This is a genomic window from Hymenobacter sp. B1770 (genome assembly GCF_049896385.1).
Lineage (GTDB): Bacteria > Bacteroidota > Bacteroidia > Cytophagales > Hymenobacteraceae > Hymenobacter.
This window is the reverse complement of sequence record NZ_JAFCUF010000001.1, coordinates 399,845-515,187: the sequence shown is the minus strand read 5'-3', so window position 1 is coordinate 515,187 and position 115,343 is coordinate 399,845. Positions and strand designations below refer to the sequence as shown.

The window sequence follows — 115,343 nt, the reverse complement described above, 5'->3', positions numbered from 1 at the left end:
GCCCTGGCCCACGCGCTGCCCGGTGTTGCCCAGGTCCAGCAACCCACCAAGGTCAAAATCAAGACCAAGAACAAGGCAGAGGCAGCTAAGCCTGCTGCCGCGCCGGACTGGTCGCGCACCTACGCCAAAACCATTCGGCCGGAGGAGCTGCGCCAACACCTGACCGTCATTGCTTCGGATGAATTTCTGGGGCGCGAGGCCGGCCAGCCGGGCCAGAAACTGGCGGCGGAATACCTGGTGAAGGAATTTGCGGCACTGGGCCTGCAAGGGCCGGTGGTGGGCAGCGACAACCCCTACCTGCAGCACTTCCCGCTTACCCGGGCCACCCTCGCGGCGGGCGGCTACGTGAAAGTGGGCAACCAGCGCTACGAGTGGCTGGACGACTTTTTCAGCTACGGCCCCATGCTGTCGACCTTTCCTAGTGAAACGGTTTCGCAGCCGGTATTCGTGGGCTTTGGGGTGGAGCAGGGCGCTTATTCTGACTACGCCGGCCTCGACGTGCAGGGCAAGGACGTGGTGGCCATCATGGGCGACCCGCAGGACGAGCGAGGCCGCAAGCTGCTGAAGTCCACCGGCCGGCCGGCCAACTACTGGGACTCCGGGCTGCGCAAGGCCGCCATTGCCAAAGCCAAAGGCGCACGGAGCATTTTCCTGATGACGTTTGCCCCCACGGAAGCTTTCCGAAAACAGGGCACAGAGTTTGCGTCTTCGCTGCGCGAACCGGTTTTCGGCCTTACCAACCCAAGCCCGGCCGTCATCGATACGGTGCGGGAAGACATTCCGCCGGGCATCGGCGTGTACCTTACCTCCCAGAACCTCGGCCTGAAACTGGCGGGCACCACCCTGCCGGGCCTGCTGGAATACGCCCGCGCGCTGGGCCGGGCCGGCAAGCCGGTGCCGCCGTCTTTTCAGCCACCGGCCATGACCATTCACCTGCCCCAAACGCAGGAGCAGCTCACCACTGAAAACGTGCTTGGCTTTCTGGAAGGCACCGATAAAAAGGACGAAGTACTGGTCATTTCTTCGCACTACGACCATCTGGGGGTGAAAAATGACACCATCTACAACGGCGCCGACGACGACGGCTCCGGCACGGTGGCAGTGCTGGCCATTGCCAAAGCCTTTGCCCAGGCCAAGGCCGAAGGCCACGGACCACGCCGCAGCATCCTGTTCATCAGCATGACGGCGGAGGAAGAAGGCCTGTTTGGCTCGGAATACTACACGGCCAACCCAGTGGTGCCCTTGGCCAACACCATTGCTAACCTCAACATTGACATGGTGGGCCGCACCGACCGCAAGCACAGCCCCAAGAAGCGGTTTGTGAACATCGTGGGCTCGGATAAGCTGTCGTCGGAACTGCACCGCATCAACGAAACGGCCAACCGCACCTACACCAAGCTGGAGCTGGACTACCGCTACAACGTGCCGAATGAGCCGGAGCACATCTACTACCGCTCGGACCACTACAACTTTGCACGGCGCAAAATCCCGGTCATCTTCTACACCACCGGGGAGCACGAGGACTACCACAAGGCCACGGACGACGTGGAGAAGATTGAGTTTGATAAATTAGCTGAGCGGGCGCAGCTGGTGTTCCACACCGCCTGGGAACTAGTAAACCGGGAGAAGCGCATTGTGGTTGATTCCAATAAGCCATGACCAATTTCACAAAAGCCACTCAATTTCAGCAAGACGCCGAAGCCAAAGCCTTCGACCGCGAGCACCGCCGCAAAATTCTGTTCAACATCGGCAAGTACGACGCGGCCGTGAGCGCTGGCATGAAGCTCTATGACCAGCACGAGCTGGCCCGCGACCGCGGCGCCTACCTTAAGGCCACTGTGCTCGAAAAGCTGGACGAGTACCTGCTGCAGTTCGAAACCAACTTCACCGCCCGCGGGGGCCGCGTAATCTGGGCCCGCGACGCTGCCGAAGCCCTGGCCGAAATCGGCAAGCTCACCAAGGCCTGCAACGCCAAAACGGTGGTGAAGGCCAAGAGCATGACCACCGAGGAAATTCACCTCAACAAGTACCTGGCCATCCAGGGCGTCGAATCCATTGAAACCGACTTGGGCGAGTACATCGTGCAGCTGAACGGCGAGCGGCCCTATCACATTGTGACGCCGGCCATGCACCTGAGCAAGGCCGACATCAACAACATCTTTGTGAAACACCTCGGCACCAAGAGCACCGACGACGCCCAGGAGCTGGTGCTCACGGCCCGGCACCTGCTGCGCAACAAGTACACCGCCGCCGAAGTGGGCGTGACCGGCGGCAATTTTCTCATTGCCGATGCCGGCGCCGTGGCCGTGACCGAGAATGAAGGCAATGCCCGCCTTTCGGCTACCTTTCCCAGGCTGCACATTGCGGTGGTAGGCATCGAAAAAATCATTCCCAAGCTTACTGACCTGGACTTGTTTTGGCCGCTGCTCAGCACCAGCGGCACCGGCCAGCAAGTGACGGTGTACAACACCGTATACTTCGGACCGCGCCAGCCCGGCGAGGCCGACGGCCCCGAGGAAATGGTGGTCATCCTGCTCGACAACGGCCGTACCAACCTACTGGCCCAGCCCGACAAGCGCGCCGCCTTACGCTGCATCCGCTGCGGCGCTTGCCTCAACGTGTGCCCGGTGTACAAGAACATCGGCGGGCATACCTACGAAACCACTTATTCCGGCCCCATCGGCTCGGTTATCAGCCCACACCTGAGCGGCCTGCCCGAGCACAAGCACCTGAGTTACGCCAGCAGCCTGTGTGGGGCCTGCACCAGCGTGTGTCCCGTGCGCATTCCGTTGCACAACCTGTTGTTGCTCAACCGCAAGCAAAGCGTGGAAGAAGGCCACGCGCCCACTGAAGAGCGCGCCGCCATTGGCCTCTGGAAGTGGAGCATGCAGCACCGCTGGGCGCTGGATGTGCTCCCGGCTACGATTAAAGACTGGAGCCTGGGCCGGCTGCTGGGTCAGGTGGGCTGGAGCAAGCGGCGCGAGGCGCTGGCTGTGGCTCCGGCCTCGTTCCGGCAGTTGTGGAAGCAGCGGGCAGCCTCTCGCTAATAACTGATATGACCCGGTCGTAGCTTCTGCCCTACTCCCCGTCGTCGGGCAGAATGTTGATGTCCTGAACCAGCACACGCTGCTCGATTTCACGGCCGCGGGTGGTGTTGGCTAGGCCGCCGAGGGCCGTTTCCTTGTAGCGGGTTTCCATAGCCTGGCCCACTTCGCCGAGGGCCGCCACGCATTGGTCGACGGGAATAACAGGGTCGATGCCGGCAATGGCAATCTGGGCCGAGCTGAAGGCAATAGCCGCTGCCGAGGCGTTGCGTACTACGCAGGGCACTTCCACCAGGCCGGCCACGGGGTCGCACACCAGCCCAAGCATGCACTGAATGGTGACCGCCACGGCAGCAAACACCTGCTCCACTGGCCCGCCCAGGCAGTACACAATGGCGCCGCTGGCCATGGCTGCGGCCGAGCCGGTTTCGGCCTGGCAACCGCCCACCGCGCCGGCCAGCGAGGCGTTTTGCTCGATGATGAGGGCGATGCCCGCCGCCACGAGCAGGCCCTCCAGAATCTGGCGGTCGGAGAGCTTATGCAGGTCTTGCAGGGTCACGAGCACGCCGGGCAAGATGCCCGAGGCGCCGGCAGTGGGCGCGGCCACCACGCGGCCCATGCAGGAGTTCACCTCCTTGGCGCCCAGGGCGCGGGTGATGAGCTGCTTGAATTCGGGGGAAAGGACGGTGACGGGCGAGGCGGCAATCTTCTTCGCGCCGTTGTTTATCATGCCCGAGCGGGAAGTCATGTCGCCAGTCAGGCCCTCGTGCACGGCGTCGCGCATCACGTCGTAGGCGCGCTGCAGGCCGTTCCAGATTTCGTCTTCAGTGCGACCTTTTTGTTCGATTTCGTACGCGAGGACGGGCTGGTACAGGGGTTCGCCAGTGTCGGCGCAATGCGCGCCCCAGGAGGCGAAATCGTTGAAGAGTAAAGACATGGCGTGGGTGGGAATTGGGATAGGAAAGATGATAACGCAAAGCCCCGGCCGAAGGTGTCTTCAACCGGGGCTCAAAGCTACAGGATTGCGGGGCCGGACTTAAGCCGCGGGCTGTTTTTCAGTCTCGTTTACAAGCTTGATGCTGGCCGAGTTGATGCACAGGCGCAAGCCGCTGGGGGCCGGGCCGTCGGGGAAAACATGGCCCTGGTGGGCGTCGCACACGTTGCAAAGCACTTCTACACGGGTCATGCCGTAGCTGGTGTCTTTCTTGTAGCGAATGGCGCTTTCCTCCACCGGTTGGGTGAAGCTGGGCCAGCCAGTGCCCGACTCGAACTTAGTGGTGGAGTCGTAAAGCGGGGTGCCGCAACACACGCAGGCGTAGAGACCAGCTTCGTGGGCCTCGCAGTACTCACCGGTGAAGGCGCGCTCGGTGCCATGCTCCCGCGTGACGTGAAACTGCTCGGCGGTGAGTTGCTGGCGCCACTCGTCGGGCGTTTTCTCTACGCGGCGAGGCGAAGGCATGGGATTATTGGCAAGGCGGATAACGTCGTTCCAGGTTTGCATATCGGTGGGATTGAAGTTTAAAAGCACGTGGGATTAGGTAAACGCAGCCGTGGCCGGGATGTTTGCCGTAGCACCCAGGCAGACGCCACCGCCGGCTTTTCCTTACCATTCTACGGTTCTTTTCAATCGTCTTCCAACCTATTCTCCGCAATGAAAATCCTCAGCGCCGCCCAAACCCGCCTGCTTGACCAAGCAACAATTGCAGAGCAGCAATTGACTTCGACGACGCTGATGGAACGCGCAGCCAGTGCATTTGCAGAATGGTTTTTCGGCCGGTTTGACACCTTTGATGCTGGTGAGATTCTGATATTGTGTGGCCCGGGCAATAACGGCGGCGATGGGCTGGCCGTCGCCCGCCTGCTACATCAGGCAAGTTATGCCGTGCGCGTGGCCCTGCTGCCCGCCGCACAGAGGTCGCCTGACTGGCAGCACAACCGCGAGCGCCTGCCCGCCGCCGTGCCGGTAGCCGAAATCGGTGAGAACCAACTGCCCGAAATTTCCGCTGGGCTTCTGGTCATTGATGCGCTATTCGGTACCGGGCTTAGCCGACCGTTGGAAGGACTGCCAGCTGCCTTGGTTGCGCATCTTAATGAGGCGAAAGCGCACGTAGTGGCCATTGATATTCCCAGTGGGCTCTTTACTGATGCGCCTCAGGCAGCTGATACCGCAATAGTGAAGGCCGACCACACCGTCAGCTTCAGCCTGCCGAAACTGGCGTTTCTGTTGCCGCAGAACGCTGAGTATGTTGGCGAATGGCATGTGGAAGACATTCAGCTTAGCGGGCAGTTCATTGCCGACGCTACCACGTCGTGGCACTATACCGACGCAACCGCAATGGCCGGCGCTCTCCCCGCCCGGCCCAAATTCAGCCACAAAGGCACCTTTGGGCACGCCCTGCTACTGGCAGGCAGCCGGGGCAAAATAGGAGCCGCCGTGCTGACCGCCAACGCCTGCCTGCGAAGCGGCGTGGGCCTGCTCACGGTGCAGGTGCCCGGCTGTGGCTACGACATCCTCCAAGTCAGCGCGCCCGAGGCCATGTGCCTGACTGACCCGCACCCGGATTATATCAGTGAGCTACCCGACCTGACGCCTTACCAAGCCGTGGGCATCGGGCCGGGCCTGGGACAGGACGCCGCCAGTCTCGCCGTGCTGCGGCAGTTGCTGGAAGTGGCTGCCGGTAGCTCAGAAACCCGCTCTAAACCGCTGCCGCTAGTTATTGACGCCGATGCTCTGAACCTGCACGGCCAGTACCGCGAGCTGCTGAAGCAGCTGCCCGAAAATACCGTGCTTACCCCCCACCCCAAAGAGTTCGAGCGCCTCACCGAACGAGCCCGCGACGACTACCATCGCCTGGAGCTGCTGCGCGGTTTCGCCCAGCAATACCGCTGCTTAGTGGTGCTGAAAGGCGCCTATACCTGCCTGGCCACGCCCGATGGCGAGCTGCACTTCAACAGCACCGGCAACCCTGGCATGGCCACCGGCGGCAGTGGCGACGTACTTACGGGCCTGTTGCTGGCCCTGCGGGCCGATGCACGGCTCCTTCCATTTCAGGCGGTGCGGCTGGGTGTGTACGCCCACGGGCTGGCCGGTGATTTAGCCGCCGCGCATACCGGGCACGCGGGCCTAGTAGCGGGAGATATTGTGCGGCACATCGGGCCAGCGCTGATGCGGATGTAGAGACGCGACACCTCGCGTCTTGCCGTTGAACGATGAATGCACAATGGCATCCTCAGGGCGCGGACGCCGAGACGCAACACTTCGCGCCTCTACCTCGCGCCTCTACCTCGCGCTAAAACATAAAATAGGCAAGTGCCTGCACCACCAGTAGTCCGTCGGTGAGCAGCGCATAGAAATAATCGCCGCGTGATTCTTCTGCGGCACTCACCACACCGGCCGACAGCAACCCAGGCAACAGCACCGCCAACGGTGCAGCGCCACGAGCCAGACCCAGCACCATCGAAACGAGAAGAAACCCCAATGCCAGCCGCTTGGCCATGGGCACGCCCAGCACGCCGGGAAAGGTGCGCGTGCCCGCGCGCCGGTCGCGCCCATAGTCGCGAATATCGAATACAATGGCGATGACCATTATCAGGCAAAAGCGCTGCCCAAACAGGCCGGCCGCGGCAGTTGCAGGCTTTTGTAGCAATAGCACTGGTAGGCCTACGGTCACGGCCGTCCACACCGTTGCAATCAGAAAACCTTTGAGCAGCGGCACCTCGCGTAGGGCGCGGGCCCGCCCTCGCCATGACCAGATGGGCCACGAATAGAGCAGCGCCAGCGCCACCAAGGGCGCAACAAATGGCAGGTAGCGCCACCAGCCATCCACCAAAAAGAAAAAACCGGCCACAATCGCTGCCACACCAGCCAGCACCAGCATGAGCAGGCGGTGGCGCTGCTGCCAAGCCTTGCGGGCCGAGGTGCCGGCCGGTTCGCGGTGCTTGAAGGGCAAGGCTGCATCGAGGTTATACACCAGCAAAGTGGCCGCAAACACTAAGGTCACCAACCGGTAGCCCCCGGCTCCCAGAGGCGGCCACTGGTGTAGCGTGGCAGCCGTCTGAACTGCGGCGGCTGCGGCCAGCCACGCGCTACTGTACAGCACAGCATCGAGCAGCCGGCCCAGCGGGCGCCGAGATTCCGCAGCAGGAACAGAAGAAAGCAGATTGGCCACGGGCGAAATTAGCGCCGCTGGCCCCACGGTTGGTTGCGCTACCGGCCAGTTTCGGGAGGCAGACATCTTCCGCCCGGCCAACGTGAACATGAACTGCGCAGCGGCCACCAGCAGCTTGCTACTCTTGTAGCAAAACGCCAAAAGGCGAAGCCGGACCTCGGAGGACCATGCTTCGCCTTTTGGCGTTTTGCTTGATTAGGGAAAAGGGTGGTTAACTGAGCGCCAGCGGCAAAAGCCGGCCGCACCGCCTTGCTAATGCCTCCTCACGGGGGAGGCTACAGCGTTACCTGGTCCTTCACCACCTCGCTGCCGAAGGTTTCTTCGTAGAGCTTGATGCTGTCGTTAATAATGCGGTAAGCATCTTCCTTGCCCATGAAGCGCTCCACGGTCACGTGCTTGTTGTGCTCCAAGGCCTTGTAGTCCTCGAAGAAGCGGCGCATTTCCAGCAGCGTGTGCGGGGGCAGGTCGCTGATGTCGTTGTAGTGATTCACAGAAATATCGTGAGCCGCCACAGCGATGATTTTATCATCTTCCTCGTTCTGGTCCACCATCTGCATCACCCCGATAACCTTGGCCTCAACCAGGCACATGGGCACGATGTCGACCGAGCAAAGCACTAAAATATCCAGAGGGTCTTTGTCGTCGCAATAAGTTTGGGGAATGAAGCCGTAGGCAGCCGGATAGTGCACGGCCGAGAACAGCACGCGGTCAAGCTTTAGCAGGCCGCTGTCTTTGTCGAGCTCGTACTTGCCCTTGCTGCCCTTAGGGATTTCAATGATGGACTGCACAACCTGTGGGGTGTCTTCGCCGCGCGAAACGTTGTGCCAGGGGTTGAAATAGGTGTTTTTCATGTAATCTTGAATGAATTGGGAAATGACAGAACAAAAAAACTCCCCTCTCTAAGGAGGGGATGTTCGAGCCCTAGGGCTCGAACGGGGGCGGTTGCGGTTGTTGCACGACACCAGAACGAATACAAACGAGGTCGTTCTAGATTCGTTAAACGCCACAACCAGGTCAGCGTCCGCGTCCCCTCCTTGGAAAGGAGGGAAATTGCCGTCCAACGACGCATTACTTCAACACTTCCACCAACGGAATCCCCGAAGTGCCGCTTGGTTCCTGGATGTGCAGGAAGCGGGCCATGGTGGGCGCAATGTCCACCACTTTCACCGGAGTCACCGACTCGCCGTGCTTTACGTGCCAGCCCCAAAAAAGTAGGGGCACGTGGGTATCATACGCCCAGGAAGCCCCGTGGGTGGTTCCTTTCACCACCGGATACGAGTAGGCTTCGAGCCAGCCGGGCAGCAGCACGGCCAGCACGTCGCCCGAGCGCGGGGCATAAAAACCGTTCTCCTGCAACATGCCCGAGCCCTCGCTCCAATGAGCATTTTGCAGGGCCATGGCGGTGCGGGTTTGGGCCAATCCGGGCAGCCCGAGCAAGATGCTGGCTACTTCGCTCTGAACTTTGGCCAAGTCCAGGCCTTTTTGGGCCAGCAGGGGGCGGTTGAGGTACACCTGCAGGTTCTCGAAGCTCAGTACCCAGGCACCGGGGCCATGCCGGCGCACCAGCGCCCGCTGCACCGAGTCGCGCATGATGGACGTGCCCACGCCGCCACCGGGCAGCTGGTGCTCTTGCAAGAAGCCCACGGCGTGCGCGGCCCCATGGTCTGCAGTGAGGAACACCAGCGCCTGCCCTTTGCCCACGGCCTTGTCGAGAGCGGCGAGCATCCGGGCCACGTCGCGGTCGAGGCGCAGGTAGGTGTCTTCGGTTTCTACCGCGTTGGCTCCAAATTGGTGGCCCACGTAGTCGGTGCTCGAAAAGCTCACCGCCAGCATGTCGGTGATGCCCGGCCGCTGGCCCATTTGCTCAGCCCGGAGGGCTTCAATGGCAAAATCAGCTGTGAGGCTGTTGCCGAAGGGCGTCGACCGAATCAGGTCTAAGTTTTGGTGGGTTTCCTTTGGGGCCACTTCCCCGGCCGCTTTGGTTAGGGCCTTCACGGCCGCTATGGGAGCGGCGCTGAGCGTGGGCAGGTCGTGCGGAAAAACAGGCTTGGTCTCGCCTTTGAACACGTTTTCCCAGGGCACGTCGTCGGCCGAGCTTTCGGTGTATTGGGCAATGGGCAGCAGGGTTTCCCAAGGCTTGCTGAGGTACTGCGCGGCGCGGTTCTCGGCGTTGAACTTGGCCACCCACTCGGGCAGCTGCTTCATGTAAAAGGTGCTGGTCATGAAGGCCCCGCTTTCGCCGTCGTACCAGTAGGCGGCATTGGCTGCATGGCCGGCTGGCAGAATGCTGCCCCGGTCCTTCATGCTCAGCCCGATGACTTTGCTCTGAAAGTTGGTGGCCATGCGCAGCTCATCGCCGATGGTGGTGCTCAGCATGTGGCGCGGGCTCTGCTGCCCGGCGGCGAGGGTGCCGCCCACGGGCTGCACGGTTTTGTCTTCTGTGACGTAAGTACCCTTGCCGGTTTCGCGCTCAAACCAGTTGTTGCCGATAATTCCATTGGCCGCGGGCGTGGCGCCGGTGTAGATGCTGGCGTGGCCAGGCCCAGTGTAGGTGGGCACGTAGTTGTAGTTACAGCTTTCGAAGCTAAAGCCCTGGCCCAAGAGGCGCTTGAACCCGTCATTGCCAAACTTTGACCAGTACCGATAGATGTAATCGTAGCGCATCTGGTCCACTACAATGCCAACGACAAGTTTAGGACGAGCAACGGGTTTGGCAGCTTTTTGGGCAAATGAAGGGATAGCCACCGTGGCAGCCAGCGCAAATGCAAAAATCTTTTTCAATCGAAATGGGGTAAGTCTATCGGCGGCAAAGATACCCCAGCCTGCCTCCATGCTGCCCAATTCACCCATTACTTATTCCTTAACCTTGTTCTCGTGAAACCAGCCCTCATTTTCGACATGGACGGCGTGATTGTCGATAACACGCCATACCAGGCTCGCGCCTTCCAGCTCCTCTTCCGCGACCTAGGCCTGACCACCAACGCCCGCAAGCTGCTGGCCCGCCTCAACGGCATGCCCGCCTCCACCATCCTCAAAACGGTATTCACCAACCCCATGCCCGAAAAGCAGCTCAAGGAATACGCCGGACAGCGGGAGTTCCTCTACCGCACCCTGTACTGGAGCAAGCGCCGCGTCATGCCCGGCTTGGTGCCCTTTCTGAAAGCGGCCCGTGCCGCCGGGTTCAAAGTCGGCCTCGGCACCGGCTCGCCCCCCGAAACCATTAGCTACATCATCGACCACCTCGACCTACGCCAGTACTTCGACGCCGTTATTGGCAAAGAGGACGTGGACCGCGGCAAGCCCCACGCCGATACTTTCTCCGTAGCTGCCGCCAAGCTCGGTGCCCAGGCCGAAGACTGCATTGTGTTTGAAGATGCCGTGCTGGGCGAGCAAGCCGCTTATAGGGCCGGCATGCGCTGCGTGGCTGTGGCCTCGTCGTTAAAAGCCAAAGACTTTCAAAATCCGCTCTCAGTCATCAAGGATTTCACCGGTTTCACGCCCGAGCGGCTGCTGGAGCTGCTCGAGCAGCAACCGAAAGCGCCTAAGCCTGACAAGCAGCGCGCCCAGCGGCAGTACATGCAGCTATAAACAAAAAGCCCCGACGTCAATCGCCGGGGCTTTTTGTTGGAACAGTTGCCGGAATAGCCTTTTGGCTGGCACTACGGCCAGTGCTTATAGCAGCACCTATTCCACCGTGAGGGTGCGGGCAATGCGCTGGTCGCCGGCTTGTACTACCACACGGTAGAGGCCCGGCTTGCGGCCCAGCAACGGCACTTCGGCTTTGCCACCGGTAGCCAAGAGACTCACTGGCTGCTCAAATACCACAGTGCCTTGGCCGTCGGTGAGCGTGACCGTAGCGCGGGTAGTCCCGGGCACTGCTGGCACCTGCACCGTGGCTCGGATATGGGCCGGATTTGGATAGACGCTCATCTCATCCAGCGGAGCTTGAGCGCGAGCAGCGGGGGTAGCCAGGAGCATGAACAGAGGAACGGGCAAAGCCAGCTGTCGGCTAGTGGCGAGTAGACGAGAAGAAGTGAAAGAAAACATAGCTCAGGTGAAAGACAATAGAAGAGTAGGTATTTGGTCCGATTATCGACCCAGCACGAGGCTGGAAGCCTCAATGGCTGGATAGAATTTCGGGTAGTGTAGTGGTGTGGGTATAGCAGGTTGGTAACGTGGTTTTATTCCTTCAACGGAGCAACCTTACGGCGCGTGTGCCTCCTCAGTTCAATCGGCGTGCATTCACGTCGAACCAGGCTGCATTCCCGACGAACCGCGAAAAACAGAACTGCTCATGCTATGTGAGGCCACCTGTTGCCCCTGTATCAGAAGGCAGCCCCCCTCCTTAATCATTCTTACTCGCCCCATGCCTCGTCACTAGCAAAACTTAGCAGACCCCAAAGCACAAAAAAGCCCTGCTTCCAATGGAAGCAGGGCTTTTCATTTTTATTAACCTATTAACCCTAGCCAGCCGCCAGCGCTTCAGCACCACCCACGATTTCGAGAATCTCGGTCGTGATGGCCGCCTGACGCGTCCTGTTGTAGGTCAGCTTGAGGGCCTTGAGCAGCTCACCGGCGTTGTCGGTGGCTTTGTCCATGGCCGTCATGCGGGCGCCATGCTCCGAGGCGTTACTTTCCAGCACCGCTTTGTATAGCTGAATTTTGATGGATTGCGGAATCAACGTCTGCACGATTTCTTCTTTCGAAGGCTCGAACAGGTAGTCCACATTGGCCGTGGCCGAGGCCGTAACGGGCGCAGCAGCTGGCACGAGCGGCAACAGCTGCTCGGTGCGCACAATCTGCGTAGCCACGTTCTTGAACTCGTTGTACACCATCACCACCTCGTCGTACTGGCCGGCGCGGAAGCCGTCCATGGCAAGTTCAGCGGCTTCGCGCACCGTTTCGAACGACAGCTTGGCGAAGACGTGGGTAAAGTTGCCCACCACATTGCCCTTACGAGTATAGTAGTCGTGCGACTTCTTACCGATGGCCAAAAACGAAATGTTCGCCGCCGGCAGGTTGGCGTAGCGCTCCGCAATAGCGGCATTCACGCCCTTGAACACATTCGAGTTGAACGCACCCGCCAAACCGCGGTCCGAGGTTACGGCAATCACCAGCACCCGGCGCACCTCACGGGCCACGCCGTAGTCGCTCACAATGTCGTTGTCGGTCGTCCGCGTCAGGTTCGCCAGAATGGTATTCAGGCGCTGGGCGTAGGGCCGCATCCGGACGATGTTGTCCTGGGCACGACGCAGCTTGGCGGCCGCTACCATTTTCATGGCTTTGGTAATCTGCTGCGTGCTCGTCACCGACACAATGCGGCTGCGGACTTCTTTTAAGCTTGCCATTTATTTGATTTAAATGAACGTCATGCTGAGTGGAGCCGAAGCATCTCTACCACGAGAGTAAATAATTACTTACGCAGTAGAGATGCTTCGGCAAGCTCAGCATGACGGCCTTTTTTAATGCTTGACTACTTTACCGCGTAGCTCGCCGAAACGTCCTTAGCTACCTCGCGGATGGCCTTGGTTGCAGTATCCTCCAGTTTGCCAGCCTTGAGGGCCTTCAGCACGTCGGGGTAGCGCGAGTTCATTACCTGGCCAAACTCTTTCTCAAACTCACGCACACGGTTAACCGGTACACTGTCGAGGAGGCCGTTGGTGGCGGCGTAGATGATAGCAACTTGGTCTTCCACCTTCACGGGTGAGAACTGGGGCTGCTTCAGGATTTCGAGGTTGCGACGGCCGCGCTCGATGGTGAGCTTGGTCGAGGCGTCGAGGTCGGAACCGAATTTGGCGAAGGCTTCCAGCTCGCGGAACTGAGCCTGGTCGAGCTTCAAGGTACCGGCCACTTTCTTCATCGACTTAATCTGGGCGTTACCACCCACGCGCGATACCGAAATACCCACGTTAATGGCCGGACGCACACCCGAGTTGAACAAGTTCGTCTCGAGGAAAATCTGACCGTCGGTGATGGAAATAACGTTGGTCGGAATATAAGCCGACACGTCACCTGCCTGCGTCTCAATCAGGGGAAGAGCCGTCAGCGAACCGCCGCCTTTCACCAAGTGCTTGATGCTCTCGGGCAGGTCGTTCATGTCCCGGGCGATTTCGTCCGAAGAGTTGATTTTAGCAGCCCGCTCCAGCAAGCGGCTGTGCAGGTAGAATACGTCGCCGGGATAAGCCTCGCGTCCGGGAGGACGACGCAGCAGTAGCGACACCTCACGGTAAGCCACAGCCTGCTTCGACAAGTCGTCGTAAACCACCAGAGCCGGACGACCCGTGTCGCGGAAGAACTCACCAATAGCCGCACCGGTGAAGGGAGCATAGAACTGCAGCGGAGCGGGGTCAGCGGCCGGAGCAGCTACCACTACCGTGTAGTCCATGGCACCGCCTTTGGTCAGCGACTGCACCACCTGGGCGATGGTCGAAGCCTTCTGGCCAATGGCCACGTAAATGCAGTATACTGGCTGGCCAGCTTCGTAGAATTCACGCTGGTTGATGATAGTGTCGATGGCTACGGCCGATTTGCCAGTCTGACGGTCACCAATAATCAGCTCGCGCTGACCACGACCAATCGGAATCATGGCGTCAATCGACTTGATGCCGGTCTGCATCGGCTCGGTTACGGGCTGACGGTAGATTACACCAGGAGCCTTGCGCTCGAGGGGCATTTCGTACAGCTCGCCCTGGATAGGACCACGGCCGTCGATGGGCTGACCGAGGGTGTTCACCACGCGGCCCACGATGCCTTCGCCTACTTTAATCGAAGCAATTTTGTTGGTACGACGCACGGTGGCGCCTTCCTGAATACCCGAGTAGTCGCCGAGCAATACAGCACCTACGTTGTCCTCTTCGAGGTTGAGCACGAGGCCCTGCAGGCCGGTTTCGAACTCAATCAGCTCGCCCGCTTGGGCTTTGCTCAGGCCGTAGATGCGGGCCACGCCGTCGCCGACTTGCAGCACGGTGCCAACTTCTTCCAGCTCGGCTTCGGACTTGAAATTGGACAGCTGCTGCCGCAGGATTGCGGATACTTCGTCCGGACGTACTTCTGCCATGGTTTTGGGAATCTAAGTGGGAGGTGGTATAGTGATGGGGTGATGAGGAAAGCGACGAATCAAAGGTTAGTGGCCTTTCCCTTCATCACCTCATAACCAAGAACCTCATCACATCTTTTGTTGAAAAGTAGTGTCTTGCAAAGAGATGCGCATTTTGCGGAGGCTGGTGCGCACGGAATCGTCAATCTGCTGGTCGCCCACCCGCAGGATGAAACCGCCGATGAGGTCGGGGTTTACCTTTTCGGTGAGCTTTACATCGGCCAGGCCGGTTTGCTTGGTTACCAGCTTTTCTATTTCAGCCCGCGAAGCAGCCGTCAGCGGGGTGGCCGAAGTCACCTCTGCCATCTGAATGCCCTGCATGGCATTGTACTGAATCTGAAACTCGGTACCCATGCTTTCCAGCGCCGACTCCCGGTTTTTCTCGGTGAGAATGGTGAAGAAACGCATGGTCATGTTAGACACCTTGCCGCTGAAAATAGCAGTCAGGATGGCCAGCTTCTTGTCGTGCTTCACAATCGGGTTGCGCAGCAACAGGCGCAGCTCACGGCTTTCGGCCATGGTCTTGCTCAGGAGGTCCATGTCCTCCTTCACGCTATTCAGCGTGCCCATCTCCTTGCTCAAGTCGAGAAGCGACTTGGCGTAGCGGGCCGCTACTCGTTGGTCAGCCATAGTTTGATGTTTGTCATGCTGAGCTTGCGAAGCATCTTATCAGGTTCGCACTACTCGGGGACTATTATAATCTGACGAAAGCAGCCAGGATAAGATGCTTCCTTCGTCAGCATGACAGGCGTTAATTAAGTTTAACGTCTTTCAGATACGCATCAACCAGCTGCGTTTGTGCAGCGGGGTCACTCAACTCGCGGCGCAGCACACGCTCGGCAATATCGAGCGACAATTGGGCAGCGGTGTTTTTCACCTCGGCCAAAGCAGCGTTCTTCTCCTGCTGAATGGCTTCGCGGGCTTGGGCAATAATGCGGTTGGCTTCTTCCGTAGCGCGGGCCTTTTCGGCATCGCGGTGCTGGTTGGCCATCACGGTGGCTTCCTGCATCATGCGGTCGCGCTCGTGGCGGGCATCGGCAAGCAACTTTTCGTTGCCAGCTTTCAGCTGCTGCATTTCAATTTTGGCCTGGTCGGCCATGCGCAGGGCATTTTCGATGGTATCTTCCCGCTCTTTGAGCGACAGCAGGATGGGCCGCCAAGCGAACTTCGCCAGCAGAAACAACACCAACAGGAAGATAACCAGTTGCCAGAAAATCAGGCCGAGTTCAGGATTTAAGAAAGCTGGCATAGGGAATTTAGATTTAGGGAACCTGCGGATAAAGGCCGGTTAAGCTTGCTGCAGTTTGTAAGAGCAGGTAAGCCCGCCGCGCCAACTGCATAGGCAGCAGCGGGCGGCGGGCTTCCAACTACTTCCGGGCGCAGCGCCCGGCAAATCATCTTAGAGCTTGGTCCAGATAAGTACGCAAACTACGACTGCGAACAGGCCAAGGCCTTCAATCAGAGCGGCGGCGATAATCATAGCCGTCTGGATTTTGCCCGAAGCATCGGGCTGACGGCCGATGGCATCCATAGCGCTGCCGCCAATGCGACCAATACCCAGGCCTACGCCCAAAGCAACCAGACCTGCACCGATACCGGCACCCATTACAGCCAAACCAGGACCGTAGTTGGCAGCCATTTCAGCAGCAGCCTGCAACAACAAAGAAAGAAGCATAAAAAAAAGAAAAATGGGGAAGAGAAAAAGCTAGCCAGTCCCGCAGCGGGGGGGGGGGATTGCTGCGGTCTGACTAAAGCAGCCGGCAGGTCAGGCACGAAGCCTGCCTAAAAAGTCTTGTTATTAGTGAGCGTGGGCAGGAACGTGGGCCTGGTCAGCGCCGTCGCCACCGCCAATCTGATGGTCAGCGTCGTGGTGTTCTTCTACTGCGCCGCCGATGTACATGGCGGTAAGCAGCGTGAAGATGAAGGCCTGCAGAATGGCCACCAGCAGTTCCAGAATGTTGATGAACAAGCCGAAAGCCAGCGTAACCGGCGCTACAGCCCACGACTTGAAGATGAACACCAAGCTGATAAAGCTTAGTACTACGATGTGTCCGGCCGTGATGTTGGCAAACAGACGAATCATCAGGGAGAAGGGCTTGGTGAAGATGCCCAGGAACTCTACCACAATCATGATGGGCAGCAGCGGCTTCGGCACGCCGGGCGTAGCGAAGATGTGAGCCCAGTAGTTCTTATTGCTAGAAGCCAGCGTGATAACCAAAGTCATTACAGCCAACACCAGGGTCACAGCGATGTTGCCGCTCAGGTTAGCTGCGCCGGGCATCAGGCCCAGCAGGTTGTTGAACCAGATAAAGAAGAAGGCCGTGAGCAGGTACGGCATGTAGCGCTCGTACTTGGGGCCGATGTTCTTCTTGGCAATTTCGTCGCGGATGAAGATGATAACCGGCTCGAAAAACGACTGCAAGCCGCTGGGGGCACGGCCGTGGTTCTTCTTATAGCCACGGGCTACGGCGGTGAACACAATCAGCATCAGTGCGGCGCTGAACAGCAGCGAAGCGGTGTTTTTGGTAATGGAAAAGTCGTAAACCTTGCTACCGTCTTCGGCTACCAGCTTGTCCTCTTCCAGCTTCAGGCCATTGTGGCTGTGGCCGTGGGCCAGCTGGCTACCCGAGAACATGCTTAGGCCCTTGTTGGGCTGGTAGGCAATGATGGGGAGCGGCAGACTGATGTGTTTGGCGTGTTCGCCTTCACCGAGGGTTGCCAGGTGCCATTCGTGAGAATCGCCAATGTGCTCCAAAATCATTTCGCCAGGATTGAAGCCTTCCCCTTTGGAAGCCTCAGCGGCAGGTTCGTTGGCAAAAACGGACAGAGATACGAAGCAAAGAAGAATCGAGAGTAAACGCTTCATTAAAAGGAGATTAATGGAAGATTTCGGGCTAAAGCGCTATGGTTGCGCCACTTGCTTTTTCGAAATCGGCCGCAAGTTACTCAAAGTAGCCCAGATTTCAAACCCAGCCCACGAAAAGTACAGGACGAAGAAGGCGCCTAGGAAGGTCCAGACGCCGTGCCCTTCCTTGGCGCCGCCCCGGGCCAGATGCACCGTCACGAGGGCTAGCGATGACAGCATGCGGACGGTCATACCGATGAGGTATCCAATGCCCAGGTTAGTGGGCGACACTGCCACGAGGCGCGCCGTCAGGCTATAGATAAGGACCGTTAGCGCCGCCATAAAGCCGAATAGCAAGCCCGTGCGTGGATGTATAACAGCCGCTCCGTAGGCGTAGTGCAAGCCGATTATCAGCAGGCCTAGCACGCTGGCAAACAAGAGAAACTGGCGCAGAAATCGAATCATAAGCGAGCATAAGGCCTTCTGAAAGGCAACGAGTGATTCCTCATCATGTCCCTTTAGTCAGGCTGCGAATAATCTGGAACATGGCCAGAAAGACGCCCACCAGCATGAGCCCCACCGTGAACCAAGGGTTCTTGGACTGGTACCGCTCGTCGAGCCACATGCCGAGCCAGGTGAAGAAGCCGATGATGGCCAGCATCTGAAACGCTATGCCTGTGTACTTGGCGAATGAGCGAACGCGGCTGGAGCCCACAGGCTTGCCGTCGGGCTCAGAAACAGGCGGAGTGGACATGGTTTAAAGGAAGGGTACGTCAGCCGCGCAAAGTTACGACGAGAGCGAAGCGGAGTTTGGTCGGGGAAAAACGTAATTTTACCCCTCCGCCTTCGTTAGCTAACCGGCGCTTCATACGCTCGAACGAACAATTCGGGTTGCCTGCTACGTTGCGGGGGCAATCGGTTGCCTTTATCCTTCCCTTTGGCTTTGACACAACACCTGCTGATATACCGCTGGCCGGCCCTCCTCCTTTTTCTTCTGGGGTTGGGCGCGGCGGGCTGCGCATCCGATAAAAACCTGGTGGCGCATGCGTTCAACAACGTGGCGGCGCGGGACAATGCTTATTTCCTGGCCCGCGAGAAGCTGCACGAAACCGAGGAAAAGCTCTATGCCAGCCGCATCAACGACTATAACCAGACCCTGCCACTGTTTCCGACCCTGGACAGTGGCACCGTGCGAGCCAACCGGGCCGACTTGAACGATATTATTAAGAAGGCTTCGATGCCGATTCAGCACCGGCCGGGCTCTGATTGGACTGACGACGCTTACATTCTGGTGGGCTGGGCGCGGTTTTATCAGATGCAGTTCGATGACGCGGCCCTCACCTTTAAGTACGTCAACTCAACGAGCAAGGACGCCAACGCCAAGCACGAAGCGCTGATTGGGCTGATGCGCACGTTTGTGTCTCAGGGAGAATTTGAAAGCGCCAAGGCGGTCTCTGATTTGCTGGACAAAGAGGCCGGCCGGCCGGAAGATGCCCGGCAGCTGTTCCTGACCCGCGCCGACTACTACATCCGTACCGAGCAGCCTGAAAAGGCTATCCCACAGCTGGAGCGCGCCATTCCACTGATTGAGCGGAAAAATGAACGGTCGCGCACGCGCTACGTGCTGGCGCAGCTGTACCAGGACGCTGGCGAGAATAAGAAAGCTTACGAGCAGCTCGACCAGATTCTGGCGCGCAACCCGCCTTATGAGCTCGACTTTCAGTCGAAGCTGATGCTGAGCCAGGTATCGGAGTTAACTCCCAAAGACCGGCTGCGTCTGAATAAGACTTTCGCCAACCTGCTGAAAGACCCCAAGAACAAGGACTATCGCGACAAGATTTACTATGAGATGGCGCGGCTGAACTACCGCGAGAAGAACTACCCTGAGGCGCTGAAGCTGCTACGGGAATCCATCAAGGCCACGACCACCAACAACCTACAGAAGAGCTACACTTACTTGCTGGCAGGGCGCATCTACTACGAGGAACTGCAGAAGTACCGCCTCGCGGCCGCCTACTACGACAGTACGGTGCAGAACCTGTCCAAGGAAGCCAAAACCTACGCGGCCATCAAGGAGCGCAGCGACATCCTCACGGAGTTTGCCAAACAGTATACCATCGTTGAAACGCAGGATAGCCTGCAGGCGCTGGCGCGCCTGAGCCCCGAAGCGCTCGACCAGCAGTTAAATCTCTACGCCGACGCCGAAATCGCCGTTAGAGAGAAAGAGGAAGCCCGGTTGGCCGCACTACAGAAAGCCGGTGAACGCGCCACCGAACTAGCCTCCCGCACCACCAGCAGTGGTTCAAGTGGCCTCCCAGGCAATAATCTGCCAGGAAACGATTTATCTACGTTTGACCCCACTGCCACAGCTGCTGGCGCGCAGTGGTACTTTGATAATCCGGCCACGCTGGGTACAGCGCGTGCTGACTTCATCCGCAAGTGGGGCGACCGTCAGCTGCAGGATAATTGGCGCATCAGCAGCCAAGCCAGCAACTCACCCAATACTCCGGCTACTGCTGGCCTGCCCGTGGCGCGCTCCAGCCGCAATTTGAATGAGCTAAATGCCCGCCGAGCAGATTCAGCCGCAGTAGCGTCTGCTGCCGACCCCCAGGTGGCAAAGCAAGCTTTAGTGGCTCAATACCGCAGCACCTTGCCCCTTACGCCGGAGTTGCTCAAGGTTTCGGATACCCAAGTGGAAGCTGCCTTGTACGAGCTGGCTGGCATTTATAAAGAGCAGCTGAAAGAGCGTGAGAAAGGCTTTGAGACTTACGAGAAGCAAGTGGCGCGCTACCCTCGCGGGGAGCACGCGCCCGACGCCTACTACTTGCTTTATTTGTACTACAAAGACTTGCCCGACGCTGCCAAGATGGCTCAGTACGCTGCTGCATTACAACGCGAGTTTCCTACTTCCATCTATGCCAAGCTAATTGCCGACCCTCTTTACCGGGAGCACCAGCTGGCCCTGCACAACGCCGTAGCCAGTCGGGTCGACTCTGCCTTCACCCACTACAAGAAGCAGGAGTTCACCAAGGCGAGGGCCGTGCTGGCGCGCACCGAAAAGCAATATCCCAAGAGTGACCTGGCCGACCGCGTGGCCTACCTGAAGACGCTGTTGGTTATCCGCACCCAGCCGCCCCTCGCCGCTCGGTCGGCGGTCGAAAAATTCTATAAGGACTACCCCGACAGCCCACTAGTACCTCAGGCGCAGGCCCTGGCCGAGACTTACCGCAAGCAAGGCTCCGGACAAATAGCGGGCGCCCTAGCTTCTACTCAGAAGCCTGTGGTATCAATTTTTCGGCCCGGCGAAGTCGACAACCGCATGCGCATTCAGTACCGCGAAGACCAAACACCCGCCAAGGCCCTGAATGCTATTGTCTCTGCTGCAGGGGCCGTTGAACCCTCGACCGGGCTTACGGCAGCGCCAGCATCTCCCTCCGAAGCACTAGCTCCTGCCGCTTCGCCAGACATGGTGCCCCTGAAGAAGCCCGTCTCAAAAGCCCCTCCTGCGCTCCCGAGCAGGGCTGCCCCGGAAAAGGCAGCTTCCACCACTGCCTCGGCTATCCCTCCTCCGGTGGCTGTGCCTCCCGTCGCGCCTGCTGGCGACACGCCCCCCGCTCCTATCACCAACGCTCCAGCGATAGCCCCGGCTGCTCCTACTTCCCCGGCCACGGCCTACACCACTCAGCTAAGCGGTGCGCACGCAGTAGTAATGGTGTTTCCGAAGACCGCGCCGGCGGCGCCAGACATGGTCACTCAACTGGGCACTTACAACAATCGGTTTTTCCGGGCCAATAACCTGCAGGTAGAAACGTCTTCTTTGGGTTCCGACCAGGACTTAGTGGTGGTACGTACCCTCCCCGGTGCCAAAGTAGCGCAGAGCTACGCTACCAAGCTGCGAGGTCCTCAATCGCCGCTTGCACGGCTGCGGGGCGCTGGCTACCAGGCCTTGGTCATTAGCATGGAGAACCTGGCGTTGCTGCAGGCTTCGGGCGACTTGGCCGGGTATTTGAGCTTCTATCAGCGCGTGTATAAATAGGGCTACTGTCGGCATGTTTGAGTTGCTGCCTATCGGATAACGCTGGGTAATCGCTCGCTCAATAGTATGAGCCGTCAGCCAACGGCCGAAAAAATAGTATCCCAAGCCTCCGTCCCGCGCCGGAGGCTTTATTTTTACAAAATAATTCCGTTTTTGTCATCTATGCCTACTCCCACTCCCGCCCGACGCCCCAAGCCGACGCCCTTGAAACCAGCGCCTAAAGGGCGCTTCACGGCCTTTGCGCGCACAATGTGGCTGCTATTTGGCGCCGGCGTGCTGGGCCTAGTACTGTTTGTGCTGGCTGTGAGTGGCAACTTCCTGGAGCTGTTCGGGCGCATGCCCAACCTGAAAACGCTGGAAAATCCGCGCTCCGAGCTGGCTTCTGAAATCTACTCTGCCGATGGGGTTCTGCTTGGCAAATATTTCCGCGAAAACCGCACGCCGGTTGAGTTCAAAGACCTACCGCAAAACCTGATTGATGCCCTGATTGCCACCGAAGACGTGCGCTTCGAACAACACTCCGGTATCGACATGAAGAGCGTATTCCGGGCCGTGGCGGGTGTGGCCACCTTCAACCGCAACGGTGGTGGCTCTACGCTCACGCAGCAGGTAGCCAAGGTGCTGTTTCGTACCCGGGCCGACCTCAACGACGGGACCCTGAACGGCAACGGCAAGCTGGGCTTGCTCATCACCAAAACCAAGGAGTGGATTCTGGCCATCCGCCTGGAGCGCAACTACACCAAGCGCGAAATTTTGCGCATGTACCTCAATACTGTGGAGTATGGCTCTAACTCGTTTGGCATCAACACCGCGGCCAAAACGTTTTTTAATAAAAAGCCAAAGGACCTGACCAACGCTGAAGCGGCTACGTTGGTAGGCATCGTGAACGCGCCGGGCCGATTCAGCCCCGTCACCCACCCCAACCGCTCGAAGAAGCGGCGCAATTGGGTATTGCGCCAAATGGCCAAGTCCAACTACATCACCACGGCCCAGCTGATGGCCGATACTGCCAAGCCCATTGTCCTGAAGTATTCCGTCGAGAATCCCAGCAAGGGGCTGGCGCCGTATTTCCGGGCCGAAGTGGCCAAATCCCTCTTGGCCTGGGCCCGGGAAACCGACCACGACCTGTACTCCGACGGCCTGAAGATCTATACCACCATCGACTCGCGCATGCAGGTGTACGCCGAGAAATCGGTAGCCGAACACTTGGCCCTGCAGCAGAAGTGGTTCACCCAGCACTGGAAGGGCCAGCTTCCCTGGCGCGACGAAAACGGCAAAGTCATCCCCAATTTTCTCAATATCTCCATGCGCCGCACCCAGCGCTACAAGTCATTGATGAATTTGCACGAGGGCAACCGCGACTCGGTGAATTATTACCTGAACAAGAAATACAAGATGCCCGTGTTTACGTGGGAGGGCGAGAAAGAAATGCTCATGTCGCCGCTCGATTCGCTGGCTTATTACAAGCGTTTCCTGCGAGCCGGATTCATGGCCATGAACCCGCTCAATGGCCAGATTAAAGCCTGGGTGGGCGGCTCCAACTATAAGTTTTTCAAATTCGACCACGTGCGCCAAGGCAAGCGCCAACCGGGCTCCACCTTTAAGCCCATTGTGTATGCGGCCGCCATCGACCAGGGCTATTCCCCCTGCTACCCGCGACCCGACGTGGCCACGACTTTCCCCGCCGTAGCCGGGCGCGCGCCCTACACCCCCCGCAACTTCGACGGCAACTTCTCGGGCCGGGTGTTCACCTTGCGCCAAGCCTTGGCTCGCTCCATGAACTCCATCACGGCGTGGCTGGTGATGAAGCTCACGCCCGAAACCGTTGTGTCTTACGCCAAACGGCTGGGCATCAACTCGCCCATTGAGGCAGTTCCAGCCGTTGGGTTTGGCTCTTCCGACTGCAATATCTACGAGCTGTGTGGCGCTTATGCCACCTTCGTCAACAAGGGGTACTGGACCGAGCCCATGATGGTGACCCGCATCGAAGACAAAAACGGCAACGTGCTGCGGGAGTTTGTGCCCAGAGCCAAAGAAGTGCTCAGCGAAGAAACAGCCTACATCATGACCAACATGCTGCAAGCTAGCACCACCGAGCCCGGCGGCACCAGCACCATCCTGCACACCGGCTTCAAGTTCCCCAATGAAATTGGGGCCAAAACCGGCACTACTTCTAACTATTCCGATGCCTGGTTTATGGGCATTACGCCCGACCTGGTGTGCGGCATGTGGGTGGGCGGCGAAGACCGCAGCATTCACTTCCGCAGCGGTACCTACGGGCAGGGTGCTCGCCTAGCGCTGCCTCTTTATGGCCTTTTCATGCAGAAGGTGTATAAGGACAAAAGCATTGGCATCAACACCGGTCCTTTCCCTAAACCTGCAGCCCCGCTCAGCATCGAAATTGATTGTTCTCGCTACTACGGTGGCCAGCGTGATACCATTCCCGCCGCTCAGAAGATGGACCGCCGCGACCCGGTTGACCTCAGCCGCGAAGACATTTAGTCAAATCTTCGCCGCTGGCTCAGGCAAACCTTTACTTGCCCAACACAGATTGAAAATGACCAGCGACTTTTGCTGGTCATTTTTTGTTAGAACCCGACTGGCGCTGACTTCGCAGCGCTTCTCCCTCATGTCGGCGCTTCTCAATTCAAACATGCTGTTTGAATCAGCGTAACTACAGTATATCAGCATAAACCTGCGATTCATGGCAGCCAACGAGCACCTGCAAGCCCAAATAAGTGCCCTGCCTCACAAGCCGGGTGTCTACAAGTATTTCGACGACGAAGGCATCATTTATGTGGGCAAAGCCATCGACCTGCGCAAGCGAGTCAGCAGCTATTTCACCAAGCAGGACCACAACAAGAAAACCCAACAGCTGGTCAAAAACATCAAACGCATCGAATTCACCATCGTGGATTCGGAGTCTGATGCCTTTCTGCTCGAGAACAACCTCATCAAGCAGCACCAGCCCAAGTACAACATCCTGCTGAAAGACGGCAAGACCTATCCGTACCTCTGCCTCACCAACGAGCGTTTTCCGCGTCTTATTCCCACCCGCAACAAGATTAACGACGGCTCGCGCTACTACGGCCCATACGCCAATGGCACGGCCCTCAACGTACTACTGGAGCTCATCCGGGCCCTCTACCCGCTGCGCACCTGCAACTTCAATCTGAGCCCGCAAAACGTGGCCGCTGGCAAATTCAAGGTTTGCCTGGAGTATCACCTCGGCAACTGCAAAGGCCCTTGCGAAGACAAAGAAGACGAGGCCCAGTACAACGGTTACATTCAGCAGATTCGCAACATCCTCAACGGCGACCTGCGCGTGCCCAAGCAGTACTTCCGCGACCAAATGACGGCCGCCGCGCAGAACATGCAGTATGAACTGGCCCATCAGTTTAAGGTCAAGCTCGATAAGATTGAAGCCTTCCAGGTAAAGAGCACCATTGTCTCGGCCACACTCACAAATATTGATGTGTTCGCCATCGCCAGTAACGAGAAATCGGCCTTTATCACCTACCTCAAGGTCATGAACGGCTCCATTATTCTCACGCAGTCGCTGGAGGTGCAGAAGAAACTGGACGAAGAAGATGCGGAAATTCTAGCTCCCCTCGTTATGCAGATGCGGCAGGAGTTTGAAAGCGAGTCGCGTGAAATCCTCACCAACGTAGCCGTGCAGCTTCCGCTGCCGGGCGTTGCCTTGTCCGTGCCGCAAATCGGCGACAAGCGCAAGCTGCTGGAGCTTGCCCTTAAAAACGTGCTCTACGCCCGCAAGGAAAAGGAAAGCATGAACGACCGCAGCAAGGACCTCAACGAAGTGCGCATCATGGAAACCATCAAGAAGGACCTGCGCCTCACTGAGCTTCCCAAGCACATCGAATGCTTCGACAACTCCAACTTCCAAGGCGATAATCCGGTGGCAGCCATGGTGTGCTTTCGTAATGCCAAGCCCAGTAAGAAAGACTACCGCCACTACCACATAAAAACCGTTATTGGCCCCAACGACTTCGACTCGATGTACGAAGTTGTATCTCGACGTTACCGCCGCCTTGTTGACGAAGGCGCTAGCCTACCTCAGCTCGTCATCGTGGACGGCGGCAAGGGCCAGCTCAGCATGGCCGTCAAGGCCTTGAAAGACCTCAACCTCTGGGGTCAGATTCCCGTCATCGGCATCGCCAAGCGCCTAGAGGAAATCTACGTTCCCAACGACCCCCTTCCACTCTATATCGATAAAAAGAGCGAATCACTCCGCCTCTTCCAGCGCATGCGCGACGAAGTGCACCGTTTCGGCATCACCTTCCACCGCTCCCGCCGCGACGCTGCCACCCTCAAAACCGAGCTTACCGACGTGAAAGGCCTGGGCCCGGTGACCGCCGACAAGCTCCTGAATAAGTTTAAATCCGTCAAAAAAATCCGCGAGCTTTCGGAAGCCGAACTTATTGCCGAAGTCGGCAAAGCCAAAGCCAAGGTGCTCCAGAACTACTTCGCCGAGCACGACGCTCCCGCTCACCCCATGCCAGCCCGACAGCTTCCCGGCTAACCCACCGCATAAAGCAACTATAAGCACGACAAAAAAAGGTCCTTGCAGTGATGCAAGGGCCTTTTTTTAAATAATCAAGAACTCAGGGTAATCACGCTGAACGCGTGATACTAGAAGCTCCACAGGTTGTACTCGTACTCAATCAGGTCGGCAGCGGTCTGCTGAGCAGCCAAGATGCCTTGCTGGGCACCACCGTAGATGTCATCCAGACGGCTATCGCCCGCATTTGACACTTTCGTGATATAAGAGTTGAACAACCACAGTTCGAAAGCATCAGCCAGGTTTTTATGCTGAGCGTCATTCTCAGGGTTGAACCAGATGGCATTCTCGGGATTGGCGCGGAATACCTTCACCAAGTCGCTGTATTTGAACGTTCCAATTGGCTTTTCGATACCTGAAGTATTCGATGGAAGCGTCGAGGGCACGAGCAAGGTAATGGATTTGATGTCGTGATACATTCTCGACCGTTTCTTGTCGAAAATCATATCCTCCTTTATTTCCATCTCATACAAGTCCTTGTAGCGGTAAAGGTTGGCAGCGGGCGGGGGTGGAGGCGGGGGCGCAACGGCCACGGTCTCCATAATCACCTTACCTCTTTTATCCTTCAACGGCTTGCCATTGGCACCCAGCTTGGGCTGACGAACCGTCTTAGCGGCAGTGCTGCCTTTCTTTGGCGCGGGAGCACCCCAGCCATCGTCGCCACCGCCATTCAGGTCCTTCTCGCTGAAGCCAGCGGCCTTTTCCTCGTCGCTCAGCTTAAATCCTTCGTCGGCATACGACGCATTGCCAGTTACTTCCTGCCCAGTGTAGGTCGAAGTCAGCGAATCGTTCTTGTAGGCTTGCAACTCACCGCGCTTCACTGCCTCGAGGATGATACGGCTGATTTCCTTGCCTTCAGAGAACATCGGCTTGTTCTGCTTTTCGCGCAGGTCCACCTGGCGCCAAATGCTCTTGCGAAACATCTGGTCGGAAGGAGGAATCGGCCGGTGCGAGCCCGTGCTGCTCGCCGTAGTGGCTTGCTCCTGAGCCGAAGCCGTCAGCGAGAGCGACAAGCCCGCCGCAATAGCGGCCAAGGTGTGGATGGATTTCATATCGGGCAAAAGCAGATTTACTTTAAGATAGTTCGCTAACGTGGCCAAGGCCGAAAATATTACAACAGCGGAACGTTGAATTGCTTGGAGATATTCACCTCCTCAACATTGCCTTGGAAGTTGAGGCGCTGCACGCCTTTCACCTCGATGTAGATACGGTCGCCTTCGCGGTAAGCATTCACAATATCGCTGAGGTCGGCCGATGGCCCACTAACGGTCCGGGGCTGTATGGCGGGGCGACGGCCACGCACCAGCGTAACCTCGTAGCTCGAAACACGGTACTTTGCGTCATCGGGCAGGAAGGTTGCGAAACCAGCGTCAGGAATAGCACGCAGGGTCATGTTGCGTACAGCAGTACCAGGAGTGCCCTGCTTCTCGTTCACCGGACGGCCACCTACGAAGCACTCAATTGTGGGCTTGGGGATGGGACGTACCTGGAAGGTCTGCGAGCCAATGGCATTGCCATCGCTGCTTACGTTCAGGGTCACTTCTCTAGAGTTCGGCACGAGCGTTACATCGCCTACTTTGCTGCCAGGCAGAACCGAAGCACCCGAAGCTGAGAAGCTTGGCTTGTACTGAGCACCCAAGGCTGGAACTGAAACGCTCAGCTTGTTGCCGCACTTAAAGTACAGAGCCTGCACCGAAGCCGACTGAATCTGCATCACAGGCTTGGTAATGGTGTAAGGCACCTTCACCGTAAAAGTGGTGTCACGGCCGTTCTGGTTGAAGCGGATGGTACCTGTCCACGAGGCTTTGGCATTGCCAGAAGCGTCGAAGGAACCAGGGCGAGCCGTAAACTCTACCTTGCCTTTGCCATCGGGGCTTACTGGCAGAGGGCTGCCATTCAAAGTCATCTTTGGGCTAATGCTCGAAGCGGAAGCAGTCAAGAACAACTCCGCCTTGTACTTGGTACCAGCAGCTACAGTGTTAGACTCAGCACTGGCAAAAGCGCCAATTTTGTCAAACACAATTGTCTTCGCACCTACTTTTTCTGCCTGTTTTTGCAAGGCTTCAGCTTCCAATTCAAGAATCTCGGTTTCTTTCTGCGAGATAGTTGCCAAAGCAGCTACTACCGGAGTGTTTTCGAAGTTAAGCTCGGCGAAGTTCTTAGTGCGCTGGGTCTTATCCGTTACGCGGGGGTCCTCTTTAGCGTCAAGTGCCAAGGGAGCAGCATCAGGAACGAACTGCTTCATGTATTGAGCGTACTCGTTCAATTTTGGCTGCAGCGAAGTGTAAGCAATGCCGTTCTTTTTACCGCCGAGCATGGTGATAGCCACCTTGTCTTCACCGCTCATATTTTTGAACTCGGTGGGGGTATTATCCGTAGCCTTATACAGCTGCTCACGAATGCCACGTAGATAGGCAACCATTTCTTTGGTCTTCTGGCGAATTTCCTCGCTTTGGGCCAACACAGCTTTATCACGAGCCGTATTCTGGTTTTTCGTCACAGCAGCCTGTATACCCTTTACGGTACCATCGGCAGCTACCGATGTCTTATCATTGACGCTCAGCAAGCTGTCGTCGATGAATTTGAACTTCAGCAGAATCGCTGAGTTCACTTGGAGCGCCAGAAGAGCGGTTAGCACGAGGTACATCATGCCAATCATCTTCTGCCGCGGGGTTTCTTTTCCGCCTGCCATTATCTGTTTCCTCTAATATGGGATGAAGAACTTAATTCTGCCTAATAATTAGGCTTGGATAGGGGCGCGCATAGCGTTCAGCATGTTGCCGTAGACACGGTTGAGCGAGGTCAGGTTGCTCGTCAGGTCAGATACCTGCTTCTGGAACTGCTCGGTGTCTTTGCCAGCCTGAGTCATGTTGTCCATGGCCTTGCTGAGGGTGCCGTAGAACTGGTTCATGGACTTGAGGTGCGTGTTGGCATCCTGCAGTTCCATTTCGTACACTGCATTCAGTGCGCCCAAGTTTTTGGTTACATTCTGAACCTGCATGTGATACTCCTTAGCATCGGAAGTAGCATTCGACATGGCCGAAATGGCTTCTACCGTATTGCCATAAGCAACGTTGATTTTATCGAGTGAATCAGCGGCTGTGCGCACCTTCTTGGTGTATTCGTCAGTCACGTTTGTAGCCTCGCCCAGCTGCGACAACTGCGACGTGGTGGTGCTGAGGCGGTTCAGGCCCTGGCCTAGGTTGGTGAGGGCTTCGGGGGTTACGTTAGCATTCTTCAACATATCGTCCAGCTTCATGGTCAGGCCTTTAGCTGAGTTATCGGTCGAGAAGCTCGAATTACCTGTAGAGGGGTCGTATCCTTCGCTCAATTCGGGATAAACGAGCGACCAGTCGTGCTCCTTAGCCTGGGGCTGGAAAGCGCTTAGAGCAAAGATGAGGGCTTCGGTGCCCAGACCTACGATTAGCATAATGTCGGCACCTTCCCAGTGCTGAATTTTGAATAGAGCACCAATAATTACAACTGCTGCGCCGAGGCCATAAACTTTGGGCATCAACGTATCGTAGAGAAAACTTCCTTTAGCTGCCATGAGAATTTAACTTTGAAAGGGGGTTGAAGAAGGTGATGAAGGGAGGGTGTTAATTAGATAGTGGCGTCAGCCGTTTGAATTGATATAACCTAGTTTAGCGAACTGTTGGAACCCATGCCAATCTGAATCATCGAGCAACGGAAGCCGATGTACGAACGAGCGGAGTCCTGATATTCATAGTTGCGGGTGCCGGTTTCGAGGAAATACGCAATGTCCTTCCAAGAGCCGCCACGAACCACTTTCCGGGGTTCGTTATCGTCCGGGTTGGTTGGGTTCAGGTCCCATACAACTGGCACCGAAGCCTCCATATAAGCATCATCACACCACTCCGACACGTTGCCGGCCATATCGTAAAGGCCGAAATCGTTAGGAAAGAAAGAACCTACTTCCGCTGTGTAAGCAAACCCGTCAGAAGCATAATCGCCGCGGCCGGGCTTGAAGTTGGCCAGCATGCAACCCTTGCTATTGCGCAGGTAAGGACCGCCCCAGGGATAGGTAGCCAAGTCGCGTCCACCGCGAGCGGCGTATTCCCACTCAGCTTCGGAAGGAAGACGGAAGTTGGGGTCGTTGGCAAAACCACTCTCTTCCCGTGCTGCGTTCCGGAACTTGGTGCGCCAGTTGCAGAAATATTTAGCAGCAAACCAATCGACACCTACAACCGGATAATCGTCAAAGGCAGGGTGTGTATAGTAATATTCTAACAGCGGGTCACCCATGTGATAGGTAAAATCACGCACCCAAACCGTAGTGTCGGGGTAGAGCTCCGTCATCACATATTCTTCGCCCAATACATCAAGCGAATCCTGCTTGATGGCATCCATGAACTGACGGTACTCGTTGTTAGTGATTTCCGTCTCGTCCATATAAAAGCCGGCGATAGTCACCTGCTTATTCATATTTACCATAGATGCGGAGATATCCTGGTCGGTCTGGCCCATATGAAAAGTACCACCGGGACAGGGCACCATGCCGAAGGGAACCTCTTGGGGGTTGAATATAGGACGGTCATCAGAACCAACCAGTTCACCCTGAGGTCCTTTTCCGAAACCACACCCACCCAATAATGCTCCGGAGATAGCGAAAAGGGATACTGCTAGAAGCTTGTTCATGAGAGTTTAAAATTCTGTTTTAATTGCCAATACCGTTAAAGTACATTTGGATGGGCTGGCAAATCTACACTTTTTTAGGATGCTGTGCAATACTTGATTTTGTTTGCGCCCGGCCAAATCAGGGGTAAACACGCCGAATGGCCCAAATAGCTTGATTAACCCGTTTATCGGCCATGAGGCCGCCTAAAATTTATCCTAACTTTAAATAAAAATGGTGCCCAATAGGCAAGATTAGAAAATAGGAGAATTAGAAGCTATAGCGGGGCGTGCGAATTGCTGGACGGGTAATAAGACCTGGCTTGGGCAGGCGGTAAGAGAGCATAATTTCGTGCGAGCTGAAAGCCCGGGCTTCCTGATTGAAAGCAATAAAGTCGAAGGCATAGCCCAGACGCATGGCATTATCCTTTGCAAAGCTTAGGCCAAGGAGGCCTGAAACAGATTCCTCGTGGCGGTAATTGACTCCCGCCCAATATTTGTCATCGATAGTAGCACGAACGCCTCCTTCAAAAGAGTAGTTCTTTGGATTAACAAATTTGGTGCTACTGGAATACTTTCCTGGCAACACCGCCTTCATCAAGACCATTGGCGTCACAACAACGGAAGAAGTAGCATCTATATTATAGCCAGCTGTAAAATACGCATGATTTTCGGCCAAGTACCGGCTAGGAGTCCCTTCTGTACCCCCGCTTTTAAATGAATATTCCGAGCGCAGAAGGTTGTTGAGGCTGATGCCTGTATAGAATTTCGGTGCTTCGTACCATAAACCTGCACCGACATCGAACTTGTTGTCGGAAGCATTCTTGGGCACGTTGATGTCTTCGGGGTCGATGGCAATGTAGGTGCCCTTGCCCAGGTAGGTATAGAGGCCTTGAATGCCAATGCCAAGCTTACCAGACCCCAGCTTGACGTGCTGCGAGTAAGACAGGGCCGCGTTGGTCATCTTCGACATGCCCGCTTGGTCGTAATAGACCGAGAGGCCAACTCCACCGCTAACAGCAAGGATGGGTAAAGAAACGGTCATCAAGCCCGTGCGGGGCGAGCCATTGGCATCGCCATACGTGCCGTAGTTATAGTACTGATAACGCCCAATCAACAGTGCTTCTCCCTGACCTTTGATGCCTGCATACGCCGGGTTCAGATGCATGCCGTTGAGCCCATAATGGGTAAACTGAGGCTGCTGCTGAGCCGCCGCAGAACCCGCCGCAACAGCAAGAAGCAAAGTCGCAAGAATCGTTACTTTCATGAGGCGGGGTGGCAGAATTGGAAGAAGGAAAACGCCCGGCGCGGGAGGGGGTGGGTGCCAGGGCGTTAATACCTTCCAAATGTAAGCCAAAAACAGTCGCCAAAAAATTTGCACAAAAAAACCGGCGCACGGGAAGGTTGCGCCGGTTCTCAGTCTGTTATACTCTCTAGACGCTGGGATTAGCGTTTTTCGAACTTGTTTTGCCTACATCTGTGAGCGAGTGACGCCGAATGTAAGCCTCAATGGCGCCCGTCATGGACGGCGCGTTAGGGTGAGGGGCCTCAATGTCAAGAATTAGCCCTGCGTCTACGACTGCCTTGGCAGTGGTGGGACCAAAGGCCGCGATGCGGGTCCCGTCCTGCACGAAGTCGGGAAAGTTGATAAACAGCGAGCTAATGCCGGAGGGGCTAAAAAACGCAATGCAATCGTACTTCACATCCGAAAGGTCAGACAAGTCGCTGGCTACGGTGCGGTAGATAACTGCCTCGGAGAATTTCAGGTTGTTGGCCCGCATAAACACCGGGAGGTCATCCTTTCGGATGTCGGAGCATGGGTACAAGAACTTCTCACCTTTGTGCTTTTTGATGACATCGAACAAGTCTGCAGCGGTGCGCTCACCGACAAAGAGCTTGCGCTTGCGCAGCACAATGTATTTCTGGAGGTAGTTAGCCGTTTGCTCGGAGATACAGAAATACTTCATTTCTGCGGGCATCTCCAACTTGGCTTCCTGGCAAATCCTGAAGAAATGGTCGACAGCATTACGGCTAGTGAAAATCACCGCCGTAAAGTCCAGAATGTTTATTTTGTCGCGCCTAAAATCCTTGTAGGATACGGGCTGTACCTCAATGAATTCCCGAAAGTCGACCTGGATGCCGTATTTGTCGGCAATGGCGAAGTAGGGGGATACGTCGTTGGTGGGCTTGGGCTGGGTAACCAGGATACTAGTGATGCGCTTGGCATGCCGGCCTGTGCCCGGCTTATCTGCACTTTCGGCCATACAGGAGAAGAAAGGGTAATGCTAGGACAATAAGGAAAGGAGAAATGTGCTAATACGAACAGGGTAGCGAGCAACGCCAATTAGTAAGTAAAAACAATAAGTTTAAGCAATACCAACAGAGGCAGAACTTCGGTAGCACAAAGGTAGGCAAACAAATGTAGATTTAGCAGTGAAGCATGATGATGCAGCGTGCGGGCAACTCGCAGAACAGTACCAATTAAAACAATACCAATGGCTCCACTGGCCGCCCAGGCCACGGTGCTAGGATAGCTACTGTTGAGGCTAAGGTAGAGCAGCAGCACCAGCGGGAGAAACAAGCCGGCTAATAGAGTGGTTCGCAAAAACTCGCGGTACTGAACGTTGACAAGGCCTTGTAGGCCAAAGATGTAAGCCATGATGCCAACGTACAGATACTTGCCAAATACGAAGGTGGTGATGATGGCAGTATAGAGCAGAACGCGGGCCACGATGGCAGTTTCGGGCACATTGAAGAAGCGGCGCAGTAGAGGCAGATTTTGCAGGTCGGTGTGAATGGCGGTGAGGAGCAAGCCAAACGACAAAGCAAAAAGGATTACCAGCAACAGGTTAAGCAAGGAAAAAGCCGGCTTGGCCAAAAAGGCCTGCTGGTCGCCGCCGTTGCCAAACAGTTCCTCAATTTGAAAGATGCGGGCCAGGCCAGGCTGGTACGTGGAGCGTATGGCCCCGTAGGACAAGCCGAGCACCAGCAAAAAGCTCAGATAAACGTTTTGCCCCTGTGGCCCCGGAAGCCGGGGCTGGGCGCGCCCAACGCGCACCTCGGGCTGGCCGCCGACCGTGCCAATGGTAGCAACTCCGGAAAAGGAAGCCAGAGCCGGCGAGCCGTCGGGCTGCCACACCGCCAGCAAGTGGCGGCCGGCCTCTAGCTGAGCCGGCATCAGTTGGGCGATATCGAGGGAGTAGGTGGTGGCGGTTCGGGCGGTGAAAATGAGTTGATTATCCAGAAACAGGCTCAGGCCAGGCTGAGCAGCGAAGGACAACGGGAAAGGCTGGTTGCGCTCTATTTGCACCCATTGGTAGTAAACATGGGCGGGTTGGTGGTAGCCGGGCAGGTAGAAGATGAGGCGATTGCGGGCGACGTCGTGTATGAGCCAGTCGGCGGAAAGAGCTGTGGGCGAAGCGGGCGGCAATTGGCGGTACTCGCTGCTCCAGGCGCAATGCCCCATGGCCATCATTGCCAGCAGTAGGCTGCAAGTGAGCAACCACGAACTACGCAAAGAGCCCCCAAGTGCCATGGCAGCTACGACAAGTTTGCTTTTTCGACCGTCAGAAGCTGACGGCGGGAAATACGACTTTGGTATACGCCAAAGAAAACGCTCAACAATGCGGAGAAGACAGCCAGCGCCACGATAAGCACCGTGTTGCCGAGGTCCGCAAACCGAATAACGAAGAGAATGACGATAATATTGAGCAAGCCCAGTAGCAGCACCGTGCTGATTTGCTGAAAGCCCATGGCCAGAATGCGGTGATGGATGTGGTTTTTGTCGGGGGCGAAAGGCGAGCGGCCGGCCAGCATGCGCAGGGAAAACACCCGCAATGTGTCGAACAACGGCACAAACAAAATGCCTACCGCCACCGACGGTGCCGACGAACCGAAAGGCGCACCCACCCGGAGCCCCATCTCAATGAATTGAATGGCCATCACCGACACGATGAACCCGCACACCAGCGAGCCCGTGTCGCCCATAAAAATGGGAGCCCGATGGAAGTTATACCGCAAAAACCCGAGCAGGCCTCCAATGAGGCAGACCGCTACAAAGGAGTAGTTGCCATAAGACGAGCCGCCATAGGCGTAGAAGTAATAGCCAAATGTACCACTGACAATCAGAACAATGGTGCCCGCCAAGCCATCCAGACCGTCGATGAGGTTGATGGCGTTGGTGATGCCCACGATAACGCCCAGGGTGAAGGCGTAGCTGATGCCAACGGGCAAAGTGTGAATGCCGAGGATGCCCTGAAAGCTGGTGATGCGAACATCGGCCATTATCATGACAATGCCGGTAGCCAGTAGCTGACCTACGAATTTTTTTGACACCGACATGCCGACTAAGTCATCCTTGAGTCCAACAAAGAACAGGATGATGCAGCCAGCCAGCAGCTCCTTGGCGCCGTTATCGAGGGGCGCGAAGATGGTGAGGGCCGACATGAAGCCGGCGAACACCGCTACGCCGCCCAAGCGGGGAGTGAGCGACTGGTGCACGGTACGCCCATTGGGAGTATCGAGCATGTTCTTGAGGTGGGCAATGTAGATAATGGACGGAACCGCGAACAAGGACACGAGAAAGGCCCACATCCAGGACAAGCTTAAGGGAATATCGTAGTTATTCATAGATAATAGTTGGAGCAGAAGGGCGTAAAAAACCGTAGATGGAGACACAGCCCGCCCCCGGGGCAACGGCGGCTACTTAGCTGTGCAATACCCCAACTTTATCAAGAAGGGCAATGTGCGTGAAGTTCTCGGGCATAATGGAGTCGGGCACGAAAATGAATCTTTTGTCGAAAATCTGGGGTCCTCGGTAGTAACTCACCCAGTATTGATTGTTGAGGTGAAACAAAGACGAATCGATGGGCTCGACGGGCACGGCGGCGTGGGCCGGCACTTCCTCAAATAAGTAGCGCAAGGTGGAGGTGCGCACCTTTTCGCCATCCTCCCGCTGGCCGTAGCCATTGGCGTTGATGATGACGTTCTGCAGCGGGAAGGAATTATGGTTGAGCAGATACACCTGCCAGATGGACTGACCCTCGGGCGTACGAGCCCCGTCGTCGGGAATTACGGCTACGGAAACGCCTTCTACAGGGTCAAAAACGATGTCTTGTTTCACAAAAGCACGGATTTAGTCGGATAAAACTGATTGCACGGTTTTCTTATCAGGCTTATGTTGCCAGGCTGGGTGCATTCGGTGAAATGGCGGGGTTCTGAGCGTCCAGTAGTTCAAAGAGGTGAGGCAGCAGGCGCTCCTGAACCTCGGGCACCGACACAGCCTGCCCCAACTCTTGTGCCAAGGAAGTGACGGCCTTGTCGGGGATGCCACAAGGCACGATGTGGCCGAAGTAGCTGAGGTCAGGATTGACATTGAGGGCGAAGCCGTGGAGGGTAACCCAGCGGCTGCACTTCACGCCGAGGGCACATATTTTGCGTGGGTTGGGCGCACCAGCTTCCCAGTCGAGCCACACGCCGGTGAGGCCAGCAATGCGCCCGGCTTGCAGCCCGTATTCGGCCAGCGTCCGAATAACGGCTTCCTCGAGCACGCGCAGGTACCAGTGGATATCGGTTCGGAAGTTGTCGAGGTCGAGGATGGGGTAGCCCACCAGCTGGCCGGGGCCGTGGTAAGTGATGTCGCCCCCGCGGTTGATGCGGTGGAAGCTGGCTTGGTGGGCGGCTAGGGCGGCATCGTCGAGCAGCAGGTGTTCGGGCTTGCCGCTTTTGCCCAGCGTGTAAGTGTGCGGATGCTCGCAGAGCAGCAGGTGATTGGGGGTGGGGGCCAGCGCTGCCCCGCTGGTTTCGGCCTGGCGGTTTTGCGACTTTATGGCGAGTGTGGCCTCCATCAGAGCTTCCTGTAGCTGCCACGTGGGCACATAATCCACTAACCCCAACCGCTGAACGTGCAAGGCACGGTTAAGCACAGAGCCGGCGTCGTCGGAAGGGATGGCGTCGAGCAGTTGGGGCGCGAACTGTTCTACAGAAGAGGCCATAAGCGTGGATTGATGAAACGGGACGCAAAGGTACTAAGCGCCGTAAGCTTTAGCCGATGCCTTCTCTTTGATGCGCTGCTTCTTCGTTGGCGCTGGCGCTGTGGAGCCCCGGAAAGTTGTGCGGGCGGCGGGGTAGCTTGCAGCCGCACTCACCTCCTCTGGCTCTGCGCTCTGCTCCTACTTATCCGGATTTCTATCTCATGGCACACGCACCCCACGAATTAGGCCGAGCCGGCGAAGTTGCGACCGCCGAGCACTACATGGCCCTAGGCTACGAGGTATTGGCGCGTAGCTACCGCCAGGGCCGCGCCGAAATAGACCTGGTGCTACGGCGCGGCCGTGAGTTGCTGGTTTTTGTGGAAGTCAAGACCCGCTCTTCGGCTCAGTACGGGCCGCCTGAGACATTTGTATCGGCCCGGAAGAAGGAGTTGTTCCGGCTCGCGGCCACCCACCTGCAAGAGGAACTGGATTGGCGCGGCGACATCCGCTTCGACATTGTGGCGCTCACCTTGCTTGCCCAAGGCTTTCGCATCGAGCACTTCGAAGATGCGTTTTATTGAGGTGTCGCAAGTCCCCCTCCCCTACTTGCGCTTTGTGGCCGCTTTGGGGGCGGCGCGGGGTGCTGCCTTGCGCTGGGCAGGTCTGTCCTCAACTTCGGGCTGGCCGCGCTTGTCGATGTTCTTCTCCTTGTCGTAGATGAGCACAAAGTTGCGGTTGTACTCCCGAATTAACTCAGGCTCGGTTACTTCCGGGTCGTAGCCCGACTCGCCGTACTGGTACTCGTAGTGGCGGCGGCCGCGAAAGCCCCAATACTTGGTCCAGACGCCCACGCGGCGGCCGTTTTCGAACTGGCCGCGCCAGTCGGGCTGGCCATTGATGAGGAACTTGGCGTAATCGCCTTCCAGCTTGCCGTTCACGTAAGGCACCACTTCGTTGATGAGGCTACGGTCTTCGCCGTAGTAGCTCACGTTGGCGTCGCGCGGGAAGCCCATTTCGTAGTGCACCTTGGTCAGCAGGACACCGTTTCTATCGAACCGCTCCCAGCGCAGATGCCGGGTACCCAGGGCGTAATAGCCGGTTTCAATGACCTTGTTGTTTTGGAGCTTCTTATAGGGGCCGTGCAGGATTTTGAGGTTGGAGATATCTTCCTCAATGGCGGCCAGCTTCAGAATTTTGCGTTTCTTGACGTCGTAGTAGTAATGCGCCGGCGCGTAGGCGTTGAGCGGCATCGGGTACTTGAGGAAGTAGAAAACCTCAATAATCTGGTTGCGACCCTTGGGTCCCGACTTGGCAAAGCCGCGTTTGATTTTCTCCCCAAGAAAGACCTTCTTTTTCTTCTTGGGTTTGCGTTGGGCTTCCTTCTCGGCTTCTTTGGCAGCGCGCTCTTGCTCCTTGGTGATAACGACTTTGCGGGCGGTGCTTAAGGGCTTGCCGTTGAGAGAATCGGCGGTTCGGGTGAGCGTGTCGGCCCCGAGAACGGCCATAGTGGGCTGCTCGGGGTTACTGTTAAAGGAAATGGCCTTGCGCGTGCATGCCCATGGAAGCAGCGTGCCCAGCACCAACGCCAGGCCCAGGAAACGTAGCGGCCTGAGCCACAAACGAGAAATACGCATGAAGAACACGGAATGATTTCGCGGCATCAACGCAAAGGTAGGCCGGTTTGGTGCCCGTTGGAATAAGGAACCGGGGAAGGCGCGGGTGAAAGAACATGTGGGCTGACGCGCACAGCCTCTTACTTCCTGTTAGGCTTACTTCATTACTTGCCGCGTAGCGAGGTCGAGCTGCTGGCCGGCTACCAGCAAGTGAACCTGGAGACCATGGGCACTGATAATCTGACCTTCGGCCAAGCCGGGCAGGTTATTGTGCGTGAGCTGGGCCGCATCAACAACGACGACGACTTCATCGCCAAAAACCTCCATGGGCTGCCCCGCACGCACGATGACTCCTGTTTCCTCGCTCAGCCCAATGCCCAGCAAATCGGGCTGGGCCAGGGCGGCGTGCATAAGGCGTGGGTAGCGCCCGCGCTCGGCGAAGTGCTGGTCGAGCAGCACGCCCGGCAGCAGATTTAAGCCGGGTTTTACATCGATGTTGCCCTTTTTCAGGCTGCGCCAACCATGCCCGTAGACCAGCATGCATTCTGCTATGGCCGAAGCACCGGCGCTGGTTCCCGCCACGATGAAGTTCGGCTCCTGCTGGTATTTGGCTTTGAGAATGGCCAAGAATTCAGTGTTGAGCAGAAAATCGGTGAGGCGCTCTTGGTCGCCGCCGCTCATGAATACGAGCGTGGCCCGGCGCAGGCGCATGAGTGTGGCCGGGTCATCGGCCGGATGGTTCTCATCGACCTGCAGGTGGCGCACGTGAGGACAACCCAGCTGGTGCAAAGTGTGGGCGTAGGCGGCAGCAGTGCGCGCGGGCTGGCGCCGGGTGGCCGTGGTGAGCACCTCTATGGTGGCGGAAGGACCAGACCCCATGCTGGCCAGCAGGGTCAGCATGGGGTCGTCGTCGCCGCCACCGAGCAAGACCAGGGTGCCGCGGGGCGCGTCAAGGGAAGTAGAATCAACAGGCATTGGCGCAGATTTGGGAGCAGCGGCAGGGTAGCATTTTGCCCTAGCAGGGCTTTATCCCCTTGCCTAACGGTATTTTTTGGCCTGAAGCTACGCTTTAGCCCTACTTTTGTACAGTCGGTCTTTCCTTTCACCAGCCCGCTTGCCTAGCGAAGCATCTCCGCCCCCTCTTTTCATGCAGCCGCAGACCGTGGAAACCATCACGTCCCTGATTCAGGAGGGCGAATTTTTCAAGTTGAAGCAGGTGCTTCGCGAGTTTCAGCCGTCGGAACTGGTTGCGCTTATTGAAGAAGAAGAAGAACGGGAGCAGCTCATCATTTTTCGGCTGCTGCCGCTGAAGCTGGCCACCGAAGTGTTCGAGTACCTCGACCTGGAGATACAGCGCCACTTCCTCGATAACCTGGCCCAGGATAAGATGGCCGACATTCTCAACGAGATGTCGCCGGATGACCGCACCACCCTGCTGGAATTCCTACCGGCCAACTTCGTTGCAGAGTTGGTGCAGAGCCTCTCGGAGGAAGAGCGCAAGGTGACCTTGCAGCTGCTGGGCTACCCCGAAGAATCGGTGGGACGCCTCATGACGCCCGACTACATTGCCATTCGCGAGAACTGGACGGTGCAACAGGTGCTCGACTACATTCGCCAGCACGGCGGTCAGTCGGAAACGCTGAGCATGCTGTACGTGACCGATGCGCAAGGCGTGCTGATGGACGACATCCGCATTCGGGAGTTTCTGCTGGCCGCGCCCACGGCCCGGGTGCGCGACCTGATGGACCGCCGCTTTGTGCAGCTTATGGCCGACCAGGACCAGGAAGAGGCCATCGACGTGTTTCGCCGCAACGACCGCAACGCCCTGCCCGTGGTCAGCGACCAAGGCATTCTGCTGGGCATTGTGACCATCGATGACATCCTGAGCATTCGCGAGCAGGAAGACACCGAAGACATGCAGAAGCTGGGCGGCTCCGAAGCCCTCGACGAGCCATACCTCGCCACGCCCATGCTGCGCATGGTGCAGAAGCGGGCTGGCTGGCTGGTTATTCTGCTGATTGGAGAGATGTTTACGGCCACGGCCATGGGGTATTTCGAGGACGAAATTGCCAAAGCCGTGGTGCTAATGCTGTTTATCCCGCTCATCATCAGCGCGGGCGGCAACGCCGGCTCCCAGGCTACCTCCCTCATCATCCGGGCCATGAGCCTGGGCGAGCTGAGTTTGGGCGAGTGGTGGCGGGTGATGCGCCGCGAGCTGGCCACGGGCCTGATGCTGGGCGCCATCCTCGGCTTCGTAGGCTTGATGCGCATTCTGCTGTGGTCGCAGCTGTTTCCGGGCGAGTACGGGGAATACTACTGGCGCATCGGCTTCACAGTAGGCTCGTCGCTGGTGGGTATTGTGCTGTGGGGTTCGCTGTGCGGCTCAATGCTGCCGCTCTTGCTCAAGCGCCTCGGGGCCGACCCGGCTACTTCGTCGGCGCCCTTCGTGGCCACGCTGGTCGACGTGACGGGCGTAATCATTTACTTCGCTTTTGCGCTCCTGTTTCTGCGCGGCACCCTGCTCTAGTCGCTTCCTCTATGACCCCTCACGCACGGCATTCCTGGGATTGGCGGGCAACGCAGTGTCTTGCTTTGTGGCTGGCAGTGGGCAGCATGCTCCTGTTAGGCAGCTGCGCGGTGGTGGGCAATATAACGCAGCTCGACGATGGCTACTACCGGGTAGTGCGGCGCTCCACCCGGGACTCGTTGGCGGGGACCATCCCCAATCAGCAGCTCTACGTGCAGCAACACGCCGACACCCTGCTACTCACGCCCAACCCGGCTCCGGGGGCACCCATTGCCACCTACCGCTATACCATGCAGCCCAATCACCGGCTGCTGCTCCTGCGCCGCCGGCTCGACCTCGACGTGTTTGCGCTGCCTTTTAAAGTGCGCCCGCCGCAAGGCGGAGTACCCGTGCAGCTGAACACCAACTTTAACGCGGCCATCTACGTGGGCCGGCGCCTCGACTTTTATTCCCTGCACACGAAGCGGGCCACGCCATTTGGCGCCACGCCGCACATTCGGGCTACGGGCATTGGCTACGGTGCTTTTGTGGGCATGGGCTCGACGTTTGTGAGCGCCGATGTGACCGGCCCACGCCCCACCTCGGCCGACTACGAAGGGCTGGTGCTACACGGCGGTCTGGCGGCCATTTACGATGCCCGAGCATTTAACATTGGCTTGGCTACCGGCATCGACCAGCTGATGGGGGCCGATGGCCCTTACTGGATATACCGGCACAAGCCCTGGTTTGGCGTCCTGTTTGGCCTCGACCTGAACTAGCCCGCGCCGTTGCTATTCCAGCCGGCGGCGGTTAGCCTTTTTCTCACCCTGAATTTTCTTGCCTTCGAGGCGCTTGCGCACGGCGCTTTTGCTGGGCTTAGTGGCCTTGCGGGGCTTGGGCCGGCGCAGGCTATTTTGCAGCAGTTCATGAAAGCGGGCCAGGGCAATTTCCTTGTTCCGGAACTGGCTGCGGTCGTCCTGAGCGGTGATAAGCAACAGACCATCGGCGGTGAGCTGGTTACTCAGCTTCTCCAGAATCAGCGCTTTTTGGGTATCGCTGAGCACTTGCGAATTCTGCACATGAAACCGCAGCTCTACCCGCGACTCTACCTTGTTGACGTTTTGCCCACCGGGGCCGCTGGAACGGCTGGTCTGGAAAATGATTTCCGGCAAGAAGGCTTCGGCAGGGGCGAGCATGGGGTGGAATCAAAAAGCAAAAAAGAAGAATTAGAAATGGGCAGACGTGAGCGGCAAACAGCCTAATCTAGCTCTTCTAAATTCTTCTATTTTAATAGTTAATCCCTCATCAGCAGCATGGCGCCGTAGGAATAGCCGCCTCCGAACACGGTGATAATTACCCTGTCGCCGCCTTTTAAGGTATTCCAAACTTCGGCTAGGCCAATGGCTGCACCGGCGCAGCCGGTATTGCCGAGGCGCTCGATGTTGCTCACGGCGCGCTCCGGGTCGATGCCGAGCTGCTTCACCACATTTTTGGAGATGCGCAGGTTGGCTTGGTGCGGAATGAGGTACGTGAGGGCGGACGTGGCAATGTGGTGCTTGTCGAGCAGGGTTTGCGTGACGCGGGCCATGTAGATGCAGGCCTGCTGAAACACGTCGCGGCCAAAGGGCATCACGATGCCCTTCTCCACTGGCTTCAGGGTCACGGCCTCGTCAGCCTTGCTCACGGGCGCGGCCCCACCCGTAATAACTTCGGCAATGTGCAGGTCGTCGGGACTGATGCGCTCTTTGGAGATGAGCAGGGCAGCGGCCCCATCGCCCCACAAGTGGCCGGCCATGGTGTCTTCCTCATTGTTGTAAGCGGTGTTGTGCTCGCTTACCACCACTACGGCCCGGGTGGCTTTGCCCATGGCAAAATAGCCTTCCACAATTTCTACAGCGTTCAGCAGCGAAGAGCAGGCCGAAGAAATGCTGACCGTGGGTATTTCGTTGATGCCTAGGTCGCGCTGCACGGCGTGCGCCGCCGTAAAAATAGTGTCGTGCGGCGTGTAGGTGCCGGCCACCACCAGGTCAACTGTACCCTGGGCAAAGGCAGGCGCAGCGGCCAATGCAGCCCGGGTGGCTGCTATGGCCATGGTGTTGGCATTTTCGCCTGGGCCCGCTTTGCGACGCTCCTGAATGCCGGTTCGCTCGATTATCCACTCGCTGGCAAGGCCGTTGAGGCGGGTGAAGTGAGCATTGGTTACGACTGCTTCCGGGATGTAGGCAGCCACATGATGAAGATACACGGGGTGGTGTTGGGTGGGATATTCTAGCGCGCCATTGGGCTATGCAAAGGTACGGAGCCGAACCTGCGGCGACTGGACTCTTTTCCGATATGCCCGAATTTTATACACAGTGGCGTTTAGGTGTGCTGGCAGTTAGGTATCCGCCCACGGCAATTGCCAGCCCGGCCGGAGAGGCTTTTGCTATTTTTGCCTCTATGTCTTCTCTCCTCCACCACCTCGACCAAGGCCAGGGCCGGCCCTTGGTTATCCTTCACGGCTTGTTTGGCACGCTTGATAACTGGCAAACGCTGAGCCGACGCTGGGCCACCGAAGCGGGCCTGCGCGTTATCAGCGTGGACTTGCGCAACCACGGCCGCTCTTTCCAAAGCACCGACCACAGCTACGAGCTGATGGCCCAGGACGTGCTGGCGCTGTTCGACCACCTCGGCCTGGGCGAGGACGTTTCGTTGATGGGCCACAGCATGGGCGGCAAAGTAGCCATGCGCTTCGTCCTCAGCTACCCCGAGCGGCTGGCCCGCTTGCTGGTGTTCGACATTTCCCCGCGTTTCTCCGACATGGAGCACCAGAACGACATCATTGCCGGCATTCTGGCCGTGCCGCTCGCCACGCTCGAGAGCCGCCAGCAGGCCGATGAGGCCATGGCTCAGCACATTCCGCAAGCGGGCGTGCGGCAGTTTCTGCTCAAAAACCTTTATCGCCGCGAAGACAATTCCTTTGACTGGCGCATCAATGTGGAGGTGCTGGCGGAATCCATGGAAGCGGTAGGCGAGGAAATCACGGCTGCGCAGCCCTTCCTCAAACCCACGCTGTTTGTGCGGGGCGGCAAGTCGAACTACATAACCGCCGACGACAAGCTGCACTCCATTCCGGCTCTGTTTCCCAACTCGCAGGTGGAAACCGTGGTCGATGCCGGCCACTGGCTGCACGCTGAAAAGCCGGAAGAGGTATTTCAGTTAGTTCAGGCGTTTGTGAAGCAGTAAGCAACCAATGGCTCAGCTTGTTTGCACCTAGCAACAAGCTGTAAGCTCGAGTGTTGAGTCAATAGCAGCCCCGTTTTGGTGGGGCTGCTATTTTTTTTTGCCCTTTGCGTGGCAGAAAAGCAGTTTTGTGAAATATTTTCTTGTCTTCAGACAACGGTTGTTCGAGAGCCAGCATCTTTCGCCATGTCTGGCCTAGGAGACAAAAAACTTCTCACTTCTTTTCTGCAAAACATCATGCAATTCAAATCAATCCCTCTGTGGGGCGGGCTGTGCCTGCTCTTCAGTGCCGGGGCCGCCACGGCTCAAACCACAGCCAACCCATTAGCAGCCAGCACCAACCACTCGGCTACCATCAAGCCTGACGGCAGCCTCTGGATGTGGGGCATCAACTACGAAGGGCAGCTTGGCAACGGCACCACCAGGCACAGTTCAACGCCCGTGCAGGTAAATACCCAGAACCCGGCTACGCGCTGGACACAAGTAGCGACCGGCACCTCGCACACCTTGGCGGTGACCACCGACGGCCGCCTCTACGCCTGGGGCAGCAATGCCGCTGGCCAGTTGGGCACCGGCTCAAATGAATCGCACGCACGCCCAGTGGCCGTATCCCTGCCTCCGGCTTTTGCCAAAGCCACCTGGAAGCAGGTTGCCGCGGGCACCTCGCACTCCCTGGCCCTCACGGCCGACGGCCACCTGCTGGCCTGGGGCCACAACGCTACTGGCCAGTTGGGCACCGGCTACCGCCGCAGCCTCACCCAGCCCGTGGAAGTGCCACTGCCGCTGAGCGCTGCCAACTCTACGTGGGCCTACGTAGCTGCGGGCAATGGCCACACCCTGGCCCTCACCGCCGATGGCCGCCTCTATGCCTGGGGCAATAACGACTGCGGCCAGCTGGGCAACGGCTCCACCATGAGCACGCCGGTGCCCGTGGCCGTGGGGCCCTCCCGAGAAACTGCCCCCCTTCGCTGGGCTCACGTTTCGGCGGGGCGCTCCCATACCCTGGCCGTAACCAAAGAGGGCCGGATTTATACCTGGGGCTCGAATCGGTATGGCCAGCTCGCCAACGACCAAACCATCGTCCGCACCCTGCCCGAGCCGCTGCAGCTGCCCCGCCGCCTCGCTCGCGTAGCTTGGGCACAAGTAGCGGCGGGCGATTTCCACTCCCTGGCGTTGAGCACCGACGGCCGCCTGGTAGCCTGGGGCAACAACTGCGCGGGCCAATTGGGCGATGGCAGCACCACCCGGCAGCTGCAACCAGTGCTTGTGTCAATGCCACAGGGTTCTGCTTCGGCCAAATGGGCCCGGATTGTGAGTGGAGGATTTCACTCGCTGGCTTACACCACCGATAACCAGCTTTGCACCTGGGGCTGCAACGGATTTGGTCAGCTTGGCGATGGCACGACTACCAACCAGCAACTTCCGCTGCCGCAAGACCCTGCCCTTACCGCTCAGACCTACCCAGTAAGCCAGAGCATCTCCACCTCGAGCCCAGGCGGTGGAGTTGAGCCCTTGGGCCTGACTGACACCCAGCTACTAAAAGAGGTACCGCCGGCTCCCAGCTTCATGATACTTTCCAAGCCCAAGAGACTGACACGTCCTTAAGTCGAAAGTCGAACTGCTCAGTTCAACGGACCGTCCGGCACCGGGCGGTCCGCATTTTTGCGGGTTTTGGTCCACCAGATGTAGCAACCAAAAAGCATCAGGCCCACGCCCGACACCCACAGCAGGCCGGTTTTGAGGCGCTGGCTGTCCTGGCCCAAATAGGCGAGCAGCCCAATAAGCGGAAGAATAGCGACGCCCGTCACGCCCACAAACCGGAAATAGCCCATGCGCATGGCCCCGGCCACAAAGCTGATGGCATCGTTGGACACCACGGGCGTCAGCCGGGCCACCGCCACCGCTCCCAGGCCGTACTGCTCCACAAAGCCAGCTACTTTTTTCTCACTTTTCTCGCCCAGCATACGCTGCACTACGGGCTCCCCCAGGCTACGACCCAGCCAATAGCCCACGCTGGAGGCGGTGAGCACACCCACCCACGCCAGTAGGGCACCCCACCACGGTCCGTAGGCCAGCACCGACACCAGTATCAGCAGGGCGTTGTTGATGACAATCAGAAACATCTGGGCGACCATGACGGCCACCACCAGCACCGGCCCCCAGTACCCGAACTTCGCTACCCAGGCGGCTACCTTAGCTTGGTCGCCGGTGCGCAGCACGGCCCAGCCCTCCTGCACGCCCAGCTGGAAAGCGGGCCATAAAAAGTAGGCGCCCACCAGCGGCGCAATAATGGACAGCGACAGGTAAAGCGGCAGGCGGCTGGAACGAGAAGTATCGGGCACGAGCAAGGAGGCTGAAGGGACGCCCTCTACCTACGCGCCGGCCCGCGGGTGGTTCGGCCACGGCAGCGGCAAGCCGCGGCGCCGTTCCTTTGTGCACTCTTACCCGCTCCCATGCCTGCTACCCTGTACCTCCTCCCTACGCCCCTCGCCGACGACACCGCCCCCCAAGTGCTGCCGCCGCAGGTAGTGGCCGCCGTCGCGGCCCTCCCCTACTTTCTGGTTGAGAACGCCCGTACGGCCCGCCGCTTTGTGAAAAGCGTGGCCCCGCACCGCGTCATTGAGGAAATCCGGTTCACCGTCATCGACAAAGACAGCACAGATGCCGAAGTGCGGGCCGCCCTGGTGCCCCTGGTGAAAGAAGGATTGGACGCCGGCATTCTCAGCGAAGCCGGTTGCCCTGGCATTGCCGACCCAGGCGCTGCGCTGGTGCGCGAGGCCCACCGGCAGGGCTTGCGCGTAGTGCCGCTGGTAGGCCCCTCGTCGTTGCTGTTGGCTCTGATGGCTTCGGGGCTAAATGGGCAGCAGTTTGCCTTTCACGGCTACCTGCCCATAGAGAAGGCACCGCGCGTGGCTGCCATCAAAACGCTGGAGCGCGAGGCCCAGCAGCGGCAACAGTCGCAGCTGTTTATTGAGACACCCTACCGCAACGGAGCCCTGTTTGCTGATTTGCTGGCTCACCTGCAGCCTGGCACCCGCCTTTGCGTAGCGGCCGACGTGACGGGAGCCGGTGAATTTATCAAGACCCTGCCGGTGGCCGACTGGCGCCGCCTGCCGGTCCCGGAGTTGCACAAGATTCCGACGGTTTTTGTAATCGGAACCTAGCTGCGCATAACTACGCGTTGGAGGCCAGCGACCAGTTGCTTGCCTGCAATTGGCCATTGCTTATGGTTAGCGGCTCAGATGTGATGTAGCGCTCTGGTGCCACGGGCAGCGGGTCATGGGCCGGGGTCATCGTTTCGCCGTGCTGGCTCACATCGAGGCCATCGGCCTCGTGGCGGGCATTTACCCGAATGGGGATGAGCAGGTTTGTGAACTTGTAGAGCAGGAAAGAGCCGCCGAAGGTGAAGACGGAAACAAAAGCCAGCGCCCCTATGTGATGGAGAAACAGAGTGGGCGAGCCCGTGATGAGTCCGCCTTCTTTGGCAAAAACGGCCGTCATTATCATGCCCACAATGCCGCCCACGCCGTGGCAGGGAAATACGTCGAGGGTGTCGTCGAGGGTGGTCCGGTTTTTCATGGCCACGGCCCAGGCGCTAATGGCTGCCGCACTAGCGCCGATAAACAGAGCGGGGCCGTAGCTCACGTAGCCTGCGGCCGGCGTAATGGCCACCAGGCCCACCACTGCCCCTATTGCCGCGCCGACGGCCGACGGCCGCTGCCCGCGCACTGCTTCAATGAGCATCCAGGTGAGCATGGCCGCTGCCGAGGCCATGTGCGTGGTGAAGAACGCCTGCACAGCCACCGTGTTGGCAGCCAAAGCTGACCCGGAATTGAAGCCAAACCAACCAAACCACAGCAAGCCGGTGCCCAGCAGCACAAACGGAATGTTGACCGGAATATGCTGATGGCCTGCCTTGTGCGCTTCGCGCCGGCCCAGTGCCAGGGCGCCGGCCAGCGCGGCAAAGCCTGCCGAGATGTGCACCACCGTGCCACCTGCAAAGTCCAATACGCCCCACTTAAACAAGAACCCATCAGGGTGCCAGGTCCAATGCGCCAGCGGGCAGTAGATAATTAGGCTAAACAGGCTGATGAACAACAAGTAGCCCCAGAAACGTATCCGCTCGGCGAAGGCCCCGCTGATGAGGGCGGGCGTGATAATGGCAAACTTCAGTTGGAAGGCCGCGTACAGCACCAACGGCAAATTGGGGGCCAGGCGCGGATGCGGGGCCGTACCCACGTGGTTGAAAAGCAGGAACGTCATGGGGTTGCCAATGACGCCGCCGATGCTCTCGCCAAACGCCAAAGAGAAACCCACCACATACCACAGCACCGATATCACACCCAGCGAGATAAAGCTTTGCAGCATGGTGGAGATGACGCTGCGCTTACTGACCATGCCGCCGTAGAAAAAAGCCAGCCCAGGCACCATGAAGAGCACCAGCCCGGAGGCGGTGAGCATCCAGGCCAAATCGGCGGCAATGAAGGCATCAGGCTTGGCATCGGGGTGGTCTTGCGGCACCAGCGCCGCAACCAATGCCACAATCATGAGGACAGCAAGGCAAGTTGAAGCTAAGTACTGTTTGCGAGTCATAATCAGCATAGATTTAGCAGGGTTCTGACCACTAAATTACACTTAATTTTAAACACCCCCTTCTTTCACAAGCTATTTCTTCAATAATTAGGCATCAACCCTCCATTACCACCCTGTTTATTTATGCCTTTTAACTCAAATGTTGTTTTTCATTAAACTGACTCATTTGAATTGAGAACTCAGTGCGGCCATCGGTTCTGGTACGCAAGTGGAAGGCGAAGCCGTGAGCAAGTAGAATATCCCTCACCAGCGTGAGGCCGATGCCCTGCCCATCGCGCTTGGTACTGAAAAAAGGAGTGAATAGCCGCTGGCTGACCTCAGGACTTAAGCCAGGACCGTCGTTTTTTATGGTAATTGTGGGCGGCTGAGATGTAGTGCGCACCCAAATGTTGCCATCATGCCCAATGGCCTCTAAAGCATTCTTGGCGATGTTGAGCAAGGCTTGCTCTAGCTGCTGGGCATCGAGGGGAAGCACCAGCGGCGTGGCGGGCAGCTCCAGGTGCCAGCGAATGCGCCGCTCCTCGCTCTGGGGCTGCAGTAGCCGGCAAATGCTGCGCAGCAAAGCGTGCAGGTCGGTGGGTTGAAGCACAGGAACTGGCAACCGAACCAGGTGTGCAAAATTGGCAATGAAGTTGGCCAGCTGGGTGTTGCGCGTGATGCTCACGTCGAGGGCCTGCGTGAAATCGGGTTGGTCGGCCGGGTCAAGTTGCGGGGCGTAGTGGTGAAAGCTGTGCAGAATGGAGTTGATAGCGCCAATGGAATTGTTGATTTCGTGCGACATCATCCGAATCAGCTTGCTGTAGGCCTGCTTTTCCTGTTGAATCAGCTCCTGAGTCAGCTCCTCTAGCACGAGGAAGCGCCTGGTAAAGCCCCGGTCTAGGAAATGGGCAGCGTGGGCCCGGTAGGTCTGCAGGCCGGAGAGGCGCAGGGCCTGGGGCTGGTTTTCGGTGAGGGCAGCCAGGGCCGGACCCCAGGCGCCGGGCAGCTCGGCTGGCAGCTGGCCCAGCAGCTGGGCGGCCGGTTGTTCTAAAAACCGTTCGGCCGCAGCGTTGACGCCTTCAATTCGGCCGTCGAAGTCTAGGATAAGCATGCCGGCCGGCGAAGCCTGAATGAGGCGCTCGAGCAGGAAGCTTTTTTCGTGCTGGCTCACCCGTTCGCGCCGCAGAGCGTCAATCATCTGGTTGTACACGGTGATGAGCTGGTCCATCTCGCGCTGGCCCACGGGCACAAACTTCATGGAGAAGTCTTTGGCCTGGATGGCTGTGGTGCCCGCAGCGATGAGCTGAAACGGCCGCACAAATCCCCGATACAGCTGCACTGTAAGCACTATGCTCACCAGCAACAGTACTTCCGCCGTCACAAACAGCACCGGGCTGGTGAGGCGAAGCTGCGCCGCCAGCCCAATAAGCACGGTATGAATGATGACAACAAACAGAAGAAATTGGGTGCGAAGCGTCATGTCGTGAAATCGCCAAAAAGAAGAGGTTGGCGCGCCAGCACCAGTAGCCGGCCCTACTCGGCTGTGTCGAAGGGAATGGCATGCTTTTCCAGCCTCCGGTACAAGGCCCCCCGGCTCAGGCCCAGCGCCCGGGCTACCCGGCTGATGTTGCCATCGTAATGACTCAGCGCCTGCCGAATCATGTGCGCTTCAAGCTCTTCGAGCGTCATAGTGCCAGGAGCGGGGAATTCGCCCGCCTCGGATGAGCTGGCAGACTGGCGCGAGGCCGTGCCTGGCAGCGCATTAACGTGGAAGTCTTCGGGACCCAGCTCGTCTTTGCCGCTCACGAGGACGGCGCGCTCCACCAAGTTTTTCAGCTCGCGGATATTGCCTGGCAACAGCTGTTCGCTAAGCCAGTGCAGGGCGCGGGCGCTCACCTTCAGGGCCGGGCGCTGGTAGGTGGTGCGCAGCTGGCCAATGAAGTGCTGGGTTAGCAGCGGAATGTCCTGGGGCCGCTCGCGCAGGGCCGGCAGGCGCACCGTGATGAGGTTGATGCGGTAGAACAAGTCTTCGCGGAAGCGGCCCTGGGCCACCATCTCGGCCAAGTTGCGGTTGGTGGCAGCAATGACGCGGATGTTGAGGCGGCGGGGCTTGCTGTCGCCCAGTACTTCGTAGGTGCGGTCTTGCAGTACGCGCAGCAGCTTCACCTGGCTGGCCAACTCCAGCTCGCCAATCTCATCCAGGAAAATGGTGCCGCCGTTGGCCATCTCGAAGCGACCCAGGCGGTCGGCCTTGGCGTCGGTGAAGGCGCCGCGGCGGTGGCCGAACATCTCGCTTTCAAAAAGTGACGACGAGATGCCGCCCAGGTTCACCTTCACAAACGGCTGCCCGCGGCGGTGGCTGTTGCGGTGAATGGCTTCGGCAATGAGCTCCTTGCCGGTACCGCTTTCGCCCTCAATCAGCACCGACGCATCGGTGCGGGCCACCTGCCCCACTTGGCGCAACACGTTCAGCAATTGGGCGTCCTGGCCCACAATGTCAGCAAACTGGTACTGCTTATCGAGCTGGCGGCGGGTAGTGGCACTGGCAGTTTCGGCAGAACCGGACTCGGGGTTCTCGTGCAGGCCTAGCACCGTGCGAATGGTCTGAAGCAGGGCGTCGTTGTGCCAAGGCTTGGTCACAAATTCGGCGGCGCCGGCTTTCATGCCCTCCACGGCTAGGCCAATGGAGCCCCAGCCCGTGATAAGGATGACCGGCACCCGCGGCGCGAGCTGCTTTACTTGGCGCAGCAGGACCAAGCCATCTTCCCCAGTAGTGGCCAGCGAGAAGTTCATGTCCATGAGCACCAGCTGGGGCCGTTTTTCGCGCGCCACGGCCAGGGCCTCGGCGGGCGTAGCCACAGCTTGCGCGGGGTAGCCAGCCTGCTTCAGAAGCAGCTTGAGTGACGTCCGCACGGCGATGTCATCGTCGACAATGAGGAACATGATTGCAGAGAAGGGAAAGGTGCGAAGGACGGGAAAAATGACGGGGTCGAGGGCCGTAGCGCGAACTTTGCAGTACGCGTCTCCGCACGATTAATCAAACGCCGGCACTGGCGCGGGGACACGAACTGCAAAGTTCGCGCTACTGAAAATTGGCCTCTAGCGGCCCCGGACGCTGCCGCCGGAGCTGGTGTTTTTGCTCACAGAGGGCGAGCCGCTGTAGCGCACCTCACCGCCGCTCGAAGCCTTGGCCGCAAGCGTTTCCTGCACGGCCACCGCAATGGTTCCACCGCTCGATGCCGAAGCCTCGCACCGGGCAGCCTGCAAATCAGCACCTTTAAACACGCCGCCACTGGAAGAGCGCACATCGAGGCGCTGGATTTTGCCCGCCACGGTGGCCACGCCGCCACTGCTCACTTGCGCCTCCAGGGACGTAGCCGTGAAGTTGGCCTTGAGCACCGCGCCCGACGAGACGTCAAGTTTCAGCGTTTCGGTGGCGTATGGCCCTGCCACTGTGACGATGCTGCCGCTACTAGCGCTCAGAGCCGTGAGCGAGGCGGCGGTCACCTTCACGCGCAGGTTTTTCACGAAGTTGTTCTTGCCTAACATTTCGCTCAACTTGCGGTCGAAGCTGATTTTGAGCACGCCATCGCGCACTTCGGTTTTGATGCGTTCACGCAGCTCCGGCGTCTCGGCGCTCACGTCCACGCGCTGGGGCTGGCCTGCCACCAGGTTCAGCTCGATGCCGCTACTTACTTCTATGGATTTGAATGTGCCCACGGAGCGGGTTTCGGGAGGGGTTTGGGCCAGGGCGGGCACCAGGGCCAGCAGCCAGAGTAGGGCGAGGGTGGTCAGATTTTTCATAAAAAAGGTGTGAAAGGTGAAGTGTGTAATAAGCTTGTGTTCAGCAACACAGATGCGCATCTCAGGAATAGGGTTGCCTACTTACCAAGAGAAGCACTAATTCATTATTACCCTTTGACCAACAAGACATTACTTCCCGCCCACCATTATTCGCGCAGCACTATGGCGGGCCGAATGCTGGTCCATTCTCACAAGGGAGGCCACATTGGGCCAAAAGGGCCAGCCCCGTGGGGAACAGGCCCGCACAGGTCAGCCTCACTCTTCCCGCAGCGCAACCGCGGGATGAATGGCAGCCGCCAGCCGGCTGGGCTGCCACGCGCAGAGCGCCGTGATAAAATACACGGTGCCCGTGGCCGCCGCAATGGCCAGCAAGTACGGCTGCGCCGGCAGGTCGAACGCGTGGAGCAGGGGGAACTGGACCACCAGCAACCCGCCCAAAAAGACCCCAAAAGTGGTCACCACCATCATCTCGCCCAAAAACTGCCAGCCGATGCCCGCGCTGGTGGCGCCCATGGCCCGGCGCAGGCCAATCTCGGCCCGGCGCTGGCTGATGTTGTACCACAGCACCCCAAACAGCCCCAGTGCCACGTTGATGATGAGAAACAGTCCGACGATGGCCAGCCCCACCACCGGCACCAGCGTATAGCGACGCCGGTTGATGCGGTCATCATCCATCACGCGCACTTCGGTGGTCCATTGGCGGGTGACACTGGCCACGGTGCGGGCTATTTTCTCCTGCAGTTCGCCACCTGAGCCCGGGGTCACGCGAACCAGCACGTTGGCCGTTTCCCAGTGAGTGGTGTCGTAGGGAATGAGGCGCTTCCACACCGAAGGAATGGAGGCCGAGAAGTCGCTTTCCATACGAACGTTGTCCACTACGCCCATCACCAGGAATTCGTCTTCGGGCTTGATGTTTTTGCCCGGTGTGCTGTAAGTGAAGATTTTGCCTAAGGCAGGCTCGTCCCCAAACAGGTTTTCGCGTAAGTCCTGGCTGATGACCACGGGACGGTGGTTGCTCCCGTCGTCGCTCGGCGCAAACCAGCGGCCCTCGCGCAGCTGCAGCTGCATGGCCGCGGCATAGTGGTCGTCGGCGTCGTACACGTTACTTATCGGCGACTGCTTGCCCTTATAGCTAAAAACCGAATTGTTGGTGTTAAAGATGAAGGGCACGTTGCCGCTGGTGAGGGCCACGGTTTGGACGCCGGGCAGGGCTTTCACCTGGCGCAGCACGTCGTCTAACTCGGCGCGGGGCATTTTAAGGCCTTGGCCAGCGCGCACCTGCAGCCGCCACACCTGCTCGTAGTTGAAACCGTGCGGCGCCAAGTAGTTTTTGGCAGTGGTGATGAGCACCGCGCCCACCCCAAACAGCACCACGAAGGAGAAGAAAATTTCGGAGATGAGCAGCAGATTGGCCCGCTTGCGATTCCAGATGAGTGTGAACAAGTGGCGTAGCATGATTATCGGAAAATTAGAGCAGGTGAGTGTGCTGGCAAAAGGTCATGGTGATAAGAAGGTGAAGCGAGCCGAGAGAGCAGGAGGTAAAAGCATCGTTGCCCCTCCTGCCCCCGCATTCACCTGCCTCCTCCCCCTATTATTTCTGGTCGCCTCCGCCGCGCAGGGCGTCTACAGGGTTAAGGCGCGACATTTTCCAGGCGGGGTATACGCCGCTCATCAGCCCAAAAAGCAGCGTGAGCAGCATGCCCCAGCCAAATACTCGCCAACTCAGCGAGAAGTGGGCGTAGGCAATGGGGTGGGTGTTGTTGACAAGCGCCAGCGCGCCAGCGGCCAGCCCCAGGCCCAACAGGCCGCCCACCAGGGCCAGCACCACGTTCTCCACCAAAAACTGACCTACCAAGTCGCGGCCCGCCGCGCCGAAAGCTTTGCGCACCCCAATCTCGCCTGAGCGCTCCAGAATGCGCGTCACGTTCAGGTTCACCAAGTTCAGGGCCGGCAGCAGCATAAACAGGAGCGCCAGGGCGCCAACTATCAGGTAGAAAGCATCTAGGTTGTCGTCGTCAACGGTCTGGTCTTGGTGGCTGAGCATGGGACGGGTGAAGCTCGCCAAAACGGGGTCGGCGTAAGAAAAAATGGCTTTTACCTCCTTGGGATTGGGAATGTCTACCCGTCGCATCATCTGGCGGTATTCGTCACGCACGGCGGGCACAGCCGCGGCCGAAGGCGCCAGCATCACCACCACAAACTCGCCGCTGAGGCGGTTGTCCTTGTAATACAGCGGACTCAGGGTGAAGGGCACCCACACGTCGGCGTAAGCATACACGTGCGCGGCCGACACGTTACGCACCACGCCTGCTATCCGGTAGCGCTTCAGGTCAATTTCGATGGTGCGGCCCACCACGTCGGCAGTGCCGAAGTAGCCGCGAGCGGTGGCTTCGTTCAGCACGCACACGTGCTGGGCGCTTTTTACTTCGGCCTCGGTGAAGGCCCGCCCCCCCAGGAAATCATAGTCCATGATTTGCCAGAAGCTGCCATCGGTGTACGAAAGGTCGAGCGGCATCAACTTGCTCTTAGTGAATGCTGTGGCATTGGAGGAAGCCGTGATAATGCCCACTTTTTCGGGGGTTTTCAACTTTCGCACGTAGCTGTCCACGAAGTGGACGCTGGCCGGCATGTTCATCCAGCCATGTTCGTCTGTCATCTGGTGGCGGATGCTGTTCACAAAAAGCATCCGGTCAATGCGCTTGGTGGGAGTACTCGGCCCTACCAAGTGGTCGAACATGGCCATCACCACCAGCAAAATCATCAGCGTAAAGCTGACCCCAAATAGGCTGATGAAAGTGAAGAACTTTCGGCGCAGAAGCACCTTCCAAGCTATTTTCAGGTAAGAGAGCAGCATGGCTTTGGGTAATAGGTAGTGAGCAGAAAAAAGAATATCAGGCTGAGCTGGTTAGGTATGGCGAGCTGAGCTCAGCCCACCTGGCTGCCATCGAAAAAGCGCACCACGCGGCCGGTCTTCAGAGCTTGTTGCTCGTCGTGGGTCACCATCACGATGGTCACGCCTTCGCTTTTGTTCAGACCCATCAGCAGGTCCATAATCTCTTCCCCCATCACCGAGTCGAGGTTGCCGGTGGGTTCGTCGGCCAGAATGATTTCGGGGCCACCCACCAGGGCCCGGGCAATGGCCACCCGCTGCCGCTGCCCGCCCGAAAGCTGGCTGGGGAAGTGCCCGGTGCGGGCGCTGAGGCCTACTTTGTCGAGGGCCGCCACGGCGCGCTGCCGGCGCTCTTTCCCGCTCAGCTTGGGCCGGTACAGCAGGGGCAGCTCCACGTTGTCGAGCACCGACAGGTCATTTATGAGGTGGTAGCTCTGGAACACGAAGCCAATTTTCAGGTTGCGCAGCCCCGCCAATTCTTTATCAGAATACGACTGCACCGGCCGGCCATCCACTTCTATGGTACCGCTGGTGGGCTCGTCGAGCAGGCCCATCAAACTCAGCAGCGTGGACTTGCCGCAGCCCGACGGCCCCATGATGGACACAAACTCGCCACGGTTGATGGTGAGGTTCACTTGGTTTAGCGCCACTGTTTCGATGGTGGCGGTCTGGTACACCTTCTCGATGTTGGTAAGCTTGAGCACCGGCGTGGTGGCCTTCGGGTCAGTCAGGGGCGGCTGGGTGCGGGTGTCAATCGAAGTAGCGAGCAGATTTTCCATGAGAAAAAGATGAAGGGAGCAGAAAGCGAAAGATGCAGAAAAGGCGAGAAAAGCGCGGGCGAAAACGTAGTCGAAATCAGCGGTTGGCGACGATGGGCGCCTGTTTTTCAAAGTCGTACAGCGTGAGGGCGCGCAGGCGGAAATGCGCCACCCAGCACGCCCGCAGCGCGAAAATATAGGCTTGCTTGGCGCCGTCCTTGGCCAGCGTAGCCAGACTCAAATCGGTTAGGCTGATGCGGCCCAGTAGGTAGGTAGCACGGGCAATGTCGTAGCGGCGCTGGGCCAACGAGTCGGCCCGGCCAGCCAGGCGCAGCTGCTCGCTGAGGGCCGCTTGCTGGCCAGCCTGGGCGAGCACAATCTGCTCGAAGCTCTGCTCTTCCTGGGCCACGGTGCGCTGCACTTGCTCGCGGGCAAGCTCGGCAGTTTTTATGATGGATTTCTGGCGGCCCCAGTCCACCAACGGCATCGAAAACACCAAGCCGACCTGCTGCTGGTTTTGCAGGTTATTATAGGTTTCTCCGAAGCTCTGCGCCTGGTTGACATAGCCCATGTTGGCCGTGAGCGTGGCCCGGAAACCAGTGGTGCCGCGGGCCTGGGCCACGTCGCGCTCGGCTTGCAGCAGCCGGCGCCGGAAGCTGAGCGTGGTGCTGCGGTTTCGTCGGGCCTCTTCCAGCGCCTGGGTGGGCAGCACGGTGGGCAGGGGCGCCGAAGCGGGCACCACCAGCGGCGGCGCCTCGGCCATGCCAGTGTAGGCCTGCATTTCCACCGTGGCATTCTGAGCGTTGAGCTGGGCCTGGTTCTGGGCTTGGCGGGCATCCAGCAGGTTCAGTTCCAGCTGTAGCAAGTCGCTCTGCGAAAGCCGGCCCAGCTGGTACCGCTCCTGGCCAATGCGCAGCAACTCGGCGGTGGCGGCAGCGTTTTGGCGGGCTACTTCGGCGTTCACCTGCTGCAGCAGCACATCAAAATACAGCTCCGTGACGCGCTGGGCTATGGTTTCGCGCTCTTCCACGTACTGCCGCTGGCTTTCCTGGTAGCGCAGGGGCTCGATGCGGCGGGCCCAGCGCAGCCCGTTGAACTGCCCCAGCGGTTGGGTGAGGCCCAGCGTAAAAGGCTGGTTGTTGTAGCGCCGCAGCTGGCCGTTAAAGTCGTCGAAGCGCTGCACCACCGAGCCCACAAATATCTGCCCGCCCGTCAGGCCAATGTTTTGGCTCATGGTCAGGCCCAAATCCGAGTTGTTGATGCGAACAGACTGGAAGCTGGTGGTGCCATCGGGCTGCACTACTGGTGTAATGGCCCGGCTGAAATTGGGCAGCGTGCCCTGCAAGCCCAACTGAGGCCGGTAGTTGGCCTGGAAGCCGCGCCAAGTCCAGTAGCTGATTTCGCGGGTGGTGAAAGCTTGCTGGCCCACTGCCGAGTTAGTGAGCGCCCGCGCGATTACCTCGTCTAGGGTGAGGCCGCCGGTTGGTAATTGGGCCGCCGCGGGCCGGCAAGCAAGCCCCAGGAGTGTCGCTACGAAGAGAATAAGTGTTTTCATCGCTGGGCCGCCTTAGTCTTTGACAATGAGTTCACGAGTTTCCAGGTGCTCTTTCATGTCCGACACCACCACTTCATCGCCGACCTGCAGGCCGCCCAGTATCTGCACAAAATCGAAGTTGCTGTCGCCGAAGCGCACGGTGCGCCGCACGGCCCGGCCATCCTTCACCACAAACACCGGCTGCTCTTTGCCGCCCTGGTAAAACGGGCCGTTTTTCAGGCGCAGCACGCCACGGTGGGCCCGGGTCACCACAAACACATCGGCCCGCAGGTTGGGCCGCAGCGCGGGGTGACGCGGGTTGTCGAGCTGCGCATAAAAGGTCACCACTCCTTTTTCCACGGCGGGGCTGATGTTGGTCACGGTGCCGCGCAGGTCGGTTTCGTTGATGCGCACAACCACCGGGTCGCCTTGGTGCAGGGCATCGGCGTAGGTGTCCGAAATCGTGGCCCGCACCCGGAAGCTACTCAGGTCGGCCACGCGGGCCAGAGGGTCGCCGGCCTGCACTGTGGTGCCAATGTTCTCATTTACCCAGGTCAGCACGCCCGCCTGCTGGCTGCTGATGTTGGCTTGCCGCAGCTTGGTGGCAAGCTCCGAAATGCTGCGCTGCTGCATCGAAACCGTGTAGCCCAACTCGCGCACATCGGCTTGGTTCAAGCGCTGTTGGGTTTGAATCTGGCGGGCCAGGCGCTGGGCTTCCAGCTGCGCCACGGTGAGGTTGAGCTCGGCCTGGCGCACGTTCTCGGCCGTGCCGCCGCCTATTTGCAACAGTTGCTGCTCGTCGCGCAGGGCCGACTGCAGGCTGCGCACCTTCACCGCCTGCACTTCGGCCTGGGCCCGCAGGTCGTTAAGGCTGCGCTCCAGGCTGAGTTGCAGCTGAGAGTTCTTGTTTTGGTTGCGGAGCTGCTCATCGCTCAGCTTAGCCAGCGACGAATTAGCCAGCTCTTTGTCCAACTCCAGAATGGTTTCATTGGGCTGAACGCGGGCGCCCACCGCTACCATCACGCGGCTGATGGTGCTTTGAATGGGGCTGGTGATGACGGCTTCGCGGCCGGGAATAATTGTGCCCGCCGCAGTTAGCGAGGCTTCTACATCGCCAATTGCTACGACGGCCATCAGCACATCGCCTCGACGGATGCTGGGTTTCAAAACCGTGCGGAAGGCCAGTATCGTGGCCAACACTAGTACCAATGCGCCAGCGCCCAGGAGCCAGCGCTGCCGCTTGCGTTGGGCTTGGATTGAAGGGGCTATGGCTCTGTCCATTTTTGTGCAGGAATAAGGGATATTCCTACAGGTATTGCCAAGCCGCGTGCCATTTAGACAGCTATCTGAATATCAAATCATTATCAGATTTATTGTTTAAAAGGCGTTATCATAAAGTGTTCAGATATGGACATACTGTTCTCAATTGGACATTGGTGTATCACCAATTGCTTCGAATGCGACCATGGTTGGCCCTTAAGCTCACCGATTGCCCGCAATAAGCGCGGTGGTTTCACCCTCAAAGTGCCTCTAAGCCAGCACTTGGTACACCGCCAGTGCAGCTACATAGGCCAGTCCGGTCATGTAAATGAGCTGGGCCAGCGGCCACTTCCAGTTCTTGGTTTCGCGGTAAGTCACGGCCAGCGTGCTCATGCACTGCATCGCAAACACATAGAACACGAGCAGGGAAAACGCCCGTGCCGGCGTGAAAAACGGCTGCCCGTTAGCGTCCTTCTCCGCCCGCATCTTCTCCTGCAGCGTGCCCATGTCGGCGTCCTGGCCCACGCTGTAAATGGTCGAAATGGTACCTACAAAAACCTCGCGCGCCGCAAAGGACGTGAGCAGGGCAATGCCAATCTTCCAGTCGTAACCCAGCGGTCGGATGGCCGGCTCCAGCGCCCGCCCAAACGAACCGGCGTAGGAATTTTCCAGCCGGGCCGAAGCCACGCGGCGGCTCACCTCGTCTTCATCCAGGTTTTGCGCGGCTATCTGCTGCCGCACCTGAGCCTCGGCTATCTCCTGCTTTTGGCCGGGACCGTAGCTGGCCAGCACCCACAGCAGCACCGAAATGGCCACAATCACCTTGCCGGCCTGCAGCACAAACGCCTGCACCTTCTGGTAGATGGTGAGGCCCACGTTCTTCCACCGCGGCCACTGATACACCGGAAACTCCATGATGAAGTAGCTCCGCTCCCGCGCCTTTAGCACCGTTTTCAGTACCCAGGCCGAACCCAGCGCCGAAAACAAGCCCAGCAGGTACAGACCCATTAGGGTAACGCCACGCAGGTTGAAGATGCCCCAGGCGGCCTCGTCCGGCACCACCAGCGCTACTAGCACCGTGTACACCGGTATGCGGGCCGAGCACGACATCAGCGGCGTCACGAAAATCGTAATCATCCGGTCTTTCCAACTCTCGATGGTGCGCGCCCCCATAATGGCCGGCACCGCGCAGGCCAGCCCCGATATCATAGGCACCACGCTTTTGCCGCTGAGGCCAAAGGGCCGCATCAGCTTATCCATCAGGAACGTAACGCGGGCCATGTAGCCCGTTTCCTCCAGCACCGCCAAGAAGCCAAACAGCAAGGCTATCTGCGGAATAAATATCAGTACCCCGCCCAAGCCGGCGAGCACGCCCTCGGTTAGCAGCCGCACCAGCGGCCCACTGAAGTTGTCCTGAATGGTCGAGCTCAAGGCTGAAATGCCGAGGTCTATCCAGTCCATGGGGTACTGTGCCCAAGCGAAAATGGCCTGAAACAACAGGAACAGGATACTTAAAAAAATCAGGTAGCCCCCAATGCGGTGGGTCAGCACCTTGTCGATGCGGTTGCTCACCGGCTCGCGGGTTTCGGTGCGGGTCACCGTCACGGTCTCGAGCAGAATCTCGTTGATGCGGGCGTAGCGGGAAATGGTTTCCGCCGCCTGCTGCGCCGTGGCATCGAAGCTGTACTGCTGCGTTAGCTCCTGCAGGTGGGCTTTGTCGTCGGCGCTCAGGAAACCAATGTGGCGGTACTGCTGCGCGTAGTGCAGCGCCAGGTAGTCGTTGTGCAGGTCGAAGTAGTAACGAATCTGCCGCACCAGGGGCAGCAGCTTGTCGTCGGGCTCCCAGCAGCGCACGGGCGGCGCATCGAGCCGTTGGGCCATCACTATTTTGAGGGCCGCCACGCCGATGCCCTTGCGCGCATTCATCGGGATGATGGGCACGCCCAGTTCCCGCTCCAGGGCCGGCAGGTCGATGTTGACGCCGTGGCGCTCGGCCACGTCCATCATGTTCAGGGCCAGCACGGCGGGCAGGCCCAAGTCGCCGAGCTGGGTAAACAGCAGCAGGCTGCGCCGCAGGTTGTTGGCATCTACCGTCACCACCACGAAATCGGGGTAGTTGCCGGCGGCCCGGTCGTAAAGCAGGTCGGTAATCACCTTTTCGTCCAAGCTCTTGGGGTAGAGCGAGTACGTGCCGGGCAGGTCCACAATTTCGGCCCGCTGACCTGGCGTAAGCTGCGCAAAGCCCGACTTGCGGTCCACGGTCACGCCCGGGAAGTTGCCTACCTTCTGATTGAGGCCAGTGAGCTGGTTGAATAAGGACGTCTTGCCGCTGTTGGGGTTTCCAATCAGCGCAATGCGCATGGGCCGCTGGCTGGTAGCCGGGCCGGGTTGCGTGGCAATAGGCTCTGCCGTCGCTGTGTTATTTACTACCGCCGCCATGCGCTGCGCCCTCCTCTTTCAACAAAATATTGGCGGCCTCGCTCGCACGAACCGACAACGTGTACTCCTGGTCGCCGAGAACCAGCATCAGCGGGTCGCCCAAAGGCGCACGGCCACTCAAGCGCACCTTCACGCCGGGCACGCAGCCCATCTCCAACAGCTTAAGCGCCATCTCCGGGTCTTCCAGGCAGCAAATGGTGCCGGTTTCGCCCAAGCGCAGGTCTTTGGCGGTGCGCCGAGTAGCGGCACCAGCAGCGACAACTTGGGAAGAACGACGGAATAGAGCCACGGGCAGGAAAAGCAAGGATAAACGCTTATTTAGAAAGAATACAAACAAAGGTACGCCACCAAACGCTTTCTGGCAGCTAAGAGTTTTTTAAAGGGCCTGATAAGTACTCAAATGGGCATATAGATGGGTTGACACGTCTATGCTTTTCCGTATTGTTGTGTGTCCTAAAATTTTCTGATAACTTTCAGCCCAAGAATTTGTAATTTTGTTCTTCTTACCTACCGTTATATGCCTACAAGACTACTTTTAATTGCATTATTTATAGTTGCCACTGCAACTTCTGGTTGGGCTCAGCAAGCTCAAATCAAAGGCCTTATCCTTGATAAGGACACCAAAGAGCCATTGCCCTTCACTTCTGTCGGGCTGAAGAATGAGCAAATCGGTGCCCTCAGCAACGAACATGGCCAGTTTGTGGTGCCTGCCCCCAGTAAAAACCCCGACGATTCGCTCATCGTGGTCGCCCTCGGCTACGGGCGCAAAGCCGTGCTGGTGAAGCGCGGGGAAAATGTGTCAAGCCTGACCATTGAAGTGCCCAAGCGCGCTGTGGCGCTGGGAAATGTGGTGGTGAAGGCCGGCAAAATCAAAAACCTGGGCCTCGGCGCCAAGTCCGACAACCCCGGCGAAGGCATGATTCAAGGCTTGCCCGGCAGCCAGTACGCCTTCTTCGTGAAAAACGACAAGAAGAAAAAGTTAGGCAGCGTGCGCACGGTGTCGTTCTACATAGGCGAAAATGGCTTCCCCCGAGAGCCTTTCCGTGTTCGTATCTACAAAGCCGACGGCAACTACAACGCCCCCAACACCGACCTGCTCACCGAAAACGTGGTAGTGTCGGCCCCCCAGGGCGGTCAGTGGTACACCGTCGACCTCACGCCCTACAACATCATGGCTCCGGAAGAAGGATTCTTTGTTGCCATGGAATGGGTAGTGAGCGGCGACAAGTTTTTTGCCACCAACTTCATGGACGACTACACGCCTTACGGTCAGATTATGCGTCCCACCTTCGAATTTAAGGAGAGCCGCACCTGGAACTACTCCATGGGCAAGGGCTGGAGCCTCATCACCGCAGCCAACGGCCAAGGCCTGCGCTACAACGCCATGATTAAGGCCGAGGTCGACATGATAAAATAAACCTTTGCAGTGCTAAGACTTTGGTTTGACTAATAGGAAAAGGCCCCGACTTGCATAAGCCGGGGCCTTTTTTATGCCGGTGCAGCTTGAAAGAATCATGCGTCAGCCTTTACGAAAGCCGCTTCTAGCTGCTGTGACGCCGCTGGCCCTAAGCCAAGAAGCTGCGTCTAAAAACAAGCGGTGTGGCCTGCTTATTTCTTGCCCAGGCCTGCCACCCAGGCCCGAATGGTTTCCTGAGCCACGGGCGAAAACAGTGGCTTCATCTCGCCGTTCATCAGCGTCCACTCGGTTTTTGGGGGCTGAAATAGGTGGTTCACCCCGGGCAGGCGCTTGGCGGTGGTGTAGCGGTTGCTGCTTTTTAACTCTTTCTCCAGGGCCGTTTGGTGGAGTTCGGCAGGAGCTTCCAAGTCGTTGGTACCGCTGAGCAGGAGCACCGGGCAGCGCACCTGGGCGAGTTCTTCTACGGGGTCAAAAGCGAGAAAATACCGTTGCCAGGGCGTAAGCAAGTCGGCCGCAGCCTTTTGCGCAGCTTCGGGCCCTAGGCCGGGCTGGTCTTGGCGCAGAATGTTGCTCACGATGGATTGGGCCTGCAGCGGGCTGGTCAGCCGAATGATGTCGTACATGGTGCGCTGGCGTTCATAAGCCGCTTGCATCGCCACGGGGTTCACCTTGTTGGCCTTCTGCGTTCCTACTTGCTGCTGCAACAGGGTTTGCTCCCCGGTGAGGCCATAGCCCGCCAAGGATACAACAAAGGCTGGTGGCAGCGGCTGCGCTGCCGCCAGCAGCGCCACATTGGCGCCTTCGCCGTGCCCAACGGCCCCAATGCGGGCAATGTTTATTTCGAGTCGGGAGCGCAGGAAATTGATAGCCGCCTGCACGTCGCTCACCAGCATGGCCGTAGTGGCCGTGGCAATACTACCGCCCGATTGACCCACGCCCCGGTCATCGTAGCGCAGCACGGCCACGCCCCGGCGGGTGAGGTAGTCGGCCAGGGAACCCAGCAGGTGGTAGTCGCCCACGGTACCGTCGCGGTCCTGCGCCCCAAGGTCGCTCACCAACACCACGGCGGGAAACGGGCCGGGGCCCGCCGGCACCGTCAGGGTACCACTGAGGTTTATTCGTGCTACGGGGTTGTTGAACATCACCTCTTCCTCACGGTAAGGCGGCGCCAGACGGGTGCCCTGCCCGTGAGCAGTTGGCATGGGTGAATACCGCAATACCAAGGCCGACTTCACGCCACCCTGGTTCCAGACCCCATTTAACTCACGCCGGGCGGCATCGTACCGGGCATCGTAGCTGCTGCCGGCCCCGGGCATGCGTAGCAGCACCGAGTCGCCCCGCACGGTGAGTTCCGTAGTCACCCGGTTCAACTTCTGCGCGGGTACATCAAGGGCCGCAAAATACTTGTCGCCTGCCAGCGGCACTATGCTAATGGTTAAATGCAACTCCCCACCCAGCACCACTAGCTTCCCTTTCCACAACCCTCCCAATGGCAATGCTTCTCCCAGCAATGTACCCGCATGGGCTCCAGCAGTGCCGGTGCTGAACGCAGCCAGCAGCAATAGAACCCAAATAAACCCCCTTTTCATATAAAAAATACTATAACTCATGCTATAGGACCTGCAAGATAAGGCGTAGCTCACGTCACTTTAAACTAACTCGACCTACTCTATAGCTTCACAGAGGCTCAACAAAACAGGAGCAACTAAAAAATATAAATACTTCTGTTCCTCTCCTGCTTTAAGGGCTGCCTTTTGAGGGCCCTTCCTGCTGTTCGCTTGCTGCGTCATTCCTCTACAAACATTGGATTAGTAAGCTATTCATTTTCATCTTTCTCATTTCACAAAAAAATAATTTTTCATTAACCTTTTGATTTGGATTAAAAGAATAGCGCCACTTCAACTACTTTGTACTTGTGTCTATATTGGGATTTTATCACTTATTAGCTTATGCAGGGGTTTTTTTTAAGGTCTTGAGTACTTTTTCTATAGGAATAAAACCGTACCTTAGCTGTCTCACAGCCAAAATCAATTTGTATTCATCGAACCAATTAGTGCCCTCACCGGGCGTCAATGACGATGGATTGGCTTTGAATTTGTAAATTTGCCAGTCGACCATCCATTATATTATTTTTTGGCAATGATGAAACACTTACCTTTTCTAGCATTATGGGCTCTGTTGTTATTGCCGGCACTGAGCTGGGCACAGGAAAACCGCATTACGGGCCGCGTAGTAGACGCTAAAACCAAAGACCCAGTGCCTTTCGCTTCCATTGGTCTGCGCGAAGAAGGCACCGGAGCACTTACTAATGAATATGGATATTTTCAATTGGCTGGCCTGGAAAAAACAAGCCAAGACTCGTTGATTATCATGACATTGGGCTATGAACGCAGCGCGCTATTCATCAAACGCGGCAGCACCGAAGACCTGATTATTGAGCTAAAGAAGCGGGTAATTGAACTGAGCGGCGTGGTAGTAAAAGGTAGCAAGGTTAAGAACCTGGAACTCGGTTCTAACTCGAATAGCCCCGGCGAAGGCATGATACAAGGTCTGCCTGGCAGCCAATATGCTTTTTTCGTGAAAAATGAGAAACAGAAGAAGTTAGGAAACGTCCGCACGGTGTCGTTCTACATCGGCGAAAACGGCTTCCCCCGCGAGCCTTTCCGTGTTCGTATCTACAAAGCCGACGGCAACTACAACGCCCCCAACACCGACCTGCTCACCGAAAACGTGGTAGTGTCAGCGTCGCGCGGCGGTGAGTGGTACACCATCGACCTGAGTACATACAATATCCCTGCTCCTGAAGAAGGCTTCTTCGTAGCCATGGAATGGATTGTGGGTGGCGACAAATTCTACACCACCAACTTCATGGATAACTACACGCCTTACGGTCAGATTATGCGCCCCACCTTCGAATTCAAGGAGAGCCGCACCTGGAGCTATACCATTGGTAAGGGCTGGAACCTGCTGACCCTGGCCAACGGCCAAGGCCGTCGCTACAACGCCATGATTAAGGCCGAGGTTGACATGATTAAGTAATATTTCATCGAAGCCACTGAGGTGCTGTGCATACCAGCGGCTCTCGTATTTTAGTTAGCTATAACAGAAAAGGCCCCGCTCAGAAGCGGGGCCTTTTCTGTTATAGCTAACGCTGTTAAGAAAGCAGTTAAGGCATTGGGATGAGCTTGCCGGAGCACATCTACGTCATTTGCAACACCAGCTTTCGGTCATGTTGAGCCACGAACCGGGTAGCGCAGCCAAACGTATTATGCTTGCTGCACAAATCGTTATAGCATGACAGGATGCTTCCTTCGTCAGCATGACAAATGATGAAATTCACTACACTAGCGACCGCCATTTGCAGCCGTTGCCTTGTCCTAGCATTGGTTCTAATACCAAAGCACTTCTGGCTCTGAAAGGCTTCTGAAACACCTAAAAAAAGGTGCCACAACTCTTTCGTCGTGGCACCTTTGAATACTTAAGCGGCGTGATGGCAGCGGTTAGCTGGCAGCGTGGCAGCCGGCAAAACCCCTTCCTACTTCTTGCTCTGCGCGACAATCCACTCGCGGATGGTCTCCTGAGCCTCGGGCGAAAAGTTGGGCTGCTGCTGACCGTTTACCAAGGGCCATTTGCTGGCTTCGGGCTGGAAAAGGTGGTTAACACCTATGAGCTTCTTGACGGTGACGTTCTTATTCATGCTCAGACCTTTTTTAAGCACGTTCTGGTTGGCGTCCGCGTTAACAGTTAGGTCAGATGTGCCGTTGAGCACAAGCACGGGGCAGTTGACGGCTGTTAGCTTCTCCACGGGATTGAAAGCCAGGAAAAAGCGGTAACGTGCCGAAGTCATCTCGGCCGCGCTCGACTGGGCAGTGGCATTATCGATGGCGGCGTTGTTCTGCTTCAGCATGTTGGCCACAATGGCTTGGGCCTGGGCATTATCGGTGGTTTGGCGGATAATTTCGAGCATGGCCAGCTGACGCTTGGTGGCGGCTTCAATTTGCGCAGCTTCGGTGCCTAACGTACGGAGGGTGGTGGCCTGCTGCTGCACTACAATGTCGCGACCAGGCAACCCATAGGCGGCCAGAGTCACCACAAACGCTGGCGGCAAGGGCTGAGCAGCAGCCAGCAGGGCAACGTTGCCGCCTTCGCCGTGGCCTACCAAGCCAAGATGTGACAAGTCGATTTCGGGCCGGGTGCGTAGGAAGTTCAGGCCGGCTTGAGCGTCGCTCACCAAGTCGAGGGTGGTGACGGCGGGCGTGCCGGTCGACTTGCCCACGCCGCGGTCATCGAAACGCAGCACCGCCACGCCCCGGCGGGTGAGGTAGTCGGCAAGCAGGCCCAGCGGAGCAAAGTCGCCCACGGTGCCGTCGCGGTCGTGCGGGCCGGAATCGCTCAACAGTACCACGGCTGGGAACGGCCCGGGGCCAGCGGGAATGGTGAGCATGCCGTTGAGGCGGGCGTTCACGGTAAGGTTGGTGAAGGTGGCTTCCTCCTCGCGGTAAGGCGGGGTGAGGCGCACATTTTTGGCGCTCATGTCGGGCAGGGCGCTGAAGGTTAGCACCATGGGCGTTTTAAAGCCCGGCGACTGCCAGGTGCCGGACATCTGCTTGCCATCGGTGGAAACCTTGCCAACAAAGCGCGTCGCGGCTTCTTCGGCATATAGACGCACGGTGTCGCCCTTCAACTCCGTTTTTACGGCCATCCGGCTCACCTTCTGCTGAGGCACATCTAGGGCGCAGAAATATTCGCCGCCCGTGAGTTTCTGAAACCGAAAGATGACTTCGAGCTGGCCACCTGGCACTTTTAGCTGGCCTTTCCAAAGACCGTCAAGCGCAGGAACATCCGTTGGTGCAGCCAAAATGCTTGAATGTGGCCGGGCATGAAGCCTACCCGAAGCGGCCAGGGTCAAACAAATAATGAAACCGCCAAACAGACGGAATAAACGGAAAGTATTGATTGTCATAATAAAAAGAAAAGCTTCAGAACACTATATCACCCCAAAGTTATAGAATGCACGTGACGCGAACTGTAAAGTAGCAAAATAAATATCTTGCCAACATTGCTCTAATCGGGCCGAACACGAAAAATCAGTATTCTTGAAGTGCCAGCGCCGGTAAAAGCGGGCATAGTTACTCGCTCACAAACACCCGCTTGACTCGCTCGCTCACGTTGGTGAGCAACTCGTAGGCAATGGTGCCGATGCGGGTCGCCAGCTCCGGCAGCGGTAGGCCTTCGCCAAAGACCAAAGCCACATCGCCGGGCCGGGCCTGCGGAATATCGGTGACGTCGACCATGCACATGTCCATGCACACCGAGCCCACCAGCGGCGCTGGCTGTCCGTGAATGAGTACTGTGCCAGCTCCGTTGCCAAAGCGCCGGTCGTAGCCATCGGCGTACCCTATGGCCAGCGTGGCAATGCGTCGGTCGCCCTCGGTGGCAGAGCCCCGGCGGCCGTAGCCCACGGTGCGGCCCGCGGGCAGGGTTTTGATTTGGGAAATGGTGGTGCGCAGCTGGCTCACGGGGCGTAGGGCGTCGTTGTCGCGCCCACTGGCATCGACGCCGTAGAGGCCGATGCCGAGGCGAACCATGTCGAGATGAGCGTCGGGAAAGCGCAGGATGCCGGCCGAGTTCAGCGCGTGCTTGAGCACAGCGTGACCGAGTACAGCTTCCACGGCCGTCGCCATGCGCCGGAAAGATGCCAGCTGCTCCCGGGTAAATTCGTCATGGCCCGCTTCGTCGGCCGCGGCCAGGTGCGTCATGATGCTGGCCACGAGCAGGCGAGCCGCGTGCTGCTGCAGCAGGCGCGTTAGTTCGGGCAGGTCGGCTTCGTCGAAGCCGAGGCGGCGCATGCCGGTGTCCAGCTTGAGGTGGATGGACGGCGGTGTGGCGTGGCTGGTCAATGAAGGGCTCCCGGTCATTTCTTCGGCCTCAATTGGAAAAGCTTCGAGGTATTCCTTCAGCATTTCAAAGGAGTAGATTTCTGGCTCGAGGCGATAGTGACGCAGGGTGCCAAACGAGTCTGGCGCCGGATTCATCACCATGATGGGCAGGCTGATGCCAGCTTCGCGTAGGGCCACGCCTTCGTCGGCGTAAGCCACGGCGAGGTAGTCGGCGCGCTGGAATTCGAGCAGGCTGGCTACCTCGTAGGAGCCCGCGCCGTACGCGAAGGCCTTTACCATCACCATGAGTTTGGTGCCGGGCTGCAGCTGGCTGCGGTAGTGTTGCAGGTTGTGGCTTAGGGCGTCGAGGTTGACTTCGAGCACGGTGCCGTGCTGCTGGGCCTGCAAGGCAACCACGATGCGCTCAAGCCCAAATCGCCGGGCGCCCTTGACGAGGATGATTTCGCGGGCAAATTGTGCCGCATCCAGCCCCGCAAGAAAGGCCTCGGTGCTGGGGTAGAAGTCTGCCGACAGCGACAAGCCATCAGCCGTTCGTAGTTCGGTAAAGAATGAGTGATGCCGGTTGATTTCGGGGCCGATGCCGACGAGGCGCGTGACGTTGGCGGGCAGTAACAGCCGGGCCACGCGGGCGTACAGCTCCTCCCCGCGCAGGCCCGACTCAAGCACATCGCTCAAGATGAGGGTGCGGCGGCCGGGGCGCGACTGCCGGCCCAGGGCATTAAGGGCTAGTGCCAGGCCGGCGAGGTCGTTGTTGTAGGTGTCGTCGAGCAGGTACGCGTCGTGGCGTCCCAGTTTCATTTCCAGGCGCATGGCCACCGGATGCAAGCGGGCGAGTCGGCGCTGAATTTCGGCGGGCTCCACTTGGCGTTGCAGCAATACGGCCAGGCAGTGCAGGGCATTTTCGACGGACGGCTCGTCGGAAAAGGGCAGCGTGAACGCGGCTTCCAGCCCCGCCGCGGCATACTGGGCGTGCAGGCTGGTGCTCCCTGCCGTGCTTTGGTCAAGGGCAAAGTGAACATCGGCCGGCTTCCCGGCGTGGCGCGTCCAGCTGAAGCCTGGCAGTTGCCGGACTGCCACGGCCTGGCGCACCAGCGGCTGGTCGTGGCAATAGAACAGCCGCTGAAACTGTGGCCCCTGAAACAACTGCAGCTTCTCAGCCAACTTCTGCTCATGAGAGGCGAAACCGGCATCGTGGGCGGTGCCTAGGGTGGTGAAGATGCCATCGGTGGGCTGAATGACGGCCGCCAGCCGGGCCATTTCCCCTACTTCGGAAATGCCGGCTTCGAAAATACCCAGCGTGTGCCGCTCGGGGTTGAGCTCCCACACGCTAAGCGGCACGCCCACTTGCGAATTGAAGGAGCGCGGCGAGCGGCAGATGTCCTCGTCGGGGCTTAGCAGCTGGGCCAGCCATTCCTTCACAATGGTCTTACCGTTGGAGCCGGTGATGGCCAGCACGGGGCCGGCAAACGTGGCGCGGTGGGCGGCGGCAACGGCCTGCAGGGCTGCTAAGGGGCTTGCTACGGCAATGATGCCGGCCTCGGGGTAGGCAGTGAGGCCTCCGGGCAGCGCAGCGCTTGCTGCCACGATGAACAGGCGTACGCCTTGGGCATACAGCGCCGGCAGGTAACGGTGGCCGTCGTGGCTGGGGCCGCGCAGCGCAAAAAACAGCGCACCGGCGGGCAGCCCCACCCGGCGGCTGTCGAGCAGTAAGTGGCGAACCTCGGCGCTGGGGTCGGCGGGGGCTTGCACCAAGTGGCCGGCCAATAGGGCGGGAAGAGCAGAGAAGGAGAACACAAAGCAAAGGTCGGCGGCGGGGGCGGAAATGCGGAGCCAGACAAGCGAAGTGCGCAGCTTGCCTACTAAACCTGAGTCATTTACCCAATAAAAAGCGGTTACAATACACTGAATTCTGCTGAATATTATGTAAATCGAATTCTACTCAGTTCTCCCCCTCCATACCTTTTTTCCTATGAGACACTTTAAAATATTCGGCCGCAGCCTGATGTGGGGACCGGCGGTTGTGCTCGCCTTGGGCGCGTGTAGCCAGAAAACTACCGCCGTGGTCACCGCGCCCACCGAAACTTCGGCCACGGCCGCGACATCGGCTCCGGCACCCGCGGGGCCAGCTTTCCAGATTCCGGTGGAATATTATACCCTGCCCAACGGGCTGCAAGTAGTGCTCTCGCCCGACCATACGGCACCCACGGCCACGGTGGCAGCCTATTATGCGGTGGGCTTCCGCACCGAGCCGCGCAACCGCACGGGCTTCGCGCATCTGTTTGAGCACCTGATGTTTCAGGGCTCGCAGAACCTGGGCAAGAACGAGTTCATTGGCCTGATTCAGAAAAATGGCGGGGCCCTGAACGGCTCGACCCGCTTCGATTTCACCAACTACTACGAGGTGGTGCCGGCCCACAAGCTGGAAACCATTCTGTGGGCCGAAGCTGACCGCATGCGCGGCTTGGCCATCACCCAAACCAACCTGACCAACCAGCAGGGCGTGGTGAAAAACGAGGTGCGCGTGAACGTGCTCAACCAGCCCTACGGCGGCTTCCCGTGGCTGCTGATGCCCCAGAAGGCTAACAAAAATTGGAACAACGCCCACAATTTCTACGGCGACCTGAAAGACCTCGACGCGGCCACACTGGCCGATACCAAGGAGTTTTTCAAAACTTACTACGCACCCAACAATGCTGTGCTGGCCGTGGTGGGCGACTTCGACCCCGCCGAAGCCAAGGCCTGGGTAGAGAAGTACTACGGCAACATTCCCAGCGCGCCGCAGCCGCCCAAGCCCGACCTGGCCGAGCCGCGCCAGGAGCAGGAGCAGCGCTTCGTGCAGGACGATAAGCTGGCCACCAAGCCGGCCCTGGCTTTTGCCTACCACATGCCCGAGCGCAACACCCCCGAGTACTACGCCATGATAATGCTCGACCAGATTTTGCTGCAGGGCAACGACAGCCGCCTCTACCAGGCGCTGGTGCAGAAGCGCGGCTACACTGACAACGTAAGCGGCGGCATCAACTCGGACCTCGGCAACCAGTTCAACTACAACGGTCCCATGCTCTGGATGGGCAGCCTTATATACGACCCCACCGTGCTGGCCGATTCGGTGACGCAAGTGCTCGACCAGGAAATCAGCCGCTTGGCCAAGAATGGCATCAACCAGGCCACGATGGATTTGGCGATGGTAAAAATCCGCTCGGCGTTTTACGACCAGGTGAGCGGGTCCGACAATTTTGGGCGGGCCGACTTGCTGGCTTCGTTTGCCTTGTTTGACAAGGACCCCAGCCGCATCAACCGCCTCGAGAGCGAGTTCCGGCAAGTGACGCCGGCCCTTATGCAGGCCACCATCCGCGAGTACCTGCGGCCCACCAACCGCACCATTATCACCGTCAACCCACTGGCCAAGAGCTAGCCTACTCCCCTACCTGCCATGAACAAGCTACTTGTCGGGCTGCTCAGCGCCGCCCTTGTTACCACGGCCGCGCCGGGAATGTACGCCCAGAAAACGCCCACCAAATCGAAGTCAGCCACCAAGCCAGCCACTACCCGCTCGGCGGGCGTAGCCAGGGCAGTAGCAGCGGCCAAATCACCGGCCGCCGCCAAAGAAGCGCCCCCGGAAGGTGGGAAACCGCGCGACTTTACGCTCCCCGCTAAGGAAGAATTTACGCTGGACAATGGCCTGCGAGCTCGGCTGGTGCCCTATGGCCAAGTACCCAAAGTGACCCTGATGGTCGCCATTCAGGCGGGCAACGTGCACGAGGCGGAAAACGAGGTGGCCGTGGCCGACCTGCTGGGCAAGCTGCTGCAGGAAGGCACCCGCAACATGTCGGCTACCCAACTGGCCGAGCGCGTGGCTCGCATGGGCGGCTCGCTGAACATTTCCGTTGGCCCCGACCAAACCACCATTTGGGCGTCATCGCTCTCGGAATATGCGCCAGAGATGGCGGCGCTAATGGCCGAAGTAGTGCTGAACCCCGCCCTGCCCGCAGCGGAGGTGCCCCGTCTCAAAACCGACCTGAAGCGGCAAATGGCCCTGGCCCGAGCCCAGCCTGGGGTCCAGGCCCGCCAGAAATTCACCGCCGCCATCTACGGCAACCACCCCTATGGTCGCGCCCTGCCCACCGATGTTCAACTGGATGCCTTGACCCTGGCGCAGGCGCAGAATTTTTACAAGAACCAGTACGGTGCTCAGCGCACCAGCGTGTACGTTGCGGGCCGCTTTGATGCGCCGGCCCTGCGCCAGGCCATCACCAAGGCGTGGAGCGGTTTCCCGCAGGGACCCGCGCCCACCATCGACATTGCCAAGCCCGTGGCCAAGGGCGAGGTGCTGACCCAGGACCGTCCGAGTGCGCCGCAGTCGACCATTGTGGTGGGCCTGCCGGTTGTCGACCCCAGCAACCCCGACTACCTCCGCCTGCGGGTGATGAACTCGCTGCTTGGCGGCTCGTTTGGCTCGCGTATCACCCGCAACATTCGGGAGGACAAGGGCTACACGTACTCGCCCTACAGCTACATCCAAAGCAACTACCGCACCGCCAACTGGACGCAGAACGCCGACGTGACCACTGCCGAAACCGGCAGCTCGCTGCGCGAAATCATGTACGAAATTGAGCGCCTGCAAAAAACGCCGCCATCAGCCGATGAGCTGAAGGGTATTCAGAATTTTGAAGGCGGCATGTTTGTGCTGCGAAATTCTAACCCCGGCGGTATTATCAACCAGCTCAACACCCTCGATTTCCACGGCCTGCCCGAAACCTACCTCACCGAACAGGTGAAGAACATCAACGCTGTGACGCCCCAGCAGGTGAGCGAAACTGCGCGCAAGTACATCCGACCCGAGGCCATGACCATAGTGGTGGTGGGCGACAAGAAGGTGATTGAGCCGCAGCTGAAGAAGTTTCAGCAGATGCGCAAGAAACCGCTCTAACCTTGTCAGACACAGCTGGTATCCACACAACACAGGGCCATTTCACGGCTGCTTCCTGAAGAGCAGTAGCGGGGATGGTCCTGTTAATACTATAAATATGTGTTTTTTCTAACCTTTGCCTAGGCAGTAAGCATCACATTCGGTTTACTACCTTTTCTGCGTTTTCGCGAGCTTACCGGCAACGTTACCATCACAGCTTACGACGCCAAGCGCCAGCTGGTGAGCGGCCGCGTTTGAAGTGGGAGCCCCGAACAGACAGAGCCCGGCACAGCATCGTCGTATAACGGCCCCAAGTGCACCATCCTCCTGGCCGGCGACTTTGAGAACCTCAAGGTGCAGGAGCAATAACTGTCACGACTTACCCGATTTGCAGATGCGGGTGGAGGAATTAAGCTCAGAAGAAATCCATGCAGCATCTCAAGGAGCACCACCTCGATGTTGGCCTGCTAATGACGTCGCTCGACGACCGGCAGCTGCGCGAGTTGCCCTTGCTTGATGAGCCCTTTCTGGTGTTAGTTTCAGAAACGCACGAGCTGGCCACTCAAGCCACCGTAAGCCCCGCCGACCTCTAGGCTGACGCAATAGGGCTACTGCTTCCGCAAGCAGGTTCTGAATCTGTGCGGGCCAGCCTCCCCAACTGGCGGCACCACCTACGAAAGCGGCTCGATGAAACCGTTGAAAGAACTGGTGCGCCGCCACCACGGCTATACGCTGGTACCTGAGCTGACTATGCTGGAGGAGGCAGATAACAATCCGCTCATAAAGCGCTTTGTAGCCCCGGCGCCGGCGCGCGAAGTAAGCCTGGTAGTGCACCATGGCTTTGTGCGCACCACGCTGCTCACCGCTTTGCGCAACCTGATTTTGGCTAACGTACCCGCTGGGCTCCACGCGGGCAAAGCCGGCAAGAAGGTGCGCTGGCGCTAGCAAACACATTTAGCACAATCCATGACTCCATAGCTAAGAGCACCAACTGCCCGCAAGTAGTCATTGAAAAGCAACGCTTTCTTAACACTAGCAGTATGGAGAATCCGCTTGTTACAATCTGCCATAAGACCCGTTACTTCCTTTAGCTTCGTAGGTACCTGACAGGACTCAAGCAAAATCCGCCTTATTCATTGAACGGCTTACCCACCTTAACTACTATTCCCCGACTGCTGCTCATGCTGTGGCTGCTGCTCGCGGGCGTGGGGCAAGCAGCCAGCGCCCAAACGACTGCTACGGACAGTCTGCGCCGCAGTCTGGCTCAAACCCCACCCGATTCGAGCCGGGTGCTGAAGCTGCTCAAGCTGGCTTATTCCTACCGCGCATCCAAGCCGGACTCTACTGCGCACCTGGCCCAAAAGGCGCTGCAGCTGGCTCAGCAGGTTGGCTTTGGCAAAGGCAAAGGCCAGGCTCTGGGCATGATAGGCAGTGTGCAGCGCGAGCGCGGCCAATTGCCGGAGGCTTTTGCGACCCAGCTACAAGCCTTGCAGCTCAGCCGGGAAAGCCGCGACGCCGAAGGAGAAGCCCGCAGCCTCAACTCGCTCGGCAACATCAGCTTGGACCTGCGCCAGTACCGGCAGGCCCTGCGCTATTACGAGCAATCAAAAACCATTTTTGAGCGGCTTCAACTGCAACCCTGGGTGGCGGGCGCGCTCACCAACCTTGGCGGCTGCTACGAGAAGCTGGGCGTGCTGGACTCGGCGCTGCTGTTTCAACAACGGGCCGAGGAGCTGATTGCGCAGCACCCGCAGCCCCGGCTGGCGGCAGCACTGGCCCTGCGCAACATGGGCAACGTGCTAGCCCGGCTGGGTCGGCAGCCGGAGGCCTTAGCCTACTACCGGCGGGCCATTCGCGAAACCTACCTTAATAACGACCTGCGCAACCGAGCCATGGCGACCTACCTCATGGCCGACCTGTATCACACCCTGCAGCGGCCCGACTCGGCCCTGCGCTATGCCCACGAGGCCTTGCGCACCGCTCAAAAAGTATCTTACCGGGTCACGATACTGGAGGCAAGCAACCTGCTCACTCGCCTGTACCAAACCCGGGCCAACGTCGATAGCGCTTTTCGGTACCAACGGCTGGCCATGGCCACTCACGACAGCCTGTTCGGTCCCGAGAAATTTCGGCAGCTGCAGCTGCTGGCCTTCACTGAGCAGCAGAAACAGCTACGCCAGGAGCAGGCCCAGGAGCGACAAACCGTGCGTTACCAACGCCTGGGGCTGCTGGCCATTGCATGCATTGCTGGGGTGGTGGCGCTGCTGCTGGGGCGCTCCAACCGCCAGCAGCGCCGCGCCAACCAGCTCCTGAACGAGCGCAACATTCAGATTGAGGCCCAAAGCCAGGAGCTCGCCACCACCCTCACTGAGCTGCGCAGCACACAGGCCCAATTGGTAGCGGCCGAAAAGCTGGCTTTTATAGGCGAGCTGTCGGCCGGCATTGCCCATGAGCTGCGCAACCCCTTGGCGTTCATGCACCATTTTGCCAAAGTCAGCGTAGCCATGATTGACCAGGAGCAGCCCGGCGCAGCCCAAGCGGCAGGGCTGGAGCAGGAAATAAGGGCCGGGCTGAAGCAAAACCTGCAGCAAATCAGCCAGCACGGCCAGCGGGCTTCGTCCATCATCAAAAACATGCTGGACCATGCTCGCACCGGCACTAGCCAGCGCGAGCCCACCGACCTCAACGCCTTGGTGGCCCAAACCCTGCTCCTGACCGACCATGGCAGCGTGGCCCCCGGGGCCGGCTCGGCGGTTGAGCTGCATACCCACTTTGCACCGTATTTACAGCCGGTGCCCACGGTGCGCGGCGAGCTGGGGCGGGCTTTGCTCAACCTATTTACTAATGCCTTGCATGCCGCCCGGCTGCGGCAGGCCACCGAGCCGGGCCATCAGCCCACAGTCAGTGTCACGACCGAGCACGTGGGCGATGCCATGCAGGTGCGGGTGCGTGACAATGGCCCAGGCATGTCCGAGGCTGTGGCCGCGCAAGTATTTAAGCCCTTCTTCACGACCAAACCCGTGGGCGAGGGCACGGGCCTGGGCCTGTCCCTCGCCCACGACATTATCACCAAAGGCCACCACGGCTCCCTCACCCTGAAAACCCAGGAGGGAGAATTTACCGAATTCACGGTCCGAATACCCGCCTAACTTTGCTGCCCGCCGCTTGCCCATTCCCCGCATGAGATTTTTTCAACTGTTATTCGGCCTGAGCGTGGCCGCGCTGCTAACCGGGTGCGCCCGGCCGGCCAAGGTGCAGACCACCAAGCTGCCGATTTACGACGTGGTCATCAACCACGTGACCATTGTGGACGTGGTGACCGGGCAACTCCTACCCAACCAGGTCGTGTCCATTCTGAAGGGCAAGATTATCAAGGTGGAGCCCGCCGACCGGGACAGCTACGCGGCCAAGCAGTACGTGAACGGCAACGGCCGCTACCTCATTCCGGGACTGTGGGACATGCACGTGCACTTTCGGGGCGGCGATACCCTCATGGCAGCCAACCGCAAGAGCTTAACCCTGTTTCTGGCCCACGGCATTACGACAGTGCGCGACGCGGGCGGCGACCTCACTTCCAGCATTTTCCAGTGGCGGCGAGACATGGATGCGGGCAAGCTGGCGGGCCCGCGCATTTTCACGTCGGGCCCCAAAATTGACGGCCCCCAGGCCTACTGGCCCGGCTCGCTGGAAGTAGAAACCGTGCCTCAAATTCGCAAAGCCGTTGATTCGCTCAAGCGGCTGCAGGTGGACTACGTGAAGATTTACGACAGCAAGATTTCCGGCCAAGCCTTCCTGAACACCATTTCCCAGGCCCAGCGGCGAGGCCTGAGAACTACCGGGCACATGCCCTACTCCGTGACCTTGGGCGAGGCCGTAAAGCGTGGGCTCGATGCCACCGAGCACCTCTACTACGTGTTCAAGGCCTGCTCCAGCAAGGAGGACAGCCTCACGGCCCTGGTGCGCAACAGCCTGCAGACCCCTAAGCCGCTGGGTTTGTTTGCGATGCTGCCGGCTGTGTACGACACGTACAGCCCGGAGGCGGCCGACCGCATTTTCAAGCTCATGGCCAAGCACAAAACCGCGGTGGTGCCCACGCTGCACATTGGCAAAACCCTGAGCGAGCTGGCGGAAAACAACCACGCGCAAGACACCATGCGGGCCTACATCGACCCCAGGATTCAGGCTACCTACACCCGACGCTTGGCTAGCGCTCAGCAGCAGTCGCCCGCCGCCCGGGCGTTCAGCCAGAAGCTGGAAGCCAAGTTCTACACCCTGGTGCCGCTGATGCAGGCCGCCGGGGTGCCCATCCTAGCCGGTTCGGACAGTGGGCCATTCAACTCTTTCATCTACCCTGGGGCCTCCCTGCAAGACGAGCTTCAGGAGTTGGTGCGTGCCGGCCTCACGCCCTTGCAGGCCCTGCAAGCTGCCACCATCAACGGCGCCAAGTTCATGGGAGTAGCCGACCGCACCGCCACCATCGCCCCGGGCAAGGACGCCGACTTGCTCTTGCTCACGGCCAACCCGTTGGAGAATATCGCCAACATCAAGCACATTGATGCCGTGGTGTCGCGCGGCAAAGCCTACCCGGCCGCGGCCCTCACCAACATGCTGCGGGCTGTGAAAAACCCGTAACGGGGAAAACCAGCATACCAGGCGAGTAGCGCGAACTATGTAGTTCGCGGCCCCGCGCCGTTTGTGAATTCGTTCGGGTATCGTTCGGTGACGCGAACTACAGAGTTTGCGCTACAGGCCCTCGTTATAGAGGTGAATATGGGCGGGGCATACGACAATTCCAAGCCAAGGCTTTCAGTTGATATAGCAAGTAGTGACCCAAGCTAGCGCGCCGTGGTGCATTGGGTTGACTACTGCCCAACCACGTTGCGTGGGTCGGCCTTGGGCGTCATCTCGTAGTCCTTAGGCGGCTCGGCCCCGGCCAGGTGGCGCACGAAATAGTCCCAGCGGCGCCGGGTCATGTAGGGCGAATAGGCGCCGAAGCCGTGGGTGGCGTTGGGAAACATGACCAAGTCGAAAGTCTTGTTGGCTTTGATTAGCGCTTCCACCACCAGCAGCGTGTTATACGGCGGCACGTTGTTGTCCATCATGCCGTGGGCCAGCATGAGCTTGCCCTTGAGGTTCTTGACATATGGAGCGTTGGCCTGCGAGTCGTAGTTGGTGGTGCCATCGGCCTGAGTCGTGAGCAGGCCAATGTAGCGCTCGCCCCAGTCGTCTTCGTAGTTGCGGCTCTCGTGGTTGCCCGATTCGGAGATGCCGACTTTGAAGAAATCCGGGTAGCGGAACATCGCCGCTGCGGTGGCGTAGCCGCCGCCCGAATGACCCCAGATACCCGCCCGCGCCAGGTCGATGTAGGGATAGCGCTGGGCCAGCTGCCGCATGCCGGTCATCTGGTCGGAGAGGGTATTCTCCGCCATGTTGCCGTAGCAGCCATCATGGAAACTCTTGGAACGCAGCGGGTTGCAGCTGCCCTCTATGGCCACCACCACAAAGCCTAATTCGGCCAAGGCCTGATTGTCGCCCCGCGCCGCGGCAAATGACCAGCTGCCCACGCTGCCGCCCTGTGGCCCCGGGTAGATGTAGTTGACAATTGGGTATTTCTTGGCCGGGTCCAGGTTCGTGGGCGTGAACATCAGGCCGTAGAGGTCGGTCTGGCCGTCCTGGGCCTTCACCGTGATGGGCGTGGGCGGCTTCCAGCCAGTGGCCGTGAGGCGGGAAATATCGGTTTTTTCCAGGGCCGATACGAGTTTGCCGTCCATGGAACGCAGCAGGGTAGCGCCAGGGCGGTCCGGCTGCGAGTAAGAGTCGATGAAATAGCGGCCTGAAGGCGAGAGCGTGACCCGGTGGTTGCCAGCCTCCGGCGTGAGCAAGGTCAGGTTTTTCCCATTCATGCCAATGCGGTAGAGATGGGTAAAATAGGGGTTGCCTGGCTCGCGGCCATCAGCCAGAAAGTAAAGCTGGCGGGCTTTCTCATCCACCTTCAGCAGTTGCGTTACTACCCAGTTACCTTTAGTAATCTGCTGCTTGACTTTGCCGGTGGTCGCGTCGTATAGGTAGAGGTGGCCCCAGTTGTCGCGCTCAGAGTACCAAATAGCTTCTTTGGTCTTGGGCAGGTAGCGCCAGTTAATGGCATGCTGGCCAGACTCGTACTGCGTGGCCACGGTTTCAGAAAACACCTCCCGGACGGCGCCGGTCGCGGCGTCGGCCACCCGGAATTTTTCCTCTTTGTGGTCACGCGAGGTCGACACAAACGCCAGTTCGGTGCCGTCGGGGCTCCAGTTCACGTCATCAAACCCAGTGCCGGCGCTATTGATGTCGTCGGAGAGAGAGCCGCGGCGCAGGTCGGGCGCCATTTGGAAGCGCACGACTTTCGGGCCGTTCACTTCCACGATGACCCGCTCGATGGTGGTGATGTCCTTGTCGCCGGGCAGCGGGTACTTCCAGGATTTGAGGGTCGGCTTGCCGATGTTAGTCGTCACCAAGTACATGTCGCTCACCTTGCGTTGGTCTTGCTGGTAGGTGGCAATTTTGCGCGAGTCCGGCGACCAGAGCATGATGGGCCGGTCGCTGGAAGACCAGCCGGCGTTATCGGTGGCGTAGCCGAAGTCCTTAACGCCGTCGGTGGTCAGCGGGGTTTGCTGGTTGGTTTTCGTGTCGCGCACCCACAGGTTGTAATCGCGGATATACGCCGCCAGTCGGCCATCGGGCGACACGATTTCATTCTCGGCATTTTTGCTGCCGGCGGGGTCGGCCGCAGGTATGGCATCGGCGCTTATCTGGCCGGTTGTCAGGTTGTATTTCCAGCTTTTGCCATCAGCCGCAAAGGAAATAGAGTTTTCATCGGGCGCAAACACAAAGCTGCGAAATGGGAGCCGGGCCGCCTCGTACTGTTTGCTGCTGGCCGCTGAAAGCGCGCTAGCAAGCTTGGCTTTATCAAATGCCGCGGTGCGGGTTTTGCGGGCTGGGTCCACCAGAATGAATTCGCTGCCCTCCGCCGTTACCACGCGGTACCAGAACCGGTCATTGGCCAGCCAGTTGGGCTGCACGCTGCTCCGGTCGACCAGCGCCTGGGTGTGGTAGCTCATGGAGCGTTCCGCCCGCGCATAATCCTGAGCCGTTAAGGCAGGCGACTGCTGCGCCGGCGCCGCTAGTGGCCAGGAGAGAGCAAGCGCAGTTAGCGCAAGTAAATAGTTAGGCATATGCTCAGCAAGGAGGGGTTTGGTGGCCGAAATTCTTGGAGTCGTAAGTTATTGCGAATTATCCGGTCCGAGGATTTCCTCGCCGAATCCCGTCGCAACTTCAACCCATCCTACCCGATGCGTTTTGCTGGCAAAAAACTCCTCGCCCTCCCCATTTGAGGCTAGCAGAGAAGCAGCGCTGCAAGCCCACACCACCAATTTTTTGAGCCCTGCCCTGCCAGCGGTTAAGGTGAAGCCCTACTCATTTTAATTAGAACCCGAAGCCAATCCGCACGCCCGTGCCCAGCTTCTCGCCGCTTTGCAGAGCGGTGTAGAAATCCACCCGCAGCACCTTTAGGATGTGCTCGATGCCTACCCCCAGCTCCACGTAGTGGCCGGCCTGGGCAGTAGTTAGGTAGTTCAGCGAGGCCACTTCCTGCAGCTTGAGCTTGCGCAGCAGCGGGATATTATTGAGGAAAAAACCGTTGAAATGGTGGTCGTAGTGGGCCTCAAAGTAGCTGTTGTTGGTGCTGAAGCGGTAGTAGTCCAGTAGTTGGAAGTTGCTGAAGTTGCCGGCCAGAATGGTTTGGTTGCCGGAGAAATGGCGGTAGTCCATGAACTGCATGCCCTCCTTCCGGCCCAGGAAGCTGCCAATACTGACGCGGTAGCTGCTGTTGCCCAGCAGGCCTAGCGCCACGTTGTCGCGCACGCCGGCCTGGAGCAGAGTGTAGCGCACATCGGCCCCAAGCACGCCGGGCAGGGCCGCGCGGCCCTGCAGGTTGAAGGTGGGCCACTTCGAGCCGAGGTTGAACTTGCCATCGGGCCGGCTGATGTAGCGCTGCCCGGGCTTGTAGTCCATCGACACGCCCACAGTGAGCACTTGGCTGCGGCCGAAGCTGGGGTCGGGCATCTTCTCGCTCACGGGCAGGTTAGGGGTGAACGCTCGGCCGGGCACGTCTTTCAGAAGGCGGTCGGTGGTGTTGAACAGCTCGTGGCGGTCGAAGTAGCCCCCGCTCAGGCGCAGGTTGAGGCCGTTGATGGGCTCGGTGAGGTAGGTGAGCTCGGCGCCGTCGCGGCGGTAGAGCTTGGCGTAGTTGCGGTTGGCGTAGAGCGTGTAGATGGTGTTGATGGCCGGCGTGAGCTGCGAGTTGCGGTCGAAGTTTTCGACGGTACGGCCCACCAATAAGGAAAACTGCTTGATTTTGGCTGGGTGCAGCTGCCAGATAGCCGCTAGGCTGGGGTTAAATTCCTTGCTGCTGAAGCCATAGCGCAGCGTGGGCGTGAGCGTGAAAAAGCGCCGGTCGTCGGTGCGCTGGCGATAAATGACCTGGGGGTTGAAGACCAGCCCTTCCACGGTGTTGTACTGGTAAATCTGGGCCAGCGGCAGCACTGTCACCGACTGCTTTTTGAAGGTGTTGACGTGCGTGTAGCCGCCAATTAGCAGGTTAATGGGCTCAAACTCGTTGCGCTTGCGGTCGAGCGAGTCCTGGTAGGGGCGCGATTTGCGGAGGGTTTCGGTGCTGTCTTTCACCTGGTAGTCTTTCTGCTCCTCGGCCGTGAGGGGCACGGGGCGCAGCTGCTCCCAGTAGGCGAGGTCGCGCTCGTTCACGCCTTTCTCAACCAGCTGCACCTGCCCGCGCGGCATCCGGGCCAGGGGGTCGTTCTTAATGGAGTCGCGCACGGCCTGCTTCACCTGCTTGCGCACCTGGGCGTGGAGGCCGCGCAGGTCGGGCTTGCGCTTGCGGATTTGGGCGGCGGTTTCCTGGCCTACGGGGGCATCGCCTTTGGCATTGGCTACCACAGGGGGCAGCGTCTTGGCGGTGGGTGGCGCGGGGTAGGTGGGCACCACGTTGGCGTAGTCAGAGAGTACGGCCGTGATGTAACCCGACCCTTTAAAACCCAAACCCGAGAGGTTAGCGCGCACCTGCTGCGACTGAATGAGCCACACGTTGGAGTTGCCGGGCGCGGGGGCGTACTGCTGGGCGATGTGCAGCTCGTCGACGTAGTCAATCTGCGCGTCTTTGTCCAGGGTCAGGTCCACGGAATGGATGCGCCAGGAATTGTCTACGATGTAGATGAAGCCGGTGAAAACGGGGTCGGTGCGGCGGCGCGGAATCACCCGGATTTTGTGCACCACGTCGCCGCCCCGCGGGGTGCTGCCCACCAGCTCGTACTTATAGAACAGCATGGCGTTGCTGGCAATGGGCGACACGAACCCCCGCTCCGAAAAGCCCGGCTTAATCAGGTTCTCATAGAAGCCCAGGTTGCGCGCCGCGCTGGCCCTATTGAAGCTGATGCCGCGGGAGTCGCCGCTCACCCGGCTCGAAATCATGCGCTCCTTCACCACGTTGGGCTGGGTAAAGCTGAATTCAGACAAGCTCTCGGACAGGTAGAAAATACCCTTTTTTATGTCGGGCCCGAGCTTGAACAAGCCCATAATTTTTTCGGGCGTTTCGTTGATGCGGCCGAGGCTTTTAATGTATACCCGGGCCCGGTAGGCGGCCACTTCGCGGCGGTGATAGGCCCGCCACTGCTGCGCCTGCTGAATGATGGCATAGGCTGGGTCACGGTCGGTCGACTTCACCACCACCTCGCCCAGGTTGTAGGACTCGGGCTCCAGCGTTACGTTCACGGTAAGAAGGGTGTCGCCGCCCTGCACGCGCACCGGCTGAATCTGGGGCCGGTAGCCCACATACTGAAACACCAACTCATACTGCCCAGCCGGCAGCCGCAGCTGGTACTGGCCCTGCTCGTTGGCGCCGGTGCTGGTGGCAGCGCCGCGCACCGCCACGTTGGCAAATGCCAGGCCCTGTTTATTGGCTCCGCTCACTGCACCCTTTATGACACCCGCTTGAGCACCAAAGGATAAGAAATTAAATACCAGAAAAATAAATGGTAGACGCAAAGCAGAAAAAAGCATAATGCAGAAAATGGCAGCAGATAGAACCCAACCAAGTTACGGCCTCATGCCAGCAGATGACATTTAAAGCCCAACGGTTGCTCGGGACTCGGAATATTGAGTTGCCTGTTGTACTTACATCTGTCATGCTAAGGCACGAAGCATCTCTACTGCGCCATTAATTCTAGCATTTAAGTTAGTGTTGAGGTAGAAATGCTTTGCTTCGCTCTGCATGACGTTCTTTCGAATTCTCTACGCCACAACTTCCTCCGCGGGAGCCAAAGCGGCCGCGCGGGCATCGGCCCGGCTGGTGTACCAGGCATTCAGGCCCACGCCCAGCAGCACCAAGGCCATGCCGGCGTAGGCCACAGGGCCAAAGCTTTCGGCAAAGAAAACGTAGCCTAATCCCAGGGCATAAAACATGCCCAGATAGTTAAGCGGCGCCACCCGGCTCAGGCGCTCCAGCTGGTAGGCGCGGGTCATGGCAACCTGCGCGCCCTGGGTGAAGACGCCACACGCCAGCAGCCACAGCCAGTCACTGCCCTGCGGAAGCTGCCAGTTGAAGAGGCAGCCCACCGCAGCTAGGGGCAGCGAAATCAAGGGGAAATAAAAGACGATAACCAAGGGGTGCTCGCGCCCGCGCAGCCTGCGAATGGCGTTGTAGCTCAGCCCCGATAGCAGCGCGCCAAACACCCCAATGCCCAGAAACGCCAGTCCGGCCACCCCCTGTGCTCCGGCCGCAGGGCCCACGGGCCCACCTTGCTGCACCAGCACCACGCCCCCAAAGCTCAGCGCAAAAAACACCCACTGCAGGTGCCGCACCGGCTCGCGCACCAGCCAGATGCCCATTACAGCCGTAAAAATGGGCGCCAGGTACTGTGCGGTAACGGCCGTGGCTAGCGGCAGATTATGCAGCGCCAAAAAGTAGCACACTAAGGCCAACGCTCCCGTGCTGCCCCGGCTGATGAGCAGGCGGTAATTATTGCCGAAAGGCGCTACGCCCAGCCGCCGCAGCGCTACGTAGCTGGCCACGATGGAAAAGATGGAGCGAAAGAAAATAATTTCCAGCGCGGGCAGGTGCTGCAACTGCTTCACGCAGGCATTCATGCCGGCAAACAGCAAGGTACTCAGCAGCATCAAGCGGATGCCAGGGGTTACTTCATTTAACATTTATCAATCAACACTTGACAATCCTTCGTTAGCGTTCTAGGAATTCTGCCCAACAGGCTGGAACGGGTAACGAACTTCGGCCGGCATTGTTAGTAAGGAGCCGCTGGAAGCACAAGAAGGACGGCCGTTAAATGTTAATTGATACCTGTTAAATGTTTAAAAGCCCCGACAAGACGCCCAAGCAGTACACGCCCGGCGAAGCCCTGCAAAAGATTGCCGCCTTCTGCGCCTACCAGGAGCGCACCCAGAAAGAGGTGGAGCAAAAGCTGCGCTCCTACGGCCTGGACGAAGACGAAGCCGGCGAAATCATCATTCGCCTAAGCCGGGAGAAACTGCTGGACGAAGAACGGTTTGCCCAGGCCTTCGTTCGCGGCCACTACCGCCAGAAGAAGTGGGGCCGCCGCCGCATACTGCAGGAGCTCAAGCAGAAAGGCATCAGCGAGTACTGCATCAAGTCGGGCATGAAGGAGATTGACGGCGAGGAATATTACCAGAACCTGGTCGATATCATGGAGAAGAAAGACCGCCAGGAAAAGGAGAAGAACCCGCGCGTGCGCCGCATGAAAATCTCCCAGTACCTAACCGGGAAGGGCTACGAGCAGGACCTCATCAAAATTGCGCTGGACGACTTGGGCAAAGCGCCGGAAGACGACGAGTAAGTAGTGCGGACTTTTAGTCCGCGCGCCAATTATAACTACCTCCCAGGTAGCCGTTTGCCCCCGCGGACTAAAAGTCCGCGCTACTTCGCATGGCTCTACTGCTTAGGCCCGGCTTTCGGCAGCGTCATTTGCTGACCCAGGATGACGCGCCGGCCGGTGAGCGTGCGCAGCATGGGCAACAGAATCTGCTCGGCGTTGCGCTGAGTGGCGGGCAGAATGCCCGACTGCAAGGCAGCATTGCGCACCTGTGCTTCGGCGTACTTGTACCCTTCGTCGACCAGCTCAGCATCCTGGAACAAGCCGTTTTCGGTGCTGAATACGCGGCTTTGGTTGTGGTTTATTTGGAAGCTGCATAGCTCGGGCGGGGGCAGGGCCACGCGCACTACGGAGTCGCCCTCCAGCACCACGTCCTGCGGACGCAGCTTGCGCAAGTCGATGCAGCCCACGGCCTCGCCGGCTACCACCAAGGCTATTTTTGATTCGGGCAGGAAGCGGTAGGTGCGGCGCTTGTACTCCACCACGTCTTTGAAGCGGTAGCGCACCAGTTCCAGCCGGCCCAGGGCTTCCACCTGCGTCAGCACGGTGTTATGGGTGACGGTGACCTGCGGGCCCGAACTGCTGGCTTCGTTTAGCTCGCCAAGCACCGGCCCCACCTTGCGCCACAGAAACCACCCCAGTCCCACTAGGAACAACAGCGGCAACAGGCGACGAACTAAGCGGAATAGATTCATAGGCTCTACAGTACGGCCCCCGGGCTGCGGCGTTCGGGCGGGCCAGCCGCTAGCTTTGCGCGCAATGCGCGTGTTATTCTTTTTTCGTTTGCTGGTTCGGCACCTGTGGCCGCGGCACCCGACCCTGCTGACGGCCTTGTGGGTGCTGGTGCAGCTGGTGTACCTGCGGAAGTTTCATGGTCCGCACTTCGCCAACGACAGCTTTCGCTACCTGGAGTACGCCGCCAACATTGCCGAGCGCGGCTACTTCGAGCCCGGCCACAACCTGCGCTACGTGCTTTACCCACTGTTTCAAAGCCTGTGGCTGTGGTTGGGCGCGGGGTGGTGGGGAATAGTGTTGGGCCAGATGGCGGTTTCGGCCCTGGCCACGCGGGCGGTGTACCAGGGCACGCGCCGGCTGGCCGAAGGGAGGCCCGAAGCCGCGGCGCTGGCCACCTTGCTCTTTATTGTCTGGCCCGACATCCAGCAGTTCAACGTTTTCCTGCTCACCGAATCATTGTTTATCAGCCTGGTAGCGCTGTCATTCGGCGCCTTCACTCGCGTGCGCCACGGCGGGCGCAAAGACTGGGCGCTGTTACTGCTCCTGCTGGCCCTCACGTCGCTGGCCCGTCCCAACGGGTTTATGGTGGGCTTGGCGGCGGGCCTGGCGGGGCTCAATGTGTTGCGGCAGCGTCGCGACTCGCGGCCCTGGCGGGCGGCACTACTGCTCCTGGTGCTATGCTCGGCCCTGCTGTGGCAGGCCCTCAACCACCAGCTCGCCACTTACTACCTCATGGACACCTACCAGCGCGGCGAGTTGATATTCCGCTACCAGCTCTGGGCCGTGCACCAAGCCGAACCGCTCAATATGCCGCCGCCCGGCACCGGGCCGGCCGCCCGGGTGCTGTACTTCGCTTTCCACAACCCCATTTACCTGGGGAGGCTCATGCTCGGCAAGCTGTTTGTTTTCATCAGTTACCTCAAACCACATTACTCGCTGGCTCACCGCTTGGTGGGGGTGGCCGTGTTGTGGCCAGCCTATTTGCTGGCGGTGCTGGGGGCGCGCCGGGCCACCATCTGGCGGCCGGCCCGGGTGTTTCTGGCGTCTATCTTCCTATTGCAAACGGCCATCATCATGCTCACGGTTGATGACTGGGACGTCCGGTTTCTGGCGCCGGTTTTGGTGGTGGTGTTTGTGCTCGCTGCACTAGAGCTAACGGCCCGCTGGCGCAGCCATACGGCGACAAGCCGCCGCGTAAACACCGCAAACGCCAAGTAGTTGCCGTCTTCTACTCCGGCACGGTTCCGAACCGCTGGTGCCAGCCCGCCCAGGCCTGCAGCCCTCCGGTATGAATCGCAACCACGGTACTGCCTCTTTGGAAGTGTTCCTTACCAATCAAATCCAGCACGCCAAAGAGCAGCTTGCCGGTATAAACAGGGTCGAGGAGCACCGCGTGCCGCTCGCGAAACTGCTGGATGAACCCCAGCAGCTCCGCCGAGTATTTGGCGTAGCCGCCAAAGTGATAGTCGGTCTGCAGGGAGTAGTTCGCGAAAGTCTGCCCCACAGCCTGCTCAGTTAGGGTATCTACTTCGGCGCGCAGGAAGCCGCCGTTTTTCAGGGCCGCTACCCCCACGGCCTGTTGCTGGCCCGCCAGCCCCGTGAGCAGGCCGGCCAGAGTGCCGCCCGTGCCCACGGCCACAGCCAGCGCATCAAAATCGGTTAGGGAGCGAAGCTCGGCCACCAGCTCGGCGCAGCCGGACAAGGCCAGGGAGTTAGTGCCGCCTTCGGGCAGCACGTAGGCTGGGCCAAATTCAGCTAGTTTTTCAGCTATAAAATCGGGGTTGGAACGGCGACGGTAGGCGCTACGGTCGAGGTAGTGCAGGGCCATGCCATCGGCCGCGGCCTGGGTAAGCGTGGGGTTTAGGACCGCCGGGCCAGCACCCGGGGCGTCGCCCCGAATCAAGCCAATGGTTTTGAAGCCATACAGCCGGCCGGCAGTGGCCACTGCCGCCACGTGATTGGAATAGGCACCACCAAAGGTCAGCAGCGTGCGGTAGCCCTGGCCGCGGGCGGCCTCCAGATTGTACTTCAGCTTGCGGGCCTTGTTGCCGGGCAGGTCGGGGTGCGCCAAATCATCGCGCCACAGCAGCAGGCGCACCCCTTGCGCGGCGGCCAAAGGCTCATTGATTTCCTGTAGAAGAGCGCGGGCAGACTGCATGCGGAAGGGTAGCCAACTCAGCGGCGGGGTTGCGTGGGGCCCTGCCAAAATCAGCGCCCCACGCGAACGCCTTTAGGCCAGCGGAGCGTCAGCCACCGGAGCATCAGCATCTTGCTTGCGGCGCGAGGCGTACACACCCGCCCCTACCAATACCAGCAGCAGCGCAATGCTGGAAGCCAGCGAAACACCGTTGCCCACGACGTACGATTTGGGTTCGAAGCGGAACTCGATGGTGTGCGAACCTGCCGGCACCGGCATGGCGCGCAGCACGTAGTCGGCCCGCAGGTGCGGCACGGGTTTGCCATCGAGGAAGGCCTGCCAGCCATCGGCGTAGTAGATTTCAGAGAACACCACCATGCCATCCCGGGGTGCCTGGTAGGTGTATTTCAGCTCGTCGGGGCTATAGCCCGTCAGCTTGATGGTAGCCCCGGTGATGTCATAAGTCGCGGCTTTTTGCTGCGGAAACTTGCTCACATCTACCACTGCCTCCGTGGCCGGATTCAGGGTATTGAGAGCAGCCATTTCCTCATCGGGGCTGTTCACGGTTTTAACCTCGCTCACAAACCAGGCATTGCCCAGGGCGCCGGGGTTGCGCTGCACGGGCTGCTTGGGGTCGCCGGTGATGAGGTAGCGGGTGTTCAGCATGTTGAGCACCTGCTGATTGTTGTTCGAAATCTGGCGCTCGATGAGGTCCTGGTAGCGGCGCAGCTTGGCCCCATGGTAGCCCCCAATGCTCTTGTGGAAGTAAGAGGTCTGCGCCTCGTTGAAGGGGTTCTGCATGTTGAGAACGCGGTAGCTCAGGCCCGGGTCTTGCAGAATCATCTGGTCGGCGGGCGAGGGCTGGAAGGCCTCGGCAATGGTCTCGCGCTGGAATTTATCCGTGCCGAGGTAGCGCTTGTCGACGCCCCACAAGTCTACCAGCACCAGCAGCACCATGAGGGCTGCTGCCGGCATAGCCTCCAGCCGCCCTTTGAGGTAGAAGTACAGCACCGCCAGCGCGGCGCCAATGAAGAGCAGCCCGCGCCACACGTCGCCGCGCAGCAGGTCGGCCCGGTCGGCGCGCAGGGCGCCTAGCAGCTCCGGCGTGAAGCCCTGCTTGGTCAACTCATTGTCGATGGGCGCTGCAAAATCGAAGCTGAAGCTGGCCAGATACGCCAGCACGCACAGGCCGGCCGTGATAGCGCCGGCATACAGCACCTTGGGCAGCAAGGCCGCCGCTTCGCCCGACATAGGCACTTTAGCCGCTCCGGCCGCTTTAGCCAGCGCGGGGTGCTGCTGGGCATCGGCCGGAGCCAAGGGCTGCGGCTTGGCGCGGGGCCGCAGCACGCGGCTCAAGGCCAGCGCGCCTAGAATGGGCATGGCCAGCTGGGCAATAACCAGAGCCATGCTCACGGCCCGGAACTTGTTGTAGCCCGGCAGAATATCGAAAATCAGGTAGTTGAAGCTCTCGAAGTTCTTACCCCAAGCCAGCAGAATGGAAAGGATGGTGCCCGCCAGCAGCCAGTAGCGCGTGCGCTTCTCAACCACAAATAGCCCCAGAATAAACAGAAAGCACACCACCGCACCCATGTAAACCGGGCCAGCCGTGTAGCTCTGCTGGCCCCAGTAGGTGGGCATGCCCGAGAGATATTCCTGGGGCAGGCCGGCTTTGGCCAGGTTCGAATCGGTGCCGAGGGGCATGGCGCTGGCGCCGCCGTAGAAGTTGGGAATGAGCAGGGTGATGGTTTCGCCCACGCCGTAGCTGTACTGGAAAGCATAGTCGCGGTCGACGCCGGTGCTCTCGTCGTCGGGGTTGGTAGCCGAAGCTTGGCCGGGCGCCGGGGTCTTGAGCTCGGTGCGGCCGCGGTTGCTGTACTTGCTGTATTCCAGGGTGGTGTAGAGGCGGCCGAAGCTCACGCCTACGGCCAGTGCCGCGCCCAGGCCCAGCAAAGCCGTGCGTTTCAAAAACTCGGGCAGGCGACCAGCCCGGGCGGCTGCCACCAATTCGATGATGCCGAAGATGACTACCAGCAGCATCAGGTAATAAGTAATCTGGAGGTGATTGGCGCGCACGTTCAGGGTGAGGCCCACGGCGAAGAGCGCGGCCCCCAGCCACTTGTCGCGGCGGTAGGCCACCAGCACGCCGCCCAGCACCAGGGGTGCGTAAGCCAGGGCAATGCTCTTGGTGTTGTGGCCCGCGGCCAGAATGGCGAGGTTGTAGCTCGAAAAGCCAAGCGCCACGGCCCCGGCCACGGCCACCAGCGGCCGCACGCCCAGCGCCACCAGCAGAATGTAGCCGCACAGCAGCGCCAGAAACAGATTGGCCACCACGGCAGGCAGGCCCAGGGTCAGGATTTTTTGCAAGTACCCCGACCAGTCGCCGGGAAAGTGCAAGCTGATGAGGTAGGTGGGCATGCCCGAGAACATAGAGTTGGTCCAGAGCGCTTCTTTGCCCATGGCTTTGGCGTACTCCTGCGCCTCGTGGGCTCCACCCTGAAACTGGGTAATATCGTGCTGGGCCAACGTCTTGCCCTCGAACACAATGGGCGAGAAATACAGGCAGGCCAGCAGCACGAAGAACAGCACCGCCAGCACGTGAGGCAAAGCCCGGCGCCACCACGGCGCGGACGAAACAGAAGAAGCAGAAGCAACAGCAGCCATCAGGGCAATTTTAGGGAACACAAAAACGTGCCCGAAGGTACAGTCGCGCAGGGTTATGCAAGCCGAAAAGAGGTTTCGCCAAGTTGCCGTTGTGGCCAACCTCGCGAAACCTCTTTCCAACTTGCGCAACCGTGCGCCCTATTTCACTTCTTCATAATCAACGTACTCACCGCCTTTGAAGCCCGGTGGCTTCTCCGCTTCGGGCGCGACAGGGGGCACGTAGTCTACCCGAACTTCGCCGGGCACGGGCGGTGGGCCCGGACGCGACTGCGGGGGCACCACAAAGCCACCGTTGCGCATTTGCTTGCGCACAAAGCCAGCCAGCACCAGCCGCAGCACGATGGGCAGCACATAGCGCACCGCCACAAAAACCAGAATTAAGATTAACCAGAACTTCATAATCTAGAAACATAAACGCCGCCGCAAGGTACAGCCAGCGGCGAAAGGCGACCGAACCACGAGCCACCTGCTGCTCTCAACGACTTCGCGGCCGCAAAAGCTCCCGCGGGACTAGAACCGGGCCCAATGCCGTTACAGAACCAGAAAAACTACCGGCGCTTCCGCAGAGCCTGCGCCACGGCGCCGGCCACCAGTCCACCCGCCGTGTACCAGGCCACGGTCATGGCCTGGGTTTGAGGCGTGCGGTTGCTGGGTGCTTCGCCCAGGCCCAGCGGGCCCGGCAGCAGCACCCCGCCCACGCCAGCGGCCACGCCCAGCAACAGCCCCCGGCGCAGCGAGTGGCGGCCGCTCCCCACCAGGGTGTAGTAGAGGCCATTGCTGAGAATATCGCCGGCCATGGTCATGCCAAACAAGGTGTCGTTATTGGGCTGGGGTAGGTCGGCTTTGCCCAGCAGCTTGCGCAAGCCCCGCATGCCCAGCACGTCCATGCGGGGGGCATCTTCGGGCCGCAGGTGACGGACGGTTTCGTGAATGGCGGTGAGAACCACGGCCCCGGCAAAGCCGGCAGCCAGCGAAGGCAAGAGTTTCATAGTAGCAGGATAGAGTGGCATTGGTAGAACGCTGACCGCGAGGTGAGGTTGCCAAACTTTTCCACGGTGGCGGTTGCGCGGCTTCCGGCGCATCGCCTATCTTTGCACTCCCTTCCAAAATCGTTGGCCGGGAAATAAGCCTCTTTAGCTCAGTTGGTAGAGCAGCTCATTCGTAATGAGCAGGTCGTTGGTTCGAGTCCAATAAGAGGCTCCCCCTTGCAAACCCGGAGAAATGCTTCCTGCCCGGCAGAAGCGCTTCTCTGGGTTTTTGCGTTTTCGGCCTAGGGGCTTTTCATCGGGTCCGCGAAGAAATTACCCTGCCCTTCGCCGGCCTTTGCACGTAAGTACTATTTTCGACCGAGGCCCTCTACCTGGAGCGGTCCGTCCATCATCTTAGCCTGCCTACGTATGCTCACTCAATCCATCAAAGACGCGCTCAACCAACAGATTGCCATGGAGGCGCAATCGTCGCAAGCCTATCTGGCCATGGCCTCGTGGGCCGAAATTCAGCCGGGACTGGACGGCGTCACCAACTTCTTCTACCAGCAAAGCAACGAGGAGCGGGTGCACATGCTCAAGCTCATTCGCTACGTAAACGAGCGGGGCGGCTTTGCCGTGGTGCCGGCTTTGCCGCAGCCCGTGGTCACGTTTCAGTCGCTGCAGCGCGTATTTCAGGATTTTCTGCACCACGAGATGGAGGTGTCGGCCAGTATCAACGAGCTGGTGGGACTCACTTTGCAAGAGCGAGATTTTGCCACCCACAACTTCCTGCAGTGGTACGTATCAGAACAGCTAGAAGAAGAAGCCCTGGCCCGCACCCTCAACGACAAGCTCGAGCTGGTAGGCGACGACAAAAGCGGCATCTACATGTTCGACAAAGACATCCTGCTGTTTCGTGGCCACGCCGGGCCCGACAGCAACGCCACCACCTAAATTGGCCCCACCGCTTGGGCAGCCGCTAGTGGGCGGTGGCTTCGGCAGTAGCCTGCGGTATTTCCACGGTAAAGGTGCTTCCTATGCCCTCGGCGCTGTCCACGGTGATGTTGCCCCCGTGCCACTCCACAATGGTCTTGCACAGGGCCAGACCCAGCCCATTGGTTTGCTCACCGCGCAGTCCTGGGCGCCGGGCCTTGGTGAAACGCTCAAACAATTGTGGCTGCAGTGCGGCCGGAACTCCAATTCCCTCGTCGATAACCTGCAGGCGCACACTGCCCGGGCAGGCTTCTACGCGCACGACCACGCGCTTTCCATCGGGAGTGAATTTTATGGCATTGCTAACCAGGTTGGTGAGCACCTGCGTTATTTTGTTCACGTCGAGGTAGGCGTAGAGGGGTTCGGTGGGCAGCGAGTATTCAAAGACTTGGCCCAGTATGCGCTGGCCTTCTTGCAGCTCCTCGAGAAGCGCCCGCAGCACCTCGGCTACCTCAACCCGGTCGCGCTTCAGGTCGGTGTTGGCTGAAGCCAGAAACTCAATATTAACCAAGTCGCGAATCATCTTCATGCTGTTGCGGCTGGTGTTTTCCAGCACGCGCAGCATATCGCCCACGCGGCTGTTGGCTGGCACCGTCACTTCTTCGCTCAGATACTGCGCCACTTGCTGCACCACTCCAAAGGCCCCGCTCAGGTCGTGCGATAGTATCTCCAAGGCCGCATTTTTGCGGCTGTTGAAGTTGTCGGCGTTTTGCTGATACCGTTTCGCCACGCTGATGTCGCGCAAAGTGCCCCCAACGCAAACACGCCCGTTGGCGGACTGGTGGTGGGGCGTCAGGCAAAACCACTGGTCAGGCTGGCCGGGCTCCTGCAGGCGCACTTCCACCTCGTCGGCCACTTGGCCCCGCAACCACAGCTTGCAGTATTGGGTGAGGTAGGCCCGGTCGTCGGGGTGCAGGCGGGCCAGCAGGGCTGGCAACTCCTCGTTGACGTGCTCACAGCGGCCGTGCAGGACCTTTTCGTAGGCCTCATTCACAAACGTGACTCGGTCGGCAGCGACGTCATAAATAAACTGGACGTGGCTGCTAGCTGCTGCCTGGTCCACAAAGAAATCGGCAAAATCAGTCACTTAGGCCCTGTTTAATTACACCTAAAGGTACCGATTTCCACTTGTTTGGGCCAACCGAATTCAGAAGTAGCTCTGGCCACAGCCTTCTTACAGAGCAATAGATGCCAAAGTCAGCCTCAGGGCTTAGGCCCACTGGGTGGTGCCAGAGCGTTATTGTTGTTACTGAGCTGCGGCATTACGGGCCCCTTGGTCATCTTCTGAAGAAGCAGATTCTTCCAGATGCGTCAATACCTGCTCAATCGATAGTTCGCCGCGCACGAATTGGTCCAGCAGTTCCTCCTCAAACCGCTGGGGCGCGAGATGGGTGTTGTGGGTGAGGGCGAGAGCAAACCGGACTGCACGGCGGCGGCCATGCTCAGTACTCAGAAGAGGTGATTCCTGGCTCATAGAAATGAGGGAGCTAGTTTTTACAAATTTCGCCACTCTCATATGTTCCTGAAAGCTGAACAAAACCCTCTTTCCAATGAATAAAACGGTATTTTTGCCAAAAAAAGGGGGGGGGGGGGGGAATAAATACGTAGTGACTGTGGCGGACATTACCTCGTCGTCATTTTTGAGCAGTTGATGAACCTTCTGCGTAGCGCAATATCTCCGAACAGCAGCACAGGCTGGCTCTCGCTGTTTTGTCGATGCGCGCCGTTGTTGCTGCGGTGCGGGCAGCTCAGTTTACTCTGTTTGCCTGCCGCATCTGCCAAATAGTCTTTTAGTCTTTTATTCCCGCTTATGTCCACAGCATCCGACACTGCTTCCGCTGCTCCTATTATCATCATCGGAGCGGGTCTGGCCGGGCTCACAGCTGCCCAGGCCCTGCAAGCGGTGGGCCAGCCCATACTGGTGCTCGAAGCGCGCGACCGGGTGGGCGGCCGCACCTTGGCCGTGCCAGCGCTGCCCACCAGCCCAGCCGCCGATTCGCTGGACCTGGGCGCCACTTGGGGGTGGGCCCACCACCCCCACCTCATGCAGCTGCTGGCGGAGCTGGACATTTCGCCGCTCACGCAGTACAGCGCTGGCGCCACTGCCTACGAGACTCCGCAAGGCGTGCACCGCCTTCCCCATCCGTCGGGCTCGGCGGGCTACCTGCGCCTAGTGGGCGGGGCAGCGGTGCTCTGCCGCAAGCTGGCTGAGCAGCTGCCCGCAAGCTGCTTGCAATTGAATACCCGCGTGACCCGGCTGCGCCACTTGCCCGAGGGCAATGCAGTGGAAGTGCAGGCCTTGCACAGCAACAGCCTCTGCACCTACCGGGCGGCAGCCGTAGTAGTGGCGCTACCACCGCGGCTGGTGGCCCACAGCATCGCCTTCGAGCCTGCTTTGCCCGCGGCCATGCGGCAAATCATGCTCGACGTGCCCACCTGGATGAGCCACGCCATGAAAAGTGTGGCAGTTTACGAGCAGCCGTTTTGGCGGGTCCAGGGCTGGTCTGGTTTTGCCGTGAGTCAGCATGGGCCCCTGGTAGAGATTCACGACGCTTCGCCACTCTATAGCGGACTTGGCGCATTGTTTGGCTTTTTTGCTGCTCCGCACCCGCTCCGGGCGGCGCCGGCGGCGGAGCGGCAGGCAGCGGTACTAAACCAGCTTGTGCACTTGTTTGGTCCGCAGGCGGCCTCTCCCCTAGCCTACCACGAGCTGGACTGGGCGCGCGAACCCCTGACCAGCGCCCCCGGCGATGAGAATCCACCTTTGGAAGTGCCGTTGCAGGGCCCTGCCTTGCTGCGGCAACCGCAGTGGGACGGCGCCCTGCTCTGGGCCGGCGCCGAAACCTCAGCCAGTGAATGGGGCCGACTCGACGGAGCCGTGGAATCGGGCCGGTGGGCTGCTCAGCAACTTCTGCGTCAGCCAAAGCTCGACGTTGGAAATTAACTCTGTCTAATAAACGCTATTGGGCAGCAAATCGTGGGGGCTCAACCGTATTCGCTACCCCGGCGGCGATGCGCAAATAGCGCAGCCTAGAAATCACACTCATAATGGCGCTTTTTTAAACGCAAGTCAGCTCACGCTTGCCAGCACGCGTAGCGCGGGTACAGAAGGGTTACTTCGCGTTCAATGGCGTACCCATGCAGGCGTTTGAAGGCATTCCGGGACTGTAGGTGGACTTTCGGAATGGTGCACAATTGGCTAAAATGCCTCCCCAAAAGCCACATAGAAGCCGGTGTTTCCGCCAGCGCCCACCGCATAGTCGAAGCGAAGGTTCACGTTCTCCCGTTTGTCGACCAGGAAGCGCAGGCCGCCGCCAAGAGTAGGCTTAAGCTCGCCTAGGCCAAACCCTCCGAAGCCGCGGGCGACCTGCCCAGCCCCAGCAAACCCTACCACGCCCAACCGCCAGATGAGCGGCACCCGCACCTCGGCCTGGGCCGCCAGCAGTTGGCGGTCGCGAAAGCGGCCCGTGTAGTAGCCCCGCATGCCGGCCTCGGGCCCCATCAGCGCCAGCATACGAAAAGGCGGCTCCCCGGAATGAAAAGCCCCCACCAGCTGGCCCGCCAGCAGCACCCGCGACTTGAGGCGCCAGTAGCGGCGCAGGTCTAGCTCGTAGCGCGTGAAGCGGAAGTCGCTGCCCAGCCAGCCGCCGAAAAAGCTGTGCGCGAGGCGGGCATAGCCCCGGCGCTGGGGGTTGAGCAAATTGTCGCGGCCGTCGTAAACCAGCTCGTAGCCGGCGCCGCTGCTCCGACCGCCCCGGCTGCCGGCTATGTCGCCGCGCGCCAGCAGGCCGTCAGGCAGCAGGCCAAGCCCGCGCAGCTCCTGTAGCTGCAGGCGAGGGCCCGCAAACACATAGCGCCGCACCTGACGCAGTACCGCCACGCGGGCTTCGGTGCGGCGTGTGTCAAACAGCTCTTCATTGGCAGCAGGCGTGCGGTTGCCGATGCCCCAAAACAGCTCGGGAAAGCGCTGTAGCGATACAGCTCCCTGGGTCAGGTAGCATTCCTGGCGTGAGAAGAACGTCCATTCCGTGGCCAGAATCCGCTGACGGTTCTGGGTGAAGTTGGCTTCCAGCTTGGCGTTGGAAGTGCGCGTAAGGGTATCGTCGGGGTAGAGGCGCAGCGTGAATAGGGCCACCGCGCCGAGGTAGCCCTTGGTTTCGGGGGTGTAGCCAAAGGTTGGCACGGGCAGCACCCCTACCCGCCGCACCCGGCCGGAGTCGGCGGGCGTAGCTGTCTGGGCGCGTCCGTTTTGCCCTAATAGCCCCAGCAAGCAGATTAAAATAAGGCGCTGCATCATACTGCCACCTTCGAGCCAGCAGCAGAGCGGCGGTGTGCGTAGCGCCCGGCCAGCGCCAAGCAGGCCGCGCAAATCAGCAGGCCCAGGGCTTCGCGGCCTTCCTCCACGGTGGTTTGGGGGCTCATAGGGCCTGTGACCCCATCGAAGCGGCTGGGCCACCACCAGATGGCCAACCCAACGTACACAACGGTCAGGCCCCAGGGCAGCCAGGGCGACACCGCCGCCCCCGACGCCACCCAGGCCATCACCGCTGCGGGCACCAGGTAGAGCGCCACCCAGAGGGCCGGGTCGGGGTCGTTGAGCTGCAGGGCTGCAAACACCACCAACAGCAAAGCCAGGGTCCAGAACACGTAGCGCATAGGCAAAAAACAGTTGAAGCCGATGCGTGCAATACGAAAGCGTAAAGCAAAGGATACCAGCAAGCTCAACAATAACCTCAGCCTTTCTGAGGAGTATAAAGCAAGATTATTGGGGCCCGTTCTTTCTATTTTTCAGTTCGCTGTATGCCGTATTATACGCTTGCACGCCGGGCCACGCTGGCCTTGGGTTTCTTAGTTGCCGCAGGTCTTTCAGGGTGCTACAAGCTGCGCGGGCATTACGGCGGCCCCAAGTCGTTTGAACCCGTGGCCCGCACCGTAAACGCCGGCGATGTGGCCCTGCCTACTGGCTACCGCGTGGAGGCCGTCGCCCAAGGCCTTACCTACCCCACGGGAGTGGCCTTCGATGCCCAGGGCACGCCTTACGTTCTGGAGGCCGGGTATTCATACGGTGAGGTGTGGACAGCGCCGCGCCTGCTGCGCCTGCGTGCTGGGGGCCAAACCGAGGAGGTGTACACAGGCGGCAAAAATGGCCCCTGGACTGGCCTAGCCTTCCACGAAGGCAATTTCTATATCTCCGAAGGCGGCGAGCTGGAAGGCGGCCGCATCCTGCGCGTGACGCCCCAGGGCCAGATGAGCGTGGTGGTTGATAAGCTGCCGAGCCTGGGCGACCACCACACCAACGGCCCCGCCATCGGCACCGACGGCTACCTCTACTTCGGACAAGGCACGGCCACCAACTCGGGCGTAGTAGGCCCCGACGCTGCCGAATTTGGTTGGCTCACCCGCAACCCCCAGTTTCACGACTACCCCTGCGAGGACCTGACCCTGGCAGGCCAGAACTACACCTCCGACAACGTCCTCACCGAGGCCAAAGATGATAAAGCCATGACCGGCGCCTACTCGCCCTATGGCACGCCCATAAAGGAAGGTCAGGTAATAAAAGGCCAATTGCCCTGCACCGGGGCCATTATGCGGGTGCCGTTGCGGGGCGGCCCCCTGGAACTGGTAGCGTCGGGCCTGCGCAATCCCTTCGGGCTGGCTTTTGCGCCGGACGGGCGCCTGTTCACCACCGAAAACGCCTACGACAGCCGCGGCAGCCGGCCCGTATACGGCGCCGGCGACGTGCTCTGGGAAATTAAAAAAGGCACGTGGTACGGTTTCCCCGACTATTCAGCGGGAGAATCGCTGGCCCGGAAGGACTACAACGGGCCCGGCCGCAACCCCAGTCAGATACTCGCCAAGCATCCCCAGACACCGCCGAAGCCCGCGGCCGTGCTGGGCGTGCATTCCTCGTCCAACGGTTTCGACTTTTCCCGCTCGGCGGCTTTTGGCCACGTCGGGGAAGCATTTATTGCGCAGTTTGGCGACATGGCCCCGAACACCGGACGCATCTACGGGCCTGTGGGCTTTAAAGTGGTGCGCGTGAACGTGGAAAATGGTCGGGTAGAAGACTTTCTTGTGAACAAAGGCCGCGTGAACGGGCCCGGCTCCGAAATCGGCAACGCCGGCTTGGAGCGCCCCGTGGCGGCCCGCTTCTCGCCCGACGGCCAAACGCTTTACGTAGTCGACTTTGGCCAGATGCCCATGACGGAACAAGGGCCAGCGCCCAAAAAGCAGACCGGTGTGCTTTGGAAAATTACCAAAATTTAACACTCCCCGCCCATGAAACGCATCCTTGTTCTACTCTCGGCGGCTGGTTTGGGGTTGGCCGCCTGCAGCACGGCCCGCCGCTCGGAGCCGATAGCGGCCCGCACTGCAGCCATCAACAGCGAGCGGCTGGTTCGCGGCCAGGCAGTGTTCATGCAGAATTGCCAGAAATGCCACCCGGGCGGCGAAGCCGGAGCGGGCCCTCCGCTCAACAACGTTCACCTGCCCGGCGCAGCCCTGCGCTTTCGCGTGCGCGACCGCGCGTTTCTGCTTTGGCTGGGCATGATGCCGGCTTTCAAAAAAGACCGGATTAGTGCCCAGGAGCTCGACGACTTAGTGGCTTATCTCAAAGTCCTGCGCCGGGCCGAGCCCGACCGGGCACTCACGGCCGGACCGGTGAGGGATTAAAAAAGCAAGGCCCCGGGGCGGCCCGTGCTACACCAGGCTTACCGCCACCACGGCGTTGAACGACGCCACCACGCCCACAACTTCGGCCAGAAACTCCGGTTCGGCTTCGATGTGGTTGCCTACCACCACCACATCGGCCCCGGCGGCAAGGGCAGCGTACACTTTTTCGCCGGTGTTCAGCCCACCGCCCACAATAATGGGAGCGGCCACGGCTTCGCGCACAGCGGCAATCATGGCGGCCGACACCGGGTTTTGAGCACCGCTGCCGCCGTCGAGGTACATCAGTTTCAGGCCAAGCTGCTCACCGGCCAGGGCGGTGCAAGCGGCAATGCCCGGCTTGTCGTGGGGCAGCGGCATGGTGCCGCTCACGTAGGAGGCCGTTGTGGGCCGTCCCGAATCGACGAGCATGTAGCCGGTGGGCAACAGCTGCAGGCCGCTGGCGCGCAGGCGCGGCGCCGCCACCACGTGCTGGCCGATAAGAAAATCGGGGTTGCGGCCCGAAATCAGCGAGAGCAGCAGAATGCCATCGGCGGGGCCGTCGAGGTGCAGGCTATGGCTCGGAAAGAGCACTACCGGTACGGCGGAGTGCTCTTTAATCAACGCAATAAGGGCAGCCTGGTGCGAACTAAGCACCAGGCTGCCCCCCACGAAAAAGTAATCGACCGGGTGCGCCTGAGCCAGGCGCAACAAGCGTAATAGACTGGTTTCGTTTAAATTATCCGGGTCGAGCAGCACGGCCAATGCCTTGCGGCCTTGTTGCTGCCGAGTCCGGAGCGCGTCATAGAGCAGAGGTGTGGGTGGACGCATCCGGGGAATCAGGAGAAGCGAGCGAAGCGACGGGAGCAAACCCGGTTTCGGCGGGGGCGTAGGCCGGGGAACTCGCAAGGTCGGGATTTTTGTCCGCAGGGAAAAACTCGCTCACTTTTTTTGTTACCATGGCCAGGGCCACGGCGGCAGCTTGCGCTACCAGCATCTTGCCGGTATCGGACTTCAGGAAAGCCTGCAGCACCTGGCCCACCATGTTGCTGGAGCGAGGGCTAATGTACTTTCCGTTGCTGTTGGACTCCAGCTCCTCTTCTTTGTCGAAGTCGTGCGAGGTGGGCAGCCGGCGGCTGTCGTCGTAGGGCAGGTCCCGGAAGGGGTCGTCCTGAAACTCCTCGGGATTAAAGGGAGAGTTTTGCAATTGATTATCGCCAAAAGAATCAGCACTGAACAGTGCGCCCACAGCCTGGTCTTGCTCAGTAGACTGCGGTGCTGCTTTCGAGCCAAAGCCCAAATCGTCGGACTCATGCTCGTGCTCCTGCTCGAACGCACCTTCGTGGTCCTGGAAAACCCGGGCCGAATCGGCGGCCGACTTGCGATGAATCACGCTCTTGTAGCGCTTGCCATTCCCGGCCGTAAAGTATTCGTATTCGGAGCCAAAACCGTCGTCTTCTCCGTCGAAGCCATCGGGCTCGTACTCGGCGCGGTTATCGCCGGTTTGAGCATAGCGCTTGTTCTTTCTGCGCTTGCTAAAGCCGCCAAAGGCTTTGGCAATCAGCCAAACGCTACCAACTAGGCCCGCCCCAACCAGGGCTACCTTGCCTGCTTGCACCGACTTTTCTTTGATTTCTTCCACATCGCCGCGAAGGGCGCGCTCGTACTCCAGCTTTTTGCGCTCCAGAAATTCTTTTTCCTCGTCAAACAGGGGATTTTGCAGGTCACTCATAGCAGGCTAGGCTTGGCGTTTGTCAGATTTATAAATTTTGTCCTTCAGCAGCTTGGTAGCCAAGCCCTGGAAGGCAGTTTTGTCGACCCCTATCAGCACCAGCACCAGCAGCAGCAGGTAGAAGCCTGCCACAATGCCAAAGCCCCAGAAGGTGCTATCGAGGGCCGAATTAAGGGCCAGCCCGGCAAATATGCTCAGGAAGATGACGAACATCAGGCCCAAGATGGCCAGGGTTGCGCCGTGAATGGTACCCACCAACATGGTAGAAACCTTCTCCTGGATTTCCAGCCGCACCAAGTCGATGCGCGTATCAAGGTAGCCGGTCAGGTTGCCAATCAGGCTGTCGTTGCGGGGTGTTTTGGAGTTGTCGTCGTCGAGAACCATACGGCGCGAAGATTGGGGTGACAAGAATGAAGAGGGAAGCGTGGGTAGTCAGGCTATTTTATAAAATACAGCAGTTGACTGAGCCGGTTCTACGGAAAATTTGCGGGCGTGGCTGACTTTTGTGCGGTCCTTTGTGTTTGGTGCCCAGCGTGAGTCAGAATCATTATCAAGTCCTTGGCGTAGCAGCCACTGCCCCGGCCGCCGAAATCAAGCGGGCGTACCGGCAGTTGGTGGTGCGCTACCACCCCGACAAGCACGGCGGTGATGTGCGCTATGAGGAGCAGTTCAAAGCTGTGGCCCTGGCTTACCGGGTGCTCGGCGACCCCGGCCGCCGGGCCACCTACGACTTTCAGCTGGCCCAGGCGGGTCGGCGCGCCGAAGAGGCGGCCCGCCAGCAGCAACACCGACCGGCTACCCAGCACGTGTACGGAGTGCCCATGCCGCCGCCCGCTCCGCTGCGCACCCGCCCGCCTGCGGGCAGCCGCGAGCGGCACTACCAGCGCATTCCCAACCAGCGCACCAGCTTCAACCGTCGCGACTGGGTGCTCACCATTTTGTTTTTATTGGGCATCGTACTGCTTTCGCTGACTGTGAAAGTGACCATGGACCGCATCACGGCCACTAGCAACTACCGCGACGGCCTGCGCGCCTATGCCCGCGGGCACCTTGCCTCGGCCTATAGCTTCATGGAAGAAGCCCTGCACTTCCGGCCCGACTACGCTGCTGCCCTGCGCCGCCGCGGCGAGCTGGAGATGCTGCTTAACAACGACCCCGTGGCGGCCCGCAACGATTTTAAAGCCGCTTTGCTCCAGCCTTTGCCCGACCGGGCTACGGCCGACATGCTCTACCGCCTGGGCCGCTGCGAAACCGACCTGGGTCTGCACGAGTCGGCCGAGCGCAACTTCAGCCGCGCAGTGGCGCTCGATAGCACCCTGAGTGTAGCTTTCCTGTCCCGCGGCAAGGCCCGCCTGCTCGACCTTAACCAGCCTGAACTGGCCCTTGCCGACCTTTCGCACGGCCTGGCCCAGCGCCAACGGGCCGGCGCTCCGGTGCTGTGGCACTATGTGCAGGTGCGGGGCCTGGCCCTCACGGCCCTCGCTCGCTTCGACGACGCCCGCACCGACTATTTTAAGGTGCTGCAGGCCCGCCCCAAGGACGGCCGCACCCACTACCTGCTTGGCCGCCTAGCTGCCCGCACCGGCGATACGCTGTCGGCCTGTGAGTTTTACCGCCGCTCGCTGCTGCTGGGCTACGAGTATGCCCGCACATCGGAAAGCAGCTGTGATTCGTTTTTTTCAAAAGCGGCAGCGCGTCAGAAATCAGCGCAAGAGGCCCTGAGCAGCGAGCCCCCGGCCACGCCCGATGCACAACCCCAGGCGCCGGCACCACGGCAGCCCGCCGAACGGCGCGAGCGACCGGAAGCCTCTTTAAAACCTGAGCCACAGAAAAGCGCCACGGCCGAGCAGTAAGGCACGGCGGGGCCGTCCACCCCCTAAAACGCAAACCCCCGCCGCGGGCCTGAAGCCTGCGGCGGGGGTTTTTAAGTTGTGTTAGCTAGCTCAGAAGGACTACTTGGGCAGCATCACTTTGTCGATTACGTGAATCACGCCGTTGCTCTGCGTTACATCGTACGTAGAAATGCTGGCGGTGTTGCCTGACTCGTCGGTTAGCACCACATTTTGCGTACCGTTCATCATGGCCGTGAGGGTGCCGCCACTCACGGTTTTCAACGTAGCCTTGCCTTTGCCCGCCTTGATGGCAGCCATGATGGCCTTGGAGTCCATCTTGCCGGCTACTACGTGGTAGGTCAACACCTTAGATAGGGTAGCCTTGTTTTCAGGCTTCAGCAGGGTTTCTACGGTGCCAGCGGGCAGGTTTTCGAAGGCATCGTTTACCGGGGCGAACACGGTGAAAGGGCCTTTACCTTGCAGCGTTCCCACGAGGTCAGCGGCTTTCACGGCGGCTACCAGGGTGGTGTGGTCTTTCGAGTTAACGGCGTTCGATACGATGTCCTTGTTGGGGTACATCGCCATGCCGCCTACCATCACCGTGCCGGGGGTAATCATGGCCTGGGCCGAAACAGTGGAGGTAGCAGCAGCACTCAGGAGAACTGCGGCGGCGAGGGAGAACAAATGCTTTTTCATCTTTATAAATACTTGGTTGGATGTTTTGAATGATGACCCACCTACGCGGCTGGTTTGGCCACCGGATTGCGTGAGTGGAAAAGTTTCTGAAGGGGGTAGGTATCAGCCAGCAGGGGAACTCACCCTGCCGGGCACTGCCACAGCCCCTCTCCTACCTCAGCTTCGACTTCTACATCAACGTGCAGAACGCGCTGCTCACTAAGCCGGTGTCGTCGCCCACCAATACTTCGAGCGCACGCCCGGCAACGCCCTCCCCATTCTGGTGCGCGACAGCGACGCGCTGGTGGTACCGACGGCAGGCTTTATAGTCGAGTTTTAGCGATGTTCTGGCCCGCAACAGATGGCCAGCCTGCACCCTTAGTGGGACGGCCGCGAACTGGGCCAACGGCTGACAATGCCCGTTCGAGTTGATGCCCGCTTTGGTTTGTGGATGCCGCGGCAGCACCCGCTCAAATGCCTGGCTCCGATGCACAATCCGCGTTTGCCAGCGTTCCGGTAGCAGATTATCTACTGTGCGAAAGAACTGCTTTACAGCAAGAAGTACCCTTGTAAGCTGACCAGAGGCATTGTAAAGTTCACGGAAAATTTAAATCAAGAAAAGTTCAATCTGAACAGCTGTGGTTACCGTATTTCTTGCAAAGTCACCTGCTGCACCCAGCAGGTGCTCTACCTGTTCGTTCACTTTTCCTATACCACACCAAGTAAGCATGAACACAAAAATACCTTCCTCCGAACCCGGGCTCTGGCGGCTCACCTCCAAGGTGCTATCCGCGGCGGCTTTGACCATGGGCCTGCTGGCCGCTGCACCATCTGCCCAAGCGCAAACCGTTTATGGCTTGACGCCGAATGGAACCGGGCTCGTGACTTTTAATGCTTCTACCCTTATTCTGGGCGGCACTCCTACCCTAGTGCCCATTACGGGCGTAGCGGCCGGACAGGCGCTGGTAGGCATTGACTCGCGCCCAGCCACGGGCGAGCTGTTTGCCCTCGGCTACAACGGCGCCGGCACAGCCCAGCTCTATACCCTTAATATCACCACGGGGGCTGCCACCACCGTGGGCAGCTCGCTGGCGCTGGCGCTGGGCGACGCCACGGAGCGCATTGGCTTCGACTTCAACCCCACCGTGGACCGCATTCGGGTGACGAGCAGCAACGACGCCAACTTCCGCCTCAACCCCAACAACGGGACCGTGGTTGTGCGCGACGGTGACCTTAAGTTTCCGGCTCCCTCCACCGACAACCCCGTCGTGGGCTCGGTGGCCTACACCAACAGCTTCCAGGGCACAGCCAGCACCACGCTCTACGATATCGACGAGAGCCGCTCGACACTCTACATTCAAAGCCCACCCAACGACGGCGTGCTGTCGGCTGGGGTAGCCATCACCCGCAACAGCGCACCGCTGCTTGCTGCCGGCGACCAGACAGATTTCGACATTTTCACCGACCCCACGACGCGGGCCCAGAGCACCCTGTTGGCCGTTACCACTGCGCTCAACCCCACCTCCACCGCCTTCTTTAACTTCAACCTCGCCACGGGCAACGCTTCGCTCGTCAGCAGCGGCTTCCCCGGCTTAGTTATCAGCGACATTGCTTTTGCCATCGACCGGACTTCGCCGGCCCCCAATGGCCAGCTGCTGTATGCGGTGAATACCAACAACGCGCTGCTGTCGTTCTATTCAGGCACGCCGGGCTTCATTAACACGGCCGTGGGCATCACGGGCCTCAGCACCGGCCAGACGCTGGTGGGCACCGACTTCCGCCCCAACACCGGCCAGCTGTTCGGCATGGGCTACGATGCAGCCACCGCGGGCGCCAACTCCCAGCTCTACACCATCAACCTGACTACGGCGGTCGCAACGCCCGTTGGCCCAGCCATTCGGCTTGAACTGGGCGGCCCTACCGATAACATCGGCTTCGACTTCAACCCCACCGTCGACCGCATCCGGGTGGTGAGCACCAACCGCGCCGACTTCCGCCTCAACCCCAACAACGGAAGCCTAGCCGCCACCGATGGACAGCTCACTTATGCCGCTGGCGACGCCAACGTTGGCGCCACGCCCCGCATCGGCTCGGTAGGCTACACCAACAGCTTTGCCGGCAGCACCGGCACCACGCTCTACGACATCGACGAAGCCCTGAGCACGCTGGCTATCCAAAACCCGCCAAATGCCGGCACCCTCAACACCGTGGGCAACACCGGCCTAGCACTAAGCTCGACCAACGCTTTGGTGGACCTCGACATCTACTTCGATGCCAGCGCCTCGCTGAACCGCGCCTTCCTGACGGCTAATCCCGGTGGCGCCACCGCCAGCAACCTCTACACCCTCGACCTGGGCACGGCTGCCACCACACTGGTAGGCACCATTGGCTTGGGCATTCCGGTGCGCGACATTTCGGCGGTGCTCGCCCCCACTGCCGTGCCCAACAACACGGCGGCCCTGACCGGGCGCCTGCTCTACGGCGTGGCCGGCGGCAACCTCGTTTCGTTTGACTCGGGCAACCCCACCGTCATTCGCACGGCCGTGAACATCACCGGCCTGGGCGCCGACCAGGTGCTTGTGGGCACCGATTTCCGGCCCTTCAACGGCATGCTGTACGCCCTGGGCTACAACGCAGCCGCTCAACAGGGTCAGCTCTACACCCTGAATCTGGCCACTGGCGCACTCTCGGCTGTGGGCAGCTTGCAAGCCATGCCCCTGGGCGCCACGGCGGCCAACATCGGCTTTGACTTCAACCCCGTACCCGACCGCATCCGCATCACCTCGGCCTCGAACCAAGCCAACCTGCGCATGAACCCGAACGACGGCGTCTTCATCACTGATGGCACGCTGACTGGCGCGGGCGGCACCCCAACCCTCTCGGGTGTGGCGTATACCAACAACGACAACAACGCTGCCACTGGCACCATGCTTTTCGGCTACGACCAGGCCCGCAACGTGCTGCTGCGCTCGACTGATGCCAACGCTGGCACCTACGTAGACCAGGGCCCCACCGGCATTGCCGTGGCCAATGGCGTGGAATTCGACATTTACACGGACCTCACCAACCCTGCCACTCCCGCCAACACAGGCTTCCTGGCGGCTTCGCTCACCGGCACCAGCGCCGACAACCTCTACACCATCGACTTGGCCTCCGGCGCCACTAGTCTGCTGGGCCGCGTGGGCAATGGCAGCAGCCTCACCGGATTGGCCGCCTTCCTCACCCCGGCTCCCGTTGTGGTAGCGGGCCTCACCTGGACCGGCGCCGTGAGCACCGACTGGGGCACGGCCGGCAACTGGTCGCCGATGCAGGTGCCCACTGCCGCCGACAACGTGACCATTCCGGACGTCGCCAATGACCCCGTAGTGAGCAACGCCCAGCAGGCCAACGGCGTCACGCTGGCCAGCGGTGCCACCCTCACCACCGCCAACGGCGGCACCCTCACGCTCAGCGGCAGCTTCACCAACAACGGCGGCACCACCATGGGCAGCGGCACGGGCACCATGGCCTTCAATGGCGCAGCAGCCCAGACCGTGAGCGGCACCACCACCTTCTTCAACAACCTCACGGCTGGCCCCGCCGGCCTCACGGCCGCTGCGCCGGTGCAGGTGCAGCGCGTGTTGCTGCTCAACGGCAACCTGACCTCCAACGGCAACCTGACCCTGCTCTCCAACGCCACCGGCACGGCCCACGTGGTGAACGCCAACGGCGCCGTGGCCGGAAACACCACCGTGCAGCGCTACATCACCCCCACCCTGAACAACGGCCCCGGCTACCGCCACTACTCGGCCCCGGTAAGCGGCTCGACGGTGAACGACCTGACCACTCCCGGCTTCACGCCGGTAGTGAACCCGGCCTACAACACGGCCGCCGTCCCCAATAGCGTGACGCCCTTCCCCACCGTGTTTGGCTACAACGAAGCCCGCGTGAACACCAGCGGCAACCCCGCCCCGCAGGACTTCGACAAAGGCTTCTTCTCGCCCAACAGCCTGGGCGACGCCCTGGATGTAACCCGCGGCTACACCGTGAACGTGCCCGCTTCGCAAACCGTAGACTTTACCGGCACCCTGAACAACGGTACCTACGCCACCTTCGGCCTGAGCCGCGGCACGCAAACCGAGTCGGGCTACTACTTGCTTGGTAACCCCTACCCCTCGCCCATTGACTGGGACTTGGTGGGCCGCACCAACGTGGACGCCGCCGTGTACGTGTACCGCTCCACGGGCCAGTACGCCGGCACCTACTCGACCTACGTGGCCGATGGCACCGGCACCAACGGCGGCACCGACCAGATTGCCGTTGCCCAGGGCTTCTTTGTGCGGGTGAGCACCCCCGCCACCAGCAACGGCGAGGTTACCTTCACCAACGCTGCCCGCCTCACCACCTACGCCAGCCCCATCTTCCAGCGCAGCGCCGCCACGGCCCCGCTCGTGCGCTTCGACCTGCGCGGTGCCACCGGCTCGGCCGATGAAGCCGTGGTGTACTTCGACGCCGCCGCTACGGCCGGCTTCGACTCCAACCTGGACGCCTACAAGCTGGTGGGCGGCAACGGCCCGCTGGTGGCCAGCGAAATTGCCTCGCCCCTCACCGCCCTGTCGGTGAATGCCCTGCCCGCCCTCACCGCCGCCGATGTAGTGGTGAACCTGCGCCTGCAGGCCGGCCAGGCCGGTACCTACACACTGCGCGCCGCCGAGCTGCTACGCCTGCCGGCCGGCACCTTTGCCTTCCTGCGCGACGCTCAGACCGGCGCCCGCATCGACCTGAGCACCCAGCCCGGGTACAGCTTCCAGCTGGCCGCGGGCGTTAGCACCGGCCGCTTCTCGCTGCTGCTCACCCAGCAAGCTGTGCTCTCGAACGCCCCGGCCGCCCTCGCCCAGCAGGTGTCGGTGTTCCCGAACCCGGCCCGTGGCGCGGTGTCCATCGCTCTGCCCGCTGCCCTGGCCCGCCAGGCCACAGAAGTGCAGGTGATAAATGCCCTGGGCCAGACCGTGCTGCGCAGCACGCTGGCTGCCGGCGCCACGGCCCGCACGCTCTCGCTGAGCGGTGTGGCCCGCGGCGTGTACACGCTGCGCCTGCAAACCGAGCAAGGCACCGTGAACAAGCGCCTGGTGGTGGAATAAGCCCCACCGGTTTCAAGCTAAAAAGCCCCGCCTGCGATTTGCAGGCGGGGCTTTTTTTATGAACCAAACGGGGAATCTCCTGGCTGGCGGTTATTGCTGCACCACGCGGGTCTGCTGCACGAATTCGCCCTGGTGCACGCGCACTACGTACACGCCGGCGGCCAGCGCTTGGCGGCTCAACGACAGCATATTGGCGCCCTGCTTCAGCACCTCGCGCTGGCGGTAAATTTGCTTGCCCAGCACGTCCAGCACTTCGATTTCGGCCGCGCCGGCTTTGGTAGCTTCTACGCGCAATGCCACACGCTGGCCCGGGCCGGCGGGGTTGGGGTAGGCCTCGGTGCGGAGGGCTGCGTCGGTGGCGCTTTTGGTAGCGGTGGGGGCGGCTATCAAGGCCAGCTGCCAGCGCTGAGCGGGCTCAAAGCCGTTGTCGTCGAAAAGGTTAACCCGAGCACCCGGCGCATCGCTGCCGAAGCCGATTTCCAGCACTTGTGAGATACCCGCCGCGTTGGCCGAATTCTTCAGCGTGAATTTGTAGCGGCCGTTGCTGTTGGGGTCGGTGATAATCCAGCGCTGGGCGTCGTCGCCGGTGGTTAGAAGCACATTCTGCTCGATTTGGGTACCCACGGCCTTGCTCAGGCCCACGGGCTGCACATACATCACCGTGCCCTTGTGGCGCAGCTTGTAGGAACCATCAGTTTGCAGCTCAAAAATGAAGCGCTGGGCATCGTTGCCATTGTCGACCCACTGGCCAATGCTGGCACCAGCTGCGGACGAGTTGCCGTCCACATCCAGGCACAGCGGCTGGCCGGCGGGCGCCCCCGGAGTGGTTGCGCCGGAAAGCACGCCGAAGTGCGTCATCTTATAAGTGCCGCCGTTCACGATAGCGCCCTGGGCACAGGCAGAAGTTGCGGAACCCGCTAGGCAGATGGCCAGCAGCGAACCAAAGAGTACAGATTTCATCATGGGTTTTTGGATTAGAGAAAAGAAAAGTCAATCGATTAACGTACTCCGACGCAACTGCACAGGCCATATCAGGCCATTGCACCGAGATATTTTGGGTAATGTTATTAAATTATTACGGAATTAACACAAACGATTGTGTAATTATTTTGAAAAGCTCAATTCCTTGCCTGTTACGGCCATAAACCACTTCGTTCTACTTCTCGTCACATTCAGCAGCGCTCGACCTACCTTGCGGCTCGGCTCATTCAGCCGTGTCGCTTATTCTACCCGCTGTGACTTTTTCTGACTTCGCTGCCCGCTGGCAACCCGCCGGCGGGGCCGAGCGCGCCAACTACGGCCTTTTCCTGCAAGACCTCTGCGACCTCCTCGATGTCCCGCGCCCCGACCCCACCACCGACAACCCCGCCCACGACCAGTACGTGCTCGAGCGCGCCGTCACCTTCACCGACGGCGCTAAAAAGAGCACCGGCCGCATCGACCTCTACAAACGCGGCTGCTTCGTGCTGGAAACCAAGCAGGGCACCGACACCCCCGACCAGCAGCAGCGGGCCGAGCGCGCCGAGCTCGGCCTCCCGCCCGAAACCCGCCGCAAAGGCCACGCCCAGCGCGGCAGCGTGCGCTGGGAGCAGATGATGCAGGCCGCTCGCCAGCAGGCCCTCGGCTACGTGCGCGCCCTGCCGCCCGAAGAGCCCCGCCCCCTCTTCGTGCTGGTGGTGGACGTGGGGTTTTGCATCGACGTGTACTCGAACTTCGCCGGCGTGGGCGATTCCTTCGTGCCCTTCCCCGACCAGACGCGCTTCCGCCTGCCACTGGCCGCCCTCGAGAGCGAAACCACCCGCCAGCTGCTGCGCCAGCTCTGGACCGAGCCCCGCGCCCTCGACCCCAGCCGCCGCGCCGCCCGCGTCACGCGCGAGCTGGCCGGGCGCCTGGCCCGCCTCTCGGCCCAGCTGGAGCGGGCCGGGCACCACACCGACGCCGTGGCCCAGTTTCTGGTGCGCTGCCTGTTCACGATGTTCTCCGAAGACACCGGCCTCATCCCCAAGGCCAGCTTCACGGGCATGCTGCGGCAGTACGGCACGCCCGAGCTGCTCGAGTTCCTGCCCGATGCCCTGGCCACGCTCTGGCGCACCATGGACACCGGCGGCTTCTCGCCCGACCTCAAGGCCCGCCTGCGCCGCTTCAACGGCCAGCTCTTCCGCGAGGCCACCGCCCTGCCCCTAAACGCCGACCAGGCCGCCCTGCTGCTGCAATCGGCCCAGGCCGACTGGACCGAGGTGGAGCCCGCCATCTTCGGCACCCTGCTCGAGCGCGCCCTCGACCCCAAGGAGCGCCACAGCCTGGGTGCCCACTACACCCCGCGCCGCTACGTCGAGCGCCTGGTGCTGCCCACCGTGCTCGAGCCCCTGCGCCGCGAGTGGACCGCCGCCCAGGCCGCCAGCGCCCGCCGCCTCGACGAAGGCCAGCCCCGCGACGCCCGCCAGGAGCTGGTGCGCTTCCTCACCCGCCTCACCTCGCTGCGCATCCTCGACCCCGCCTGCGGCTCCGGCAACTTCCTCTACGTCACGCTCGAACACCTCAAGCGCCTGGAAGGCGAAGTGCTGGCCGCCATCAACGCCTTTGGGCAAACGGGCCTGCTCGACCTCGGCGGCGGCACCACCGTGAGCCCGCGCCAGCTGCTGGGCCTGGAGCTGAACCCGCGCCGCCGCCATCGCCGACGTGGTGCTGCGCATCGGCTACCTGCAGTGGCACCTGCGCACCCACGGCATCACCCAGCTCGCCGAGCCGCTGCTCGATACCTACCAGAACATCCGCCAGCAGGACGCCGCCCTGCGCCACGACGCGCCCACGCCCCGCCTCGACGCCCACGGCCAGCCCGTCACGCGTTGGGACGGCACCACCCGCCTGCACCCCGCCACCGGCCAGCCCGTGCCGGACGAAACCGCCCGCACGCCCGTGCTCGACTACCCCAACCCCCAGCCCGCCGAGTGGCCCGAAGCCGATTTCATCGTGGGCAACCCGCCGTTTGTGGGGCCGGCCCGCATGCGCGAGGCCCTCGGCGACGGCTACACCGAAGCCCTGCGCAAAGCCTACAAAGGCAAGGTGCCCGACTCCGCCGATTTGGTGATGTACTGGTGGTACAATGCCGCCGCCGCCGTGCAGCGCGGCCCTGCCGAGCGGTTCGGCTTCATCACCACCAACAGCCTCAAGCAAACCTTCAACCGGCGCGTGATGCAGCCCTTCCTGGAAGGCGACACGCCCCCGCTCACCCTCACCTTCGCCATTCCCGACCACCCCTGGGTCGATGCCGCCGAAGGCGCCGCCGTGCGCATCGCCATGACCGTGGCCGAACGCACGCCCAACGTAGCCGCGCCCGGCCAGCTCTGGATTCTGAAGACGGAATCCGTAGCTGAAGGAGACGAAGCGGCTGATGTGACTTTTGCGGAGCAGCAAGGCCAGATTCTTTCTGACTTGTCGATTGGTGCTGCTTTGGATAGTGCTAAAGTTTTGAAGTCAAATGAAGGAATGTCGAGCCCCGGCGTGAAGCTGCACGGTGCTGGTTTCATTGTGAGTCAGGACAAAGCCAAGGAATTAGGTCTTGGCGAGTCTTTAGGTCTTGAAAACCACATTCGCCATTATTTGAACGGCCAGGACTTCACCGGCAAGTCTCGCAAGGCAATGGTTATTGACTTGTTTGGCTTGAATTCGAGCGAAGTTTTAACTCGATTTCCAAACGTTTATCAGCACGTGGTCGAAACAGTTAAGCCAGAACGTGACCAAAACAACAGAGCAATTTATCGAGACAATTGGTGGGTATTTGGCGAAGCGCGAAGCAGCTTTCGACCTGCCTTATTGGGCTTGCCTCGTTACATAGCTACTGTTGAAACTGCAAAGCATCGAGTGTTTCAGTTTCTTGACGCAGGTGTTCTCGCTGATAATAAACTGGTGACTATTGCTCTTGATGATGCTTACAATCTAGGCGTACTTTCAAGCAGATTTCATGTTGTTTGGGCTTTAGCCGCTGGCAGTAGACTTGGTGTTGGTAATGACCCAGTGTATGTAAAATCCCGCTGCTTCGACCCGTTCCCCTTCCCCGCCGCCACGCCCGCGCAGCAAGCCCACATCCGCGAGCTGGCCGAACAGCTCGACGCCCACCGCAAGCGCCAGCAGGCCCAGCACCCCACCCTCACCCTCACCGACCTCTACAACGTGGTAGAGAAGCTGCGCGCCGGCCAGCCCCTCACCACCAAAGACCAAACCGTGAACCAGCAGGGCCTCGCCTCCGTGGTTTTCAGCCTGCACCAGCAGCTCGACGCCGCCGTAGCCGACGCCTACGCCTGGCCCGCCCCTCTGCCCGACGCCGAGATTCTCACCCGCCTCGTGCGCCTCAACCACGAGCGCGCCCAGGAAGAAGCCGCTGGCCACGTCCGCTACCTGCGCCCCGCCTACCAGGCCAAGTCAATGAGCAATGAGCAGTTAACAATGAACAGTGGGCTGGCGACTCCGGCCAAGGCCAACCCATTGCTCATTGCTCACTCTTCATTGCTCATTGATTTCCCCAAAGAGCTGGCCCAGCAAATGCAGGCCGTGCGCGAAGTGGTGCAGCAAGCCGGCACCGCCCTCAGCGTGGCCGAGGCGGCTGCCCGCTTCAAGCGCCTCAAGCCCGAGAAGGTGGAGCCCCTGCTCGCCACGCTGGCCGCCCTTGCCCTGTTGCGCCACACCACCGAAGGCACCTACGCCGCCTAACGGCCGTCGTCGTTGCACATCGATGTAGAGATGCATATTTGCGTCTCAATCGTTGAACGGCTGCATGCGAACGGCGCGGACGTAGCGCGTCTCAATCGTGGCACGGTCAGGGGCGAACGATGCGGTGCCAACGGCGCGGACGCCGAGACGCAATTATGCGTCTCTACAAAGTTTTGAACCAGGGTTATGGATGCGGAAACTTACAAGAACCTCTATCGGGTAGCCTCGGCGCGGTGGGCGGGCTACGACTACGGGCAGAACGGCGCGTACTTCATCACCATCTGCACCAAAGACCGGCAGCGCTTCTTCGGCGAAATCATCCTGCCCGACGGGCACTGGGAAACGGCCGTGCTGCAGGAATCCCTGCCCGCGCAGGTAGCCCGCCAGTGCTGGGCCCAGATTTCCGAGCGGTTTCCCTTCGTGGTGCTCGATGCGTTTGTGATTATGCCCGACCACGTGCACGGCTTGTTGCTCTTCGACAAACCCACCAGCCTGCTGCCCCCACCAGCCTTTGAGAACCGGTTTGGGCCCCAGCGCGACAACCTGGCCGCCGTGGTGCGCGGCTTCAAAGCCGGCGTTACGTCGCGCCTCCAGCAGCAGCAGCAGGTGCCCTTCGCCTGGCAGCCCCGCTTCCACGACCGGGTGGTGCGCAACAGCCAGGAACAGGAGAAAATCCAGCGCTACATCGCCGAGAACCCCGCCCGCTGGAAAGACGAATCGGGCAAAGAAGACAGCCTCTTCCGCTAGCCCCCGGGGCACTGTTAGCGCCGCTTGCCGCTGACCGGGCAACGACGTAGAGACGCATATTTGCGTCTCGGCATCCGCGCCGCTCGCGCCCCATCGTTCGCCCCTGACCGTTCAACGATTGAGACGCAAATATGCGTCTCTACGTCCGTGTCGGTTACATATAGTTATTAAAGGATTACGTCGTTTTGGAGATGCCTTCCACGATGCTGAAGGGCGACTTGGTGGGAATAATCCGGGTCAGCTCCAGGCCGGCCCGGTCGAAGAGCTGGCGGTATTCGGCTTCGGTGCGTTCGCAGCCGGGCAGAAACAGCAGCATCTGCAGGTCCAGAAACTTGCCCAGGGAGGGCTCGTTGCCTTCGGGCAGTACCATTTCCACCACCAGCACCTTGCCATTAGCCGTCATGCCGTTGCGGCAGTGCTGCAGGATGGCCACGCACTGCTCGTCGTTCCAGTCGTGGATGATGTGCTTCATGATGTAGGTATCGCCACCGGCCGGCACGCCCTCGAAGAAGTTGCCGGCCACCCGCTCGCAGCGCTCGGCCACGCCGTAGGATTCCAGCAGCGGCCGGGCGGCGTCCACAATGGCTGGCATCTCGAGTAGCACCCCGTGCATATGCGGGTACTGCTGCAGTATGGAGGCCAGCAGCAGCCCGTGCCCGCCGCCCACGTCCACCAGCTTCTGCGTGTCCGCAAAATCGTAGGCCTCTACCACCGCGGCGCTGGTGAAAGCGCTGTTGCTGGTCATGGCGTCGTTGAACTCCCGTCCGGCCTTCTCGTTGCTCCAGAAATACTCAAACGACGACATGCCGTGCACTTTATCAAATGCCGGCAGGCCGGTGCGCACGCTGTAGGGCAAGTGCGCCCACACCTCGTACTGCCAGTCGGTGGTCATCATGGTCACAAACGAGCGCAGGCTGCCGGGCACATCGCTGCGCAGGGGCTCGGCTAGGGGCGTGAGGTGAAAGCGCTTCTCCTCGTCTTCGGCAAACACGCCCACGCTGGCGCAGGCCCGCAGCACCCGGTAGAGGGAGCGGGCGTGCACGCCCGTTTCAGCGGCCAGCGCGTCGGCGGTTTTGGGTCCGTCTTTCAGGGCATCGGCAATGCCGAGCTCAGCGGCCACGCCCATGGCGCGGGAGACCGCAAAGCCAAACAGCATCTGCATGAGTTGCATGGCCGGGGGTGGCGATTGCACGGGCGGCGAGAGTTCAGCAATCATAGCGAAAGGGGTTAGAGG

General features: G+C 59.6%; 91 protein-coding genes, 1 tRNA gene and 2 pseudogenes (1 of these 94 cut by a window edge). 33 read left to right on the top strand and 61 right to left on the bottom strand.

Annotated elements, in window-relative coordinates:
- A protein-coding gene (locus ACP7AJ_RS02090) for a M28 family peptidase (RefSeq protein ID WP_426058525.1) crosses the window boundary here: on the top strand, positions 1-1,659 show its 3' portion. It extends 30 nt beyond the left edge of the window; the window shows 1,659 of its 1,689 coding nt (coding positions 31-1,689); the start codon falls outside the window, past its left edge; its stop codon occupies positions 1,657-1,659.
- Complete coding sequence (locus tag ACP7AJ_RS02085; protein WP_426058524.1) at positions 1,656-3,047, top strand: LutB/LldF family L-lactate oxidation iron-sulfur protein; 1,392 nt, start codon at positions 1,656-1,658, stop codon at positions 3,045-3,047. The genes ACP7AJ_RS02090 and ACP7AJ_RS02085 overlap by 4 nt, the downstream gene beginning before the upstream one ends.
- 31 nt (positions 3,048-3,078) lie before the next feature.
- Here ACP7AJ_RS02085 and sdaAA read toward each other — a convergent pair whose 3' ends face one another.
- Positions 3,079-3,981 carry an L-serine ammonia-lyase, iron-sulfur-dependent, subunit alpha gene (sdaAA, locus tag ACP7AJ_RS02080; protein ID WP_426058523.1) on the bottom strand — a complete coding sequence of 301 codons (903 nt, stop codon included), beginning with the start codon at positions 3,979-3,981 and terminating at the stop codon, positions 3,079-3,081.
- 99 nt (positions 3,982-4,080) lie between these two features.
- Positions 4,081-4,545: a peptide-methionine (R)-S-oxide reductase MsrB gene (msrB, locus tag ACP7AJ_RS02075; RefSeq protein ID WP_426058896.1), complete on the bottom strand. Its 465-nt coding sequence runs from the start codon at positions 4,543-4,545 to the stop codon at positions 4,081-4,083.
- Positions 4,546-4,695: 150 nt separating this feature from the next.
- Between msrB and ACP7AJ_RS02070 the strand changes: the two genes are divergently transcribed.
- Positions 4,696-6,222: an NAD(P)H-hydrate dehydratase gene (locus tag ACP7AJ_RS02070; protein ID WP_426058522.1), complete on the top strand. Its 1,527-nt coding sequence runs from the start codon at positions 4,696-4,698 to the stop codon at positions 6,220-6,222.
- Between the two features lie 112 nt (positions 6,223-6,334).
- Here ACP7AJ_RS02070 and ACP7AJ_RS02065 read toward each other — a convergent pair whose 3' ends face one another.
- The 3 genes from ACP7AJ_RS02065 to pafA all read right to left on the bottom strand — a co-directional run bounded on the left by ACP7AJ_RS02065 (position 6,335) and on the right by pafA (position 9,994).
- A complete protein-coding gene (locus tag ACP7AJ_RS02065) occupies positions 6,335-7,279 on the bottom strand; it encodes a hypothetical protein (protein ID WP_426058521.1) in 945 nt (314 codons plus the stop codon).
- A gap of 209 nt (positions 7,280-7,488) precedes the next feature.
- Positions 7,489-8,064 (bottom strand): inorganic diphosphatase, encoded by a 576-nt coding sequence (locus ACP7AJ_RS02060; RefSeq protein ID WP_426058520.1) that lies wholly within the window; start codon positions 8,062-8,064, stop codon positions 7,489-7,491.
- A gap of 217 nt (positions 8,065-8,281) precedes the next feature.
- Positions 8,282-9,994, bottom strand: a complete 1,713-nt coding sequence (gene pafA / locus ACP7AJ_RS02055; RefSeq protein WP_426058519.1) for an alkaline phosphatase PafA — start codon at positions 9,992-9,994, stop codon at positions 8,282-8,284.
- Positions 9,995-10,087: 93 nt separating this feature from the next.
- Here pafA and ACP7AJ_RS02050 point away from each other — a divergent pair, with 93 nt between their 5' ends.
- Positions 10,088-10,801, top strand: a complete 714-nt coding sequence (locus ACP7AJ_RS02050) for an HAD family hydrolase (protein ID WP_426058518.1) — start codon at positions 10,088-10,090, stop codon at positions 10,799-10,801.
- A gap of 96 nt (positions 10,802-10,897) precedes the next feature.
- Here ACP7AJ_RS02050 and ACP7AJ_RS02045 read toward each other — a convergent pair whose 3' ends face one another.
- The 9 genes from ACP7AJ_RS02045 to ACP7AJ_RS02005 form a co-directional block, all read right to left on the bottom strand.
- Positions 10,898-11,260: a T9SS type A sorting domain-containing protein gene (locus tag ACP7AJ_RS02045; RefSeq protein WP_426058517.1), complete on the bottom strand. Its 363-nt coding sequence runs from the start codon at positions 11,258-11,260 to the stop codon at positions 10,898-10,900.
- A 416-nt stretch (positions 11,261-11,676) separates the two neighbouring features.
- Positions 11,677-12,561, bottom strand: coding sequence for an ATP synthase F1 subunit gamma (atpG, locus tag ACP7AJ_RS02040; RefSeq protein WP_426058516.1), 885 nt, complete (start codon positions 12,559-12,561; stop codon positions 11,677-11,679).
- Positions 12,562-12,686: 125 nt separating this feature from the next.
- A complete protein-coding gene (gene atpA / locus ACP7AJ_RS02035; protein WP_426058515.1) occupies positions 12,687-14,270 on the bottom strand; it encodes a F0F1 ATP synthase subunit alpha in 1,584 nt (527 codons plus the stop codon).
- Positions 14,271-14,378: 108 nt separating this feature from the next.
- The gene (atpH, locus tag ACP7AJ_RS02030; RefSeq protein WP_426058514.1) at positions 14,379-14,939 is read right to left on the bottom strand and encodes an ATP synthase F1 subunit delta; all 561 of its coding nucleotides are present in this window, start codon (positions 14,937-14,939) and stop codon (positions 14,379-14,381) included.
- A gap of 121 nt (positions 14,940-15,060) precedes the next feature.
- Positions 15,061-15,558: a F0F1 ATP synthase subunit B gene (gene atpF, locus ACP7AJ_RS02025; protein ID WP_426058513.1), complete on the bottom strand. Its 498-nt coding sequence runs from the start codon at positions 15,556-15,558 to the stop codon at positions 15,061-15,063.
- Between the two features lie 150 nt (positions 15,559-15,708).
- Complete coding sequence (gene atpE, locus ACP7AJ_RS02020; RefSeq protein WP_070724489.1) at positions 15,709-15,984, bottom strand: ATP synthase F0 subunit C; 276 nt, start codon at positions 15,982-15,984, stop codon at positions 15,709-15,711.
- 123 nt (positions 15,985-16,107) lie between these two features.
- Entirely contained in the window at positions 16,108-17,175 is a 1,068-nt protein-coding gene (atpB, locus tag ACP7AJ_RS02015; RefSeq protein WP_426058512.1) for a F0F1 ATP synthase subunit A, read from the bottom strand.
- Between the two features lie 36 nt (positions 17,176-17,211).
- Positions 17,212-17,619 (bottom strand): hypothetical protein, encoded by a 408-nt coding sequence (locus ACP7AJ_RS02010; protein WP_426058511.1) that lies wholly within the window; start codon positions 17,617-17,619, stop codon positions 17,212-17,214.
- A gap of 43 nt (positions 17,620-17,662) precedes the next feature.
- Complete coding sequence (locus tag ACP7AJ_RS02005) at positions 17,663-17,908, bottom strand: AtpZ/AtpI family protein (RefSeq protein ID WP_426058510.1); 246 nt, start codon at positions 17,906-17,908, stop codon at positions 17,663-17,665.
- Between the two features lie 189 nt (positions 17,909-18,097).
- Here ACP7AJ_RS02005 and ACP7AJ_RS02000 point away from each other — a divergent pair, with 189 nt between their 5' ends.
- The 3 genes from ACP7AJ_RS02000 to uvrC all read left to right on the top strand — a co-directional run bounded on the left by ACP7AJ_RS02000 (position 18,098) and on the right by uvrC (position 25,730).
- A complete protein-coding gene (locus ACP7AJ_RS02000) occupies positions 18,098-21,190 on the top strand; it encodes a hypothetical protein (protein WP_426058509.1) in 3,093 nt (1,030 codons plus the stop codon).
- Positions 21,191-21,352: 162 nt separating this feature from the next.
- The gene (locus ACP7AJ_RS01995) at positions 21,353-23,692 is read left to right on the top strand and encodes a penicillin-binding protein 1A (RefSeq protein WP_426058508.1); all 2,340 of its coding nucleotides are present in this window, start codon (positions 21,353-21,355) and stop codon (positions 23,690-23,692) included.
- A 202-nt stretch (positions 23,693-23,894) separates the two neighbouring features.
- Positions 23,895-25,730 (top strand): excinuclease ABC subunit UvrC, encoded by a 1,836-nt coding sequence (gene uvrC, locus ACP7AJ_RS01990; RefSeq protein ID WP_426058507.1) that lies wholly within the window; start codon positions 23,895-23,897, stop codon positions 25,728-25,730.
- A 110-nt stretch (positions 25,731-25,840) separates the two neighbouring features.
- On the opposite strand, the gene gldN is transcribed toward uvrC, so the two are convergent.
- From gldN to lipB, 10 genes are all read right to left on the bottom strand, one after another.
- A complete protein-coding gene (gene gldN, locus ACP7AJ_RS01985; protein ID WP_426058506.1) occupies positions 25,841-26,821 on the bottom strand; it encodes a gliding motility protein GldN in 981 nt (326 codons plus the stop codon).
- Positions 26,822-26,880: 59 nt separating this feature from the next.
- Positions 26,881-28,461, bottom strand: coding sequence for a gliding motility protein GldM (gene gldM / locus ACP7AJ_RS01980; RefSeq protein WP_426058505.1), 1,581 nt, complete (start codon positions 28,459-28,461; stop codon positions 26,881-26,883).
- Between the two features lie 48 nt (positions 28,462-28,509).
- Positions 28,510-29,283: a gliding motility protein GldL gene (gene gldL / locus ACP7AJ_RS01975; RefSeq protein WP_426058504.1), complete on the bottom strand. Its 774-nt coding sequence runs from the start codon at positions 29,281-29,283 to the stop codon at positions 28,510-28,512.
- A 125-nt stretch (positions 29,284-29,408) separates the two neighbouring features.
- The gene (locus tag ACP7AJ_RS01970; protein WP_426058503.1) at positions 29,409-30,428 is read right to left on the bottom strand and encodes an SUMF1/EgtB/PvdO family nonheme iron enzyme; all 1,020 of its coding nucleotides are present in this window, start codon (positions 30,426-30,428) and stop codon (positions 29,409-29,411) included.
- A gap of 247 nt (positions 30,429-30,675) precedes the next feature.
- Complete coding sequence (locus tag ACP7AJ_RS01965; RefSeq protein WP_426058502.1) at positions 30,676-31,671, bottom strand: PorP/SprF family type IX secretion system membrane protein; 996 nt, start codon at positions 31,669-31,671, stop codon at positions 30,676-30,678.
- A 166-nt stretch (positions 31,672-31,837) separates the two neighbouring features.
- Positions 31,838-32,668 carry a uroporphyrinogen-III synthase gene (locus ACP7AJ_RS01960; protein ID WP_426058501.1) on the bottom strand — a complete coding sequence of 277 codons (831 nt, stop codon included), beginning with the start codon at positions 32,666-32,668 and terminating at the stop codon, positions 31,838-31,840.
- Between the two features lie 80 nt (positions 32,669-32,748).
- Entirely contained in the window at positions 32,749-33,879 is a 1,131-nt protein-coding gene (locus ACP7AJ_RS01955) for a DUF4271 domain-containing protein (RefSeq protein ID WP_426058500.1), read from the bottom strand.
- 65 nt (positions 33,880-33,944) lie between these two features.
- Entirely contained in the window at positions 33,945-35,033 is a 1,089-nt protein-coding gene (locus tag ACP7AJ_RS01950) for an MraY family glycosyltransferase (protein ID WP_426058499.1), read from the bottom strand.
- Positions 35,034-35,109: 76 nt separating this feature from the next.
- On the bottom strand, positions 35,110-35,526 hold the full coding sequence (locus tag ACP7AJ_RS01945; protein ID WP_426058498.1) for a hypothetical protein: 417 nt from the start codon (positions 35,524-35,526) through the stop codon (positions 35,110-35,112).
- A gap of 52 nt (positions 35,527-35,578) precedes the next feature.
- Positions 35,579-36,397 carry a lipoyl(octanoyl) transferase LipB gene (lipB, locus tag ACP7AJ_RS01940; RefSeq protein WP_426058497.1) on the bottom strand — a complete coding sequence of 273 codons (819 nt, stop codon included), beginning with the start codon at positions 36,395-36,397 and terminating at the stop codon, positions 35,579-35,581.
- Between the two features lie 200 nt (positions 36,398-36,597).
- Between lipB and ACP7AJ_RS01935 the strand changes: the two genes are divergently transcribed.
- Positions 36,598-36,957 (top strand): YraN family protein, encoded by a 360-nt coding sequence (locus ACP7AJ_RS01935; protein WP_426058496.1) that lies wholly within the window; start codon positions 36,598-36,600, stop codon positions 36,955-36,957.
- A 21-nt stretch (positions 36,958-36,978) separates the two neighbouring features.
- Here ACP7AJ_RS01935 and ACP7AJ_RS01930 read toward each other — a convergent pair whose 3' ends face one another.
- Both ACP7AJ_RS01930 and ACP7AJ_RS01925 read right to left on the bottom strand, forming a co-directional pair.
- Positions 36,979-38,010 (bottom strand): toxin-antitoxin system YwqK family antitoxin, encoded by a 1,032-nt coding sequence (locus ACP7AJ_RS01930; protein ID WP_426058495.1) that lies wholly within the window; start codon positions 38,008-38,010, stop codon positions 36,979-36,981.
- A gap of 135 nt (positions 38,011-38,145) precedes the next feature.
- The gene (locus ACP7AJ_RS01925; protein ID WP_426058494.1) at positions 38,146-38,964 is read right to left on the bottom strand and encodes a cyanophycinase; all 819 of its coding nucleotides are present in this window, start codon (positions 38,962-38,964) and stop codon (positions 38,146-38,148) included.
- 172 nt (positions 38,965-39,136) lie between these two features.
- Here ACP7AJ_RS01925 and mgtE point away from each other — a divergent pair, with 172 nt between their 5' ends.
- Entirely contained in the window at positions 39,137-40,516 is a 1,380-nt protein-coding gene (gene mgtE, locus ACP7AJ_RS01920) for a magnesium transporter (RefSeq protein ID WP_426058493.1), read from the top strand.
- A gap of 11 nt (positions 40,517-40,527) precedes the next feature.
- The gene (locus ACP7AJ_RS01915) at positions 40,528-41,274 is read left to right on the top strand and encodes a hypothetical protein (RefSeq protein WP_426058492.1); all 747 of its coding nucleotides are present in this window, start codon (positions 40,528-40,530) and stop codon (positions 41,272-41,274) included.
- A 12-nt stretch (positions 41,275-41,286) separates the two neighbouring features.
- Here ACP7AJ_RS01915 and arfB read toward each other — a convergent pair whose 3' ends face one another.
- Positions 41,287-41,691: an alternative ribosome rescue aminoacyl-tRNA hydrolase ArfB gene (gene arfB, locus ACP7AJ_RS01910; RefSeq protein WP_426058491.1), complete on the bottom strand. Its 405-nt coding sequence runs from the start codon at positions 41,689-41,691 to the stop codon at positions 41,287-41,289.
- Positions 41,692-41,789: 98 nt separating this feature from the next.
- A complete protein-coding gene (locus ACP7AJ_RS01905; protein ID WP_426058490.1) occupies positions 41,790-42,740 on the bottom strand; it encodes a 3-oxoacyl-ACP synthase III family protein in 951 nt (316 codons plus the stop codon).
- A 194-nt stretch (positions 42,741-42,934) separates the two neighbouring features.
- Between ACP7AJ_RS01905 and ACP7AJ_RS01900 the strand changes: the two genes are divergently transcribed.
- Entirely contained in the window at positions 42,935-43,720 is a 786-nt protein-coding gene (locus tag ACP7AJ_RS01900) for an alpha/beta fold hydrolase (protein WP_426058489.1), read from the top strand.
- Between the two features lie 234 nt (positions 43,721-43,954).
- Positions 43,955-45,322 (top strand): RCC1 domain-containing protein, encoded by a 1,368-nt coding sequence (locus tag ACP7AJ_RS01895; RefSeq protein WP_426058488.1) that lies wholly within the window; start codon positions 43,955-43,957, stop codon positions 45,320-45,322.
- A 17-nt stretch (positions 45,323-45,339) separates the two neighbouring features.
- On the opposite strand, the gene ACP7AJ_RS01890 is transcribed toward ACP7AJ_RS01895, so the two are convergent.
- Entirely contained in the window at positions 45,340-46,059 is a 720-nt protein-coding gene (locus tag ACP7AJ_RS01890) for a TVP38/TMEM64 family protein (protein ID WP_426058487.1), read from the bottom strand.
- Positions 46,060-46,170: 111 nt separating this feature from the next.
- Here ACP7AJ_RS01890 and ACP7AJ_RS01885 point away from each other — a divergent pair, with 111 nt between their 5' ends.
- The gene (locus ACP7AJ_RS01885; protein WP_426058486.1) at positions 46,171-46,881 is read left to right on the top strand and encodes an SAM-dependent methyltransferase; all 711 of its coding nucleotides are present in this window, start codon (positions 46,171-46,173) and stop codon (positions 46,879-46,881) included.
- Positions 46,882-46,891: 10 nt separating this feature from the next.
- Here ACP7AJ_RS01885 and ACP7AJ_RS01880 read toward each other — a convergent pair whose 3' ends face one another.
- The 11 genes from ACP7AJ_RS01880 to ACP7AJ_RS01830 all read right to left on the bottom strand — a co-directional run bounded on the left by ACP7AJ_RS01880 (position 46,892) and on the right by ACP7AJ_RS01830 (position 61,278).
- Complete coding sequence (locus ACP7AJ_RS01880) at positions 46,892-48,265, bottom strand: ammonium transporter (RefSeq protein ID WP_426058485.1); 1,374 nt, start codon at positions 48,263-48,265, stop codon at positions 46,892-46,894.
- 175 nt (positions 48,266-48,440) lie between these two features.
- A complete protein-coding gene (locus ACP7AJ_RS01875; RefSeq protein WP_426058484.1) occupies positions 48,441-49,769 on the bottom strand; it encodes a sensor histidine kinase in 1,329 nt (442 codons plus the stop codon).
- 53 nt (positions 49,770-49,822) lie between these two features.
- Positions 49,823-51,232, bottom strand: a complete 1,410-nt coding sequence (locus ACP7AJ_RS01870) for a sigma-54-dependent transcriptional regulator (protein ID WP_426058483.1) — start codon at positions 51,230-51,232, stop codon at positions 49,823-49,825.
- A gap of 156 nt (positions 51,233-51,388) precedes the next feature.
- On the bottom strand, positions 51,389-52,093 hold the full coding sequence (locus ACP7AJ_RS01865; protein WP_426058482.1) for a head GIN domain-containing protein: 705 nt from the start codon (positions 52,091-52,093) through the stop codon (positions 51,389-51,391).
- A gap of 255 nt (positions 52,094-52,348) precedes the next feature.
- Positions 52,349-53,548 carry an ABC transporter permease gene (locus tag ACP7AJ_RS01860; protein WP_426058481.1) on the bottom strand — a complete coding sequence of 400 codons (1,200 nt, stop codon included), beginning with the start codon at positions 53,546-53,548 and terminating at the stop codon, positions 52,349-52,351.
- A gap of 136 nt (positions 53,549-53,684) precedes the next feature.
- A complete protein-coding gene (locus ACP7AJ_RS01855; protein WP_426058480.1) occupies positions 53,685-54,947 on the bottom strand; it encodes an ABC transporter permease in 1,263 nt (420 codons plus the stop codon).
- 71 nt (positions 54,948-55,018) lie between these two features.
- A complete protein-coding gene (locus tag ACP7AJ_RS01850) occupies positions 55,019-55,687 on the bottom strand; it encodes an ABC transporter ATP-binding protein (RefSeq protein ID WP_426058895.1) in 669 nt (222 codons plus the stop codon).
- Between the two features lie 151 nt (positions 55,688-55,838).
- Positions 55,839-57,296, bottom strand: a complete 1,458-nt coding sequence (locus ACP7AJ_RS01845) for a TolC family protein (RefSeq protein WP_426058479.1) — start codon at positions 57,294-57,296, stop codon at positions 55,839-55,841.
- Between the two features lie 12 nt (positions 57,297-57,308).
- Positions 57,309-58,556, bottom strand: coding sequence for an efflux RND transporter periplasmic adaptor subunit (locus tag ACP7AJ_RS01840; RefSeq protein WP_426058478.1), 1,248 nt, complete (start codon positions 58,554-58,556; stop codon positions 57,309-57,311).
- Between the two features lie 249 nt (positions 58,557-58,805).
- Complete coding sequence (feoB, locus tag ACP7AJ_RS01835) at positions 58,806-60,896, bottom strand: ferrous iron transport protein B (protein ID WP_426058477.1); 2,091 nt, start codon at positions 60,894-60,896, stop codon at positions 58,806-58,808.
- 58 nt (positions 60,897-60,954) lie between these two features.
- Positions 60,955-61,278: a FeoA family protein gene (locus tag ACP7AJ_RS01830; protein WP_426058476.1), complete on the bottom strand. Its 324-nt coding sequence runs from the start codon at positions 61,276-61,278 to the stop codon at positions 60,955-60,957.
- A gap of 213 nt (positions 61,279-61,491) precedes the next feature.
- On the opposite strand from ACP7AJ_RS01830, the gene ACP7AJ_RS01825 reads away from it, so the two are divergent.
- Positions 61,492-62,391, top strand: coding sequence for a carboxypeptidase-like regulatory domain-containing protein (locus ACP7AJ_RS01825; protein WP_426058475.1), 900 nt, complete (start codon positions 61,492-61,494; stop codon positions 62,389-62,391).
- Between the two features lie 191 nt (positions 62,392-62,582).
- On the opposite strand, the gene ACP7AJ_RS01820 is transcribed toward ACP7AJ_RS01825, so the two are convergent.
- Complete coding sequence (locus tag ACP7AJ_RS01820; RefSeq protein ID WP_426058474.1) at positions 62,583-63,980, bottom strand: alpha/beta hydrolase family protein; 1,398 nt, start codon at positions 63,978-63,980, stop codon at positions 62,583-62,585.
- A 550-nt stretch (positions 63,981-64,530) separates the two neighbouring features.
- Here ACP7AJ_RS01820 and ACP7AJ_RS01815 point away from each other — a divergent pair.
- Positions 64,531-65,430 carry a carboxypeptidase-like regulatory domain-containing protein gene (locus ACP7AJ_RS01815; protein WP_426058473.1) on the top strand — a complete coding sequence of 300 codons (900 nt, stop codon included), beginning with the start codon at positions 64,531-64,533 and terminating at the stop codon, positions 65,428-65,430.
- A 496-nt stretch (positions 65,431-65,926) separates the two neighbouring features.
- On the opposite strand, the gene ACP7AJ_RS01810 is transcribed toward ACP7AJ_RS01815, so the two are convergent.
- Both ACP7AJ_RS01810 and ACP7AJ_RS01805 read right to left on the bottom strand, forming a co-directional pair.
- Entirely contained in the window at positions 65,927-67,249 is a 1,323-nt protein-coding gene (locus ACP7AJ_RS01810) for an alpha/beta hydrolase family protein (RefSeq protein WP_426058472.1), read from the bottom strand.
- 271 nt (positions 67,250-67,520) lie between these two features.
- A complete protein-coding gene (locus ACP7AJ_RS01805; RefSeq protein ID WP_426058471.1) occupies positions 67,521-70,085 on the bottom strand; it encodes a bifunctional UDP-N-acetylmuramoyl-tripeptide:D-alanyl-D-alanine ligase/alanine racemase in 2,565 nt (854 codons plus the stop codon).
- Between the two features lie 175 nt (positions 70,086-70,260).
- On the opposite strand from ACP7AJ_RS01805, the gene ACP7AJ_RS01800 reads away from it, so the two are divergent.
- The 6 genes and pseudogenes from ACP7AJ_RS01800 (at position 70,261) to ACP7AJ_RS01775 (ending at position 77,832) form a co-directional block, all read left to right on the top strand.
- Entirely contained in the window at positions 70,261-71,706 is a 1,446-nt protein-coding gene (locus tag ACP7AJ_RS01800) for a M16 family metallopeptidase (protein ID WP_426058470.1), read from the top strand.
- Between the two features lie 18 nt (positions 71,707-71,724).
- Positions 71,725-73,221, top strand: a complete 1,497-nt coding sequence (locus ACP7AJ_RS01795; RefSeq protein ID WP_426058469.1) for a M16 family metallopeptidase — start codon at positions 71,725-71,727, stop codon at positions 73,219-73,221.
- Positions 73,222-73,628: 407 nt separating this feature from the next.
- Entirely contained in the window at positions 73,629-73,793 is a 165-nt protein-coding gene (locus tag ACP7AJ_RS01790; protein WP_426058468.1) for a LysR substrate-binding domain-containing protein, read from the top strand.
- Between the two features lie 25 nt (positions 73,794-73,818).
- Positions 73,819-74,145, top strand: a pseudogene (locus tag ACP7AJ_RS01785) (LysR substrate-binding domain-containing protein); the annotation flags it as partial.
- A 191-nt stretch (positions 74,146-74,336) separates the two neighbouring features.
- On the top strand, positions 74,337-76,349 hold the full coding sequence (locus tag ACP7AJ_RS01780) for a tetratricopeptide repeat protein (RefSeq protein ID WP_426058467.1): 2,013 nt from the start codon (positions 74,337-74,339) through the stop codon (positions 76,347-76,349).
- 31 nt (positions 76,350-76,380) lie between these two features.
- Positions 76,381-77,832: an amidohydrolase family protein gene (locus tag ACP7AJ_RS01775; RefSeq protein ID WP_426058466.1), complete on the top strand. Its 1,452-nt coding sequence runs from the start codon at positions 76,381-76,383 to the stop codon at positions 77,830-77,832.
- A gap of 230 nt (positions 77,833-78,062) precedes the next feature.
- Here the strand turns inward: ACP7AJ_RS01775 and ACP7AJ_RS01770 are convergent, their stop codons facing one another.
- The 3 genes from ACP7AJ_RS01770 to ACP7AJ_RS01760 form a co-directional block, all read right to left on the bottom strand.
- Positions 78,063-80,411: a DPP IV N-terminal domain-containing protein gene (locus tag ACP7AJ_RS01770; protein WP_426058465.1), complete on the bottom strand. Its 2,349-nt coding sequence runs from the start codon at positions 80,409-80,411 to the stop codon at positions 78,063-78,065.
- Positions 80,412-80,661: 250 nt separating this feature from the next.
- Entirely contained in the window at positions 80,662-83,295 is a 2,634-nt protein-coding gene (locus tag ACP7AJ_RS01765) for a DUF5686 and carboxypeptidase regulatory-like domain-containing protein (RefSeq protein WP_426058464.1), read from the bottom strand.
- Positions 83,296-83,541: 246 nt separating this feature from the next.
- Positions 83,542-84,459: a DMT family transporter gene (locus tag ACP7AJ_RS01760; protein ID WP_426058463.1), complete on the bottom strand. Its 918-nt coding sequence runs from the start codon at positions 84,457-84,459 to the stop codon at positions 83,542-83,544.
- 152 nt (positions 84,460-84,611) lie between these two features.
- Between ACP7AJ_RS01760 and ACP7AJ_RS01755 the strand changes: the two genes are divergently transcribed.
- Positions 84,612-85,118, top strand: a complete 507-nt coding sequence (locus ACP7AJ_RS01755) for a regulatory protein RecX (RefSeq protein WP_426058462.1) — start codon at positions 84,612-84,614, stop codon at positions 85,116-85,118.
- Between the two features lie 95 nt (positions 85,119-85,213).
- Here the strand turns inward: ACP7AJ_RS01755 and ACP7AJ_RS01750 are convergent, their stop codons facing one another.
- Complete coding sequence (locus tag ACP7AJ_RS01750) at positions 85,214-85,849, bottom strand: DUF4230 domain-containing protein (RefSeq protein ID WP_426058461.1); 636 nt, start codon at positions 85,847-85,849, stop codon at positions 85,214-85,216.
- A gap of 64 nt (positions 85,850-85,913) precedes the next feature.
- On the opposite strand from ACP7AJ_RS01750, the gene ACP7AJ_RS01745 reads away from it, so the two are divergent.
- Positions 85,914-87,107, top strand: coding sequence for a hypothetical protein (locus ACP7AJ_RS01745; protein WP_426058460.1), 1,194 nt, complete (start codon positions 85,914-85,916; stop codon positions 87,105-87,107).
- 10 nt (positions 87,108-87,117) lie between these two features.
- On the opposite strand, the gene ACP7AJ_RS01740 is transcribed toward ACP7AJ_RS01745, so the two are convergent.
- The 4 genes from ACP7AJ_RS01740 to ACP7AJ_RS01725 form a co-directional block, all read right to left on the bottom strand.
- Positions 87,118-88,047, bottom strand: coding sequence for a 1-aminocyclopropane-1-carboxylate deaminase/D-cysteine desulfhydrase (locus ACP7AJ_RS01740; protein ID WP_426058459.1), 930 nt, complete (start codon positions 88,045-88,047; stop codon positions 87,118-87,120).
- Positions 88,048-88,119: 72 nt separating this feature from the next.
- Positions 88,120-90,687, bottom strand: coding sequence for a YfhO family protein (locus ACP7AJ_RS01735; RefSeq protein WP_426058458.1), 2,568 nt, complete (start codon positions 90,685-90,687; stop codon positions 88,120-88,122).
- A 138-nt stretch (positions 90,688-90,825) separates the two neighbouring features.
- A complete protein-coding gene (locus ACP7AJ_RS01730; RefSeq protein ID WP_426058457.1) occupies positions 90,826-91,086 on the bottom strand; it encodes a DUF4834 family protein in 261 nt (86 codons plus the stop codon).
- A 149-nt stretch (positions 91,087-91,235) separates the two neighbouring features.
- Positions 91,236-91,676: a hypothetical protein gene (locus ACP7AJ_RS01725; RefSeq protein ID WP_426058456.1), complete on the bottom strand. Its 441-nt coding sequence runs from the start codon at positions 91,674-91,676 to the stop codon at positions 91,236-91,238.
- 138 nt (positions 91,677-91,814) lie between these two features.
- Here ACP7AJ_RS01725 and ACP7AJ_RS01720 point away from each other — a divergent pair.
- Positions 91,815-91,887 (top strand) — tRNA-Thr (locus ACP7AJ_RS01720).
- A gap of 197 nt (positions 91,888-92,084) precedes the next feature.
- Positions 92,085-92,609, top strand: a complete 525-nt coding sequence (locus ACP7AJ_RS01715; RefSeq protein WP_426058455.1) for a ferritin — start codon at positions 92,085-92,087, stop codon at positions 92,607-92,609.
- 25 nt (positions 92,610-92,634) lie between these two features.
- On the opposite strand, the gene ACP7AJ_RS01710 is transcribed toward ACP7AJ_RS01715, so the two are convergent.
- Both ACP7AJ_RS01710 and ACP7AJ_RS01705 read right to left on the bottom strand, forming a co-directional pair.
- A complete protein-coding gene (locus ACP7AJ_RS01710) occupies positions 92,635-93,735 on the bottom strand; it encodes an ATP-binding protein (RefSeq protein WP_426058454.1) in 1,101 nt (366 codons plus the stop codon).
- Between the two features lie 159 nt (positions 93,736-93,894).
- Positions 93,895-94,122 (bottom strand): hypothetical protein, encoded by a 228-nt coding sequence (locus tag ACP7AJ_RS01705; protein WP_426058453.1) that lies wholly within the window; start codon positions 94,120-94,122, stop codon positions 93,895-93,897.
- 336 nt (positions 94,123-94,458) lie between these two features.
- Here ACP7AJ_RS01705 and ACP7AJ_RS01700 point away from each other — a divergent pair, with 336 nt between their 5' ends.
- Complete coding sequence (locus ACP7AJ_RS01700; RefSeq protein WP_426058452.1) at positions 94,459-95,592, top strand: flavin monoamine oxidase family protein; 1,134 nt, start codon at positions 94,459-94,461, stop codon at positions 95,590-95,592.
- Positions 95,593-95,847: 255 nt separating this feature from the next.
- On the opposite strand, the gene ACP7AJ_RS01695 is transcribed toward ACP7AJ_RS01700, so the two are convergent.
- Together ACP7AJ_RS01695 and ACP7AJ_RS01690 are read right to left on the bottom strand one after the other, a co-directional pair.
- On the bottom strand, positions 95,848-96,945 hold the full coding sequence (locus ACP7AJ_RS01695) for a BamA/TamA family outer membrane protein (protein ID WP_426058451.1): 1,098 nt from the start codon (positions 96,943-96,945) through the stop codon (positions 95,848-95,850).
- Positions 96,942-97,304, bottom strand: coding sequence for a transmembrane 220 family protein (locus ACP7AJ_RS01690; RefSeq protein WP_426058450.1), 363 nt, complete (start codon positions 97,302-97,304; stop codon positions 96,942-96,944). Before ACP7AJ_RS01690 ends, ACP7AJ_RS01695 begins: the two co-directional genes overlap by 4 nt.
- 144 nt (positions 97,305-97,448) lie before the next feature.
- Here ACP7AJ_RS01690 and ACP7AJ_RS01685 point away from each other — a divergent pair, with 144 nt between their 5' ends.
- Positions 97,449-98,915 (top strand): PQQ-dependent sugar dehydrogenase, encoded by a 1,467-nt coding sequence (locus ACP7AJ_RS01685; protein WP_426058449.1) that lies wholly within the window; start codon positions 97,449-97,451, stop codon positions 98,913-98,915.
- A gap of 12 nt (positions 98,916-98,927) precedes the next feature.
- Positions 98,928-99,320 carry a c-type cytochrome gene (locus ACP7AJ_RS01680; RefSeq protein WP_426058448.1) on the top strand — a complete coding sequence of 131 codons (393 nt, stop codon included), beginning with the start codon at positions 98,928-98,930 and terminating at the stop codon, positions 99,318-99,320.
- 27 nt (positions 99,321-99,347) lie between these two features.
- Here ACP7AJ_RS01680 and ACP7AJ_RS01675 read toward each other — a convergent pair whose 3' ends face one another.
- Genes ACP7AJ_RS01675 through ACP7AJ_RS01665 form a run of 3 tightly spaced genes read right to left on the bottom strand, consistent with a single transcriptional unit; the run spans position 99,348 to position 101,412 of the window.
- Complete coding sequence (locus tag ACP7AJ_RS01675) at positions 99,348-100,127, bottom strand: geranylgeranylglyceryl/heptaprenylglyceryl phosphate synthase (protein WP_426058447.1); 780 nt, start codon at positions 100,125-100,127, stop codon at positions 99,348-99,350.
- Positions 100,099-101,028: a hypothetical protein gene (locus tag ACP7AJ_RS01670; protein WP_426058446.1), complete on the bottom strand. Its 930-nt coding sequence runs from the start codon at positions 101,026-101,028 to the stop codon at positions 100,099-100,101. The genes ACP7AJ_RS01675 and ACP7AJ_RS01670 overlap by 29 nt, the downstream gene beginning before the upstream one ends.
- Positions 101,029-101,034: 6 nt before the next feature.
- Complete coding sequence (locus ACP7AJ_RS01665; protein ID WP_426058445.1) at positions 101,035-101,412, bottom strand: phage holin family protein; 378 nt, start codon at positions 101,410-101,412, stop codon at positions 101,035-101,037.
- Between the two features lie 149 nt (positions 101,413-101,561).
- On the opposite strand from ACP7AJ_RS01665, the gene ACP7AJ_RS01660 reads away from it, so the two are divergent.
- Positions 101,562-102,881, top strand: a complete 1,320-nt coding sequence (locus tag ACP7AJ_RS01660) for a J domain-containing protein (RefSeq protein WP_426058444.1) — start codon at positions 101,562-101,564, stop codon at positions 102,879-102,881.
- Between the two features lie 99 nt (positions 102,882-102,980).
- On the opposite strand, the gene ACP7AJ_RS01655 is transcribed toward ACP7AJ_RS01660, so the two are convergent.
- A complete protein-coding gene (locus tag ACP7AJ_RS01655) occupies positions 102,981-103,556 on the bottom strand; it encodes a fasciclin domain-containing protein (protein WP_426058443.1) in 576 nt (191 codons plus the stop codon).
- 707 nt (positions 103,557-104,263) lie between these two features.
- Here ACP7AJ_RS01655 and ACP7AJ_RS01650 point away from each other — a divergent pair.
- On the top strand, positions 104,264-108,655 hold the full coding sequence (locus ACP7AJ_RS01650; protein ID WP_426058442.1) for a DUF4394 domain-containing protein: 4,392 nt from the start codon (positions 104,264-104,266) through the stop codon (positions 108,653-108,655).
- A gap of 90 nt (positions 108,656-108,745) precedes the next feature.
- Here the strand turns inward: ACP7AJ_RS01650 and ACP7AJ_RS01645 are convergent, their stop codons facing one another.
- Positions 108,746-109,618, bottom strand: a complete 873-nt coding sequence (locus tag ACP7AJ_RS01645; RefSeq protein WP_426058441.1) for an RICIN domain-containing protein — start codon at positions 109,616-109,618, stop codon at positions 108,746-108,748.
- A 251-nt stretch (positions 109,619-109,869) separates the two neighbouring features.
- Here ACP7AJ_RS01645 and ACP7AJ_RS01640 point away from each other — a divergent pair.
- The 3 genes and pseudogenes from ACP7AJ_RS01640 to ACP7AJ_RS01630 all read left to right on the top strand — a co-directional run.
- Positions 109,870-111,252, top strand: a pseudogene (locus ACP7AJ_RS01640) (type IIL restriction-modification enzyme MmeI); the annotation flags it as partial.
- A gap of 406 nt (positions 111,253-111,658) precedes the next feature.
- A complete protein-coding gene (locus ACP7AJ_RS01635) occupies positions 111,659-113,362 on the top strand; it encodes a type IIL restriction-modification enzyme MmeI (protein WP_426058440.1) in 1,704 nt (567 codons plus the stop codon).
- Between the two features lie 186 nt (positions 113,363-113,548).
- Positions 113,549-114,109, top strand: coding sequence for a transposase (locus tag ACP7AJ_RS01630; RefSeq protein ID WP_426058439.1), 561 nt, complete (start codon positions 113,549-113,551; stop codon positions 114,107-114,109).
- A gap of 175 nt (positions 114,110-114,284) precedes the next feature.
- Here the strand turns inward: ACP7AJ_RS01630 and ACP7AJ_RS01625 are convergent, their stop codons facing one another.
- Entirely contained in the window at positions 114,285-115,325 is a 1,041-nt protein-coding gene (locus tag ACP7AJ_RS01625) for a methyltransferase (RefSeq protein WP_426058438.1), read from the bottom strand.
- Between the last annotated feature and the right edge of the window lie 18 nt (positions 115,326-115,343).

Excerpts from the sequence above, each read along its gene's own strand:
- ACP7AJ_RS01735 (WP_426058458.1), bottom strand. The coding sequence starts at position 90,687 with ATGGCTGCTGTTGCTTCTGCTTCTTCTGTTTCGTCCGCGCCGTGGTGG.
- ACP7AJ_RS02010 (WP_426058511.1), bottom strand. The coding sequence starts at position 17,619 with ATGATTCGATTTCTGCGCCAGTTTCTCTTGTTTGCCAGCGTGCTAGGC.
- ACP7AJ_RS01995 (WP_426058508.1), top strand. The coding sequence starts at position 21,353 with ATGCCTACTCCCACTCCCGCCCGACGCCCCAAGCCGACGCCCTTGAAA.
- ACP7AJ_RS01740 (WP_426058459.1), bottom strand. The coding sequence starts at position 88,047 with ATGCAGTCTGCCCGCGCTCTTCTACAGGAAATCAATGAGCCTTTGGCC.
- ACP7AJ_RS01870 (WP_426058483.1), bottom strand. The coding sequence starts at position 51,232 with ATGTTCCTCATTGTCGACGATGACATCGCCGTGCGGACGTCACTCAAG.
- ACP7AJ_RS01715 (WP_426058455.1), top strand. The coding sequence starts at position 92,085 with ATGCTCACTCAATCCATCAAAGACGCGCTCAACCAACAGATTGCCATG.
- ACP7AJ_RS01800 (WP_426058470.1), top strand. The coding sequence starts at position 70,261 with ATGAGACACTTTAAAATATTCGGCCGCAGCCTGATGTGGGGACCGGCG.
- ACP7AJ_RS01625 (WP_426058438.1), bottom strand. The coding sequence starts at position 115,325 with ATGATTGCTGAACTCTCGCCGCCCGTGCAATCGCCACCCCCGGCCATG.
- gldN (WP_426058506.1), bottom strand. The coding sequence starts at position 26,821 with ATGAAATCCATCCACACCTTGGCCGCTATTGCGGCGGGCTTGTCGCTC.
- ACP7AJ_RS01775 (WP_426058466.1), top strand. The coding sequence starts at position 76,381 with ATGAGATTTTTTCAACTGTTATTCGGCCTGAGCGTGGCCGCGCTGCTA.
- ACP7AJ_RS01915 (WP_426058492.1), top strand. The coding sequence starts at position 40,528 with ATGACCCCTCACGCACGGCATTCCTGGGATTGGCGGGCAACGCAGTGT.
- ACP7AJ_RS01900 (WP_426058489.1), top strand. The coding sequence starts at position 42,935 with ATGTCTTCTCTCCTCCACCACCTCGACCAAGGCCAGGGCCGGCCCTTG.
- ACP7AJ_RS01630 (WP_426058439.1), top strand. The coding sequence starts at position 113,549 with ATGGATGCGGAAACTTACAAGAACCTCTATCGGGTAGCCTCGGCGCGG.
- ACP7AJ_RS01855 (WP_426058480.1), bottom strand. The coding sequence starts at position 54,947 with ATGCTGCTCTCTTACCTGAAAATAGCTTGGAAGGTGCTTCTGCGCCGA.
- ACP7AJ_RS01875 (WP_426058484.1), bottom strand. The coding sequence starts at position 49,769 with ATGACGCTTCGCACCCAATTTCTTCTGTTTGTTGTCATCATTCATACC.
- ACP7AJ_RS01685 (WP_426058449.1), top strand. The coding sequence starts at position 97,449 with ATGCCGTATTATACGCTTGCACGCCGGGCCACGCTGGCCTTGGGTTTC.
- ACP7AJ_RS01925 (WP_426058494.1), bottom strand. The coding sequence starts at position 38,964 with ATGCCTGTTGATTCTACTTCCCTTGACGCGCCCCGCGGCACCCTGGTC.
- ACP7AJ_RS01930 (WP_426058495.1), bottom strand. The coding sequence starts at position 38,010 with ATGCGTATTTCTCGTTTGTGGCTCAGGCCGCTACGTTTCCTGGGCCTG.
- ACP7AJ_RS01665 (WP_426058445.1), bottom strand. The coding sequence starts at position 101,412 with ATGGTTCTCGACGACGACAACTCCAAAACACCCCGCAACGACAGCCTG.
- ACP7AJ_RS02065 (WP_426058521.1), bottom strand. The coding sequence starts at position 7,279 with ATGTCTGCCTCCCGAAACTGGCCGGTAGCGCAACCAACCGTGGGGCCA.
- ACP7AJ_RS01745 (WP_426058460.1), top strand. The coding sequence starts at position 85,914 with ATGCGCGTGTTATTCTTTTTTCGTTTGCTGGTTCGGCACCTGTGGCCG.
- ACP7AJ_RS02085 (WP_426058524.1), top strand. The coding sequence starts at position 1,656 with ATGACCAATTTCACAAAAGCCACTCAATTTCAGCAAGACGCCGAAGCC.
- ACP7AJ_RS01935 (WP_426058496.1), top strand. The coding sequence starts at position 36,598 with ATGGCACACGCACCCCACGAATTAGGCCGAGCCGGCGAAGTTGCGACC.
- ACP7AJ_RS01970 (WP_426058503.1), bottom strand. The coding sequence starts at position 30,428 with ATGAACAAGCTTCTAGCAGTATCCCTTTTCGCTATCTCCGGAGCATTA.
- ACP7AJ_RS01820 (WP_426058474.1), bottom strand. The coding sequence starts at position 63,980 with ATGAAAAGGGGGTTTATTTGGGTTCTATTGCTGCTGGCTGCGTTCAGC.
- ACP7AJ_RS01790 (WP_426058468.1), top strand. The coding sequence starts at position 73,629 with ATGCAGCATCTCAAGGAGCACCACCTCGATGTTGGCCTGCTAATGACG.
- atpG (WP_426058516.1), bottom strand. The coding sequence starts at position 12,561 with ATGGCAAGCTTAAAAGAAGTCCGCAGCCGCATTGTGTCGGTGACGAGC.
- ACP7AJ_RS01955 (WP_426058500.1), bottom strand. The coding sequence starts at position 33,879 with ATGATGGCCATGGGGCATTGCGCCTGGAGCAGCGAGTACCGCCAATTG.
- msrB (WP_426058896.1), bottom strand. The coding sequence starts at position 4,545 with ATGCAAACCTGGAACGACGTTATCCGCCTTGCCAATAATCCCATGCCT.
- ACP7AJ_RS01865 (WP_426058482.1), bottom strand. The coding sequence starts at position 52,093 with ATGAAAAATCTGACCACCCTCGCCCTACTCTGGCTGCTGGCCCTGGTG.
- ACP7AJ_RS01700 (WP_426058452.1), top strand. The coding sequence starts at position 94,459 with ATGTCCACAGCATCCGACACTGCTTCCGCTGCTCCTATTATCATCATC.
- ACP7AJ_RS01750 (WP_426058461.1), bottom strand. The coding sequence starts at position 85,849 with ATGAATCTATTCCGCTTAGTTCGTCGCCTGTTGCCGCTGTTGTTCCTA.
- ACP7AJ_RS02005 (WP_426058510.1), bottom strand. The coding sequence starts at position 17,908 with ATGTCCACTCCGCCTGTTTCTGAGCCCGACGGCAAGCCTGTGGGCTCC.
- ACP7AJ_RS01950 (WP_426058499.1), bottom strand. The coding sequence starts at position 35,033 with ATGAATAACTACGATATTCCCTTAAGCTTGTCCTGGATGTGGGCCTTT.
- ACP7AJ_RS01885 (WP_426058486.1), top strand. The coding sequence starts at position 46,171 with ATGCCTGCTACCCTGTACCTCCTCCCTACGCCCCTCGCCGACGACACC.
- ACP7AJ_RS01895 (WP_426058488.1), top strand. The coding sequence starts at position 43,955 with ATGCAATTCAAATCAATCCCTCTGTGGGGCGGGCTGTGCCTGCTCTTC.
- ACP7AJ_RS01960 (WP_426058501.1), bottom strand. The coding sequence starts at position 32,668 with ATGGCCGAAAGTGCAGATAAGCCGGGCACAGGCCGGCATGCCAAGCGC.
- mgtE (WP_426058493.1), top strand. The coding sequence starts at position 39,137 with ATGCAGCCGCAGACCGTGGAAACCATCACGTCCCTGATTCAGGAGGGC.
- ACP7AJ_RS01655 (WP_426058443.1), bottom strand. The coding sequence starts at position 103,556 with ATGAAAAAGCATTTGTTCTCCCTCGCCGCCGCAGTTCTCCTGAGTGCT.
- ACP7AJ_RS01755 (WP_426058462.1), top strand. The coding sequence starts at position 84,612 with ATGTTTAAAAGCCCCGACAAGACGCCCAAGCAGTACACGCCCGGCGAA.
- gldM (WP_426058505.1), bottom strand. The coding sequence starts at position 28,461 with ATGGCAGGCGGAAAAGAAACCCCGCGGCAGAAGATGATTGGCATGATG.
- gldL (WP_426058504.1), bottom strand. The coding sequence starts at position 29,283 with ATGCCCAAAGTTTATGGCCTCGGCGCAGCAGTTGTAATTATTGGTGCT.
- arfB (WP_426058491.1), bottom strand. The coding sequence starts at position 41,691 with ATGCTCGCCCCTGCCGAAGCCTTCTTGCCGGAAATCATTTTCCAGACC.
- ACP7AJ_RS01680 (WP_426058448.1), top strand. The coding sequence starts at position 98,928 with ATGAAACGCATCCTTGTTCTACTCTCGGCGGCTGGTTTGGGGTTGGCC.
- atpF (WP_426058513.1), bottom strand. The coding sequence starts at position 15,558 with ATGCCAGCTTTCTTAAATCCTGAACTCGGCCTGATTTTCTGGCAACTG.
- ACP7AJ_RS01825 (WP_426058475.1), top strand. The coding sequence starts at position 61,492 with ATGCCTACAAGACTACTTTTAATTGCATTATTTATAGTTGCCACTGCA.
- lipB (WP_426058497.1), bottom strand. The coding sequence starts at position 36,397 with ATGGCCTCTTCTGTAGAACAGTTCGCGCCCCAACTGCTCGACGCCATC.
- ACP7AJ_RS02045 (WP_426058517.1), bottom strand. The coding sequence starts at position 11,260 with ATGTTTTCTTTCACTTCTTCTCGTCTACTCGCCACTAGCCGACAGCTG.
- ACP7AJ_RS01675 (WP_426058447.1), bottom strand. The coding sequence starts at position 100,127 with ATGCGTCCACCCACACCTCTGCTCTATGACGCGCTCCGGACTCGGCAG.
- ACP7AJ_RS01650 (WP_426058442.1), top strand. The coding sequence starts at position 104,264 with ATGAACACAAAAATACCTTCCTCCGAACCCGGGCTCTGGCGGCTCACC.
- ACP7AJ_RS01670 (WP_426058446.1), bottom strand. The coding sequence starts at position 101,028 with ATGAGTGACCTGCAAAATCCCCTGTTTGACGAGGAAAAAGAATTTCTG.
- atpA (WP_426058515.1), bottom strand. The coding sequence starts at position 14,270 with ATGGCAGAAGTACGTCCGGACGAAGTATCCGCAATCCTGCGGCAGCAG.
- ACP7AJ_RS01795 (WP_426058469.1), top strand. The coding sequence starts at position 71,725 with ATGAACAAGCTACTTGTCGGGCTGCTCAGCGCCGCCCTTGTTACCACG.
- feoB (WP_426058477.1), bottom strand. The coding sequence starts at position 60,896 with ATGCGCATTGCGCTGATTGGAAACCCCAACAGCGGCAAGACGTCCTTA.
- ACP7AJ_RS01845 (WP_426058479.1), bottom strand. The coding sequence starts at position 57,296 with ATGAAAACACTTATTCTCTTCGTAGCGACACTCCTGGGGCTTGCTTGC.
- ACP7AJ_RS01760 (WP_426058463.1), bottom strand. The coding sequence starts at position 84,459 with ATGTTAAATGAAGTAACCCCTGGCATCCGCTTGATGCTGCTGAGTACC.
- sdaAA (WP_426058523.1), bottom strand. The coding sequence starts at position 3,981 with ATGTCTTTACTCTTCAACGATTTCGCCTCCTGGGGCGCGCATTGCGCC.
- ACP7AJ_RS01770 (WP_426058465.1), bottom strand. The coding sequence starts at position 80,411 with ATGCCTAACTATTTACTTGCGCTAACTGCGCTTGCTCTCTCCTGGCCA.
- ACP7AJ_RS02070 (WP_426058522.1), top strand. The coding sequence starts at position 4,696 with ATGAAAATCCTCAGCGCCGCCCAAACCCGCCTGCTTGACCAAGCAACA.
- ACP7AJ_RS02060 (WP_426058520.1), bottom strand. The coding sequence starts at position 8,064 with ATGAAAAACACCTATTTCAACCCCTGGCACAACGTTTCGCGCGGCGAA.
- atpB (WP_426058512.1), bottom strand. The coding sequence starts at position 17,175 with ATGAAGCGTTTACTCTCGATTCTTCTTTGCTTCGTATCTCTGTCCGTT.
- ACP7AJ_RS01725 (WP_426058456.1), bottom strand. The coding sequence starts at position 91,676 with ATGAAACTCTTGCCTTCGCTGGCTGCCGGCTTTGCCGGGGCCGTGGTT.
- ACP7AJ_RS01635 (WP_426058440.1), top strand. The coding sequence starts at position 111,659 with ATGCGCGAGGCCCTCGGCGACGGCTACACCGAAGCCCTGCGCAAAGCC.
- atpE (WP_070724489.1), bottom strand. The coding sequence starts at position 15,984 with ATGCTTCTTTCTTTGTTGTTGCAGGCTGCTGCTGAAATGGCTGCCAAC.
- atpH (WP_426058514.1), bottom strand. The coding sequence starts at position 14,939 with ATGGCTGACCAACGAGTAGCGGCCCGCTACGCCAAGTCGCTTCTCGAC.
- ACP7AJ_RS01695 (WP_426058451.1), bottom strand. The coding sequence starts at position 96,945 with ATGATGCAGCGCCTTATTTTAATCTGCTTGCTGGGGCTATTAGGGCAA.
- ACP7AJ_RS01860 (WP_426058481.1), bottom strand. The coding sequence starts at position 53,548 with ATGCTACGCCACTTGTTCACACTCATCTGGAATCGCAAGCGGGCCAAT.
- ACP7AJ_RS01690 (WP_426058450.1), bottom strand. The coding sequence starts at position 97,304 with ATGCGCTACGTGTTCTGGACCCTGGCTTTGCTGTTGGTGGTGTTTGCA.
- ACP7AJ_RS01840 (WP_426058478.1), bottom strand. The coding sequence starts at position 58,556 with ATGGACAGAGCCATAGCCCCTTCAATCCAAGCCCAACGCAAGCGGCAG.
- uvrC (WP_426058507.1), top strand. The coding sequence starts at position 23,895 with ATGGCAGCCAACGAGCACCTGCAAGCCCAAATAAGTGCCCTGCCTCAC.
- ACP7AJ_RS01880 (WP_426058485.1), bottom strand. The coding sequence starts at position 48,265 with ATGATTGTGGCATTGGTTGCGGCGCTGGTGCCGCAAGACCACCCCGAT.
- ACP7AJ_RS01815 (WP_426058473.1), top strand. The coding sequence starts at position 64,531 with ATGATGAAACACTTACCTTTTCTAGCATTATGGGCTCTGTTGTTATTG.
- ACP7AJ_RS01705 (WP_426058453.1), bottom strand. The coding sequence starts at position 94,122 with ATGAGCCAGGAATCACCTCTTCTGAGTACTGAGCATGGCCGCCGCCGT.
- ACP7AJ_RS01645 (WP_426058441.1), bottom strand. The coding sequence starts at position 109,618 with ATGATGAAATCTGTACTCTTTGGTTCGCTGCTGGCCATCTGCCTAGCG.
- ACP7AJ_RS01730 (WP_426058457.1), bottom strand. The coding sequence starts at position 91,086 with ATGAAGTTCTGGTTAATCTTAATTCTGGTTTTTGTGGCGGTGCGCTAT.
- ACP7AJ_RS01965 (WP_426058502.1), bottom strand. The coding sequence starts at position 31,671 with ATGAAAGTAACGATTCTTGCGACTTTGCTTCTTGCTGTTGCGGCGGGT.